This window comes from Streptococcus shenyangsis, from assembly GCF_006385785.1.
Lineage (GTDB): Bacteria > Bacillota > Bacilli > Lactobacillales > Streptococcaceae > Streptococcus > Streptococcus shenyangsis.
In genome coordinates this window covers 57,672-173,014 of the sequence record NZ_VFSH01000003.1, presented here as the reverse complement: position 1 = coordinate 173,014, position 115,343 = coordinate 57,672, and the positions used below count along the sequence as shown (strand labels likewise).

The window sequence follows — 115,343 nt, the reverse complement described above, 5'->3', positions numbered from 1 at the left end:
GCTCAGGAATTGACTAAGAAATTCCAACCTAAATTTGAAAAAGCGAGTCAGAAAACCTTTGTAACACAACATACAGCCTTTTCTTATCTAGCTAAGCGATTTGGACTTAATCAATTGGGTATTGCAGGTATCTCTCCTGAACAAGAACCAAGTCCAAGACAACTAACTGAAATTCAGGAATTTGTTAAAACATATAAGGTTAAAACGATTTTTACAGAAAGTAACGCTTCTTCAAAAGTAGCTGAAACTCTTGTCAAATCAACAGGTGTGGGTCTTAAAACTCTGAATCCTTTAGAGGCTGACCCACAAAATGACAAGACTTATCTAGAAAATCTTGAAGAAAATATGAGTGTTCTAGCAGAAGAATTGAAATGAGGAAAGAATGAAAATCAATAAAAAATATGTAGCAGGTTCAGTGGCAGTTCTTGCCCTAAGTGTTTGTTCCTACGAGCTTGGTCGTTACCAAGCTGGACAAGTTAAGAAAGATTCGAATCGAGTTGCTTATATAGATGGTGATCAGGCTGGTCAAAAGGCAGAAAATTTGACACCAGATGAAGTCAGTAAAAGAGAGGGAATCAACGCCGAACAAATTGTTATCAAGATTACGGATCAAGGCTATGTGACCTCTCATGGAGACCATTATCATTACTATAATGGGAAGGTTCCTTATGATGCCATCATCAGTGAAGAACTCCTCATGAAAGATCCGAATTATCAGTTGAAGGATTCAGACATTGTCAATGAAATCAAGGGTGGCTATGTGATTAAGGTAGACGGGAAATACTATGTTTACCTTAAAGATGCGGCTCATGCGGACAATATTCGTACAAAAGAAGAGATTAAACGTCAGAAGCAGGAACATAGTCATAATCATAATGCAAGCACAGATAATGCTGTTGCTGCAGCCAGAGCTCAAGGACGTTATACAACGGATGATGGGTATATCTTCAATGCATCTGATATCATCGAAGATACGGGTGATGCCTATATCGTACCTCATGGCAATCACTTCCACTATATTCCTAAAAGTGACTTGTCTGCTAGTGAATTAGCCGCTGCCCAAGCCTTCTTATCTGGAAAAGGCGGTCAATTAAGTACGGTTGAATACCGTTCAAGCAGAGCTGAAAGAAGATTTAGTATGAGAACGAGTCCATCTGAGGCTTCTCAAGATTCTGCCAAAGCTCCTGAGAGTCAAAATGAGGATTTAGCTAGTCTCCTTCAAGAATTGTACGCCTTGCCACTTAGCCAACGTCATGTGGAGTCTGATGGATTGGTATTTGACCCGGCACAGATTACAAAACGTACTGCCAATGGTGTGGCAGTTCCTCACGGAGATCATTTCCATTTCATTCCTTATTCACAAATGTCTGCCTTGGAAGAAAAATTGGCTCGAAATCTGCCAATTGGAGGTCAGCCAGTTCAAAGTCATTCTGATAATACGAAGCCAAGTAGCCCTGAGAAAACAAGTTCAACACCAAGTTCAACGATTAAACCAAACTTTAATCTCAATACGCAGGCACCAAATCGAGGAACTGGAGGCGCCTATACAACGGATGATGGGTATGTCTTTAATCCGACAGATGTGATTGAAGATACAGGTGATGCTTTTGTTGTCCCTCACGGCAATCATTTCCACTATATTCCTAAGAGTGATTTGTCAGCAGGAGAATTAGCTGCTGCTCAAGCTTATTGGAATGGTAAACAGGGCTCACATTCTGCTATAAGTTCAAGTAAACCAAGTAGTGATAATGCTAAACCAACTCAACCAAGTTTGCCAGAGACTCCTAATCTGACTGTCACTCCAACTTATCATCAAAATCAAGGGGAAGATATTCCAACACTTTTACGTGAATTGTATGCCAAACCTTTGTCAGAACGACATGTGGAATCGGATGGCTTAGTCTTTGATCCGGCACAAATTATCAAACGTACAGCTAACGGTGTTGCAGTGCCTCATGGAGACCATTATCACTTTATTCCTTATTCACAAATGTCACCGCTGGAAGAAAAATTGGCTCGTATGATAGTTGTTAAGGGACAAAATGGCGGTGTCTTGCCAAGTGTTACTCCTCTGAAACCAGCTCCTACTACCAAACCTCTAGCACCAGTGGAAAATAAACCGACTGAACTTGATGTCAATCAGGTTGTTAGAAAAGTTGGCGACGGTTATATTTTCGAGGATAAGGGAGTCAGTCGTTATGTTCTAGCTAAAGACTTGGCTAAGGATAAGGTTGACGCTATTGAAAATCTCTTGTCTAAGAAAACTCAAGAGACACATGCCCTAGTTGCGAAGAAAGAAAATGTCGCTCCTCGTGACCAAGAATTTTATGATAAAGCATATAATTTATTGGCCGAGGCTCATAAAGCCTTGTATGAAAATAAGGGTCGTACTTCTGATTTCCAAGCCTTAGACAAATTAGCAGAGCGCTTGAATGATGAATCTTCTAATAAAGGAAAATTGGTAGATGATTTATTGGCATTCCTAGCACCAATTACCCATCCAGAACGTCTTGGTAAGCCAAATTCTCAAATTGCTTATACAGACGATGAAATTAAATTAGCGAAATTAGCAGGTAAGTATACAACAGAAGATGGCTATATCTTTGACATTCGTGATATTACCAGTGATGAGGGAGATGCTTATGTAACTCCACATATGAGCCATAGTCACTGGATTAAGAAAGAGAGCTTGTCTGAAGCTGAAAGAGTGGCAGCCCAGGCTTATGCTAAAGAGAAAGGTTTGACACCTCCTTCAACAGAGAATCAGGGTTCAGGAAATACTGAGGTTAAAGGAGTAGAAGCAATCTATAATAAAGTGAAAGCAGCTAAGAAGGTCCCACTTGATCATATTCCTTACAATCTACAACATACTGTTGAAGTTAAAAATGGTAGCTTAATTATACCTCATTACGACCATTACCATAATATTAAATTTGGTTGGTTTGACGAAGGACTCTATGAAGCACCTAAGGGTTATAGCCTTGAGGATCTCTTTGCGACTGTAAAATATTATGTTGAACATCCTGAAGAACGTCCTCACTCAGATAATGGTTGGGGAAATGCCAGCGACCATGTTCGTAAAAATAAGGCAGACCAAGACGGTAAACATAATGAAAATAAGGAACATGATGAAGTAAGTGAGCCAACTCGCCCTGAATCTGATGAAAAAGAGAATCACGCTGCTTTAAATCCTTCAGTAGATAATCTTTATAAACCGAGTACTGATGAAGAAGAGACAGCGGAGGAGTCTAAAGATAAAACAGACGAAGATGAAGTCCCTCAAGTAGAGACTGAAAAAGTAGAAGCCAAGCTTAAAGAAGTAGAAACTTTACTTGATAAAGTAACGGATGCTGGTTTGAAAGCCAATGCGACAGAAACCCTAGCTGGTTTACGAAATAACTTGAGTCTTCAAACCATGGATAATAATGGTATCATGGCAGAAGCAGAAAAATTACTTGCTTTGTTAAAAAGGTAGTGAGTCAGTAACGACGAAACCAGAAGCATAAGTTTATCCTATTAAATCAAAATGATGTAAGAGTCAGTAGCAATACTGGCTTTTATTTTTTAAAATGATATAAAAATCTTGACAGATAAACTTAAAAAAGGTAAACTATTTACTGGTTAATTAATTGGTTAAATAACCAGTTTAGAAAAAACTGTTTAACCGAGAAAAAGAAGTTAAGAAAAAGCTTCATCATTTATTGAAATGAGGAATTTATGAAATTCAGTAAAAAGTATATAGCAGTCGGATCAGCTGTCATCGTGTCCTTGAGTCTGTGTGCTTATGCGCTAAATCAGCATCTCTCGCAGGAAGATAAGGACAATAATCGTGTCTCTTATGTGGATGGCAGTCAGTCAAGTCAGAAAACTGAAAACCTGACACCAGATCAGGTTAGCCAAAAAGAAGGAATTCAGGCCGAGCAAATTGTTATTAAGATTACAGATCAGGGATATGTGACGTCACACGGTGATCACTATCATTACTATAACGGGAAAGTTCCTTATGATGCCCTCTTTAGTGAAGAACTTCTGATGAAGGATCCAAATTACCAACTTAAGGATGGAGATATTGTCAACGAGGTAAAGGGTGGTTATATCATCAAGGTCGATGGAAAATACTATGTCTATTTGAAAGATGTAGCTCATGCTGATAATGTTCGAACCAAAGATGAAATCAACCGTCAAAAACAAGAACATGTCAAAGATAAGGAGAAGGTCAGCTCTGATGTTTCTGTAGCAAGATCTCAAGGACGCTATACGACAGATGATGGTTATGTCTTTAATCCAGCTGATATTATCGAAGATACCGGTGATGCTTATATCGTTCCTCACGGTGGTCACTATCACTACATTCCAAAAAGTGATTTATCTGCTAGTGAATTAGCAGCATCCAAAGCTCATCTAGCGGGCAAAAATACGCAACCGAGTCAGTTAAGCTATTCTTCAGTGGCTAGTGACAATAACACGCAATCTGTAGCACACGGATCAACTAGCAAGCCAGAAAGCAAAGTTGACAATCTCCAAAGTCTATTGAAAGAACTCTATGATTCACCTAGCGACCAACGTTACAGTGAATCAGATGGCTTAGTCTTTGACCCTGCTAAGATTGTCAGTCGTACACCGAATGGAGTTGCGATTCCGCATGGCGACCATTATCACTTTATTCCTTACAGCAAGCTCTCTGCTTTAGAAGAAAAGATTGCTAGAATGGTGCCTATCGGTGGAACTGGTTCTACGGTCTCTACAAATGAAAAACCTCATGAAGTAGCGTCTAGACTAGGAAGTCTTTCAAACAATCCTTCTTCTTCAACGATAAGTAAGGAACTCTCTTCAACTTCTGATGGCTATATCTTTAATCCAAAAGATATCGTTGAAGAAACAGCTACAGCTTATATTGTAAGACATGGCGATCATTTCCATTACATTCTAAAATCGAACCAAATTGGACAACCGACTCATTCAAACAATGGTCTAGCAACACCTTCGCCATCTCTTCCAACCAATCCAGGTGCTTCACATAAGGAACATGAAGAAGATAGTCACGGCTTTGATGCTAATCGAATTATTGCAGAAGATGAATCAGGATTTATCATGAGTCATGGTGACCATAATCATTACTTCTTCAAGAAGGATTTGACAGCAGACCAAATTAAGGCAGCTCAGGATCATTTGAAAACACATCATGATGCAGAACTTGTAAAACCTCTTGCTAAAACGGTAGAGTCTTTCTCAAGAGATGCTAGCGATGAAGAAAAAATTGCTTATATTTCTAAGACCTATGGTGTGCCACTTGAAGCTATTAGAATTTCCAACGGATTCTTTGTCTTTGGAAATCCAGACCAAGCCTACGATCCAACTCATATTCATCCTTACGCTGTTCGTAAGGAACACGTTCGGATTCCTCTTCAAACTGGAAATCCAGAACTTGATTTCTTAAATGAACTCTATACGACTGCCTTACGTGATGGTGTGTCTCCTTATAGTTTGCAGGTAGAAAATGGTAGTTTTGTGATCCCTCATGGTGACCACAATCACTACATCAAGGTTCAAACCAAGGGCTATGAAGTGGCTTTGAAAAATAAAATTCCAGCTCTACAATCCAACTACCAACCTGGAGCTTTTGATGAGAAGGCAGTTTTGGCAAAAGTAGATCAACTTCTAGCTGAAAGCAGAAACATCTATAAAGACAAACCTATCGAACAAAGACAGATCGAGTTAGCTTTAGGTCAGTTTACTGAAAACATGAAGAAACTGGCAACTAACTCTACAGCAGGTTATCTTGCAACACTGGATCTCTTTGATAAGCAATATATCCATATTGATGAAAGTGTCAAGCCTGTTAAAACAAGCGCTCTAGATAAGAAATATCAGGCCTTGATTGATAAAATCAATACACTAGATACAGATTCTTATGGACTTCCTAAGAAAGACCTTCTCGTTCGACTCCAGGAAGCTAAGTTGGCTAAAGATGAGGCTGGTTTAGCAGCGGTTGAATCACAACTTCAAGCTCTTCAAGACTTTAATGATCGAACAGGTGTTACAACTGTAGAATACATCAAGTACTTCTACGAACACGTAAATGACGGTCGTTTGAGTGATGAACTTCGAAACAAAGTAGCTCAGTTGACTTGGACCTTGTATCAATCTCAATCCTTCCTTAAGGCAGCAGAATTGAACAAATTATTCCCAAGCATCTATCAGGCAAAACAAGAAGTGGAAGAAGCTTTGAAAGCTCAGCCAACTACTGCGAAATCAAGTCAGACAGTTCTAGATACTGAAAAAGTTGATAATCAAACTGCCAAGACAGCTATTTATGGCTTTTTGAAAGAATTGTACGGAGACTTTATGCCTGAAGAACATGTCAATCATGTTAGCAAGGAAGAAGTAGAAAGCCTCTTGAGCAAGGCAACTCAACTCTTGGAACAAATCCAAGAAGAAGGTATCAGACAATCCTTGGCAGAAGAAGTAGAAAATCTCAAAGCTGCTACAAATAAGGCAGATGCAGACTTGGATGAAGTAAACAGTCAGGCGAAAGATGTCTTGACTCGTATCGCTAGTGCCCTTCAACAAGAGAAGGAAAATGCTGAGCAAGACCCTCAGACACTTGTACTCTATCAAAAACTCTACGATATTCTCATGTCACTTCACGCTTATTTAGAAAACAATAAGGGTTCTGATGCAGACTTTGATAAAGTGGATGCTCTACTAGATCAACTTTCTGCCAAGAGTAAAGATAAAGCTGCTTTACTTGAATTGACAAAAGCTATTCTGGTCTTGAATCAAGAAATCAAGTCAAAATCAAGTGCGAGTGAAGATGCAACTCCAGCAACAAATGCTGAAGCAAATGGTGATAAGATCAGTGCTGAGAGCCAACCAAACGCAGCTGCAGAATCTAACAGTGAAACTGCAAGGGAGGAAAACAAACCAAGCAACACAGGAGATTCTAAACCAGATGAATCAACTTCAGAAAAGGAAACAACAGAATCTACAACAAGTACTGGAAATCAAGAAAAACCAGTAGAATAAAAAAGTTGGTAGTCGGAGATCTAGTAGATTTTGCCATTCAAGGCTGTTTCCCATTTCTCATTGTAATTATAAACCATGGCAACATAAGAAAACGAGCATTTCCAACTGAGGAGGTGCTCGTTTTTTGATAGTTAGAAGTAGTTTTTTCCCATCCTAATGAAAACTAGTAAGTTGAGGGAATTTATAACAGATTGAAATAAGATGCGAACAAATAGATTGGGAAATTCAAATTAATTTCATGTTTTAGAAGTCATGTTGTACTGTTTTAAATTCAAACTATTATATTAGACCTGACTCTAGTTTGGAAGTCCAGAAATATCCAAGAAGCATGTAGTTAGAAAGAGGGATTAAAAATTCTAACCTAGAAGTAATTAGGGTTGAACGTTCATTTTTGGATTGTACTATGACTATGCTCATTTACTGAAGAACGTAGATTGACATGAGTTTATTTTCCAAATTCTTATTTTACAGATATCTCCCCTATTTTCCTAAAAAAATATACTAAAGATACTTGACAAACTAAAATATTAGTATTAAATTAATGTTGTAAACACTTACAAATAAATGTGTTCGATTTTAGAATAGAGAATTATTACTGAGTTTTTTCAAATATTATAATTCAAGGAGAAGTAAAATACAAAAAATTTACTAAGAAGAAGTTCATTTTGCTTGCTACAAGTTGTTTAAGTTTTAGCTTTGCTATTACAGCTAGTGTTGGTAGTGCAACTACAGCAATCCCAGTTCTATATCTGATTATTGATTTATGGAAGTATGGTGTAAGTGATAGCTATGGTTATTCGAATTACTTTGTTAGTTCTTCAAATAATATTAGTTCAGAGTCTTCAGTAACGAATATTTGGGGAACGTTAAAGTTCGCGATAAAAAAGATTATAGATAGACATTTCAAGAAAAAATCTTGAAACAATTTTCGCTTAAATGCATATTGAGATTATTATAGATTTTAAAAATAATTTATGAAAACAATAGTCCCAATGAAAGGATAGGGGAAGTGCTTATGAAATTAAAATTATGTATCATTGGATTCTTCTTTTGTTTGATTGCTGCAATTGGTCTGATCACTATCAGCGATACCGAAACTCCCATACCTTTACCAATTGATGGTGCTTTTTCTATCCAAGGAAAAAGTAATCTTTCTAATAACGAAATTTACGAAATGATTCGTGACCTATCAAAAACGGAAAATGTTACCATTTACAAGCCGGTGGTTCAGAGTTCTGGTCAGTTGAAGTATGTAAATGTCGATGATGTAAATAATGAACAATTAAAGTCAGCACCAATAATAGGGATGTATTACACCCTTGGAAAAATAAATATAGACAGTTTGAAACCACTTACGATGACTGGACTACAAACAGTCTATATGGCTTATCCTTGGTATATAGGAGGAATCTTACAATTTACTGGAACTTTAAGAATACTGTTAATGGGGTCAATTTACTTAACCTTATTAGTTGTGTTATTTGTTGTTAGAACGAAGCAGATTAAAGAAGGAGTGATACGACGTTCTTTGGGATTGCCTGTATACGATCTAAGAAGAGAGTATGGCATTTCTCTTATTTTTGAACTGATTATGATGGCTTTATTGATGATTTCTTACAGTTCTTTTTTGGGGAATGGTCTCTTCACTTATAGTTCTAAGTTATTTTTCTCTCTGCTTTTAACGAATTTTATATTATTTCAAATCGTTGATCTCATCACCTTTGTTTTATTTTGGTTGACAATTCAGATTGAAAAGCCCATTGAAATTATCAAAAACAAGGCAAAAAACAAGCTTATTTTTGTCGTATGGCTTGCCATTATTTCGATTATTATCGTTGTATCAGGAATTTTTTTACAAGAAACAAAGAGTAGTCAATCCAGTATCAACATCCAGATACAGAATTTAGTACCATGGGACACAGTAAAAGACTGGAGAAGGATTGAATTCCTTGGAATTGAAAGTAACTCTGCTAAAAATGGAGAAGTTAGTGATTCAGATGGTAAGTATCTACAGATAGTTGCTGCCTTAAAAAACTTAGATTTTTTATATATAGAACGATCTTCGGCCTATGTTCCAGATTTCATGAAAACTTCACATGTTATAGAAAATTTTTCTAAACAATTAGAAAATGACGGGATAACGAATCCAGAAATAAATAAAGAGTTGATTTATATTAATCAAACAGGTGCTAACCTACAAAATAAAGTGAATGGAACAAACTATCATCTTTTAGATAATAAGATAGCAACCATCTATATTCCTGAGAAATGGAAAGAAAACCAGAAATCTATTGAGAATACAGTTGTAGCAGAACAATTTATTGGAACAGACTATACAAGAGAACAGCTTGCAGTTCAAATAATTCCTGATGGGGAAAAAATTTTTTATTTTAATGAGGATGCTGATAATAATCTTAAAATGAAAGATATTTTACCGCTGGCAAATGTAGCAGATAGCAAAGATAATATAGTTGTTGTGTTAGATACGGACAAAATGATGGAAAATAATAAGTTTTCTTTGGCTAGTAACATACTATATAAATCTCTTTTTAGTCCTGAAGCGGTAAAAAAAATAAATGAGATGACTGTCCCGTTGAATTTCTCAATGAATCCAGTAGATGTTTACCAAATTGTGAAATTAAAGATTCAATCCTTAGAGCACCAAATTTTACTTTCACAAATCTTACAAAAGATAATTTACAGTATTGTCTTTATACTCATTTATCAATATGTCCAACTTTATATTGCCCTAAAACAAAATGAATATGTGAAAAAAATTATTTTGGGTCTGTCAAAAACATATATAGCAATTTCAAGTCTCAAGTACTTTATGATGATTATTACAATGGTTATCCTATTTACATTTCTTATGACAGGGCAAATAGAGCTGCTATATATTGGTCTTGCTTCTATACTAGTTTTGATGCTGTCAATCATAATGAGTTTTAGGAAATTATCTGAAAGCTACACTAAAATTTTAAAAGGAGATGAATCATGACAATTGACCTTTTGAACGTTTCAAAGAGTTTCGGCTCAAAGAAGATCTTTACAGACTTAAATTTAATATTTGAATCTGGAAAAAGCTATGCATTGATTGGAGGTTCTGGCTCCGGTAAAAGCACCCTTCTTAATATTATAGGAAGATTAGAAAAAATTGACAGTGGGAATGTTTTAGTTGATAAACAAGATATTTGGAAGATAAAAGAAAGAATTTTTTTTAAAAATACTGTTGGATATGTATTTCAGAATTATTCTTTAATAGATAACAAAACAGTATATGATAATCTGAGCCTTATCACTAAAGACAAAAAAACAATAACTGATGTACTTGAAAAAGTAGGGCTGTCGAGCGACTATTTACATCAAAAAATATATGAATTGTCTGGAGGGCAGGCTCAACGTGTAGCTATTGCCAGAATGTTAATGAAACCACGTAAAATTATTTTAGCAGATGAACCCACAGGAGCTTTAGATGGTGAGATTGGAAAAGAAATCATTCGTTTATTATTAAATGAAAGAGATGAAGACAAATATGTTATTATAGCGACTCACGATCCAGCTGTCTATAAAAAAGTTGATGTGATCATTGATATGAAAGATATAGGGGATAATGTATGAAAAAGATAATTTATATCGCTTTGATCTTTGTAGCTGGGCTACTTGCTATTTTCTTCTTTGGAAAACAAATGATCAAAAAAGAAAATACTAATAAACCAACGGTGGAGTTAACCGTTTTTACGGTTTCTTCTAGTGATACAGAAAAATGGAATAAAGTGAAACAAGTAGAAACGGAAGAAGCTACATACTTCATAACTGTGAAAGAAGTAGCGTCTTCAGAAGAAGTATTTTCAAACATTATTGCAAATGGAGCTGCTACGGGGTTCGGAGTTCGTGAAGAAGAAGTGAAGAAATTCAATAATGATTTAGGAGACACTATAGAGGACTCTAAGCATAATAAACTAATTGAAATAGAGTTTTTTACTTTTTCTGATGCTGACGAGGGATTTGTAGTAGCAAATTTTGACTATGGTAAAGAAGAGTTGAATTCTCAGAAAAAAGATATAAAAGACTTATATAAAAAAATATATGAATCTTTTAAAGAAAAAGGTAAGTGATTAGGTTTCTTTTACATATCTTGATATAGTAAAATGAAATAAAAACTGAACAAATTGATTAGGGAATTCAAACCAATTTCTAACAATGTTTTAGATACCTCGGTGGACTAGTTCAAATTCAATCTACTATAAAAAAGAAAATGTCTATTTTAGAATACTAGTATCTAATCTTGATGAAGAGTCTATTTAGTTGATAAAATTTATAAATAGTCCTAAACAAGAACATTATCTTCGATTTATCTATATGCATTAAGTTTTTATAAAAGTAGATCTACAGAACTATCAATTTATTTTTGTCTACAATCTTGAAGTGTAGATTAGAAGAGAGGCTGGGCAAAAAGTCTTTAAAATTACAAAACGCATAATATCAGTACAAAAAAACTTGATATTATGCGTTTTATTATGGGAAGATTTACTCTCTTTTATCCTGAAATTGCGTTTTTGCTCAGCCTATATGCTATGTTGCAAATTTATAAATCTTCTAAATCAACGACTTCCAAACCATTTTCTGTCAAACGATAGATACTCGTACAGACCTCTTTTAAGAAACGACGGTCATGAGAAACAGTGATGATACCGCCTGGATAGGTTGCAAAGAGTTTTCTGATTTGGGGTTGAGAAGTTGGAGAAAAGTTTCGTGTTGGCTCATCCAGAAGGAGAAAGTTTGGTTTGCGCAAGACTAAGTCCAAAAGCAGGAGTTTTCCCTGTTGCCCGCCAGATAAGGAGCGAATTTGATGCTGCATTTCTGGATAACTGAAATTGAGACTGGCTAAGTGAGATTGGATTTTCTGCAGTTCCTCTTTTTCCCCAGTTTTGCTGAGATAGGCTATTGGTGATAAATCTAATTGCAGTTTTTGGTGGTAATCTTGTGGCATATAACCAAGCGAAATCTCTCTTTTATCATTAAGAAGTTGCTGTAATTTGGCTAACAGAGTTGATTTCCCAATACCATTTGGGCCGATGATACCGATTTTTTCTTGCCCACGGACAGTTAGTTGTAGTTCTTGAGCTAAAACTCGGTCGTCAATGGACAAATTTTCTTTTTCCAGTTGGATTAAGACTTTAGATGCCGGTAATGGTTGAATGTCTGAGAAGAAAAGTCTGATTTCTTCCTCTTCAAGTGGTTTTTGGGTCATGGACTGAGCTATATTTTCAAAGCGTTTTTCTTGAGAGAGAACATTTTTCATTTTTTTAGCCAATAGTCGCCCAGCAGTACTGTCTTTGGTAGCTCGAAGAGCAGTTTCTACGTTTTGTTTGACTCGGCGATGCTTTTCCATGGTTTTGTCATAGGCTCTCTGGTCGTTAGCAGCTTGCTGACTTTGTCTGACAAAATTAGCCTGTCTCTGCTCACTATAGTTCTCATAGTCTAAATGCTCTACTAGAGTTTCAGCTTCTTTTCGGTGCTTGACCAGTCGCAAGTGGACAATAGTATCTGCCGTTTCAGAAAGAAAGTCTTCATCATGGGAGATGAAAATAACGGTTTGCCGAATCTTTCGAATCTGACCTTTTAGCCAATCAACTGTTTCAAGGTCCAGGTCATTTGAAGGTTCATCTAAAAAGAGAATCTCAAAGGGTTTGGCTAACTCATGGATGAGCTGAATTTTCAAAGCTTCGCCCCCTGATAGACTGCCAATATTTTGGTCGCTAGCGAAACGATCGCTATCAAAATGCAATTTCTCAGCCAAACGATAGAGGATACTGTAGTCTAAATCAATAGAATCTAAAAAGAAGTAGTCGTGTAGACTTTTCTTTTTCAGCTCCTCGGGAAGTTTTTGAGGAATATAGGCTAGTGACTGATAGTCAGACTGGATGTCTCCCTTGATAGTGAAATCAGACAAATATTCCCCCATTAAAGTTTTAAGCAAGGTTGATTTGCCATTTCCTTCTTCGCCAATAATAGCGACCTTCTCTCCGTCTTGGATGGTCATGCTGAGATCAGAGACAAGGTCTCGTAAATCTTTGTTTTGTGTGATGGTCAGGTGATTGATTTTTATCATATGATTGCCCTTTCTAGAATGTTGATAGTGCATAACAAAAAGCTCTACTTTACCTAGTAGAGCCCAAAGTCTATGTCAAAAAACTCTATTAATACTCTTCGAAAATCTCTTCAAACCACGTCAGCGTCGCCTTACCGTAGATATATGTAACTGACTTCGTCAGTCTTATCTACAACCTCAAAGCAGTGCTTTGAGCAACCTGCGGCTAGCTTCCTAGTTTGATCTTTGATTTTCATTGAGTATAAAATGCCAGAAGAAAGAGCATAAAAGAGCACACAAAAAGAGACAAAAACAAGATCTACTAAATAAAGGTTCTTTATTTGATAGACTTAGTTGTTCATGTCTCACTTACCTCCGAGTATTGGTACCTCTATCCTATACCTTTCAGGATATTTTGTCAACAGAAAACTGGAAATTCAAATCTCTAAAATACCTCTAAAATACGAGTGGTAAGCATTAGTAATGAGTTCTTTATCTTCCATGTGAGCATCCTCCTTGCTCTGATGTATTATTGTCTATAGTATAGCATTGAAAAACAAAAACATAATAGTGAATATGTCAAAAATTTAAATTTTAATTACAAAGTTTGGTGGGCTGATTTGTAGCCTTTTCATGGTATAATCAAGAGAGTAAATCTTTATGGAGGAAGTATGAAATTAAATATTCAAGAAATTCGTAAGCAGTCTGAGGGCTTGCATTTTGAACAAACGTTAGACTTAGCCGCAGATCTGCGTGCACGCAATCAAGAAATTTTAGATGTAAAAGATATCCTTGCAGTTGGGAAAGTACAGTATGAAGACCGTATGTATTTCTTAGATTATCAACTATCTTATACCATTGTTCTTGCTTCAAGTCGCAGTATGGAGCCAGTTGAGTTAGTTGAATCTTATCCAGTCACGGAAGTTTTCATGGAAGGCGCAACTAACCAGCTAGATCAAGAAGTTCTAGATGATGATTTGGTCTTGCCTATCAAAAATGGAGAACTTGACCTTGCTGAGAGCGTGTCAGACAATATCCTGCTTAATATCCCTATCAAGGTCTTGACAGCTGAAGAAGAAGCTGGTCAAGGATTTGTGTCAGGAAATGACTGGCAAATCATGACAGAGGAAGAATACCAAGCTCAACAAGCAGTTAAGAAAGAAGAAAACAGTCCTTTTGCTGGCTTACAAGGACTATTTGATGGGGACGAATAATGGTTTTGTCAAAAAAACGAGCACGAAAAGTGCTAGAAGAAATCATTGCTCTGTTTCCAGATGCTAAGCCTAGTCTTGATTTTACCAATAATTTTGAACTCTTGGTTGCGGTCATGTTGTCAGCTCAGACAACAGACGCAGCAGTAAATAAGGCCACACCAGGTCTCTTTGCTGCCTTTCCAACGCCACAAGCCATGTCTGTAGCGACAGAGAGTGAGATTGCTTCACACATTTCTCGCCTGGGCCTGTATCGGAACAAGGCTAAATTCCTTAAAAAATGTGCCCAGCAGTTACTAGACGATTTTGATGGTCAAGTCCCTCAGACACGTGAGGAATTGGAGAGTTTGGCAGGTGTTGGTCGCAAGACAGCCAATGTTGTTATGAGTGTGGGGTTTGGGATTCCAGCTTTTGCAGTGGATACTCATGTGGAGCGTATTAGCAAACACCACGATATCGTCAAAAAATCAGCGACACCTCTTGAGGTGGAAAAGCGGGTCATGGATATCTTGCCACCGGAGCAGTGGTTAGCTGCCCATCAGGCCATGATTTATTTTGGAAGAGCTATTTGTCATCCTAAAAATCCAGAGTGTGACCAGTACCCACAGTTATATGATTTTAGCAATTTATAAGATGGGGGCTCAAAAGTTTTTGCTTGATTTTAGGTCTACTTTGTGCTATAGTATTTGATAACTAAATATTCCTTTAAACCTGTCCCGTGAGGCAGGCAAGGAGCGCGATAAAGTAGAAGGGTGAAGTCTATACTGTTTGCAGTAGGGCTCGCTTGGCTATACATTTCAAGTCTCCTTGTTTAAGGAGACTTTTCTTTTTGGAGGTTTGTCATGAAGACAAAAGAAGTTGTAGACGAATTGACCGTCAAACGAGCGATTACGCGTATTACCTATGAGATTATCGAACGTAACAAAGATTTGAATAAGATCGTCTTGGCTGGTATTAAAACTCGCGGTGTCTTTATCGCCCACCGAATTCAAGAACGTTTGGAGCAACTAGAAAATCTTTCAGTTCCTGTTGTGGAATTGGATACCAAACCTTTCCGTGATGATATTAAAAGTGGAGAAGATACCTCTTTGGTTTCAGTGGATGTGACAGACCGTGAAGTTATCTTGGTGGATGATGTGCTTTATACAGGTCGTACCATTCGCGCTGCTATTGATAATATTGTCGGTCATGGTCGTCCTGCGCGCGTGAGTTTAGCAGTTCTAGTCGATCGTGGACATAGAGAATTGCCAATCCGTCCAGATTACGTTGGAAAAAATATCCCAACCAGTCGTTCTGAAGAAATCATCGTGGAGATGGCAGAACTTGATGGCCAAGACAGAGTTCTGATTACTGAAGAAGCTTAGAAAGCTAAAGGAGTAGCCATGTCAGAAAATCAACAAGCATTGAACCATGTGGTGTCCATGGAAGACTTCACTGTCGATCAAGTGATGAAATTGATCAAGCGAGGAATTGAGTTTAAAAATGGAGCCCAGCTTCCCTATGAAGACCACCCGATTGTTTCCAATCTTTTCTTTGAGGATTCTACACGGACGCATAAGTCCTTTGAAGTGGCAGAGATTAAACTGGGATTGGAACGACTTGACTTTGATGTGAAGACTAGTTCAGTTAATAAAGGGGAGACACTTTATGATACCATTTTGACTCTGTCTGCTTTAGGAGTGGATGTCTGTGTGATTCGCCACCCAGAGGTTGATTACTACAGAGAGTTAATTGCTAGTCCGACGATTACGACTTCCATCATCAATGGTGGAGATGGTTCGGGACAACACCCTAGCCAAAGCTTGCTGGATTTGATGACTATTTATGAGGAATTTGGCCACTTTGAGGGTCTCAAGGTTGCGATTGCAGGTGACTTGGACCATTCACGCGTTGCCAAATCCAATATGCAGATTTTGAAACGCTTGGGAGCTGAACTTTACTTTGCTGGACCTGAGGAATGGAGAAGTCAAGAGTTTGCAGACTATGGACAGTTTGTAACCATTGATGAAATCATTGATCAGGTGGATGTCATGATGTTTCTCCGTGTGCAACATGAACGCCATGATAGTGGAGCTGTCTTTTCAAAAGAAGACTACCATGCCCAACATGGCTTGACTCAAGAACGTTATGACCGTTTGAAAGAAACAGCAATCCTCATGCACCCAGCTCCAGTCAACCGTGATGTAGAAATCGCAGACCACTTGGTTGAAGCACCAAAATCACGGATTGTCCAACAAATGACCAATGGTGTCTTTGTTAGAATGGCAATCTTAGAATCCGTACTGGCGAGTAGAAACGCCAACTAAAACACAAGACGTTAAAAGACGCCAGTGAGCGTCCACGAGAGGTGAAAATATGACAAAAAGACTTCTAGTATTAGAAGATGGCACAGTTTTTGAAGGCAAGGCCTTCGGAGCAGATATTGATGTAACAGGCGAAATTGTCTTTAATACAGGGATGACCGGCTACCAAGAATCCATTACAGACCAGTCTTATAATGGACAAATCTTGACCTTTACTTATCCTTTGGTAGGAAATTATGGAATTAACCGTGATGATTATGAATCCATCATTCCAACTTGTAAGGGAGTCGTTGTTTTCGAAGAAGCACGTAGAGCAAGCAACTGGCGAAATCAAATGACGCTGGATGAATTTTTGAAAGCCAAGAAAATTCCGGGTATTTCAGGTATTGATACGCGTGCTCTTACCAAGATTATCCGTAAGCATGGCACTATGCGTGCAACCTTGACCCATGTTGGGGACAGCATGGACCATGTAACTGACCAGCTCCAAGCAACAGTCTTGCCTACAGATAATATCAAGCAGGTTTCTACTAAAACTTCATATCCAGCTCCAGGAGTTGGTTTGAGCGTGGTGCTAGTGGACTTTGGTCTCAAGCACTCAATCTTACGTGAGCTTTCTAAGCGTAACTGTAATGTGACGGTTGTTCCTTATTCGACAACGGCTGAAGAAATTCTCCATCTCAATCCTGACGGAGTTATGTTGTCAAACGGTCCAGGTAACCCAGAAGATGTTCCACAAGCACTCGACATGATTCGCGGTGTGCAAGGGAAAATCCCAATCTTTGGTATTTGTATGGGGCATCAACTCTTTGCAATGGCAAATGGTGCTAAGACTTATAAGATGAAATTTGGTCACCGTGGCTTTAACCATGCAGTACGTGAAATTGCAACAGGACGAGTAGACTTTACTAGCCAAAACCATGGTTATGCAGTTAGCCGTGAAGATTTGCCAGAGCACTTGATCATTACCCACGAAGAAATCAATGATAAGTCAGTTGAAGGTGTGCGTCACAGATATCAACCTGCCTTCTCTGTCCAATATCACCCAGACGCAGCCCCTGGTCCACACGACGCAAGCTACCTATTCGACGAGTTTATAGAGATGATGGAAGCTTTTAAACAATCAAACTAAGAACGAGTAAAAGCTCGTCGGAGAATTTATGTAACTAAACTCGGACGGAAAGCTTGGAATTTAGAGAAACCAATTTGGATTGTCAATCCTTCCTTGGTTTCCTAAAATTCAATCGCTTTCTATTCGTCCTTTGTATCTTATTTAATGGCAGCCAGAGAGTTGCCGAATAGAAAGGCAGGTCGTTTCTTTTAGTCGCTATTAGGCGAACTAAAAACTCCCTGCACTAGATTTTTTACCGAAAAGTATCGTTTCGCTAAAAAATCGTCGGAGAATTTATTTAATGTCGCTCAGTGAGGCGACGAATAGAAAGGAGAAGATACATTGTTCGCGGAAGTGAACACGCCCTAAGAACTGTGTGAAAAAGATAAACATCGTCTTGACGCTGAAGGCGTCTGCACCGAGTTTCCTATTTTCACTGTGTTCTTTACGGGCTTTGTATCATAAACTATGCCTAAACGTACTGATATTCAAAAAATTATGGTGATTGGTTCTGGTCCGATTATTATTGGTCAGGCTGCTGAGTTTGACTATGCTGGGACCCAGGCTTGCTTGTCTTTGAAAGAGGAAGGGTATGAGGTTGTTTTGGTTAACTCAAACCCTGCAACCATTATGACGGACAAGGAGATTGCGGACAAGGTCTATATCGAACCGATTACACTTGAGTTTGTAACGCGTATTCTTCGTAAGGAACGTCCAGATGCCTTGCTACCAACCCTTGGTGGTCAAACTGGTCTTAATATGGCCATGGAATTGTCTAAAAATGGTATCCTAGATGAGCTTGGTGTTGAACTTCTGGGTACCAAATTATCTGCCATTGACCAAGCGGAGGACCGTGACCTATTTAAACAGTTGATGGAAGAATTGGAACAACCCATTCCAGAATCAGAAATTGTAAATACAGTTGAGGAAGCAGTTGCCTTTGCAGCAACAATTGACTACCCAGTTATCGTTCGTCCAGCCTTTACCCTTGGTGGTACTGGTGGTGGTATGTGTGCCAATGAGGAAGAATTGCGTGAAATAGCTGAAAATGGGTTGAAATTGTCACCTGTTACCCAATGTTTGATTGAGCGTTCAATCGCAGGTTTCAAGGAAATTGAGTACGAAGTGATGCGTGACTCAGCTGACAATGCTTTGGTTGTTTGTAACATGGAAAACTTTGACCCAGTTGGGATTCACACAGGGGATTCCATTGTATTTGCCCCTGCGCAAACCATGTCAGACTATGAAAACCAAATGCTTCGTGATGCAAGCTTGAGCATTATTCGTGCCCTTAAGATTGAAGGTGGATGTAATGTTCAGCTGGCCCTGGACCCACACAGTTTCAAGTATTATGTCATCGAAGTAAACCCTCGTGTATCACGTTCGTCAGCCCTTGCCTCTAAGGCTACAGGATATCCGATTGCAAAATTGGCTGCTAAGATTGCAGTAGGTTTGACCTTGGATGAGGTTATTAACCCAGTTACAGGTTCAACTTATGCCATGTTTGAGCCTGCCCTTGACTACGTGGTTGCTAAGATTCCTCGTTTCCCATTTGACAAGTTTGAAAAAGGTGAGCGCCGTCTTGGTACCCAGATGAAGGCGACTGGAGAAGTCATGGCAATCGGTCGTAATATCGAGGAATCTCTCCTTAAGGCTTGTCGTTCCCTTGAAATTGGGGTTCATCATAACGAGATTCCAGAACTTGCCAGTGTTTCAGATGATGACTTGATTGAAAAGGTTGTGAAAGCCCAAGACGATCGTCTCTTCTATGTATCAGAAGCTATTCGTCGTGGTTATACACCTGAAGAGATTGCTGAATTGACTAAGATTGATATCTTCTATCTGGATAAACTCTTGCATATCTTTGAAATTGAGCAAGAATTAGGTGCCCATCCACAAAATCTAGAAATTTTGAAAACAGCCAAACTCAATGGTTTCTCAGATCGTAAGATTGCTGAACTCTGGGAAACGACTGCTGAGCACGTTCGTCAACTTCGCTTGGAAAACAAGATTGTTCCAGTTTATAAGATGGTCGATACTTGTGCGGCAGAGTTCGATTCTGAAACGCCATATTTCTATTCAACCTATGGTTGGGAAAATGAATCTATCAAGTCTGATAAAGAATCTGTACTTGTCCTAGGTTCAGGTCCAATCCGTATCGGTCAAGGGGTCGAGTTTGACTACGCAACTGTTCATTCAGTTAAGGCTATTCAGGCGGCTGGCTATGAAGCCATCATCATGAATTCAAACCCAGAGACCGTTTCTACAGACTTCTCTGTATCAGATAAGCTTTACTTTGAGCCGTTGACATTCGAAGATGTTATGAATGTCATTGACTTGGAGCAACCAAAAGGGGTTATCGTTCAGTTTGGTGGTCAAACAGCTATCAACCTTGCGGAGCCATTGGCAAAAGCAGGTGTGACCATTTTGGGGACACAGGTTGCTGACCTAGACCGTGCCGAAGACCGTGACCTCTTCGAGCAAGCTCTAAAAGACCTGGATATTCCACAGCCACCAGGACAAACGGCTACCAATGAAGAAGAAGCAGTCCTTGCAGCTCGCAAGATTGGCTTCCCAGTTCTTGTCCGCCCATCTTATGTACTTGGTGGACGTGCCATGGAAATCGTTGAAAACGAAGAAGACCTTCGTTCTTACATGCGAACTGCTGTTAAGGCTAGTCCAGACCACCCAGTTCTTGTCGACTCTTATATCGTTGGACAAGAGTGTGAAGTTGATGCCATTTCAGACGGTGAAAATGTCCTTATCCCTGGTATCATGGAACATATCGAACGTGCCGGTGTCCACTCAGGTGACTCAATGGCCGTTTACCCACCACAAACCTTGTCGCAAAAGGTTCAGGAAACCATTGCAGACTACACAAAACGCCTAGCAATCGGTCTTAACTGCCTTGGAATGATGAACATCCAGTTTGTTATCAAGGATGAAAAAGTCTACGTTATTGAGGTCAATCCACGTGCCAGTCGTACGGTTCCATTTCTTTCTAAAGTGACCAATATCCCTATGGCTCAAGTAGCGACTAAGCTCATTCTTGGTCAAAAACTTGAAGAACTTGGCTACCAAGATGGACTTTACCCTGAAAGCACTCGCGTTCATATCAAGGCACCTGTCTTCTCCTTTACCAAACTAGCTAAGGTAGACAGCTTACTTGGTCCTGAAATGAAGTCAACAGGGGAAGTTATGGGTTCTGATACGACTTTGGAAAAAGCTCTCTATAAGGCCTTTGAAGCTTCTTACTTACACTTGCCAACTTTTGGTAACGTTGTATTTACCATCGCTGATGATACCAAAGAAGAAGCCTTGGACTTGGCTCGTCGTTTCCAAAATATTGGCTATGGTATCCTCGCGACAGAAGGGACAGCAGCCTTCTTTGCCAGTCATGGATTGCAAGCCCAACCTGTTGGTAAGATTGGTGATGACGATAAGGATATTCCAAGCTTTGTTCGTAAAGGAAGAATTCAAGCTATCATTAATACAGTAGGAACCAAACGAACTGCTGACGAAGATGGTGAGCAGATTCGCCGTTCAGCCATTGAACACGGAGTGCCCCTCTTTACAGCTCTAGATACAGCTAATGCCATGCTTAAGGTACTTGAAAGCCGTAGTTTTGTTACAGAAGCAATCTAGTTTAGAAAGAATTTTCACAGTTAAAAAGTCAGCGTCAGAAAATGCTGGCTTTTTACGATATTAGTGCAGGCTATTCAACTATTATAGTTTTTCACTTAAGAATGATTATGAACTGTGATGCGATAAGAATAAATTAGGAATAGCGTACAATTCAATCATTCATTTTTTATTGTACTATTTTTTGAACAGTACTGCCTTTTGCAAAAATGGCTATTTCAGGTTAAAAAAACGACATTTCAGATTTTCTGTTCCAGAAATAGCTATCGCTATGATATAATTATTTTATGATTATTACTATTCCTATAAAAAACCAAAAAGATATTGGCACACCATCTGATTCAGTCGTTGTTCTCGGCTATTTTGATGGTATACATAAGGGGCATCAAGAATTATTTCGTGTTGCCAATAAGGCTGCGAGAAAGGATTTATTGCCTATCGTCGTTATGACCTTTAATGAATCTCCAAAGATCGCTTTAGAGCCTTATCATCCTGACCTATTTTTACATATTTTGAACCCTGCTGAACGTGAAAGAAAATTAAAACGCGAAGGTGTAGAAGAATTATATCTCCTTGATTTTAGTAGCCAATTTGCTAGTCTCACGGCAGAAGAATTTTTTGCAACTTATATCAAGGCTATGAATGCCAAAATTATTGTTGCAGGTTTTGATTATACATTTGGTTCTGACAAAAAAACAGCAGAAGATTTAAAGGATTACTTTGATGGAGAAGTCATTATTGTCCCACCTGTAGAAGATGAGAAAGGAAAGATTAGTTCAACACGTATCCGTCAAGCTATTTTAGATGGAAATGTGAAAGAAGCAGGAGAACTTTTGGGGGCGCCACTTCCGTCGAGAGGTATGGTGGTTCATGGTAATGCTCGTGGTCGTACGATTGGTTATCCGACAGCTAATTTGGTGCTTTTAGACCGTACTTATATGCCAGCAGATGGCGTTTATGTCGTTGATGTTGAGATTCAACGCCAGAAGTATCGTGCTATGGCTAGTGTCGGGAAAAATGTGACCTTTGATGGAGAAGAAGCACGTTTTGAAGTCAATATTTTTGATTTTAATCAAGATATTTATGGGGAAACCGTCATGGTTTATTGGCTCGATCGCATTCGAGATATGACCAAATTTGACTCAGTTGATCAATTAGTGGATCAGTTAAAGGCAGATGAAGAAGTAGCTCGCAATTGGTCTTAAGAGTTTGAGTAATTAAAAAAGAGGTTGTCTGTAACCCAAAAGATAGATGATTTAGTCTAACTTTTGAGGTCACTACACTACCTCTTTTTATTCTTTTTCAAAGGTGAAGCCTTCTCCAAGGATTTCATGGGCTTCTGTGATCGTGATAAAGGCTTGAGGGTCAATTCGATGAATCATTTCCTTCATTTTCACAATCTCATTTCTACCGACAATACAGTAGATAATCTTCAAATCTTTTTGACTATAGTAGCCTTGACCGGAAATAAAAGTAACACCTCTTCCTAGGTCATCATTAATCGCCTTAGCAAGTTGATCAGGACGTTTTGTGATAATCATAAAGCCTTTACCAGCATAGCCACCTTCGCCAATCAAATCAATAACACGAGAAACGATAAAATCAAATAATAGCGTGTAAGAAACCAATCTCAAATCCTTGAAGATGAGGAGGATAAGCATAAGAATACAAAAATCTAAGATAAAGAGTAGTTTCCCCATGGATATATGAGTGTATTTGTTGAGAATACGAGCTACAATATCAGTTCCGCCAGTTGTCCCACCAGCATTAAAGATAATTCCGAGCCCAATTCCTAATAGAATTCCAGCTATAAGGGCTGTAATCAGTAAATCACCTTGCAGATCAATATGAAGGGGAATACGCTCAAAAAAAGCCAACCAGGCAGACAAGGCTAAGGTTCCGAGCAAACTAGAATAGAGGGATTTTGCTCCAAATATTTTCCAAGCTAGGATAAAAAGGGGAATGTTAATCAGCAGGTTCATGAGGGAAACAGGGATTTTAAAAAGATAAAAGGTGATGAGGGTAATACCTGTCGCTCCTCCTTCAAAGAGGTGATGAGGAACTACAAAATAAGTTAGCCCAAAAGCATAAATGGCAGCACCTAGTAAAATGGTTAAAACGGGATAAATTTTTTTAATCATAGGAACCTCTTTTCTTATAAGTAGATTATATCAAATTTTTAAGGAAAATTTGAATGACTCCATTAGGATTTTTAATCTTTTTTTGATATAATTAGAAGTAAGAAAGCCAATCTGAATCCTAAAATAGAAAGATTGATACTATGACAAAAATTAAGATTGTAACCGATTCATCTGTTACTATTGAACCAGAACTAGTAAAACAATTAGATATAACAATTGTTCCATTATCTGTAATGATTGATAATGTTGTTTATTCTGATGCGGATTTGAAAGAAGAAGGTAAATTTCTTCAGTTGATGCAAGAAGCTAAGAATCTTCCGAAAACAAGTCAGCCACCTGTAGGTGTCTTTGCTGAAGTATTTGAAGACCTATGCAAGGATGGTAGTCAGATTATCGCTATTCATATGTCCCATGCTCTTTCGGGGACTGTAGAAGCAGCGCGTCAAGGTGCTAGCCTATCTACTGCAGATGTGACTGTTCTTGATAGCTCTTTTACAGATCAAGCCTTGAAATTCCAAGTTGTTGAGGCTGCGAGATTAGCTCAAGAAGGCAAAGACATGGAGACCATTTTATCTCATGTAGAAGAGGTTAAAAACCACACAGAACTTTATATTGGCGTTTCAACTTTGGAAAATCTTGTCAAAGGTGGACGAATTGGCCGTGTAACCGGATTGTTGAGTTCACTTCTCAATATCCGTGTTGTCATGCAGATGAAGGACCATGAATTGCAGCCAATTGTTAAAGGTCGTGGAGCTAAAACTTTTAAAAAATGGTTGGATGAGTTGACAGCATCTCTCTCTGAACGTTCTGTAGCAGAGATTGGAATTTCATATTCTGGTAGTGCTGATTGGGCAAAAGAGATGAAAGAAAACTTACAAGCCTACGTTGAAAAGCCAATTTCAGTTTTGGAAACAGGATCTATTATTCAAACTCACACGGGTGAAAACGCTTGGGCTATTTTGGTACGTTACCACTCCTAAAAAAATAAATAAAATGGGAAGAAATAGCGTTTTTAACTTGACCTAAAAGAGATTTTAGGATATGATTATACTTGTTAATTAGAAAATAAATTGGAGGAATCGTTAACATGGCAAACAAACAAGATTTGATCGCTAAAGTAGCAGAAGCTACAGAATTGACTAAGAAAGACTCAGCAGCAGCAGTTGAAGCTGTATTTGCAGCAGTAGCTGACTACCTTGCAGCTGGTGAAAAAGTTCAATTGATCGGTTTTGGTAACTTTGAAGTTCGTGAGCGTGCTGCACGTAAAGGTCGCAACCCACAAACTGGTAAAGAAATCACAATTGCAGCTTCTAAAGTTCCAGCATTCAAAGCTGGTAAAGCTCTTAAAGACGCTGTTAAATAATCAGCCTTTAAAAAGCCTATTGTATCAAGCTTTCTAGCTTGGTCAATAGGCTTTTATTTTTCATTTTTTCACTTGTTTTAGGATGATATCAACCTGCATTTTCATTGTTTTATAAGAGAGATGAGTCTTTATGGTTTATTTGTCTCAAAATCAAACCCTGAAGGTGGATAATCGCATTCTATGATATTTTATTGATTTTCAGTTGTAATCATATCAAATATTTAAGTAGAAAGAAAAATCATATACTATCTATTGAAAATATTATAAATCAGATAAAAAGACAGGTGAAATCTTCTGTGTTATACTAGAGATATGTTAGATTTGAAAGAATACGGTATCGTCATGTGGTCGGAGGAAAAGATCATTTCTTTCCGTGAGAAACTTCTTAGTTGGTATGATGAAAACAAAAGAGATTTACCGTGGCGCAGAAGTAAAAATCCTTATCATATCTGGGTGTCTGAAATCATGCTCCAGCAGACCAGGGTGGATACGGTTATTCCCTATTATAAACGATTCTTGGAATGGTTTCCGACCGTGGAAAGTTTGGCAACTGCACCTGAAGAAGGTTTGTTGAAGGCTTGGGAAGGTTTGGGCTATTATTCTCGAGTTCGTAATATGCAGGCTGCTGCTCAACAGATTATGGCTGATTTTGGTGGTCAATTTCCAAACACCTATGAAGGAATTTCCAGCCTGAAAGGAATTGGACCTTACACAGCAGGAGCCATTTCCAGTATTGCTTTTAACTTGCCTGAGCCAGCTGTAGATGGTAATGTCATGCGGGTCTTGGCGCGTCTATTTGAAGTTAATCACGATATTGGGATTCCAAGTAATCGCAAAATTTTTCAGGCAATGATGGAAATTCTGATTGACCCAGAACGGCCAGGTGACTTTAATCAAGCCTTGATGGACTTAGGATCTGATATTGAGGCTCCTGTAAATCCTAGGCCAGAAGAGAGTCCAGTGAAGGATTTTAGTGCGGCATATCAGAATGGAAGCATGGACCGTTATCCAATTAAGGCTCCAAAGAAAAAGCCTGTTCCTATTTATCTTAAAGCCTTGGTGGTCAAAAATACTCAGGGGCAATTTTTACTTGAAAAAAATGAAAGTGAAAAGCTATTGGCAGGTTTTTGGCATTTCCCCTTGATAGAAGTTGATAACTTTTCGCAAGAAGAACAGTTTGACCTCTTTCATCAGGTTGCGGAAGAAAACGTGAACTTTGGTCCAAGTCCAGAAGAGAGTTTCCAGCAGGACTATGACTTAGAAGTTGATTGGCTTGATGTTTATTTTGAGACTGTCAAGCATGTCTTTAGTCATCGCAAGTGGCATGTTCAAATTGTAGCAGGTCAGGTAAGTGACTTCCATGACTTTTCAGATAGGGAAGTTCGCTGGCTTTCACCAGAAGAGTTTAAGAATTATCCACTTGCCAAACCCCAACAAAAAATCTGGCAGGCTTATGCAAAAGCCAATATAGACAGTAGCAAAGACTAGCTATTGTGTCTTCTTGTTATTTTTTTGGTATAATAGTAGAGAAAAAGGTGAACATATGAAAAAAATATTAATTGTAGATGATGAAAAACCAATCTCGGATATTATCAAGTTTAATATGACCAAGGAAGGTTACGAAGTTGTAACTGCTTTTAACGGTCGTGAAGCGCTAGAGCAATTTGAAGCATCAAATCCAGATATTATTATTCTGGATTTGATGCTTCCAGAAATTGATGGCTTAGAAGTTGCGAAGACTATTCGCAAGACCAGTAGTGTGCCTATTATCATGCTTTCAGCTAAGGATAGCGAATTTGACAAGGTTATCGGTTTAGAGCTTGGGGCGGATGACTATGTGACAAAACCCTTCTCGAATCGTGAGTTGCAGGCGCGTGTTAAAGCACTTCTGCGTCGTTCTCAGCCTATGCCAGTAGATGAGCAGGAAGGAGACAGCAAACCTCAGCCTATCCAAATTGGAGATTTAGAAATTGTTCCAGATGCCTATGTTGCTAAGAAATACGGTGAAGAACTAGACTTAACCCACCGTGAATTTGAACTCTTGTACCACTTGGCTTCTCATATCGGTCAAGTGATTACACGTGAACACTTGCTTGAAACGGTCTGGGGTTACGATTATTTCGGAGATGTTCGAACAGTCGACGTAACTATTAGACGTTTGCGTGAGAAGATTGAAGACACACCAAGCCGTCCTGAGTATATTCTAACACGTCGTGGTGTTGGTTATTATATGAGAAATAATGATTAAACTAATTAAAGACACAGTTTTAACTAGTGATTTTATCTTTGTCCTCATTCTACTTGGCTTTATTTTAGTCGTGACCTTGCTTTTACTAGAAAATCGTCGGGATAATATTCGGTTGAAGAAAATCAATCAAAAGGTAAAGGATTTAATTGCAGGAGATTATTCTCGAGTATTGGATTTACAGGGAAGTTCTGAAATTACAAATATTACTAATAATCTCAATGATATGTCAGAAGTGATTCGACTGACTCAAGAAAATCTTGAACAAGAAACTAAGAGACTAAATAGTATTCTGTCTTACATGACTGACGGAGTCCTTGCAACCAATCGTCGTGGCAAGATTACCATGATTAATGACATGGCTAAGAAACAGCTAGGTGTTCAGAAAGAAGATGTTCTTAATAAAAGCATTTTAGAATTGCTTAAGATTGCAGATGAGTATGAACTTCGCGATTTGATCACCCAGATTCCTGAGCTTATGATTGATTCTCAGGATGGTAATGGTGAATATCTGAGTCTTCGTGTACGTTTTGCTTTAATCCGTCGTGAGTCCGGCTTTATCTCTGGTCTGGTTGCTGTTTTACACGATACGACGGAGCAGGAGAAGGAAGAGCGCGAACGGAGGCTCTTTGTTTCCAACGTTAGTCATGAGCTACGTACTCCTCTAACTAGTGTGAAATCTTATCTTGAAGCCTTGGATGAAGGAGCATTATCAGAACCTGTTGCACCAGACTTTATCAAGGTCTCTCTAGACGAAACTAACCGTATGATGCGGATGGTGACAGACCTTCTCCATCTTTCACGTATTGATAATGCAACCAGTCATTTGGATGTAGAGCTGATTAATTTCACTGCTTTTATTACCTTTATTCTTAACCGTTTTGATAAGATGAGGGGACCAGATGAAGAGAAGAAATATGATTTGGTAAGGGATTATCCGATTACTTCAGTCTGGATAGAGATTGATACAGATAAAATGACACAGGTGATTGACAACATTCTTAACAATGCTATTAAGTATTCTCCAGATGGTGGGAAAATTACAGTGACCATGAAGACAACCGATGATCAGATGATTTTATCCATCTCAGACCAAGGATTGGGTATTCCTAAGCAGGATTTACCACGTATCTTTGACCGTTTTTATCGTGTGGATCGCGCTAGAAGTCGTGCCCAAGGTGGTACGGGTCTAGGACTAGCAATTGCTAAAGAAATTGTCAAACAACATGAGGGCTTTATTTGGGCTAAGAGTGAATACGGTAAGGGATCAACCTTCACCATTGTGCTCCCTTATGATAAGGATGCAGTGAAAGAAGAAGTATGGGAGGATGAAGTAGAAGACTAGAATGAGTGAAACAGGCTTTAAATACAGTATTTTAGCGTCGGGTTCCAGTGGCAATTCCTTTTATCTGGAAACTCCAAAAAAGAAACTTTTAGTGGATGCCGGCTTGTCTGGGAAAAAAATTACCAGCCTACTTGCTGAAATTAATCGCAAGCCAGAAGATTTGGATGCCATCCTGATTACGCATGAGCATTCTGACCATATTCATGGAGTAGGTGTTTTGGCTCGTAAGTATGGTATGGATTTGTATGCCAATGAAAAGACCTGGCAGGCTATGGAAAACAGCAAGTATCTTGGCAAGGTGGATTCTTCGCAAAAGCATATCTTTGAAATGGGCAAAACCAAAACCTTTGGAGATATCGACATCGAGAGTTTTGGTGTTAGCCATGACGCAGTCGCACCGCAGTTCTATCGCTTTATGAAGGATGACAAGAGTTTTGTCATGCTGACTGATACAGGTTATGTTAGTGATCGTATGGCTGGCATTGTTGAAAATGCGGATGGCTATCTCATAGAATCTAATCATGATGTGGAGATTTTGCGAGCAGGTTCTTACGCTTGGCGACTCAAACAACGAATCCTATCGGATCTTGGTCACCTTTCTAATGAGGATGGTGCTGAAGCTATGATTCGGACCTTAGGAAACCGCACTAAGAAGATCTACCTTGGGCATTTATCTAAGGAGAACAATATCAAGGAACTGGCTCATATGACCATGGTCAATCAGCTGGCGCAAGCTGATCTAGGTGTAGGAGTAGACTTTAAGGTTTACGATACCTCACCAGATACCGCAACACCATTGACTGAGATATAAAAAGAAGGCTCTTTGTCAACTGTAGAGGTGCAGATAAGCTAAACTCAAGAAAGGACAAATTTCGTCCTTTCTTTTTTATTATGTGACTTTCAGTCCGTCTCGCTCCGTTAGGTGCGAGACAAAAAAACCACCCGCTATGCGGGTGCGCGTCGAAGGTTATACCCAAAAAACTCCAAACGCGATACAATAAAGGTGTTCAAGGCAATTGTAAAGCGAAAGAGTCAAAAATATGGCACAAAAGGCTCATAGTTTATCACACACAAAGTGGCACTGTTCTATCACATTATGCTCAACCCTAAGTATAGACGAAAAGTCATCTATAATCAATATAGAAGTAGTTTAGGCGAAATATTTCATCGCTTGTGTAGTTATAAAGGAGTTGAAATTATCGAGGGTCACTTAATGCCAGACCATGTGCATATGTTAGTAAGTATTCCACCAAGGATAAGTGTTTCGAGTTTCATGGGTTATTTAAAAGGAAAAAGTGCGCTCATGATGTTTGATAAACACGCCAATCTCAAGTACAAGTTTGTGAATCGGCATTTCTGGGCGGAAGGTTATTATATGAGTACGGTGGGACTCAATGAAGCTACAATTAAGAAAAATATCCAAGATTAAAGAAATGGTCCAGTGGATGATTTCTTCACGAGTATGAAAATTTGAGAACGAGTAAAGCATGATATAGCACTAGATAAATTAAGTGTAAAAGAGTATGAGGATCCCTTTAGGGATAGTGGTAAGTGATACTAAAGCCTCTTTAAGAGGCAAGTGACGAGTCAAGAGCAATAAGGCTTGAACAAAGTGAAAGCCAGCGTCTTTAGGCGCTGGCTGGTAATTTGGGCTTATAGCCCTGGAACAAATCACCCGTTTGACGGGTGGTCATGATTTGAAAAAAAACATGTGTGACATGTTTTTCTACCACCCAATCTAAGGTATTGTGAAGAGCTACAGTATAGTAGATTGAAATAGAATCTAAACAAATTGATTAAGAAATTTAAAGTAATTTCTAAAAATATTTTAGAAGCGATATTGTGCAATTCTAGATTCAATCTACTATAAAGACCACGGATTTGTATTGTTCATCTTTATTATAAGGTAAACTTCAAGGTGAACTTCTTTTTCTATCATGAGTTAGCAGGCTCTACCTGCTTGAAGTTTTTTATAGACTTTTCTTTTTGAAAACTGTCAGTCCACTTATATTAAAAATTACAATAACAGCTAAAGTAACTATAAGTGTATAGAAAATGGATTCACTATTAGCAGTCATTGCATAGAAAAACTGCAATGATAAATATGGCAAAATTTTGATATTTGGGAAGATGAGCATTGGCATAGAAAGTAAGATAGAGCTGACCAAATAACCAATAAATACCGCAAGATAAGAATGACTAACATAGAGAATGAAGGAAACAATGGAAAGCCAAGCAAGGAGGCAAAGGAATTGAAGGAAAATGGTTACCAGTAGATTGCCAATAAAGCCATCAGGCATAGTTCCAAATCCATTTAAGATAGTTGCTGGAATAAATGCAATCACAAGACAGATGATGACTTGCAAAAGTGCAATACAAGTCAATACAAAGGCTTTGGCAAGGAAAAACTCGGTACGAGAAACACCCACTGTTAAATTATTTTTATAGAGTTTACCGATTAAATCAACTCCAAGAACGAGGCAGGCTAGGATGATACAGAGAAAAACGAGGTTTGAACCTTGACTAGAAGCGTTAATAAGTGCTTGTACACCGTCCCAACCATGGGTTGGAATTTCTGGTTCTTCTGTCTGGATTGCCATCAGATGACCAGTAGCTCCTATACTTGCACCCATTAGCATGAGAGCAAAGAGAATGAATTCTGTAATCCAAAAACCTTTGGAACGGAAAAGACGGTAAAAGTCTGCTTGAATGGTATGTATCATGATTTTCCTCCTATTGGACCAATTGAGTGAAGTATTCTTCTAGGTTTTGACGGGCATAGTAAATCTCGTCAATGGCGACATCTGCCAAGGTTAATTCCTTAAGAATCTGTTTGACATCTTGTTCCTGACCAAAGATATGGATTTCATTTTCTGGATTCACAACCTTGAACTGGAGCTGGATTTGTTCTTTCAATACTTGACAAGCTTTCTCTTGGTCAGCTGTCTTAAGAACAATGTAATCCTCGCTTAGTGTTTCAAATTCAGCTTTGCTGATTTCACGGATAATCTTGCCTTGATCTAATATTCCAAAGCGATTAGCTACGAGGTAGAGTTCTGACAAGATATGACTAGAGATGAGAATGGTTATCCCTTTTTCTTGATTGAGCCGTTGAATCATCAGACGAAATTCTTTGATACCGATTGGGTCGAGACCATTGATAGGTTCATCTAAGATCAGGAAGTCTGGTTTAGATAGGAGGGCAATGGCGATACCAAGTCTTTGTTTCATTCCTAGCGAGAAATCACGAAAGACTTTTTTACCTGTATCTGACAAGCCTACATAGTCCAGCGTTTCTCGAATGACTTGATCAGCATTTGGAACATGACGAATCATACAGTAATATTTCAGGTTTTGATAGGCTGTTAAGTGATTATGAGCTACAGGTGATTCGATAACTGAACCTACTCGAGATAGAGACTTGCTCCATTCATTTTCCGAATGGCTAGAGAAGAGGGAAACTGTTCCTTTATCCGCAAAGAGTAGTTGCGTAATGATTTTTATCAAAGTGGTCTTCCCAGCTCCGTTCTTCCCGATAAGTCCATAAATATCTCCCTCTCTTATCGTTAGATGAAGATCCTGAAGGATAGCTTGTTTGTCGAAGTTTTTGGACAATCCATGAATGTCAAGTACTGTTTTCATGATTCTCTCCTTTTGATTTATTTTGATAACTTTAGTATAAAGCATAGAAATCAAAGAAAGCTCAAGGATTTCTAAAGAGTTTCTAAAGTTTTAGGAATTCTTAAATATCAAAACCCAGTTGATATGAACTGGGCTTTTTTACTATAAAATATATTTCTCAATGGCACGCGCAACGCCGTCTTCTTCGTTGCTTGCTGTAACGACATCCGCAAGAGATTTGACATAATCGCTGGCATTTCCCATTGCAATTCCAAGCCCTGCAAACTGGAGCATTTCAATATCGTTATTGGCATCGCCCATAGCCATGGTTTCTGATGGATCAATTTTCAAAATATCTGCTAGTCGAGAAAGAGCGGTAGCCTTTGTCGTACCAAGTGGCATGGCTTCATAAATGACAGGCTGCGAACGAACGCCACTAAATCGTTGGCAGAGTTCCCCAGCAAAACGCTGCTCAAAATCATCTGTTTGCTCTTTTGTCCCCAAAAACATCCCTTGGAACATACGGTACTTGCCACTAGTCGCTTCCTCAAGAGAAATTTCAGTCAGGTCTGAGAAGACTAGGTCGGCATCATTTTGGATGACTTGATTGGGTTTGCCACCGAGGACAAAATAATGTTCCTCATCAAAAAGAGTCAACTGAACATCACTTTTTTCAGCTAGATCATAGAGGTATTCGATGTCTGCTGAACTGAGTTCTTGCCAATCAACCAAACTCCAATCGCTAGTCTGGTGGGTTGAGCAACCGTTGTTAACAATCACATACTCATTCTGGAGATCAAGCCCCAATTTTTTATAGTAGGGGAGGACACCGAAAAGCGGGCGACCCGTACAAAGAACCAGTTTGACACCTTTTTCAATGGCTTGGTGAATAGCAGTAATGTGAGCTTGTGGGATTTCCTTGGCTTCATTGAGGAGGGTTCCGTCCATATCCAAGGCTAGTAGTTTAATCATAAGACTTCCTTTTCTAGGTGTTTTGCTTTTATTATAGCATATAGAACATAAAATGTCTGACAGAATTGTAACATTCAAGCTCCCTTTTCTTGAAAAATAAAATAAGTTATCTTATAATATGTATACTTAATATTTAAGGAAAAATAATGTCAAAGTATCACTTTAATTCAATTTACAAGAATGATGAAACAGAGTCCACAGGTCTTCTTTTCATCAAAGTCTACAACAAGTGGGAAAGTAATTTAAAAAGAGTTTTAAAATCAGTTGGTCTTACTTTGCCCCAATTTATCGTTTTGACTTCGCTCTTATTTCTGACGAATAGAGAGGAATATGTAACACAAGTTGATATTGCTCGTTTCACAGGTATGGATGTCATGACGGTTTCTCAGATTGTCCGGTTACTAGAGAAGAAAGACTACATTAGACGCGATCAACATCCAAAGGATAGTCGAGCCAAACTGGTTTTAGTGACGAAGTCTGGTGTGGAGAAGGTCAATCAAGCTTTACCCTTAGTAGAAGGGGTTGATGAAGAATTTTTTGAAAAACTTTCTAACGATAGAGAAAGTTTTAATCGCATGTTAGTAGAGTTGGAGGATAAAAATGCCTAGATATTGGGTCGGAATTGTTTCAAAGAATCATGTTTTAAGAGGAGTTGAGGGGAATTTTTGCCAGGTCTGTCATGGAAAGGGCGGCCCCTTAAACCGTATGAAAAAAGGCGATTATCTTTTATACTATAGCCCCAAATACGATATGAATGGTCAAGATAAGTTACAGGCTTTTGTGGCCGTAGGTAAAATTATAGATGACAAAGCCTATCAAGTAGAGCAGTTTGAAGGATTCTTTCCCTTTAGACGAAATGTCGAGTATTATCTACCAGTCAAAGATTGCTCCATAGAAATAGCCAGACAACATCCTGAATGGAAAAACTATACTTCTAGGCTTCGTTATGGGCATTTTGAAGTTTCCAAAGACTTTTTCCTATATATATTTCATCATATGAAAGTGGATGACGAAGCTTGATTGATTTGCTAGTTAAATGATTGTCAACAAGAATTTTGGATTTGGACAGTGAAGCGAACTTTGCTATAATAGAGTAAGAAACTTTGAGAAACCAAACGAGGCTGAGATGAAATTACTGTATACTGATATTCGGACTTCTTTGACAGAAATCTTGACCAGAGAGGCGGAAGAGCTGGTTGCTGCTGGCAAGCGGGTTTTCTACATCGCTCCTAACTCTCTTTCATTTGAAAAGGAATGTGCCGTGCTGGAATGCTTGTCCCAGCAGGCTTCTTTTGCTATTACCGTTACGCGCTTTGCTCAAATGGCTCGTTACCTGGTTTTAAATGACTTGCCTACAAAGACCAGTCTTGATGATATTGGCCTTGGGATGGTCTTTTACAGATGTCTTGCCGAACTTGATCCTAAGGATTTACGTGTTTATGGAGCTATCAAGCAGGATCCTCAATTTATCCAGCAGTTGATTGATCTTTACCACGAGATGACCAAAGCTCAGATGAGTTTTTTGGACTTGGAGAGTTTGACGGATGAGGACAAGAGAGCCGATTTACTCTTGATTTTTGAGAAAGTAACTGCTTATCTCAATCAAGGCCAGTTGGCTCAGGGAAGTCAGTTGTCCCATTTGATTGAGGTTATTGAGAATGACAAAGTTAGTAGTGATTTCACTCAAATCGCCTTGGTTATTGATGGATTTACCCGTTTTTCTGCTGAGGAAGAGCGGATTGTGGACTTACTTCATGGCAAGGGTGTTGAGATTGTTATCGGGGTTTATGCTAGTAAGAAAGCCTATACCAGTCCTTTTAGCGAGGGTAATCTCTACCAAGCCAGTGTGGACTTTCTCCATCATCTATTCTCTAAATACCAAACTCCTGCCCAGGATTATTCTCAAACTCAGGAGCAGATGGATAGTTTTGACAAGGCCTCTCGTTTATTGGAATCGTCCTATGACTTCTCAGAACTTTCCTTAGAAATCGATGATAAGGACCGTGAAAACTTACAAATCTGGTCTTGTTTGACTCAAAAGGAAGAGTTGGAGTTGGTAGCCCGTAGCATCCGTCAGAAATTACATGCCAATCCAGATCTGAGTTACAAGCATTTTCGTATTCTCTTGGGCGATGTAACTTCTTACCAGTTATCGCTGAAAACCATTTTTGACCAGTATCAGATTCCTTTCTATCTTGGTAGAAGCGAATCCATGGCGCATCATCCCTTGACACAGTTTGTCGAGTCTATCTTGGCTTTAAAACGCTACCGTTTTCGTCAGGAGGATTTGATTAACCTTCTCAGAACAGGTTTGTATACGGACCTTAGTCAAGCTGAAATTGATGCTTTTGAGCAATATATCCGCTATCTTGGTATCAATGGCTTGACAGCCTTTCAGCAAACCTTTACCAAATCCCACCATGGAAAATTTAATTTAGAGCAATTAAATGCTCTTCGTCTGCGTATTTTAACACCTCTTGAGACTCTTTTTGCTAGCCGAAAACAAAAGGCTGAAAATCTCTTGCAAAAGTGGAAGGTCTTTCTAAAAGAAGGAGCGGTGCCCAAGCAGTTGCAAGATTTGACAGCTACCATGGAAGTCCTAGAACAAGAAAGACAAGCAGAAGTTTGGAAGACATTCTGTCATGTTTTAGAACAATTTGCGACTGTTTTTGCTGGATCACAGGTTAATCTTGAGGATTTCCTAGCCTTGCTCCATTCTGGAATGAGCCTATCTCAGTATCGCACCATTCCAGCAACAGTGGACACCGTTTTGGTGCAGAGTTATGATTTGATTGCTCCTCTGACAGCTGACTTTGTCTACGCCATTGGGCTGACGCAGGATCATTTACCAAAAATAGCGCAAAACACCAGTCTTTTGACTGATGAAGAAAGACAAAACCTAAACCAAGCGACCGAAGAAGGCGTTCAATTGCTGATTGCCAGCAGTGAAAATCTCAAAAAAAATCGCTATACTATGCTTTCCTTGGTCAATTCTGCTCGTAAAGAGTTGGTCTTGTCGGCTCCAAGCCTTTTTAATGAAAGTGAAAGTAAGGAATCTGCCTATCTTCAAGAGCTGGTCCATTTTGGATTTAGTCGGAAAGAGAAGAGGATGAATCATAAAGGGCTGTCTAAGGAAGATATGGGCTCATATCACAGTCTTTTGTCTAGTCTGGTTGCCTATCACCAGCAGGGCGAGACAAGTGATAGTGAGCAAGATTTGACCTTTGTCAAGGTTCTGGCGCGTGTAATGGGTAAAAAACTAGACCAGCAAGGTTTGGAAAATCCAGCCCTCCTAACCAGTCCAAGTAGCAAGCAGTTGGCTAAGGACACCTTACAAGCTCTCTATCCTGCTGATCAAGAGTTTTACCTATCTACCTCTGGTTTGACAGAGTTTTACCGTAACCAATACAGTTATTTCCTCCGTTATGTTCTAGGCTTGCAGGAGGAATTACGCCTACGTCCTGATGCCCGTAGTCACGGGAATTTCTTGCACCGCATTTTTGAACGTGCCTTGCAGTTGCCTGACGAAGATTCCTTTGACCAACGTTTGGAACAAGCTATCCAAGAAACCAGTCAGGAACGGGAATTTGAAGCTATTTATCAGGAAAGTTTGGAAGCCCAGTTTACCAAGGAAGTTTTGCTTGATGTTGCACGGACGACTGGACATATTCTCCGACACAATCCAGCCATCGAAACCATCAAAGAAGAGGCGAACTTCGGGGGTAAAGAGCAGGCCTTTATTCAATTGGATAATGGGCGCAGTGTCTTTGTACGAGGTAAGGTTGACCGCATTGACCGATTGAAAGCTGATGGGGCGATAGGAGTAGTAGACTACAAATCCAGTCTGACTCAGTTCCAGTTTCCTCATTTCTTTAATGGTCTTAATTCCCAGTTGCCAACTTATCTAGCTGCCTTAAAAAGAGAAGGGGAGCAGAACTTTTTCGGTGCCATGTACTTAGAAATGGCTGAGCCTGTCCAATCTCTGATGGCCGTTAAAAGTCTGGCAGGTGCAGTAGTAGAAGCCAGCAAGTCTATGAAATACCAAGGACTCTTTTTAGAAAAAGAAAGCAGTCATTTGGGCGAATTTTACAACAAAAACAAAGCTAACCAGCTAACAGATGAGGAATTCCAGCTCCTACTGGACTACAATGCCCATCTGTACAAGAAGGCAGCTGAGAAGATTTTAGAAGGTCAGTTCGCCATTAACCCTTATACTGAAAATGGCAGAAGTATTGCACCGTATGTTCAGCAACACCAAGCCATCACAGGCTTTGAAGCCAATTATCACTTGGGTCAAGCTCGTTTCCTAGAAAAGTTGGACTTGGCTGACGGCAAGCGTCTGGTCGGAGAAAAACTCAAGCAAGCTTGGTTTGAAAAAATAAGAGAGGAGTTGAATCGATGAAGCGTATTCCCTTTTTAACTGAGGAGGAGATTCAAAAACTGCAAGAAGTAGAAGCAAATTCGAGCAAGGAACAAAAGAAAACTGCCGAGCAAATCGAAGCTATCTACACTTCTGGTCAGAATATCCTGGTTTCAGCATCGGCTGGTTCTGGTAAAACCTTTGTCATGGCCGAGCGTATTCTGGATCAGTTAGCGCGTGGTGTCGAAATTTCTCAACTCTTTATCTCAACCTTTACCGTCAAGGCTGCGACTGAACTTAAAGAACGTTTGGAGAAAAAAATCAGCCAACAAATCCAAGAAAGCGATGACGTTGACCTCAAACAACACTTGGGTCGTCAGTTGGCAGACATACCCAACGCTGCCATCGGTACCATGGACTCATTTACACAAAAGTTCCTTAGCAAACACGGTTATCTAATTAATATTGCGCCTAATTTCCGTATTTTACAAAACCAAAGCGAGCAACTCCTTCTAAAAAATGAAGTCTTCCATGAGGTCTTTGAAGCCCATTACCAAGGTAAACAAAAAGAGACCTTTAGTCATTTGCTGAAAAATTTTGCTGGGCGTGGCAAGGACGAACGGGGTCTGCGCCAACAGGTCTATAAAATCTATGACTTCCTCCAATCCACCAGCAATCCTCAGAAATGGCTGAGTGAGTCTTTCCTCAAAGGCTTTGAGAAAGCTGATTTTAGCAGTGAAAAAGAAAAACTGACCACACAAATCCAGCAAGCTCTTTGGGACTTGGAAAGTTTCTTCCGTTATCATCTGGATAATGATGCCAAGGAGTTTCCAAAGGCTGCTTATCTAGAAAATGTCCAGTTTATTCTGGATGAAATTGGCTCCTTAAATCAAGAGTCGGATAGTCAGGATTATCAAGCGGTGCTTTCGCGTGTTGTCGCAATTTCGAAAGAGAAAAACGGCCGAGCTCTGACCAATGCGAGTCGTAAGGCTGATCTGAAGCCACTGGCCGATGCCTACAACGAAGAGAGAAAGACCCAGTTTGCTAAACTAGGACAACTGTCAGACCAGATAACCATTCTCGACTATCAAGAACGTTATCATGGAGAGACCTGGGAACTAGCTAAGACTTTCCAAACCTTCATGAGTGATTTTGTGGAAGCTTATCGTCAGCGTAAACGCCAGGAAAATGCCTTTGAATTCGCTGATATCAGCCATTACACCATTGAGATTTTAGAAAATTTCCCGCAAGTTCGTGAAGCTTATCAGGAACGTTTCCACGAAGTCATGGTCGATGAGTATCAAGATACCAATCACATTCAAGAACGGATGTTGGAATTGCTATCTAATGGCAACAATCGCTTTATGGTGGGAGATATCAAGCAATCTATCTATCGTTTTCGTCAGGCAGATCCGCAGATTTTCAATGAGAAATTTCAACGCTATGCGCAAAATCCAAAAGAGGGCAAGCTGATTCTCCTCAAGGAAAATTTCCGTAGTAGTTCAGAAGTGCTGTCAGCAACCAACCATGTCTTTGAACGTCTCATGGACCAAGAGGTCGGCGAAATCAACTATGATAACATGCACCAGCTTGTTTTTGCCAATACTAAACTGACCCCCAATCCAGACAACAAGGCAGAATTTCTCCTCTATGATAAGGACGATACAAGTGAGGAAGAAGATAGTCAAACAGAAACGAAACTAACAGGCGAAATGCGCTTAGTCATCAAGGAGATTCTGAAACTCCACAAGGAACAAGGTGTTGCCTTTAAGGAAATTGCCCTTCTGACCTCTAGTCGCAGTCGTAATGACCAGATTCTCCTCGCCCTGTCTGAGTATGGGATTCCTGTCAAAACTGACGGAGAGCAAAACAATTATCTCCAATCCCTAGAAGTGCAAGTCATGCTAGACACCCTTCGTATCATTCACAATCCTCTTCAAGACTATGCCTTGGTTGCCCTTATGAAGTCTCCAATGTTTGGCTTTGATGAGGACGAGTTAGCACGTTTGTCCCTTCAGAAAGCAGAGGATAAAGTCCAAGAAAATCTCTATGAAAAACTGATCAATGCACAAAAACTGGCAAGTAGTCAAAAAGGCTTGATTCACACGGCTCTAGCTGAGAAACTAAAGCAATTCATGGATATCTTGGCTTCTTGGCGCCTGTATGCCAAAACACACTCCCTCTATGACTTGATTTGGAAGATTTATAACGACCGTTTTTATTATGACTATGTTGGAGCCTTGCCAAATGGTCCTGCTAGACAGGCCAATCTCTATGCCCTAGCACTGCGAGCTGACCAGTTTGAAAAGAGTAATTTCAAGGGCTTGTCACGTTTTATTAGCATGATTGACAAGGTCCTAGAAGCCCAACACGATCTTGCAAGCGTGGCCGTCGCACCGCCAAAAGATGCAGTAGAGCTCATGACCATCCACAAGAGTAAAGGGCTGGAGTTTCCTTACGTCTTTATCCTCAATATGGATCAAGATTTCAACAAGCAAGACTCTATGTCAGAGGTCATTCTCAGCCGTCAGAATGGTCTTGGTGTCAAATACATTGCCAAAATGGAGACAGGAGCAGTGGAAGATCACTATCCTAAAACCATCAAACTCTCCATTCCTAGTCTGACCTATAGACAGAACGAAGAAGAATTACAGCTGGCAAGCTATTCTGAGCAAATGCGTCTACTGTATGTTGCTATGACACGGGCTGAGAAAAAGCTCTATCTTGTCGGTAAAGGTTCTCGTGAAAAGCTGGAAGCCAAAGAATACCCAGCAGCTAAAAATGGAAAACTAAATAGCAACACTAGACTTCAAGCCAAGAATTTCCAAGATTGGATTTGGGCTATCAGTAAAATGTTTGCAAAGGATAATCTCAACTTTAGTTATCGTTTTGTTGGTGAAGATCAGCTGACTAGAGAAGCTATCGGAGAATTGAAAAACAAGAACCCTCTCCAAGATAGCTCCCAAGCAGACAATCGCCAGTCAGAAACCATCAAAGAAGCTCTTGAAATGCTGAAAGAGGTGGAAGTTTATAATACTCTTCACCGCGCAGCCATTGAACTTCCTAGTGTTCAAACCCCAAGTCAAATCAAGAAATTCTACGAACCAGTTATGGGTATGGAAGGTGTCGAGATTGCTGGTCAAGGCCAGTCAGTAGACAAGAAAATTAGCTTTGATCTACCAGATTTTTCAACTAAAGAAAAGGTAACTGGAGCTGAGATTGGTAGTGTTACCCACGAACTCATGCAGAGAATTGACCTCAGTCAGCGACCAACACTTGCTAGCCTGACAGAAACTCTCAAACAAGTTCAAACCAGCACAGCTGTCAGAGACAAGATCGATCTTGCTAAAATTCTTGCATTCTTTGACACAGCACTTGGTCAGGAAATTCTTGCTAATACCAACCATCTCTACCGCGAGCAACCCTTCTCCATGCTCAAACGAGACCAAAAGAGTCAGGAAGACTTCGTTGTCCGTGGTATTCTTGATGGCTATCTACTTTACGAGGATAAAATCGTTCTGTTCGACTATAAGACAGACCGCTATGATGATCCAAGTCAACTCATAGACCGTTATCATGGTCAGTTAGCCCTATACGGAGAGGCTTTGTCTCGAGCCTATTCGATTGAATATATTGAAAAATACTTGATTTTACTTGGTAAAGACGAAGTTCAAGTTGTAAAAGTATAATCTAGAAAGGAGACATCATGACACTTCCAGTTAGAAAATCCCTACACGATGCGGTTTTACAGGCTTCAAAAGCTGATACTTGGGAACAAGCTACCAAGGAATGGAATGAAGTTTCCTTGATTTTTAACGGTATCGGCCGTAGCAATTGTGTCTGTGGGAATGCCATCAAGTACGCCTACGAACTCTTTAATGGTGTCACAGGCCAACGCCTCTTTCCGATTGGTAGCGACTGTGTTCGTCATTTTCATCGATTGACCCTTGACCAGCAACTGGAAGAGGAAGAAAAACTGCTCAGAAAGGTTGAAAATCTGACCAGAAAAGCCCAGAAAAAGGAGAAAATCAAGGTCAATAAAAGTGACTTTGACGAGCGTCTTCTAAAGTGGCTCTGGGAAAAAGGTGTTTTTAAACCCAATCGTGGCAATCAGTTCTCACCTGAGAAAGACTACCAGCTCTTCCTAGAAGTCTTTCAAGGAGGAAGTTGGACCAAGGCGGAGCCAAAGAAAAAGGCTCGGATGGAAGAAGTCCTTGAAAAGTGTATCAAACCCTTTTTACTTGGGAAATCGGATGACCAACTCTACCTTGTCAAACTAGGCAAGGAGAAAATTGACTACGAACAAGAACTCCGTATCCAAGCAGAGAAAGAGCGCAAGAAGAGGGATAAAATCGCCAAGCAGTATGCAGACAATCTGGTTCTAGCAATGGGACCAGCAGAGCGTGCCTATCAAGATTACTTTGGCTTTACAGAAACCCTAACCCAAGAAGAACGCAAGTGGGAGAAAATTCTTTTTGGTAAAAATAGAACAGAAAGGGCTATCAAGGCCAAACAATACCAAAAAGAGCTGGAAAAAGACCAACGAATTGCTGCTCAGGATCCAAGTGAAAGAAAGCAGAAGCAGACCTGGCTCCTCAATTCCTATTTTCGTGAGCTTCCTGAAGAAAAATCCCGATTTGCTCGACTCTTATTAGAATATCGAAAAAGTGGAGAAGTCCCCTTTTCAACTGAATACCTATCCGACCATCTGCTCGACTTTTTCTATAAAATGAAAGCCTTTGAGTTTGAAATCGCACCAGAACAAGTCCGAGATTTTCTAAAAGAAAGTCTCCAGACAGATCATCTCTCCTCAGCACAAGAAAGCTGGATAGAAGGAATTCTCCTCAACTGCCTCAAACCATTTTTAGAACGATTAGTGATATAAGTAGCACCTACCGTGGAAATTTCATGGTAGGTTACATTTTATCCAAAAAGAGAAAATAGGAAATTGCAAACATTATTGCTTGGTATTTTATATATAAAACAAAGTATGAAAACGTAACGCAATTTTAAGACTTTTTGGTAAATTAAGAGTATAATTAAAGTATGTTACCTTTTTATAAGATAACAAGCTAATATAATAAAGTTTGCCTTACATATTTTTAAATTTTATTTCAAGGAGGAATAATGGAAAAGTATTTTGGTGAAAAACAGCAGCGTTTTTCATTTAGAAAATTATCAGTAGGACTTGTATCTGCAACGATTTCAAGTTTATTTTTTGTGTCTGTATTAGCTAGTTCAGCTGTAGAAGCTCAAGAGACTAAAGGTGTTCACTATAAATATGTGACAGAGTCAGAACTATCATCAGAAGAAAAGAAGCAGCTTGTCTATGATATTCCGACATACGTGGAGAATGATGATGAGACTTATTATCTTGTTTATAAATTAAATTCCCAGAATCAATTGGGGGAATTGCCAAATACTGGAAGCAAGAATGAGATGCAAGCCTTAGTTGCTGGTGCTAGCTTAGCAGCTCTGGGAATTTTAATTTTTGCCGTTTCTAAGAAAAAAGTTAAGAATAAAACAGTATTACATTTAGTATTGGTTGCAGGAATAGGAAATGGTGTCTTAGTTTCAGCTCATGCTTTAGAAAATAATCTCTTACTGAATTACAATACTGACTATGAATTAATCTCAGGAGAAAAATTACCTCTTCCTAAAGATATTTCAGGTTACAGATATGTTGGATATATCAAAGAGGGAAACATAACTTCTGAATCTAAAGTAAGTAATCAAGAGAAATCAGTAGCTACTCCTAAAAATCAACAAAAGGTGGATTATAGTGTTACACCGAATTTTGTCGAGAATCCATCAACAGTACAAGCTATGCAGGAACAAACATCTGTTTCTTCAACTAAGCCGACAGAAGTTCAAGTAGTTGAAAAAACTCTCTCTGCAGAATTAACCAATCCAAGAAAAGAAGAGAAACAATCTTCAAATTCTGCCGTTGTAAGCGCAAAAGGCGAACCTGCAACCCAATCTGCCTTACCAGAAGCAGTTGTAACCGACAAAGGGGAGCCTGCAGTTCAACCAGAGTTTCCCGAAGCTGTAGTAACTGACAAAGGTGAACCTGCAGTCCAACCCGTCTTACCAGAGGCTGTAGTAAGTGACAAAGGTGAACCTGCAGTTCAGCCAAAGTTACCAGAAGCAGTTGTAACCGACAAAGGGGAGCCTGCAGTTCAAGCAGAGTTGCCAGAAGCTGTTATAACCGATAAAGGGGAACCTGCAACCCAATCTGCCTTACCAGAAGCTGTAGTAAGTGACAAAGGCGAGCCTGCAGTCCAACCTGCGTTACCAGAAGCAGTTGTAACCGACAAAGGGGAGCCTGCAGTTCAACCAGAGTTGCCAGAAGCTGTTGTAACTGACAAAGGTGAACCTGCAGTCCAACCCGTCTTACCAGAGGCTGTAGTAAGTGACAAAGGTGAACCTGCAGTTCAGCCAAAGTTACCAGAAGCAGTTGTAACCGACAAAGGGGAGCCTGCAGTTCAAGCAGAGTTGCCAGAAGCTGTTATAACCGATAAAGGGGAACCTGCAACCCAATCTGCCTTACCAGAAGCTGTAGTAAGTGACAAAGGCGAGCCTGCAGTCCAACCTGCGTTACCAGAAGCAGTTGTAAGCGCCAAAGGTGAGTCGGAAGTTCAACCTGAATTACCAGAAGCAGTTGTAACCGACAAAGGGGAGCCTGCAGTTCAACCAGAGTTGCCAGAAGCTGTTGTAACCGATAAAGGTGAACCTGCAGTTCAGCCAGAGTTACCAGAAGCAGTTGTAACCGACAAAGGGGAGCCTGCAGTTCAACCAGAGTTTCCCGAAGCTGTAGTAACTGACAAAGGTGAACCTGCAGTCCAACCCGTCTTACCAGAGGCTGTAGTAACCGACAAAGGCGAACCAGAGATTCACCCAGCGTTACCAGAAGCGGTTGTAACTGACAAAGGTGAGCCGGAACAGGTAGATCCACTTCCTGAATATAAGGGGAATATTGAGCAATTAAAACCTGAAACTCCGATTGAGAAGCCGAAAGAAACAGATCCAGAAAAAACACTCGAATTAAGAAATGTTTCGGATATTGAGTTGTACAGCCAGACGAATGGGAATTATAAACAACATATCTCATTGGATGGAATTCCAAAGAATACGGATAATTACTTTGTCAAGGTAAAATCTTCGGCATTTAAAGATGTCTATCTACCAGTCGCTTCAATTACTGAAGAGGAAAGAAATGGTCAGCCAGTTTATAAAATTACAGCTAAGGCTGAGAAACTCCAGCAAGAGCAGAACAATAAATATGTCGACCATTTCACCTTCTACCTCGATAAGAAGTCTAAAGAGGAAAATACAAACTTTACTTCCTTTAGTAATCTGGTCAAAGCTATAAACCAAAATCTCTCTGGAACCTATCATTTAGCAGCTAGCCTGAATGCTAACGAAGTGGAGCTTGGTCCTGATGATAAATCCTATATCAAGGGAACCTTTACTGGTCATTTGATTGGAGAAAAAGATGGTAAGAAGTATGCTATCTATAATTTGAAAAAACCTCTGTTTGAAAACTTGAGTGGTGCTACAGTAGAAAAACTAAGTCTAAAAAATGTTGCTATTTCAGGGAAAAATGATATTGGTTCACTGGCAAATGAAGCTCAGAATAACACAAAGATTAAACAAGTTCATGTCGATGGTGTTCTGGCTGGAGAACGTGGTATCGGTGGATTGCTTGCTAAGGCAGACCAATCAAGCATCGCAGAGAGCAGTTTCAAGGGAAGAATTGTCAATACCTATGAAACAACTGCTGCCTATAATATCGGTGGTCTGATCGGTCATTTGACAGGAAGCAAATCTTCACTGACTAAGTCAAAAGCGACAGTAGCCATTTCATCCAACACCAATAGTTCAGATCAGACTGTTGGTGGGCTAGCAGGTCTAGTAGACCAAGATGCGCATATACAGGATAGCTATGCTGAAGGTGATATCAACAATGTCAAGCACTTTGGTAGAGTTGCGGGTGTGGCTGGATATTTGTGGGATCGAAAGACGAATGAGGAACAGCATGCAGGAAGATTGACCAATGTACTAAGTGATGTCAATGTAACCAACGGGAATGCCATTACCGGTTACCACTACAATGGAATGAAGGTGAAGGACACATTCAGCAGCAAGGCGAACAGAGTATACAATGTCACCTTGGTTAGGGATGAAGTCGTCAGCAAAGAATCCTTTGAAGAAAGAGGAACAATGCTAGATGCTTCTGAAGTGACGAATAAAAAAGCAGAAATCAATCCTCTCACTCCTCCAACAGTGGAGCCCCTTTCAACAAGTGGTAGTAAAGAAAGTGATTTTTCTAAGGTGAAGCATTATCAAGCTAAGCGTGCTTTGGTTTATAAGAACATTGAAAAATTGTTACCTTTCTATAACAAGTCGACCATCGTGAAATACGGAAATCTGGTCAAGGAGAACAGTCTCTTATATCAAAAAGAACTCTTGTCCGCAGTTATGATGAAGGATGACCAAGTAATCACAGATATTGTTTCCAACAAACAGACTGCAAATAAGCTCTTGCTTCACTATCAGGACCATTCATCTGAGAAGCTCGATCTCAAGTACCAGACTGATTTTGCCAAGCTAGCAGAATATAGCTTAGGGGATACAGGACTCCTCTACACTCCAAATCAATTCTTGTATGACCAAGACTCTATCATTAAGCAAGTCTTACCTGACTTACAAAAGGTTGACTATAAGTCGGATGCCATCAGAAAGACACTCGGAATTTCTCCAGATGTCAAGCAAACTGAGCTCTATCTGGAAGACCAGTTCGTCAAAACAAAACAAGATTTGGCAAACAGTTTGAAAAAACTTTTATCAGCAGATGCTGGACTTGCTGGTGACACCCCAGTTACCAGAGGCTATCTTGTAGATAAAATCAAGAACAATAAGGAAGCCTTGCTACTCGGTTTAACTTATTTAGAACGTTGGTATAACTTTAGCTATGGTCAAGTGAATGTCAAAGACCTGGTGATGTATCGTCCAGACTTCTTTGGTAAAGGAAATACTTCACCATTAGATACTCTGATTGAGTTAGGTAAATCTGGCTTTAACAATCTTCTTGCTAAAAACAATGTCGATACTTATGCTATCAGTCTTTCCAGCCATCATGGAACGACAGATTTGTTTAGCACGCTAGAAAATTACCGAAAAGTCTTTTTACCAAACACTAGCAATAATGACTGGTTTAAAAAACAGACCAAAGCTTTCATTGTCGAAGAAAAATCCACTATTGCAGAGGTCAAAGCCAAGCAAGAGCAAGCAGGGACTAAGTATTCTATCGGTGTTTATGACAGAATTACTAGTAGTACTTGGAAATACCGCAATATGGTCTTGCCTCTCCTCACCTTGCCAGAAAGATCTGTATTTGTCATCTCAACCTTGTCTAGCCTAGGATTTGGCGCTTACGATCGCTACCGCAACAGCGATTATAAGGCTGGAGATGAACTCAATAAGTTTGTTGAAGATAATGCACGTGAAACAGCCAAACGTCAGCGAGATCACTATGATTATTGGTATCGTATTTTAGATAAAGAAGGACGTGAAAAGCTCTATCGTACAATTTTACTTTATGATGCCTATAAGTTTGGAGATGATACAACATCTGGAAAAGCTACAGTTGAGGCTCAGTTTGATAGTACTAATCCGGCGATGAAGAATTTCTTTGGTCCAGTGGGGAATAAAGTAGTTCACAATCACCATGGTGCTTATGCAACTGGAGATGGCGTTTACTATATGTCCTATCGTATGTTAGATAAGGATGGAGCTATCACCTATACCCATGAGATGACACATGATTCAGATCAGGATATTTACCTTGGTGGCTATGGTCGAAGAAGTGGCTTAGGACCGGAGTTCTTCGCAAAAGGCTTATTGCAAGCTCCTGATCAACCAAGTGATGCAACCATTACCATCAACTCTATCTTGAAACATAAAACATCAGATAGTACAGAAGGCCAGCGATTGCAAGTACTTGATCCAACTACAAGATTTAATGACGCAGCAGATCTTCAGAACTACGTCCACAATATGTTTGATGTCGTTTACATGTTGGAATATCTCGAAGGGCAATCTATTGTGAAACAGTTAGATGCTTATCAGAAAATGACGGCTCTGAGAAAAATCGAGAATAAATACGTGAAAGATCCTGCAGATGGAAATGAGATTTACGCTACTAACGTTGTACAAAATCTGACAGAAGAAGATGCCAAAAAATTGACTACCTTTGATAGTTTAATTAAAAATAATATCTTGTCAGCTCGTGAATATAAGTCTGGGGAATATGAAAGAAATGGTTACTATACGATTAAACTCTTTGCCCCAATCTATTCGGCTCTGAGCAGTAAGGGAACTCCGGGTGATTTGATGGGACGTAGGATAGCTTATGAACTTTTGGCTGCCAAAGGTTTTAAGGATGGAATGGTACCTTATATCTCAAACCAATACGAGGAAATTGCTAAACAACAAGGGAAAACTATCAATCTTTATGGTAAAGAACGAGGATTGGTGACAGATGATCTTGTTTTGGAAAAGGTATTTGAAGGTAAGTATAAAACTTGGGCAGAATTTAAGACAGCTATGTACCAAGAACGGGTGGGTCAGTTTGGAAACTTGAAAAAGGTGACCTTCAACGATCCAACCAAATCTTGGGCAAGTTTTGCAAGAAAGACGATTCATAGTGTAGAAGAACTGCAACGATTAATGGACGAAGCTGTCCGTAAGGATGCAGATGAGAATCGTTATTCTTGGGACAACTATAATCCAGAATATGATAGTGCAGTTCATAAGTTAAAGAGAGCAGTGTTTAAGGCCTATCTAAATCAAACTGATGATTTTAGAAGTTCAATTTTTGAAAATAAAAAATAGTGTTTACTATTAGGAAATAAAATTAAAGAAGGTGATTACGCTTGTCATTATTTAAAAAAGAACGGTTTTCAATCCGAAAAATCTGTGGGATTGTTGGTTCAGTTTTACTCGGAAGTATCTTGGTCGCACCGTCAGTCATTCATGCTTCTACCTATCATTACATTGAAAAAAGCGCTCTTACAAAGGAAGAACAAAGCAAGATTCAAGCAGGAATTCCTACTGATAATGAGGTAACTTATGCTCTTATTTATCAGCAGGAAACTCTTCCTGCGACAGGTTCATCGACTTCTGTGCTTACAGCTTTAGGTCTATTAGCTGTTGGTAGTTTAGTCCTTTTGGTTCATAAAAAGAAAAAAGTTAGTAGTTTGTTCTTAGTTACTACTATCGGACTGATTAGTCTTTCTAGTATGCAAGCTCTCGATATAAGCAATCCTTTGAAAGCTCCAAGTCATGAAGGAGTAGTTCAAATTGCTGGATATCGTTATATTGGATACTTACCGCTTGATGATGATGCAATTTCAGAAATTCAACATAAGAATGAGGGGACAAAAAATGTTCCAGTATCTGAAATTCAAAGTATCCCTAATGAAGCGCCTAAAGCAGAAAAACCAGAACATACAGCACCAGTTGGTGGTAATCTGGTTGAGCCCGAAGTTCATGAAAAACCAGAGTACACTGCTCCAGTAGGTACAGTTCCAGATGAGGCTCCTAAGGTAGAGAAACCAGAACATACAGCACTAGTTGGTGGTAATCTGGTTGAGCCTGAAGTTCATGAAAAACCAGAATATACTGAACCGATAGGCACAGTGCCTGACGAAGCGCCTAAAGCTGAGAAACCAGAGTACACTCAACCAGTGGGTACAGTGCCTGACGAAGCGCCTAAGGCTGAGAAACCAGAATACACTCAACCTGTGGGTACAGTGCCTGACGAAGCGCCTAAAGCAGAGAAACCAGAATACACTAAACCAGTGGGCACAGTACCTGATGAAGCACCTAAAGCAGAGAAACCAGAATATACAGCACCAGTTGGTGGTAATCTGGTAGAACCTGAGGTTCAACCAGCCTTACCCGAAGCTGTTGTGACTGAAAAAGGAGAACCTGAAGTTCAACCGACATTACCCGAAGCTGTTGTGACTGAAAAAGGAGAACCTGAAGTTCAACCGACATTACCCGAAGCAGTTGTGACTGAAAAAGGAGAACCTGAAGTTCAACCGACCTTACCCGAAGCAGTTGTGACTGAAAAAGGAGAACCTGAAGTTCAACCGACATTACCCGAAGCAGTTGTGACTGAAAAAGGAGAACCTGAAGTTCAACCGACCTTACCCGAAGCTGTTGTGACTGACAAAGGGGAACCTGAGGTTCAACCAGCCTTACCAGAAGCAGTTGTGACTGACAAAGGGGAACCAGAAGTTCAACCGACCTTACCCGAAGCAGTTGTGACTGAAAAAGGAGAACCTGAAGTTCAACCGACATTACCCGAAGCTGTTGTGACTGAAAAAGGAGAACCTGAAGTTCAACCGACCTTACCCGAAGCAGTTGTGACTGACAAAGGGGAACCTGAGGTTCAACCAGCCTTACCAGAAGCAGTTGTGACTGACAAAGGGGAACCAGAAGTTCAGCCAGCCTTACCCGAAGCAGTTGTGACTGACAAAGGGGAACCAGAAGTTCATGAAAAACCAGCATACACTGAACCGGTAGGCACAGTTCCAGAAGAAGCACCCAAGTCCGAGAAGTCAGAATACACGGAATCTGTAGGTACAACAGGAGTAGATGAAACAGGAAACTTAATTGATCCGCCGGTTATTGAAATCTCAGAGTATACCGATCCACTAGCTACAGTTCCTGACGTTGCTCCAGAGAGAGAAGAGCTTCCTGCTTTACATACTGATATTCGTACAGAGACTATTCCTAAAACTATCACAGAAGAATCTGATTCTAGCAAATTTATAGGTGATGATTCTATTAAACAAGTTGGTGAGGATGGCGAACGTCAAATTGTTACTAGCTATGAAGAGTTACATGGCAAAAAAATCAGTGACCCAGTTGAAACAGTAACTATTTTGAAAGAAATGAAGCCTGAAATTCTTGTAAAAGGTACCAAAGAAAAGCCCAAAGAAAAAACGGCTCCTGTTTTGACTCTGACCACTGTATCTAAGGATGTTTTAGCTAAGTCTGCTACAATTAACTACAATCTAGAAAATCAAGACAATGCTACAATTACACGCATTGTAGCGACTATCAAAGAAGGTGGAAAAATTGTAAAAACGCTTGATTTAAAAACCGATAACTTATCTCAAGTATTAGAGAACTTAGACTATTACAAAGATTATACGATTTCAACCACTATGACTTATGATGTAGGTAAGGGTGCAGAAGTATCGACTTTGGAAGATAAACCTTTACGCTTAGATTTAAAGAAAGTTGAGTTGAAAGATATTGCAAATACCAGTCTCGTACAAGTAAACGAAAGCGGTGTCGAAAGCGATAGTAATCATTTAACCTCTCTTCCAAGTAATGTTAACAACTATTACTTAAAAGTAACCTCCAGAGAAAACAAAGTGACTCGTTTAGCAATTGATAAGATTGAAGAGGTCATTGAGGAAGGTAAGCAGCTTTACAAGATAACGGCAAAAGCACCTGACTTAGTTCAACGTGATAAAGACGGTAAGTTAAGAGACACTTACACTTATTATCTTGAAAAACCGAGGGCTACCGAGGATAAGGTTTATTACAACTTCCATGATTTAGCAAAAGACATGCAAGCAAATCCTACTGGTGAGTTTAAACTTGGTGCAGATTTGAATGCAGTTAACGTTAAGCCAGCAGGTAAAGCTTATGTTATGGCTAAGTTTAGAGGTACTTTATCAAGTGTAGAGAATCATCAGTACACGATTCATAACTTAGAAAGACCTTTGTTTAATGAGGCTGAAGGTGCTACACTCAAAAACTTTAACTTAGGTAATGTAAATATAAACATGCCTTGGGCTGATAAAGTTGCACCTATTGGTAATATGTTTAAGAAGTCTACACTTGAGAATATCAAAGTAGTAGGTTCAGTAACAGGAAATAACGATGTAACCGGTGCTGTCAATAAGTTAGACGAAGCTAATATGCGCAATGTAGCTTTTATTGGCAAGATTAACAGTCTTGGAGATAAAGGCTGGTGGTCTGGTGGACTTGTCAGCGAAAGTTGGATAAGTAACGTTGATAAAGCTTACGTTGATGCTAAGATTAGTGCCAATAAATCTAAATATGGTGGTTTAATTGGTAAACTAGATCATGGTATTGACTCGATGACAGTAGGTAAAAAAGGATTTCTCCGAAATGCTGTAATAAAAGGTACTATGAATTTGATTCAGCATGGCGAAAGTGGAGGTGTAATTCATAACAACTTTAACTGGGGTGTCATTGAAGATGTCGTAACAATGCTTAAAGTAAATAATGGTGAAATTGTCTATGGTTCACCAGCCTTGAATGATAATGACCAATATTTTGGATTAGATAATATCAAACGTGTAAATTATGTAAATGGTGTTGCAAGTGGTTTATCTTCCTACAAACATTCAAATCGTATTACTGGTATCTCTCAAGAAGAAGCAGATGCTAAAATCGCTAAGATGAATATCACAGCCAACACCTTTACTATTCAAGATCCTGTCGTAAACAAGTTAAATCGTATCATCGATAGAGATTCTGATTATAAAGCTATTCAGGACTATAAAGAGACAAGAGAAGTAGCTTATCGAAACTTGGAAAAATTGCAACCATTTTATAACAAAGAGTGGATTGTAAACCAAGGGAATAAGCTAACAGATGAGTCCAATCTTGTTAAGAAAACCGTTCTGTCTGTAACGGGTATGAAATCAGGGCAGTTTGTAACTGATTTATCGGATATTGATAAGATTATGGTTCACTATGCTGATGGTACAAAAGAAGAGTTAGCTGTAACTGCTAAAACGGACTCTAAAGTAGCTCAAGTAAAAGAGTATGATGTGGCAGGTCAAAACATTGTCTATACTCCAAATATGGTTATGAAGAATCGTAACCAGTTAGCAAGCGGTATTAAAGAGAAGTTAGCTAGTGTTACCTTACTTTCAGATGAAGTTCGTAGCTTGATGGATCAGCGTGATAAACCTTGGAAGAACACACCAGATAAGAAAACTGAGTATATTAAAGGCTTGTATTTCGAAGAAAGCTTTGAAGAAGTAAAAGGAAACTTAGAAAAACTTGTTAGTCAGATTTTAGAAAATGAAGATCATCAGTTAAACGGTGGGGAAGTAGTTGAGCGTGCTTTACTTAAGAAAGTTGAAGATAACAAAGCTAAAATTATGATGGGACTGACTTATCTTAATCGTTACTATGATATCAAATATGGTGATTTGAGTATCAAAGATATTATGATGTTTAAACCTGACTTTTATGGTAAGACACCAAGTGTATTAGATCGTTTGATTCAAATTGGGTCAAGAGAGCATTTCTTAAAAGGTGACCGTACACAAGATGCTTACAAAGAAGTGATTGCTGGTGCAACTGGTAAAGGTGATTTACGTAGCTTCTTAGACTATAACATGCGTTTATTTACAGAAGATAAAGATTTGAATGACTGGTTTATTCATTCTGCGAAAAACGTTTATGTAGTAGAACCTGAAACAAGCACAGAAGTCTTTAAAGATAAGCGTCACCGTGTATTTGATGGTTTAAATAATGATATTCACGGTCGTATGATTTTACCATTGCTCAATTTGAAGAAAGCTCATATATTTATGATTTCTACCTATAACACTTTAGCTTATAGTTCATTTGAGAGATATGGTAAAAATACAGAGGAAGCGAGAGAGTCTTTAAAACCTAAGATTAATTTAGTAGCAAAAGCACAACAAAGATACCTAGACTTTTGGTCTCGTTTAGCTCTTCCGAGTGTACGTGATAAACTCCTTAAGAGTCAAAATATGGTACCGACTCCTGTGTGGGACAGTCAGTGGTATGACGGCATTCCCGATGCAAATCGTCAAGGTTATGGACGAGGTGGTGCAGTGGTATCTCCTATTCGTGAGCTATTCGGCCCGACTGATCGTTGGCATCAAGTAAATGGCGCTATGGGGGCGATGGCTAAGATTTATGGCGACCCGTATAAAGACGATCAAGTATATTTCATGGTTACGAAAATGTTAGACGACTTTGGTATTTCAGCCTTTACCCATGAAACGACTCACGTTAACGATAGAATGGTTTACTACGGAGGTCATAGACACCGTGAAGGTACTGATTTAGAAGCCTTCGCTCAAGGTATGTTACAAACTCCTGATAAGTCTACTCCAAATAGTGAATATGGTGCGCTCGGTATCAATATGGCTTATGAGCGTAAAAATGATGGAGAGCAACTTTATAACTATGACCCAGCTAAGTTAGACAGTCGAGACAAGATTGATAGTTATATGAAAAACTACAATGAGTCTATGATGATGTTGGATTACTTAGAAGCTACTGCTGTTATTAATCAAAAGTTATCTGATAACTCTAAGTGGTTCAAGAAGATGGATAAAGAGTGGCGCACCAATGCGGATAGAAATCGTTTAATTGGAGAACCACACCAGTGGGACAAATTGCGTGACTTGACGGAAGAAGAGAAGAAATTACCAATTGATAGCATTGACAAGTTGGTAGATAATAACTTTGTAACTCTTCATGGTATGCCAAATAACGGTCGCTTCCGTACGGAAGGTTTTGATAGTGCTTATCAAACTGTCAATATGATGGCAGGTATCTTTGGCGGGAATACGAGTCGAAGCACCGTAGGTTCTATTTCCTTTAAACACAATACTTTCCGTATGTGGGGTTACTATGGTTATGAAAATGGCTTTATCCCTTATGTTTCTAACAAGTTAAAAGGTGATGCCAACAGAGAAAATAAAGGGCTTTTAGGTGATGATTTCATTATCAAGAAAGTTTCTAATAATCAATTCCAAAACCTCGAAGAGTGGAAGAAACATTGGTATCATGAAGTGTATGCGAAAGCACAGAAAGGCTTTGTTGAGATTGAAGTAGACGGTTCTAAAATTTCAACTTATGCTCAACTCCAAGACTTATTTAACACTGCTGTTGAGAAAGACTTGAAAGAAGGTGGTTTCAAGCATACCGAAGGTCTCAAGTGGAAAGTTTACAAGAAGTTGTTACAAAACACAGACGGTTTCTTAAATCCGTTGTTTAAAATATAAAGGGGACAAGTTTTTTGATCCCTATGAAAAGTCATCATTTGATGGCTTTTTTCTATTCAGGGAGGTTGAAGGGCTATAGAAGTCATGATATAATATAAAGTAGATTTCTGTATTATAAAACAAAAATTGTTTGAACATCATTCATTTTATGTTCAAGCGATAGTAAAATAAAATAGGGGCTCTAAACCCTTGATACGAAAGGAAAAAAACTCAATGGCTACTATTCAATGGTTTCCTGGTCACATGTCTAAAGCGCGTCGACAGGTGCAGGAAAATTTAAAATTTGTTGATTTTGTGACGATTTTGGTGGATGCACGCTTACCTCTATCTAGTCAAAATCCTATGTTGACCAAGATTGTTGGTGATAAACCAAAACTCTTGATTTTAAACAAGGCAGACTTGGCCGATCCAGCAATAACCAAGGAATGGCGTCAGTATTTTGAATCACAAGGAATTCAGACTCTGGCTATCAACTCTAAAGAACAAGTGACTGTAAAAGTCGTAACAGACGCAGCTAAAAAGCTCATGGTTGATAAGATTGCTCGCCAGAAAGAACGTGGGATTAAGATTGAAACCTTGCGTACCATGATTATCGGTATTCCAAACGCTGGTAAATCAACTCTCATGAACCGCTTAGCTGGTAAGAAGATTGCCGTTGTCGGTAACAAACCAGGTGTGACCAAGGGGCAACAATGGCTCAAAACCAATAAAGACCTGGAAATCTTGGATACACCAGGGATTCTCTGGCCTAAGTTCGAAGACGAAACTGTCGCTCTTAAACTAGCCTTGACTGGAGCTATCAAAGACCAGTTGCTTCCTATGGATGAGGTGACCATTTTTGGTATCAATTATTTCAAAGAACATTATCCAGAAAAGCTGGCTGAACGCTTCAAACAAATGAAAATTGAAGAAGAAGCTCCTGTTATTATTATGGACATGACCCGCGCCCTCGGTTTCAGAGACGACTATGACCGTTTCTACAGTCTCTTCGTGAAGGAAGTCCGTGATGGTAAACTCGGTAACTATACCTTAGATACATTGGAAGACCTCGATGGCGACGATTAAAGAAATAAAAGAACTCCTTGCAACAGTCAAGGATTTAGAAAGCCCTATTTTTTTAGAACTTGAAAAGGATGGTCGCTCTGGAGTTCAAAAGGAAATCAGCAAGCGTAAAAAAGCCATTCAAGCTAAATTAGATGAAAATTTGCGTTTGGAATCCATGCTTTCTTATGAAAAAGAACTTTATAAGCAAGGATTGACCTTAATTGCTGGTGTTGATGAGGTCGGCCGTGGTCCTCTTGCTGGCCCTGTAGTCGCGGCAGCCGTTATTTTACCTCAAAATTGTAAGATTAAAGGTCTCAACGATAGCAAGAAAATTCCTAAAAAGAAGCATCTGGAGATTTTCAAAGCAGTTCAAGACCAAGCCTTGTCAATCGGGATTGGTATCATGGATAATCAGGTCATCGACCAAGTCAATATCTATGAAGCGACCAAACTGGCTATGAAGGAAGCAATCTCCCAACTCAGTCCTCAACCTGAGCACCTTTTGATAGATGCCATGAAGTTGGAATTACCAATTTCACAAACCTCCATCATCAAGGGCGATGCTAATTCTCTCTCGATCGCAGCAGCTTCCATAGTAGCCAAGGTGACACGTGATGAATTGATGAAGGACTACGATCAGCAGTTCCCTGGCTATGATTTTGCTGCTAATGCAGGATATGGAACAGCTAAACATCTGGTAGGACTTGAAAAACTAGGAGTTACCACAATTCATCGAACCAGCTTTGAACCAGTAAAATCACTGGTTTCAAGAGAAAAAGAAAGTTAAGTTAGAAGGAATGATTATGGAGGAACAGTCAGAAACACTCAGTTCCAAGAAAGAATTTGCCTTTGCCTCAAGTACTATATTATCCCAAGTTGGACGAGGAATCCTTGTTGGTCTCGTTGTTGGAATTATCGTTGGATCCTTTCGTTTCTTAATTGAAAAAGGATTCCACCTGATACAAGGATTTTATCAAGATCAAGCGCACCTAGTGCGCAATCTTTTTGTACTGGTTTTATTTTACATACTCATCTGCTGGCTCAGTGCGAAATTAACTCGGTCAGAAAAAGATATCAAAGGCTCAGGAATTCCTCAAGTCGAAGCAGAATTAAAGGGATTGATGAATATCAACTGGTGGAGCGTTCTCTGGAAAAAATATGTGCTAGGTATTCTTGCTATTGCCAGTGGACTCATGCTGGGGCGTGAGGGACCCAGTATTCAACTTGGAGCAGTTGGTGGAAAAGGTATTGCCAAGTGGCTAAAATCTAGTCCGGTAGAGGAACGCTCCCTGATTGCTAGTGGTGCAGCCGCAGGATTAGCCGCAGCATTTAACGCTCCAATAGCAGGTCTCCTCTTTGTTGTAGAAGAAGTCTATCATCATTTTTCGCGCTTTTTCTGGGTTTCCACTCTAGCAGCTAGTCTCGTAGCAAACTTTGTTTCTTTACTCATATTTGGCCTAACGCCCGTACTGGATATGCCAGATAATATCCCTCTCATGACCTTAGATCAGTATTGGATTTACTTGGTTATGGGAATTTTTCTAGGACTTTCTGGATTTCTCTATGAGAAAGCTGTATTAAACGTCGGCAGAGTTTATGATTGGCTTGGTCAAAAAATGCGTTTGGATAGAGCTTATTATCCAATTCTAGCCTTCATTTTCATCATACCAGTCGGAATTTTCTTACCACAAATCCTTGGTGGTGGAAATCAGGTTGTCCTTTCCCTAACTGAGCAAAATTTTAGTTTCCAAGTTCTATTAGCTTACTTTTTGATCCGCTTTGTTTGGAGCATGATTAGTTATGGAAGTGGCCTTCCAGGAGGAATTTTCCTACCAATTTTAGCGCTTGGTTCCTTACTCGGTGCCCTAGTTGGTCTTATTTGCGTCAATCTTGGACTTGTCAGTCAAGAGCAGTTTCCTATATTTGTCATTCTAGGAATGAGTGGCTATTTTGGAGCAATATCTAAGGCCCCCTTAACCGCTATGATACTCGTAACTGAGATGGTAGGAGATATTCGCAATCTCATGCCACTTGGATTAGTCACCTTAGTTGCTTACATCATCATGGATCTGCTCAAGGGGACGCCAGTCTATGAGGCCATGCTTGAAAAAATGCTGCCTGAAGAAGCAACAGATGAAGGAGAAGTCACCCTCATTGAAATTCCTGTATCAGACAAAATCGCTGGAAAACAGGTTCATGAACTCAACCTACCACACAATATTCTTATTACAACCCAAGTCCATAACGGCAAGAGACAAACAGTTAACGGCTCAACCAGAATGTATCTGGGTGATATGATTCACCTAGTGATTCCAAAAAGTGAAATTGGGAAAGTAAAAGATTTGCTGTTATAAACTGTATTTACATAATTTTTATTATGTAATAAATGTATCAAGAATATTTTGTTGATTTTGATAAGGGAGGACATACATCATAATGAAAATACTAGATGTTCTATATGAGTTTTATGGTGAGTTTGAATTCATTAAAGAAAAGTGGAATGAAAAATACGAAGGTATTCTTATCAAAATAAAGGATGAGCAAGGATATAAAAGATGCCGCTTAGCAAAAAGAACACCGAAAAAAGAAGGATATTTTACAGTTTTTTGGAAAAAAGACAAAAATAACATGAATATTCCTTATACCAATGAAGATTTGGGAACTGAACTTGTTATCGTTGTCATCGATAATGATAAAAAGGGGCTATTTATTATTCCAAACGAAGTTGCTATTCGTAAGAAAATTCTCTCGACAAAAAACAGCAAAGGAAAAATGTCCATGCGATTTTATCCGCCTTGGTGCGCAAATTTAAATACAACGGCTCAATCAACACAAAAATGGCAATTGAAATTTTTTAGAGAAATTGAATTATAAGAATGACTTTGAAAAATTTCTAGTAGATTCATATCAAACACAAAGACTTGGTTCTTTTTTCATAAGAACCAAGTCTTTGTGTTAGTTTCTCAGGAATAAAGTACATTATAGACAATTTTTGTCGAAAAAATTTTTTAGTTATTTCAAATTCTTTTTATCACTTTAAAAAAACTTCTATAACATCTTTCCGAAAAACTATAATTTTCTTGAAAAATCTATTAGTCTATGCTATACTACTAGTAGACTTATTTATGGAGAAAATACATGAAACGTGAGATTTTACTGGAACGAATCGACAAACTAAAACAAATCATGCCCTGGTATGTTTTAGAATATTATCAATCTAAGCTTGCCGTTCCCTACAGTTTTACAACCTTGTACGAATACCTCAAGGAATACGATCGATTTTTTAGCTGGGTTTTGGAGTCTGGTATATCAAATGCTGATAAAATGTCTGATATCCCTTTATCTGTCTTGGAAAATATGTCTAAGAAAGACATGGAATCCTTTATCCTTTACCTACGTGAACGTCCTTTGCTGAATGCTAATACAACCAAGCAAGGAGTTTCTCAGACAACCATCAATCGGACTTTGTCAGCACTTTCTAGTCTTTATAAGTATCTAACCGAGGAAGTCGAAAACGACCAGGGGGAACCTTATTTCTATCGCAATGTAATGAAGAAAGTTTCAACAAAAAAAAAGAAAGAAACGCTTGCTGCCAGAGCTGAAAACATCAAGCAAAAACTCTTTCTGGGTGATGAAACAGAAGGCTTTCTGACTTATATTGACCAAGAGTACCCACAACAGCTCTCAAATCGCGCTCTTTCATCATTTAATAAAAATAAAGAACGTGATTTGGCCATTATTGCCCTTCTCTTGGCATCAGGTGTCCGCTTATCTGAAGCTGTTAATCTAGATCTAAGGGATCTCAACCTAAAAATGATGATTATCGATGTCACTCGAAAAGGTGGCAAACGTGACTCTGTCAATGTCGCTGCCTTTGCAAAACCTTATTTAGAAAATTATCTGGCCATTCGGAATCAACGCTATAAGACGGAGAAAACAGATACAGCCCTTTTTTTGACTCTCTACAGAGGTGTTCCTAATCGTATCGATGCTTCCAGCGTTGAGAAAATGGTTGCTAAGTACTCTGAGGACTTCAAAGTCCGTGTAACACCTCATAAACTACGACATACCCTAGCAACTAGGCTCTATGATGCCACTAAATCGCAAGTTTTGGTCAGTCACCAGCTAGGACATGCCAGTACACAAGTCACTGACCTCTATACCCATATCGTCAATGATGAACAAAAGAATGCTCTAGATAGTTTATAAAATACATAAAATAAATTATGTAATAAATTAGAGATGGAGTAAATAAACTATCAGTATTATTTGATCAAATCACATGCAATATCTGACCTAGTAAATAGCTTTAAAGAATTTGAATTAAAATTTATGTGACTACTAGCTTATCTTCCTTTGTAATATACCGGATAAGCAAATCATTTGTCATTGGTATTTATCTTAAAATAAGAGGATTACACAAAAAATAAATCAAATTGAACACCTATAAAAACATTCTGTCTGCGATCTCCAATATTTTATCAGAAAATAAAATTCCTTTAAAAACAATCACGGACAAGGTTGGTCATTCCGACTCTGAAGTCACTACTTCCATCTACACCCACGTCACAAAGAACATGAAAGATGAAGCAATCCAATGTACTGGATAAAGTTATGAAAAAGATTTTTTAAAAGTTTTGCCCCCTGAACAGAAAATAGCCCTTCGGATAAATTCCGAGGGGCTAGAAACGTTGTTAAATCAACGATTATTTCTTAAGGTTGTAGAATGATTTCAATCCACGGTATTCTGCTACTTCACCAAGTTGGTCTTCGATGCGAAGCAATTGGTTGTATTTAGCGATACGGTCTGTACGTGAAAGTGAACCAGTCTTGATTTGGCCTGCGTTAGTTGCAACTGCGATGTCAGCGATTGTTGAATCTTCAGTTTCACCTGAACGGTGTGATACAACGGCAGTGTAACCAGCTTCTTTAGCCATTTCGATAGCATCAAATGTTTCAGTAAGAGTACCGATTTGGTTAACTTTAATAAGGATTGAGTTAGCAGCGCCTTCAGCAATACCTTTTTCAAGGTAAGCAGTGTTTGTTACGAAGAAGTCGTCACCAACCAATTGAACTTTACCACCAAGACGTTCAGTAAGAGCTTTCCATCCATCCCAGTCGTTTTCGTCCATACCATCTTCGATAGTGATGATTGGATATTTGTTTACCAACTCTTCAAGGTAGTCGATTTGTTCTGCAGAAGTACGAACAGCAGCTCCTTCACCTTCGAATTTAGTGTAGTCGTAAACTTTACGTTCTTTATCGTAGAATTCTGATGATGCACAGTCAAATCCGATAAATACGTCTTTACCTGGAACATAACCAGCAGCTTCGATAGCAGCAAGGATAGTTTCTACTCCATCTTCAGTTCCTTCGAAACGAGGAGCGAATCCACCTTCGTCACCTACAGCTGTTTCAAGACCACGACCTTTAAGGATTTTCTTAAGTGCGTGGAAGATTTCAGCACCCCAACGAAGAGCTTCTTTGAATGTTGGTGCACCAGCAGGTACGATCATGAATTCTTGGAAAGCGATTGGAGCATCTGAGTGAGAACCACCGTTGATGATGTTCATCATTGGAGTTGGAAGAACTTTAGTGTTGAATCCACCAAGGTAGCTGTAAAGTGGGATTTCAAGATAGTCAGCAGCAGCGCGAGCTACAGCGATAGACACACCAAGAATTGCGTTAGCACCCAATTTACCTTTGTTAGGAGTACCGTCAAGTGCAATCATAGCACGGTCGATAGCTTGTTGATCACGTACATCGTAGCCGATGATTGCTTCAGCAATGATATTGTTTACGTTGTCAACAGCTTTTGTTGTACCAAGACCAAGGTAACGAGATTTGTCACCGTCGCGAAGTTCAACTGCTTCGTGTTCACCAGTAGAAGCTCCTGATGGAACCATACCACGTCCGAAAGCACCTGATTCAGTGTAAACTTCTACTTCAAGTGTTGGGTTACCGCGTGAGTCTAGGACTTCGCGAGCGTAAACATCAGTAATAATTGACATTTTTTACTCTCCTTATGAGTTAAATTTTTTACACCTCTATAATACCTTAAAAACCCTCCTTTTTCAAGAAAAAACGTTATCTTTGTGTAAATTTTCCTTAACTTTATTAAGCAACCGCTTTCTTTTATATGTTTTCTTTTTATTTTTATGATATACTATTTTTATGACAGATTTATCAAAACAATTACTTGAAAAAGCTCATGGTGGAACAAAATTAAATCCAGATGAGCAAAGACGCTATCTTGGTACTTTTGAGGAAAGAGTTCTTGGATATGCAGATATTGACACAGCAAATAGCCCTCAGCTAGAAAAAGGCTTTTTATCTATTTTAGAAAACTTTCAGGAAAAGGCTGAGCCACTATTTGTGAAGATTTCACCAACTATCGAATTTGACAAGCAAGTTTTCTACTTAAAAGAAGCTAAAGAAACTAATAGTCAAGCCACCATAGTATCTGAAGAGCATACTTCTTCTCCTTTCGGACTGATTATCCATAGCAATGCACCAGTACAAGTAGAAGAAAAGGACCTTCGACTTGCTTTTGCAAAACTTTGGGAAGTTAAAAAGGAAGAATCAGACAAAACATCTATCTGGAAGAAATGGTTTGGCTAAATCTTACGCATATTTAATAAGTGTCCAATATTAACAGCCGTATGCTCTAGATAAAGACTAGCATTTTTCAAACTATCTTCTAGAGGTTCACTTTTCTCCAAAATTGAAAAGGCGGCTTGGATATTTTCAAATGGTAGGGAAGGTAAATCTTCTGCAAGACTACCACAAATAGCAATAACAGGAACTCCGACAGGGGTTCTTTTTGCAACACCTATTGGCGCTTTACCTGCTAAACTTTGACGATCTAGCCTTCCTTCTCCAACAATAACCAAGTCAGCATCTAAAACTTTCTTATCAAAATTGATTAGGTCCAAGCAGGTATCTATTCCAGACACGATATTTGCCTGAGCAAAGGCACACAAACCGCCAGCAATGCCTCCACCAGCTCCTGCTCCTTTAATTTCCAATGTTGCAGGTGAGACTTTTTCATAAAAATCTTGTATCGCCTGATCTACGACTGCAAACATAGTAGGATCTAGGCCTTTTTGTTTGCCAAAAATGTAGGTCGCACCTTGAGGACCACATAAGGGATTCACGACATCTGCTAAAATACGAATGTGAACATCTTCAGGAATTTCATAGCGATTTTTTGTTGAAACAGAAGCTAAGTTCAATAAGGATTGACCAAAAGCAGGCAAGACATTTCCATCCCTATCATAAAATTGATAACCTAAACCAGCAGCGATCCCAATTCCTCCGTCATTACTGGCCGTGCCACCAACGCCAATATAGATTTCTTTAATCCCTTGATCGATGAGGTGGCGAATCAACTCTCCAATACCACAAGTTTGGATTTGCAGTGGATTTCGTTTCTCTAGAGTAATCTTTCCAAGGCCAACCAAGTCGGCAACTTCAAAGAGTGCTAGCTCTCCTTTTTGAAAATAGCGCATGGCTTCTTTTTGACCAAAAGGTCCTGTCACTTGGAACCATTGTTCTTCAAGGTCGAGAGAATGTCGAATGGCATCTACTGTCCCTTCTCCCCCATCACCAAGAGGGCAGAGGAGACATTCTACATCTGCTATCGATTGTTGGAAGCCTCTTTTTATTGCTTCAGCTACCTGTTGAGCTGTCAAGCTTTCCTTAAACGAATCCGGTGCAATTATAATCTTCATATTTTCCCTCATTCTAAAAAGTTAATCAAAGGAAGAACTTCTAAAAAATCCCTCTTGTCAACATGATGTGGTATTTCTTTTTTGAGTACCTCTTTGGCACAAAAAGCAATTCCCAGTCCTGCTGACTTCAACATTAATAAGTCATTAGCCCCATCACCGATTGCAATCGTTCTATCTTTAGAAAGTTTTAGTTCCTCTCTCCATTGTTCTAGAGTCTCTTTTTTGACCTGGGGACTGATAATTTGTCCAACTAATTTTCCTGTTAGAAGACCATCTTTGACTTCAAGTTGATTAGCAGAGAAATAGGCAATACCTAGGGATTTTGCTAATCTCTCAACTATTTGCGTAAAACCACCTGACACCAGACCAACTAAAATGCCTTTCTTTTGGAGAATTGAGATGAATTCTTGGGCATTTGGAGATAGATGAATAGAGTTGAAGACTTTATCAAAGACCGAAATAGAAAGGCCTTCCAACAAGGACACTCTTTTTCTTAAACTGCTTTCAAAGTCTATCTCTCCTCGCATTGCCTGACTTGTAATCTGCGAAATTTCCTCCTCACAACCTGCCTCTCTACCCAACAAATCAATCACTTCTTCTAGGATTAAGGTTCCATCAACATCCATGACACACAAGCCTTTTACTTGAGACATCAGTTCTCCTCTCTAAACAGCCCAAAAATCGTATGAAGTCATCATACGATTTTATCTATTAGTTAACTAAACTTTGGTACAAGTCTAGATATGACTTGCAGGCTGTATCCCATGAGAAATCACACTCCATAGCTTGTTTTTGTAAGTTTCTCCAAACGTCAGGATGGTTTCTATACAAGTCCAATGCTGTTTGGAAAGTCCAATTTAACCAATAAGGAGATAGATTGTCAAAGCTAAAACCAGTACCGCTTCCTTCGATTGGATTGAAAGAGAGAACGGTATCTCGCAAGCCACCAACTTCATGAACCAATGGCAAGGTTCCATAACGCATAGCCATCATTTGAGACAAGCCACACGGTTCAAAACGACTCGGCATGAGGAAGAGGTCACAAGCAGCGTAGATTTCTTGAGCTAGTTTGACATCAAAAGTGATATTTGCTGATAGCTTGTCTGGGTAAATCTGAGCAAACCACGAGAAAGCCCCTTCAAAGGCTGAATCTCCAGTTCCCAAAAGAACAATCTGAACATCTTCTTGCAAAATATGGTGCAGACTTTCGACCACCACATCAAAACCTTTTTGACGTGTCAAACGAGAAACAATTCCCACCAGAGGAACGTCAGCTCTAACTGGCAAGCCAACTCTTTCTTGCAATTTTGCCTTGTTTTGGGCTTTTCCAGACAAATCTTCCTGATTAAAATGATAGTCTAAAAGGGCATCCGTCTGAGGATTATACAGGTCAGCATCAATCCCATTCACGATACCAGAAACTTTACCAGACTCCATTCGAAGAATCTGATCCAAATTACAACCAAACTGACTGGTCATAATTTCATGAGCATAACTAGGTGAAACGGTTGAAACACGGTCTGCGTAAAGAATTCCAGCCTTCATCCAGTTCAGACAGTTGTTCCAGCGAAGGGTACCATCAGCATAACGTTCAAAGCCAACTCCAAACAAATCCCATAACATCCCTTCTGAGAATTGTCCTTGGAATTCCAAATTATGAATGGTTAAAACAGTTTTAATGCCCTCATAGGCTTGAATCCAACGATATTTTTCCTTTAACAAGAAAGGAATCATAGCTGTATGATAGTCATGAACATGGAGAAAATCAGGGATAAAGTCAATCCTTTCCATTGCCTCAATGGCAGCAAGTTGGAAGAAAGCAAAGCGTTCTCCGTCATCAAAATCACCGTAAACATGACCACGGAAGAAATAATATTGGTTGTCAATAAAATAGAAGGTTACACCGTTTAAGACTGTTTTCTTAATTCCACAATACTGTCTGCGCCAACCAACACTCACCTCAAAATGAAGAACATCTTCAATCTGATTTCCAAATTTAGCCTCTACCATGTCATAGTAGGGTAAAATTACTGCAACTTCATGCCCTACTTTTGTCAGTGATTTTGGAAGAGCGCCAATAACGTCTCCCAAACCACCTGTTTTTGAAAAGGGTGCCCCCTCAGCTGCTACAAATAAAATTTTCATGAATGAATATCCTCTGTTACTTTAGCACCTTTCTTAACGACGACTGGATGTTCTGCAGTTCCACGGATCACAACTCCATCCGCAACTTCAACACCCTTGTCCAAGATAGCATATTCTACCTGAGCACCTTCTCCAATAACAACACGAGGGAATAAGATACTATCTTTAATCAAGCTATCCTTATAAACATGAATATTACGTGATAGAACAGAATTAGCCACTTGACCTTCAATGATACTACCAGAAGCAAACTGAGATGTACTTACCTTAGATGTGTTAGCGTAGTAAGTTGGTTCTTCGTTTTTGACCTTTGTATAAATCTTTTGATTTGGTGAGAAGAGAGAGTAGAATTTTTGTGATTCAAGCATATCTTTATTAGCTTGGTAATAAGACTCTACAGAATGAATATTTGCAAGGTAGCCTGTGTACTCGTAGGCAAAAGCCCCTTCTTTTGCAGCCAAATCCCGTAAAACATAACGCAATTTCTCTGGATGTTCTTTCTTAGCTTCTTCTTCTAAGCGTTCAATCAACCAAGGTGTATCAATAACAAAAATATCTGTAGACATATTGAACATTTCTTCTGTTGATTTTCTATCAAATAGCGTGTGAGAACGAACATGGTCTGTTTCATCCACTTCCAAGATCGCGTTCACTTCTGAAATATCTTTCTTAGGAAGTTTCTTATAAACAACTGTAATAGGTCCCTTCGTTGTGTTATGAAGGTGGAACACTTGGTTTAAATCAATATTAATCAAAACATCACAGTTGAGTGATACTGTTTGGTTTGACCCAGAGCGTTTTAAATAGGTGAGTAGCTGTTGATAATATTCTTTTCCTACCGTGCTACTCTCAACGCGTGTATTATAAATTCCTAGATAATAGTGACTAAGAAGAGTTGACAAGCCCCACTCACGCCCTGAACGGATATGGTCAAAAACAGAACTAATATTATCCTGCTGAAAAATACCAAAAACACTACGAACACCAGCATTGGCAAGACTTGAGAGCGGGAAGTCAATCAAACGATATTTACCGCCAAATGGCAAACTAGCTACTGGACGGTGGTCTGTCAATGTTGACATATCATGAAAACCAACTGTGTTTCCTAAAATGGCAGAATATTTATCAATCTTCATCTGTTGCTACCCCCACTACTTCATTATATCCTACAACTTGTACTTCTTCTGTTCCATCAATTTCGACACCATCAGAAATAACTGCACCTTCACCAATAATGGCACGTTTGATTTTAGCTCCGTGTCCAATAATGGCTCCACTCATGATAACTGAATCTACTACTTCTGCTCCTTCGCGAACTTGCGCCCCTGTTGAAAGAATAGAGTGTTTAACCGTTCCATCAACGAAACATCCGTCTACAACCAAGGAATCTTCCACATGAGCATTTGTCCCAAGGAAGTTTGGTGGTGAAATTAAGTTTCTTGAGTAAATCTTCCATTGACGGTTACGGCTATCCAAGGCATTCTCTGGAGAAATGTACTCCATGTTCGCTTCCCAAAGCGACTCAATAGTACCAACGTCTTTCCAGTAACCATTAAATTCGTAGGCATAAACACTTTCACCCGACTCAAGGTAATTTGGAATGACATTTTTACCAAAGTCTGACATATCGACATTGCTCTTTTCAGCAGCGACTAACATATTGCGGAGACGTTGCCAATCAAAGATGTAAATCCCCATAGAGGCTTTGGTAGATTTAGGTTGGGCTGGTTTCTCTTCAAATTCAACAATGCGGTTATTTGCATCTGTATTCATGATACCAAAACGGCTAGCTTCTTTAAGAGGTACATCTAGAACAGCTACTGTCAAACTAGCATTATTATCCTTGTGAGATTGGAGCATAGCATCGTAGTCCATCTTATAGATATGGTCACCCGAAAGAATCAAAACATACTCAGGATTGACACTATCGATATAGTCGATATTTTGATAAATAGCGTGACTAGTCCCTTCGAACCAACGATTTCCTTCACTTGCAGAATAAGGTTGAAGGATAGAGACACCAGAATTAATCCCATCTAGACCCCAACTTGAACCATTTCCAATATGATTGTTGAGAGCAAGTGGTTGATACTGTGTAATAACTCCAACATTGTTGATGCCTGAGTTGGCACAGTTTGAGAGAGCAAAGTCAATGATACGGTAGCGCCCACCAAATTGCACAGCTGGTTTTGCGATGCTTTGAGTAAGTTTACCGAGACGAGTTCCTTGCCCACCAGCAAGAATCAAAGCTAACATTTCATTCTTCATTTTCTACTCCTTTTTGGTTTTTACTTGTGACAGTTTTATCAGATTTCAAGCGACGCTTGATTTTCCATACACTAGCTCCCATAGCAGGTAAGGTAAAAGTCAAGGTCTGCTCATAATCCTTCCATAGTCCTTCTTGCGTTTGAACAGTTTGATTGTGTTCTTTCCAGACACCTCCCCACTCTTCTAACTCAGTATTCCATACTTCCTGATAAATACCTGCAACAGGAAGGCCGATTGTAAAATCTTTTCGTTCAACAGGTGCCATATTAAAGACACAGACTAACATGTCGCCCTTTTTACCCTTACGGATGAAGGACAGAACACTCTGGTCTAGATTATCCGCATCAATGATTTCAATACCATCATAGCTAGTATCAATTTCCCACAAACAGCGGTGGTCTTTGTAAAACTGGTTTAGCTGAGAAGTGAAATACTTCATCTTAGCATTCATTGGATCTTCTAGATTAGACCATTCCAACTGTTCTTCAGATTTCCATTCTAGGAATTGCCCATATTCACTACCCATGAAGAGCAATTTTTTACCTGGGTGACAAATTTGGTAGGTGTAAAGATTACGCAAGCCTGCGAATTGATTGTAGCGATCTCCCCACATCTTGTGCATCATACTCTTCTTTCCATGAACCACTTCGTCATGTGAGAATGGTAGGAGATAATTCTCCTTGAAGACATACATAAAGCTAAAAGTCACCAGGTTAAAGTCGTATTTACGATAAATCGGATCTTCTTCGTAGAATCGGAGGATATCATTCATCCAACCCATATTCCATTTATAATCAAAGCCAAGACCATCTGAATCCTTGGTGTCAGTAATCTGTGTTGCAGATGAGCTTTCTTCTGCAATCATCATCACATCTGGATGAGCTTGTTTAATGACATCATTCAAACGCTTTAAGAAATAATATCCCTCGTAGTTGAGATTGCCCCCATCTTTATTAGGTGTCCATGGAGCGTCATCGTAGTCAAGATAGAGCATGTTGCTAACCGCATCCACTCGAATACCGTCCAAATGGTAAAAGTCAATCCAAAACTTAATACTAGAAATCAAGAAAGACTGGACTTCATTCTTTCCAAGGTCAAAATTGAGTGCTCCCCAACCGTAGTTATGAGCCTTATTATGGTCTTGGTATTCAAAAGTAGGCGTCCCATCATAATAGGCCAAGGCATCATCATTGATAGTAAAGTGACCAGGTACCCAGTCTACAATAACGCCTATATTGTTTAAGTGACATTCCTCAACAAAATCTTGAAGCTCTTCAGGGCGACCATAGGCATGCTCTAGAGCAAAGTAACCCATAAGCTGATAGCCCCAACTCAAACCTAGTGGGTGAGACATCAAAGGCATAAACTCAATGTGAGTATAGTTCATCTCAACCAAGTAAGGAATGAGTTCATCTTTCAATTGAGCAAAAGTATAGGGGTTGCCATCAGGATTTCTCTTCCAAGAACCAGCATGGACCTCATAAATATTGACAGGACGCTCTTCAAAGCTCCAGCGTTTTCTACGGGCTAGCCAGAGCCCATCCTTCCATTTTTTCTCTGGAATATCTGTTAAAATCGCTCCAGTACCAGGGCGAGCCTCATATCGAACGGCCATGGGATCAATCTTCATAAGCTGATGACCAGTTGCACGTGTAATATTGTACTTATAAATTTGGCCTTCTTGAGCAAGACTGGTGAAGACTTCCCAGACTCCAAATTCATTCCGTTCCATCGGAATTTGATTTTCAAGCCAATTGGTGAAATCCCCTACCAAGTGAACTGCCTGAGCATTGGGTGCCCAAACTCGGAAAGTATAGCCAGACTCACCAGCTTTTTCTTCCCTATGCGCTCCCAGATAATGCTGGAGGTGAAAATTCTCACCTGTCATAAAAGTTTCTAAAGCTTTTTTCTTATCCATACACCCTCCTATCCTTTGTAAGCGTTTTCTATAGTTTTATTATACTATCTTTTTAGATAAGATTCAAGTAAATTACGATATTTGCTAAAAATTCTTTTGAAAGTCTTCAATAAATTCACTGATGTGTTCACTTGTAAATCAAGAAAATTTTCAGAAATGCTTTGAAAACGAATTGTTTTTTAACAATATTATCATAAAGTTCGCTATTTTACTAATAAAAGTAGTGTTTTCAGCTAAAAAAACAAATCAGAAAACGAATTTCCTGATTTGTTTTTTCAAATATTTATAAAAGAGATACCAAAAGACGAACTAACATCTATAGTACTTTAAAAATGCTAACACTGACACCACCAACTTTGTTTTCCTCATCAGAAGGACTATTGGTCACCAAGAGTTCTAGATTTCCTGCATTTTCAAACTGGAACGCATCTCCTTTTGCATTAAAGACAATCAATAGGTGTTCTTCTCCATGAATCTCATAGACAATCCAACCACTATGTTCATTTGCTGAATGAACAAAAACATGATGGTAAATTTCTTCATAAGTAGGGTAAGAAAAGGCACTGGTTTCTGTCTTCAATCGAATCATCTGACGGATAAAGTCAATACTGTCTTGACGCTCATTAATCAAATCCCAGTTGACTTGATTCACACTGTCAGGAGCGTTATAGCTATTCATAGCACGCTCTCTATCATCATGTGTCAACTCACCATTCTCACCAGTCGCAACTAGTTTGGTACGACCAAATTCTTGACCGATTTCCATAAAGGCCATCCCTTGCATGAGCAGATTCATGGCTGTGGCTGTCTCAACCTTGCGCATGATTTGCTCTGAACTTTGGTCTGGATGTAGGGTTGCCAACAAATCGTGAAGATTGTAATTGTCATGGGCTTCCACATAGTTAAGTACTTGATTTGGATGTGTATAGGTTCCTAATTCACGACTGCCTAGGATTGCTTTGGCTAGAATTGGCTCTGTCGCAGCACCGCTGACAAAACCTGACTTGATTGCACCGTAAACTTCTCCACCTTTGACAGCATCACGCTGATTGTCATTAAAGAAACCAATATTTGGCATCTGGTAGGCATTGTCTTTCTTGGCCTTATCATAAGGCGCAAGACCTGTTCCCATATCCCATCCTTCTCCATAAAGGATAATGTTAGGGTCAATTTCATCCAAACTCTGACGAATCATCTGCATGGTCTTGACATCATGAATCCCCATCAAATCAAAACGGAAGCCGTCAATATTGTATTCCTGCACCCAGTATAGGAGAGAATCAATCATGTACTTGCGGAACATTTCATGTTCGCTGGCTGTTTCATTTCCAACACCCGTTCCATTCTGGAAGGTACCGTCTGGATTCATACGATAATAATAATCAGGGACAGTTGTTTGGAAAGGTGCATCAACTACTGAGAAGGTATGATTATAGACCACATCCATAATGACACCAATACCCGCATCATGATAAGCTTGAACCATGGTCTTCAAATCACGAATGACCTGAGCTGGATCCTCTGGATTAGTTGAAAGGCTGGTTTCTGGTGCGTTATAGTTTTGTGGATCATAACCCCAGTTGTAGGTCACATTCCCATCCGCATCATATTCTTTGTGACGGTCTGCAATTGGTTGCAACTGAACATAATTATAGCCCAGCTTCTTGATGTAATCAAAAGCAGTTGACTGACCGTACTGGTTAACCGTTCCAGTCTGGGCAGCACCCAAGAAAGTTCCTCGAAGATATTCATCCACACCTGAGGTCGGTGATTTGGTCAAATCACGAATATGCATTTCACAAATAACTGCCTTACATGGATTTGCCAAGCGCCAAGTAGCCTCTGAACCGTGCTTGACCTCGAAGTTTGCAACTTGCTTTTCTTCATGACTCAGAATAGCTGAACGTTTGCCATCAGGACTGGTTGCGATAGTGTATGGGTCGCGTGTCAAGGTTTGGTGATGAGGGAATTGAACTTGATACTGATAAGCCTTACCAGTCAAATCTTCCTCAACATCCAAACTCCAGACACCGATTGTATTGTCCTTATGATTATAGGAGTAGCTATTGCCTCTCTCCATCTCAAAGGTCTTCCAAACAGGAGCATCATTTGATGTAGATTCATACACCACCACTTGTACTTCTGTCGCTGTTGGAGCCCAAAGGGCAAAACGAGCCTGATTGTCCTCTACACGGCAACCCAATTCACCTTGGTAGCCCCAATGGTGATCAAAACTAGCACTGTTAATAGCCTTGTCAAAGGCAAAAGGATTTTGATTCTTATAGAAAGGACTGGCAATAGCAGGATTTTCAGAATAATAAATTCTATCATCCCCTTCCAAAATCCAGACCTCTGTTAAGAGGGGATAGTGATTAAAACGGATGGCATATTCTTTACTGGTTTGACCTGTGTGAACCACAAAATTCAAGCTTTCTAAGGCATGAGAACTTGGGTGTTCAAAACTAAATAAAGCGCCAAAATAATCTTCTTTGTAGGTTAGCAAATCAATTCGCTGGTCCTGGCTTTTTACAAAAGAGCAAGTGTCGTATTCTCCATTCTTGCGATGGTAATGAATGCGAATAGGGTAATTAAACATTTTTTATTTTTCCTTTTTTGATTTGTTTCTATTTCACTAATAAATTTTTGACCGATTTTGTCCTGATTAACAAACTAGTTATACTGTCTAAACTCTGATTTTAAACGATTATTACAAGCTTTCTAGCCAAGCTTCATCTCGAACTTCGATACCAAGTTCTTGTGCTTTTTGCAGTTTACTTCCAGCATCTGCTCCTGCCACAACAAGGTCTGTCTTTTTAGAAACACTGCCTGTTACTTTTGCACCCAGACTTTCGAGTTTGCTTTTAGCTTCTGAGCGCTTGAGCCGTTCCAATTTTCCTGTCAATACAACGGTCAAACCTGACAAGGCCGCATCTGCTACAACAGTCTGTCCTTTATAGTCCAGATTGACCCCAGCTTCTTTCAATTCTCTGAGGAGAATTTCAGAGCCTTCTGTCGCAAAATAAGTCTGGAGACTCTTGGCAATCACACAACCCAGACTCTCAATACTAGCCACTTCCTCTGGAGCTGCCTGAGCTAGATTTTCGATTGAATGAAAATGTTGGAGTAAGAGCTGACTAGCCTTGCTTCCGACATGGCGAATTCCCAAACCAAACAATAGTTTCTCAGCTGAATTTTCCTTAGATGCTTGAATGGCTTGATACAGTTTAGCAGCAGACTTTTCCTTAACACCCTCTAAAAGGAGGAAATCGTCTTCTTTCAAGCGGTAAATATCCGCCACATCCTTAACTAAATTGGCAGCAAAGAGTTTCTCAACTACTGATGGACCAAGGCCTGTAATATTCATGGCATCTCGAGAGGCAAAGTGGATCAAACCTTCCATGATTTGAGCAGGGCAACGCGGATTGATACAACGAAGGGCCACTTCATATTCAAAGTGCAACAAGTCAGAGTCACAACTTGGGCAGTTTGTAGGGATATCTAGTTTTTCTTCAGAAACCCGTTTGGACTCTACGACACGTAAAACGGCAGGGATGATGTCCCCAGCCTTATAGACGATAACCGTGTCGTCTTTGCGGATATCTTTTTCAGCAATATAATCCACATTATGCAGGGTCGCACGACTAACAGTTGTTCCAGCAAGCTGAACAGGGGTCAGATTAGCAGTTGGAGTCACAACACCGGTACGGCCAACTGTCCAATCAACTGATAAGAGTTGAGCTTCTTTTTCCTCAGCAGGAAACTTGTAGGCTACTGCCCACTTTGGTGCCTTAACGGTAAAGCCAAGTTCTTCTTGACCTGCTAGGTCATTGATCTTGATCACCACCCCATCGATATCATAAGACAGATTCTCCCGTTCCTCTCCTACTTCTTGGATAAAATGCCAGATTTCATCTATGTTTTCAGCCAAAATCCGCTTAGGATTGACTACAAAACCGAGCTGTTCTAGGTGCTTCAAAACCTTTTCTTGGCTGTCACGAGTTGAAGGACTGGCTTCTTGATAGAGGAACGTTGCAAGATTGCGCTTGGCAACTACTGCTGTATCCAACTGACGCAAGGTTCCTGCCGCCGCATTACGAGGATTGGCAAATTCAGACTCTCCATTTTCTTGGCGAGCTTGGTTGACCTGGTCAAAAGAAGCGCGTGGCATGTAACATTCCCCACGAACTGTGATATCTAGCTCTTCTGACAAGGTCAAAGGAATGTCCTTAACACGCTTAAGATTTTCTGTGATATTTTCACCAATAGAACCATCTCCACGTGTTGCACCTGCAACTAGAATCCCCTTTTCATAAGTAAGCGAGATAGATAAGCCATCGATTTTCAGTTCACAAATATAGGTCGGATGAGCCACTTCCTTACGAACACGCGCATCAAAAGCATCAAGTTCCTCACGTGAAAAAGCATCCTGCAAACTATAAAGAGGATACTGATGACTGTATTTTTCAAAACCATCTAAAACCTTGCCACCAACACGATGGGTCGGACTATCTGCTAATACTTGATCTGGATAGGCAGTTTCTAACTCAACCAACTCACGGTAAAGGCGATCATACTCACTGTCTGAAACCGAGGGATTATCGCTGGTATAGTACTCAGCCGCATAGCGGTTGAGCAAGGCGACTAACTCATTCATTCTTTTATTCATAAAACCATTTTACCATAAACTAAGCCCTCCTCACAAACGAGAAGGGCGGAAAAAACACTCAGATTAGAATTATTTTTAAAACTCAAACAGACTTATGTCTCTTTTTCAAAACGAGTTCGAACATAAATAAACGATATACAAGACAAGATGATAACACCACTTCCAATTATCAGGAAAGAAGAGATATGTACACTTGGCAAGACTGTCATAAATCCTTTCGCAATAGGCATAAATAGAATAGCTAAGGTAAAAATTGTACTCAGTACTCTCCCAAGAAATTCGCTCTCAACCTTGGTTTGTACTTGAGTAAAAAAGTGAATATTAAAAATCGTCATAAACAATTCACAAACTAAATTTCCAGAAAAGGAAAGCAAATTTGGAAGTGGTAATCCCATCATAAAAACTCCGACACCTGTCAAAGCCAGTAAAATCAAAAGATTATAAACATTAGCTTTAATTTTACTAGCTAGAAGAGCCCCAATGATGGAACCAATAGCCCCCATAGTTAAAATACTTGCATAGGCTCCTTCTGACCCATAAAGCTGATTCGAAAAGGGGAGGAGAAATTCAAAAGCGGCAAAAAAGAAATTAACGCTGGAAGCTACTAGCAAAAGGAAGAAAATTTCTTGCTGATGCCAGATATAGTGTAACCCATCCTTGATATCTACAAAAATATCTCTCCCAGTAAAAGCTTTTTTCTCTTGAACTTTTGCTTCCTCTTTTGGAAGGAAAGCCACTAGAACAAAAGCAATGAAAAAAGTCAGCGAGTCTAGTAATAGCGTCATATGGAGACTTGCAAATTGTAAAACAAGGAAGGAAAGAACAGGAGAACTAACACCTACAACCTGCAAAACTAGTTCTAAGCGAGAGTTATAGATCACAATCTCATCTTTCTCCACCACTTCAGTTATAATAGCTTTATTGGCTGTACGAGAAAATGCAAAGGCAACCGCCTGAACAATATTGGCAACAATCAAAGCCCCAATCATCCAGCTGTCATTTCTTATAAAAGAAATAGCCAGACAAAGAATCCCACAAACAAGGTCTGTCGTCATTAAAATCCTACGACGAGAAAAACGGTCTGAAACGACTCCGCCAAAGGGGTTGATGAGAATAGATGTGACGAGTTCAGAAATCTGATACATTCCTAAAACTGTCTGTCCGATAGTTCCCATGGAAGCCAACCAGACACTATTTCCATAATCATAGAGCATATTCCCTATTTTGTTAACAGCTCCACGGCTAATCAACTGTACTGCATAGCGATTCATATAAAAACTCCTCTCAAATTTTGAAACTATTGTATCAAAACCGAAAGGAGCTTTTTCATTTTTCCCTTATTTGGGAAAATTAATCTTTGACAAATTTTTCGTAGTGTTCCTGATAGTAGGCTACTTGCTCTGGAAGACCTAGTAGGTCAAAAATACGCATGGCCTCTTTCATCTGCTTACAGCCTTCTTTACACTTTCCTTTTTGGTACAAGGAAAAGCCTTTTAGATAATGGAAAATATTACGCTCATACAGCTTGATCCCTTTACCAATAATCTTCTCTGTATAAGTCTCAAAATAGCTTGCATTTTCGAAAGAAAGGTGCTCTAAACAATGCTGGTAACAATTGAGGGCCAAAATCAACACCAATCTCTTATGGCGACCAATCTCTTGGTAAAATTCTTCCCTCTCCATAACTTCTCTACCAATCCGAGTGACATAGTCTACATCGTAGAAACTATAGAGATTCCCGAAAAGAATCAATTCATACATGGTCCATTCTTCTGTTTTGAAGAGATAATCTGCTACCTTATCCAAATCATCCTGCTTCATATCATAAGTCGCATCTCTTTGACAAATCAGACCTTGCATCAAAATCCAGTTCAGCTCAAAATAAAGGGGATTCGTCGAACTCTTAGCCTTTTCAAGTTGTTCTCTTTGAAGCTTTTGAAAACCTGCAATATCATTTGAATAGTAAAGGGGTACAATTTGTCCCATCATGGCAACATGTTCATGATTATGAAAATTCCTTGCCTTATCCATGAAATTTTCGATTGTTACATGAATGTTATCCAAAAGCTCAAAGAAACGTGAGACTGCTAGGTCAGACTCCCCAAGCTCAAAGCGAGATAACTGAGATGTTGAACAGGATTCCCCTGCCGCCTCCTTTAAAGAATAATTTCCACTTGTTCGAAATTCACGAAATACTTTTCCAAGATGTTCCATCTTTACACCTGCTCTGATAATTCTTCCCATTCAAGCATAGCTTCTTCCTGACGATGGCTGATTTTATCCAGTTCAGCCTGCAATTCCATGAGTTTACCTGCATCGTTGGTTTCCAACATTTGTTCAGAAATGGCTTGGCTTTGACTTTCTAACTCTTCAATTTCAGCTTCTAGACTTTCGATTTGTCGCATGAGCTTGCGGACTTCTTTTTGACTTTCTTTCTGAGCTTGATAGTCATTAATTGGACTTGCTTCTTTTGCTTGATTGTTAGTTGAAGCTTCTTCAGCCTGAGTCATTTCTACTTCTGCTTTCTTCTCAACATAGTAGTCGTAATCTCCCAGATAAAGAGTCGAACCATTCTCAGACAATTCCAGTACATGAGTTGCCACACGATTGATAAAGTAACGGTCGTGGCTGACAAAAAGCAAGGTTCCATCAAAGTCAATCAAGGCATTTTCCAACACTTCCTTGCTATCAATATCCAAGTGGTTGGTTGGCTCGTCCAGAATCAAGAAGTTGTTGTTTTCCATAGACAATTTAGCCAAAAGCAGACGAGCTTTCTCGCCACCTGACAGCATGCCCACTGATTTTTTAACATCATCTCCTGAGAAAAGGAAGGCACCAAGACGGTTGCGAATTTCAACTTCTGGTGTCAGTTTGAAATCATTCCAAAGTTCATCAAGTACCGTATTACTTGGTGTCAGCTTGCTTTGCGTCTGGTCATAGTAACCAACCTCAACATTAGCGCCAAAGCGCTTCTCTCCCTTGATAAAAGGAATCTGGTCCACGATAGATTTGATAAAGGTTGATTTCCCAATACCATTTGGACCAACAATAGCGACAGCATTCATCTTACGAAGGTCTAAATTAATCGGTTGTGACAGTACTTCCCCATCATAGCCAATAGCCGCATTTTCAACAGTCAAGACAACATTACCTGACGTTTTTTCCGACTGGAAAGTCATATTGGCTGATTTCTTGCCAGCTTCAGGTTTGTCCAAACGCTCCATTTTTTCCAGTTGTTTACGTCGAGATTGGGCACGTTTGGTCGTTGAAGCACGGACTAGATTACGATTGACAAAGTCTTCCAGAGCAGCGATTTCCTTCTGTTGCTTTTCATAATTTTTTGCCTCAGTAGCTAGCTTCTGCTCCTTCAGCTCGACAAAGCGAGAGTAATTGCCCACATAGCGATCCAAGGAATGCTTGGTCAAATCCAGCGTAATTGTCGCAACCTTGTCCAAGAAATAACGGTCGTGGCTGACGATAATGAGGGCACCGCTATAATTTACCAAGTAATTCTCTAGCCAGGCAATGGTTTCGATATCCAAGTGGTTGGTTGGCTCGTCCAAGACCAAGAGATTTGGCTTTTCAAGAAGCATTTTTGCAAGTGCCAGACGAGTATTTTGCCCACCAGAAAGCTCAGCAATTTTCATCTGCCACATAGATTCATCAAACTTAAATCCATTCAAAATCGCTCGTATATCAGCTTCATAGGTAAAGCCACCTGCTTGGCGAAAATTTTCAGATAAACGGTCGTAATCTGACATCAGTTTATCCAAATCTTCACCAGATTTTTCACCCATCTCCAATTCCATCTGACGAAGTTGTTTCTCCGTCCGACGTAAGTCATCAAAAACATGAAGCATCTCATCGTAGATGGTATTTTCAGACTCAAAACGGCTATCTTGGGCTAGATAAGACAGAGAAATATCTTTTTTCTTATTGATTTCTCCACTAGTTGGCTCCTCTTCTCCAACCAAAATCTTCAAAAGAGTAGACTTACCTGCACCATTTTTTCCAACAAGGGCAATTCGATCTCGTTCATCAACTTGCAGGTTGATATTATCAAAAAGAACCTCTCCTGCAAAAGAACGTTCAATTTTATTAGCTTGTAAAATAATCATACAAGTAGTATAGCATGTTTCCCTAAGGCATTCAAGACTTGATAAACCGGCATATGACACCACTTTTCTGAAAATTATGCTACCGTTTTACTAAAACGCTAAAAAGTGCTATAATGTGAACGGTTAAAACAATTTACAAAAAGGAGAATTTCAATGTCTTACCAAGAAAATTACCAGAAATGGGTTGATTTTGCGGAGCTTCCTGACTACCTTCGTCAAGATTTGGAAAATATGGACGAAAAAACAAAGGAAGATGCCTTCTATACAAATCTTGAATTTGGTACTGCAGGTATGCGTGGTTTGATTGGTGCTGGTACAAACCGCATCAACATCTACGTTGTTCGTCAAGCTACTGAAGGATTGGCTCGTTTGATTGAGTCAAAAGGCGGAAACGAAAAAGAACGTGGTGTCGCAATCGCCTACGATAGCCGTCACTTCTCACCAGAGTTTGCCTTTGAATCTGCGGCAGTTCTTGCTAAACATGGCATCAAATCTTATGTATTTGAAAGCCTTCGTCCAACTCCAGAACTATCATTTGCAGTTCGTCACCTCAACTGTTTCGCAGGTATCATGGTCACAGCCAGCCACAACCCTGCACCATTTAACGGATACAAGGTTTACGGTGAAGATGGTGGACAAATGCCTCCACACGACGCGGACGCTTTGACTACTTATATCCGTGCAATCGAAAATCCATTTGCGGTAGAAGTTGCTGATGTGGAAGCTGAAAAAGCTTCTGGCTTGATTGAAGTTATCGGCGAAGCTGTCGATGTAGAATACCTCAAAGAAGTCAAAGATGTAAACATCAACCCAGCCTTGATTGAAGAATTCGGTAAAGACATGAAAATTGTCTACACACCACTTCATGGTACTGGTGAAATGTTGGCTCGTCGTGCTCTTGCCCAAGCAGGATTTGACTCTGTTCAAGTCGTTGAAGCGCAAGCAACTGCTGACCCAGACTTCTCAACTGTAAAATCTCCAAACCCAGAAAGCCAAGCAGCCTTTGCACTTGCTGAAGAACTTGGTCGTCAAGTTGGTGCAGATGTTCTTGTCGCAACTGACCCTGATGCTGACCGTGTTGGTGTGGAAGTTCTTCAAAAAGATGGTAGCTACCTCAACCTTTCAGGTAACCAAATCGGTGCTATCATGGCTAAATACATCTTGGAAGCCCACAAAAATGCTGGAACTCTTCCTGAAAATGCAGCCCTATGTAAATCTATCGTATCAACTGACTTGGTAACGAAGATTGCTGAAAGCTACGGCGCAACTATGTTCAACGTCTTGACTGGTTTCAAATTCATCGCTGAAAAAATTCAAGAATTCGAAGAAAAACACAACCACACTTACATGATGGGATTTGAAGAAAGCTTCGGTTACTTGATTAAACCATTCGTACGTGATAAAGATGCTATCCAAGCTGTTCTTGTCGTTGCTGAACTTGCTGCCTACTACCGTTCACGTGGTTTGACCCTTGCTGACGGTATCGAAGAAATCTACAAAGAGTACGGCTACTACGCAGAAAAGACTATCTCTGTTACCCTTTCTGGTGTCGATGGTGCTGAACAAATCAAAGCGATTATGGCTAAATTCCGTAACAATGCTCCAAAAGAATGGAACGCAACAGCTATTACGGTCGTAGAAGACTTCAAGGCTCAAACTGCCACTGCTGCTGACGGAACTGTTACAAACTTAACAACTCCTCCAAGTGATGTGTTGAAATACACACTTGCTGACGGTTCATGGATTGCCGTTCGCCCTTCAGGTACAGAACCAAAAATCAAGTTCTACATTGCAGTTGTAGGTGAAACAAACGAAGAATCACAAGCTAAGATTGCTAACATCGAAGCAGAAATCAATGCTTTTATAAAATAAAGCCCTATAAAAGATGAGACCAACCAATCTCATCTTTTTTTCGTATCAAATCTAAGCAATTTTAGAAACTTTATGGCATACTAGACTTATCAATGAAAGCGAGGTAATCTCATGGAACAATTTTTAGATAATATCAAAGACCTTGAAGTCACTACAGTTGCGCGTGCGCAAGAAGCTCTTGATAAGAAAGAAACTGCAACCTTCTTCATCGGTCGTAAAACTTGCCCTTACTGCCGTAAATTTGCAGGTACATTGTCAGGTGTCGTAGCTGAAACCAAAGCTCACATTTACTTCATCAACAGTGAAGAACCAAGCCAACTCAATGAGTTGCAAGAATTCCGCTCACGCTATGGAATTCCAACTGTACCAGGTTTTGTTCATGTTGCAGATGGACAAATCAATGTCCGTTGCGACTCTTCAATGTCAGCACAAGAAATCAAAGATTTCGCAGGATTGTAAAAGATATAAAAAAGAAGGTTGAGCAAAACCCCACTTCTAACTATCAAAAACGAGCATTTCCGTAGTTGGAGATACTCGTTTTCTTATGTGACTTTCAGTCCGTCTCGCTCTGTTAGGTGCGAGACAAAAAAACCGCCCGCTATGCAGGTACGCGTCGAAGGTTGTACCAAAAAAACTCCAAACACGATACAATAAAGCTCTTCAAGGCAATTGTAAAGCGAAAGAGTCAAAAATATGGCACAAAAGGCTCATAGTTTATCACACACAAAGTGGCACTGTTCTATCACATTATGCTCAACCCTAAGTATAGACGAAAAGTCATCTATAATCAATATAGAAGTAGTTTAGGCGAAATATTTCATCGCTTGTGTAGTTATAAAGGAGTTGAAATTATCGAGGGTCACTTAATGCCAGACCATGTGCATATGTTAGTCAGTATTTCACCAAGGATAAGCGCTTCAAGTTTCATGGAGGATTTAAAAGATTAAAGTGCACTCATGATGTTCGATAAACACGCCAATCTCAAGTACAAGTTTGGGAATCGGCATTTCTGGGCGGAAGGTTATTATATGAGTACGGTGGGACTCAATGAAGCTACAATTAAGAAATATATTCAAGAGTAAAGAAATGATCCAGTGAATGATTTCTTCACGAGTATGACAATTTGAGAACGAGTAAAGCATGATATAGCACTAGATAAATTAACTGTAAAAGAATATGAGGATCCCTTTAGGGATAGTGGTAAGTGACGAGTCAAGAGCAATAAGGTTTGAACAAAGTGAAAGCCAGCGTCTTTAGGCGCTGGCCGGTAATTTGGGCTTATAGCCCTGGGACAAACCATCCGTTAGACGGGTGGTTATGATTTAGAAGCTAGTTTTTGCCGAGCCTCTTTTCGTTAAAAGTAAATGAAAACCGACAACCATTGCCCATCTGTGCTTAGTTTCATCTCTGCACCGAGAAGATGACATAATTCCTCAGTGATATAAAGGCCTAAACCAGAGGATTCTTCCGTATCAGATAGATTTTCAGAATAAAAACGGTTGCTGAGATTTTCTATTCTTTTGATGGGCTGTTTGACAAGGTTTGCAATCTCTAAGACAAGCTGTTCCTTTTCCTTTCTCAAAGATAGGCGTGCTTCTTCCTTGCCATGTTTGAGGACATTTCCAAGCAAATTTTGTAAAATTCGATCCAGCAAGTCTTCATCAGTCCTCATTTTCAAACCAGCTTCAACCTTAAAATCAAGAGTGATATTTGCCGCCTGAAAAACATCATAATAAGCCAGAGTCTTCTTGGTAATAAAAGTTGAAAAATCCACTTCTTCCAGTTTCGGTTTGACAGCTCCTTCCATCAAACGACGATATTCTAGGAGAGCCTCCAAACGTTTGGAAACTAAATCAAGATGCTGGGCTATTTTTTGTAGGGTTTCTGCTTTGTTTTCAGGAGTTTTTATCAATTGTTGGGTGTAGCCTGAAGCGATAGTCAGAGGTGTCCGAATATCATGAGCGATATTGCTGATGGCCATATCCAGAGTCTGCTTTTCCCTTTTCATAACCAATCGAGACTGCTCTACTTCCTGAAATAGATTCTCAATCTGCTGGTAGAGATGTAAAAAATGTTTGGAAAAAATACTGATTCCGACTCTTTTCATACTACCCGTGAGAATCTTGTCTTCAATCTGTTGACTCAAGTTTTTAAGTGCTAGATGGTAGCGAATCAATGCAATCGATAAAATAATTAAGAGTACCAGTAGGATAAAGATTATCATGTAGGTCATTGCTTGTCTCCTTTTAATCTTACCCCAACTCCCCAGATGGTTTCAATATATTCTTGATTTGGGTCAAGCTGGTTTAATTTTTTACGAAGATTACTCAAATGCGTATTGAGGGTATTATCTCCGGGTAGATAGCTATCCTCCCAGACCAATTCATAAAGTTCTTCCTTGGTGAAAATTTTCTTAGGGTATTTAAGGAGAGTTTGGAGAATTAAGCATTCTTTCTTGGCAAGGCGAATCATTTCCTGACTATTTTTGATTTCAAAACTTTCTGAATCAAACTGGATATTTTTCAAGTTTTGTGACAAATTTTCAGTTTTTCCTATTTCCATAGGCTGTTTTTCTGCACTTTGGCGTAATTGAACAGTAACTCTAGCAAAGACTTCATCCAAATCAAAAGGTTTGACTATGTAATCATTGGCACCGTCTAAGAGATATTGACTGATTAACTTTTTATCACTCAGAGCCGTTAGCATAATGACTGGAATTTGACTTTGTTCCCTGATGGCTTTTAAAACCTGATCCCCATTTTTCCCAGGAAGCATGATATCTAGCAAAACAAGATCAATCCCACCTTGGTCAAAACGCATGATTCCTTCTGTACCAGAAAAGGCTTGAATTACCTCATGCTCCTCAGTAAGAAGTGTTCGCAAAATCTCTTGAATGTCACTATTGTCTTCAATAACCAATATCCTAGCCATAAATACCAACCTTTCTGCAACTATTATAGCATGTTTTATTGATAAAACTTAAACAGAAAAGCTCCTCGCATAAAAGCGCGAGAGAGCCTTAGAGGGTTAAAATATAAAATACATTTACTAGATAACATTGTATCCTTATAGTTGCTAGTGAAAACGAGTCTAGCAGAATGAATCTCTCATTTCTCTCCTACTAGTCCGTAATGCGTTGATACATTTCGGGTCTTCTATCTCGAAACAAGCCCCAGTTTAGGCGTTCGCTTGCTCCCTTATCAAGGTCATAAGTAGCTAACAGAACAGCTTCAGCTTGTCTTTCAGCTCGTTCTAGAATAGCTCCTGTTTCATCCGTCATAAAGGAGGAACCGTAGAAGTCAAGATTGGAACTCTGTCCGCCATTTTCCTCACTTGGAGTGACTTCTTCCAAGCCATAGCGATTGGCTGCAATAACTGGGACAATATTTGCTGCTGCGTGCCCTTGCATGGTACGTTGCCAATGATCACAACTATCTGTATCCAAAATTGGCTCTGAACCGATAGCTGTAGGATAAAAGAGCAATTCAGCACCATTTAACGCAAGACAGCGCGCTGTTTCAGGGAACCATTGATCCCAACAGATACCAATACCAATCTTGGCATAGCGAGTATCCCAGACCTTGAAGCCTGTGTTGCCAGGTGTGAAATAGAATTTCTCTTGATAGTAATGGTCGTCTGGTATGTGAGTCTTCCGATAAACACCTAGCACCTCACCATCTGCATCAATGACAGCAATAGAGTTATACAAGACATTGCCATCTTTTTCATAGAAACTGATTGGTAAAACGACCTTTAACTCCTTGGCAATGGTTTTAAAATGCTGAATGGCAGTATTGTCTGTCACCGACTGGGCATGCTGGTAGTAGTCATACTGACGTTCCTGACAAAAGTATGGACGTTCAAACAACTCGGGTAAGAGAATAATTTGTGCACCTTGTTCTGCAGCCTGACGTACTAAACGCTCTGCGGTTTGGATATTTGTTGCCACATCCTTAGCGCATTGCATCTGAATAGCTGAAACTTTTACATTTCTCATCTTTTTCTCCTATTCTGGGATTTGTTGGGTGATACAGTGGATATTGCCACCACCTAAAAGAATATCTCTGGCTGGAATTCCGACAACTTTACGGTCTGGGAAACACTTACTGAGGATATCTAAGGCTACTTGGTCGTTTACATCATCAAACTGTGGAACCAAGACAGCCTTGTTAGCGATATAGAAATTGACATAGGAAGCAGCAAGCCTTTCACCTGCGTATCGCTCTTCTTCTCCTTCTTCATAGATGTAGCCTGGCAAATCCTCTTCTGTCACAACTTGTCGAACTGCAGGAATAGGCAATTTATGAATGGTGAAGGGACGACCTTTTGCATCTGTCTCTTGCTCTAAGAGTTCGAGATCTGCTTTTGACATGGCGTATTGGGGATCACTTTCGTCGTCCGTCCAAGCCAAAACAAGTTCTGCAGGACCAACAAAGGCAGCAACATTATCAACGTGTTCATTGGTTTCGTCCTGATAAATACCATAAGGAAGCCAAATAACTTTTTCAGCGCCAAGGCACTCTAATAAGGTATTCTCAATTTCCTCTTTAGTCAGGTGAGGATTGCGACCAGGACTAAGCAAGCAACTTTCAGTTACGAGAATGGTTCCTTGTCCATCGCTGTGTATCGCTCCGCCTTCTAGCACAAAAGGTTTGGCATCGTAAACAGGCATTTCCAAGGCCTCAGCAAAACGACTGGCTACTTGGTCATCATCTTCATAGTCTTGATAAAGACCGTCATAGGTGCCACCCCAGGCATTAAAAGCCCAATCTACTGCCAACTTTTCCCTTTTATCATTGAGGAGAATGGTCGGTCCTGTATCTCTAGCCCAGGCATCATTTGTCTGAATATCTAGATAAACGACCTTGTCTCCAAGATAGGATTGGGCTTCAGATAGATAATCTTGCTCCACCAAAAGATAGACTCTTTCCCCTTCTGCTATGGTTTTTATAATCTGGCTAAAAGCTTTTTTAGCTGCCTTACCTTGAAAGGGCCATGAACCTGGTCGAGTCGGCCATATCATGAGGGTACCATGATGGGGTTCGTACTCTGCTGGCATACGATAGCCTAATTTTTTTGGACTGTCCATCATGATAATCTCCCTTTAAAATCTTGATAGCCAAAGGCTTTGACTAAGCTGCAGTCTCCCTGTTCGTCCATGAGATAGAGACTTGGCAATCCAATACCATTAAAAGTATTATTTTTGACAAAAGAATAAATGGCCATGTCTTCGAAATAAAGTCTATCACCGATTTGGACTGGATTTTCAAAACTATAATCACCAATTACATCGCCCGTCAGACAGGTATTAGAAGAAAGTCTGTAGGTATGAGCTTTTTCCTGTGCCTCAAAGCCATTTCTCAAAGGTGGACGATAGGGCATCTCAAGTACATCAGGCATATGGCAAGTCGCAGAGGCATCTAAAACCAAGATTTCCATATCGTTTTCTACAATATCTAATACCTCGGTTGCTAGATAACCTGCATTGAGCGCAATGGCTTCACCCGGCTCGATATAGACTTCAAGATTGTAAGTTTCTCGGATACGCTTTAGTTCTGAAATCAGCAAATCCACATCATAATCTTCTCTTGTGATGTGATGACCACCACCCATGTTGAGCCATTTTACTTCATGTAAATAAGAACCAAACTGCGCTTCTACTGCTTTCAAAGTTGTCTCTAAATCATCTGCTCCCTGCTCACAAAGGGTGTGAAAATGAAGACCATCCACCAAATCTAGTAAATCACTAGGAATCTTGTCTAGAGTGACTCCAAAACGAGAGCCTGGTGCACAAGGGTCATAGAGCGCGTGGTCACCCTGCGTTGAACATTTAGGATTGAGGCGTAGACCGACACTGATACCAGCTTCACGACAACGGGCCCCATGTTTACGCAACTGTCTCTCTGAGTTAAAGACGATATGGTCCGTTATCTCCAGCAATTCCTCCAAGTCTGCATCCTTGAAAGCTGGCGCAAAAACATGGACTTCACCAGGAAATTCTTCCCTTGCCAATTTGGCCTCATAGAGTCCACTGGCTGTCGTACCTGATAGATACTGGCTAATCAAGGGATAGGTTTTGTAGAGGGAATAAGCCTTCTGGGCAAGCAAAACCTTGCAGCCAGCTTCTTCTTGAACATAATTTAGGATACGGCAATTGGCTTCTAACTTGGCCAAGTCAATAACATATGCTGGTGTTGGTACTTGTTCTAACTTCATCAGTCCACCATTTGTGGATTTTCAACCACAACCCAAGGTAAACCATACTCATTTAAAGCTTCCATGAATGGATCTGGATCCAATTCTTCAAGGTTATACACTCCAGCTTGTTTCCAATTACCGTTCATAACCAATTTTGTCCCAATCATGGCTGGAACGCCAGTCGTGTAAGAAATGGCTTGTGAACCAACTTCTGCGTAACATTCTTGATGGTCGCAGACATTGTAGATGTAGATGGTCTTTTCAACGCCATCTTTGACACCTGTAAAGATACAGCCGATATTGGTTTTACCAACGGTGCGTGGGCCAAGGCTGGCAGGATCTGGAAGCAAGGCTTTTAAGAATTGGATTGGAACGATGTCTTGACCATTGAAATTAATAGTATCCGTACGAAGGAGACCAACGTTTTCCAAGCATTTCATGTGGGTTAGATAAGATTGGCCAAAAGTCATAAAGAAACGAATTCGTTTGACTCCAGGAATATTTTTAGCCAGTGATTCAATTTCTTCATGGTGAAGGAGATACATGTCTTTTTGTCCGACCTGAGGGAAATCGTACTCACGCTTGATTGACATAGCTTCCACTTCAACCCACTTACCATCTTCCCAGTAAGAACCTGGCGCAGAAACCTCGCGTAGATTGATTTCTGGGTTAAAGTTTGTTGCAAATGGATAACCGTGGTCACCACCATTACAGTCTAAAATGTCGATATAGTGGATTTCATCAAAATAGTGTTTGAGGGCATAAGCTGAAAAGACACTGGTCACACCTGGGTCGAAACCAGAACCAAGAAGAGCAGTCAAGCCTGCTTCTTTGAATTTCTCTTGATAAGCCCACTGCCATGAGTAGTCAAAGTAAGCTGTAAAACCAAGATCCTTACAACGTTTCTCATAAATAGCACGCCATTCAGGGTCTTCTGTATCCTCGGCTTCGTAGTTAGCTGTATCGATATAGTGAACACCTGTTGCCAAACAAGCATCCATAATTGTTAAATCTTGATATGGTAAAGCTACGTTCAAAACAGCTTCTGGTTTGTAGCTTTCAATCAGGGCAATCACTTCTTCTACCTTGTCAGCGTCAAGGGCAGCTGTCTCAATATTAGTATTTGTTTTGCCTTCTAATTTAGCCTTCAAGTCATCACATTTTGACTTAGTACGGCTAGCAATCATAATTTCTTTAAAAGTTTCGCTATCTTGGCAAATCTTTGAAATAGCAACTTGGGCAACTCCCCCACATCCAATAACTAGTAAACGACTCATTTTTTTCCTTCCTCTTCTTCTAAAATGTCCTCAACATACTTGGGCAACATAAAGGCTCCCACATGTAAGTTTGCAGTGTAGTATTCTGTGAAAAGCTGGCGTTTTTTCCAGCCTTCCTTGTCAAAATCTTTGACAGGGTGGTATTTTTTCGAAGCAAATCCAAACAACCAATAACCAGCAGGGCTAGTTGGGATGTGGGCTTGGTAGACCCGACTGATTGGAAAGGCTTGATTAACCTTACGGTGCATACTTCGGCAAGCCGACTCATCTTCGTCAAAGAAGGGACTCCCATGCTGGTAAATCATGATGCCGTCTTCTTTCAAGGCTCTGTAACTGTTTCCGTAAAATTCCTTGGTAAAGAGCCCTTCCGTATGTCCAAAGGGATCTGTCGCATCGTTGATGATAATATCGTAATCATCTTCGCAGTTTCGCAAAAAGCGTAGCCCATTTTGGTAGTAAATGGTAACACGAGGATCATCTAGCCCTGCGGCAAAATCTGGGAAATACTCACGACAAACCTCAACCAACATCTCATCAGGTTCTACAATATCGATTTGTTCCAGCTCAGGATAGAGTGTTAATACTTGGGCAACACCACCGTCACCACCCCCTATTACCAAGACTTTCTTGGGATTTGGGTGGACAGCCATGGGAACATGAACGGTCATTTCATTGTAGACAAAATCATCAGCATCTGAGAACAAGACGTGCCCATTTAAAATCAAGATCTTTCCAAAAGCTGGCGTATCTAGAACTTCAATATCCTGCCATTCACTTTTACCAGCGTAGAGTTGCTTGGCTGTTCTCAGGGACAATTTGACATCTGGAGTATGAACTTCAGAAAACCATAAATCCATCTAGTTCTCCTTTCTCTTAATGACGTTGATGTGATTGACCTCTGGATCTTCCGTCCCTTGGAGGGAGCAACCACGTTCCTTGGCAAATTGGATATAATCTACAATTTCTCGTGTAATGCGTTCACCAGGAGCCAAGATAGGAATTCCTGGAGGATAGCACATGACAAATTCCCCACAGACATGTCCAACAGATTCGTCTAAAGACAAACTTCTTCTCTCTGAATAGAAGGCTTCCTGAGGAGATAACACCAACTCGGGCTGAATATATTCTCCAGCTATCAAGTCCTTCCCGTCTCGTGAATAGAGTCTCTTGATATCAGCAAGAGCACCAACCAAGCGCTCGATGTCTTGGATACGGTCACCAATCGAAATATAGGCCAAGATATTGCCAATATCACCAAACTCAATCTGAATGTCGTATTCGTCTCGTAGGAGGTCATAAACCTCGATACCTGTTAAGCCAATACCCTGAGTGTAAACTGACAGCTTGGTTACATCAAAATCACATACCGACACACCATCTATTAACTCTTTTGAGTAAGCATAGTAGCCACCGATAGCATTGATTTCACGGCGAGCATACTCTGATAACTCAATGACCTTCTCAAAAGACTCTTTACCTCGAAGAGCCAAGTTGCGACGCGAAATATCCAGACTAGCCATCAACAGGTAAGAAGCAGATGTTGACTGGGTAAGATTGATAATCTGACGTACGTATTCAGGATTCATCTGCTCCCCGATTAAAAGAATCGAACTTTGTGTCAAACTCCCACCAGACTTATGCATGGAGACTGCTGCCATATCAGCACCTGCATCCATAGCAGAAATTGGAAGTTTATCAGTGAAATGCAAATGCGCTCCGTGGGCTTCATCTACTAAAACCAGCATGCCAGCTTTATGAGCCATTTCTGTCAACCCCTTTAGGTCTGAACAGATTCCGTAGTAAGTAGGATTGTTAATCAAAATGGCCTTAGCATCTGGATGGTCCTTTATGGCCTGTGCTACTCGGTCATTTTCAAGACCTAAAGCGATACCAATCTTAGGATCTACACTCATCTCGATATAGATGGGAATGGCACCACATAGAACAAGTGCATTAATAGCAGATTTATGGACATTTCGTGGCAAAATAATCTTATCTCCTGCCTTGCAGGTTGACAAAATCATAGTCTGCACCGATGAAGTTGTTCCACCAATCATGAGAAAAGCATGGCTAGCTCCAAAAGCATCAGCTGCCAGCTCCTCTGCATCTCGAATAATCGAAATAGGATGCCCTAAATTATCCAAAGGTTTCATCGAATTGACATCAATGCCTACACATTTTTCTCCTAACAGTTCGACAAGTTCTGGATTTCCCCGTCCACGCTTGTGACCTGGAACATCAAAGGGAACAATCCTTTTCTTGCGTAACTTCACCAAGGCCTCATAAATAGGGGCTTGGTTTTGATCTAACTCTTTCAAGACATACTCCTTTCAATATTTTTAGGACCTTATGAAAACTAAGGAACTAAAGGTTGACTCATGAAAAAAGAGCAGGTTTTCACCTGCTCTGCAATCTTCTGACGTTTTTATGTTTGTTTCTTTTGAGTATGTCTGTTCCTGATGTTTCCTAACTCTCTAGTAGCAAATATTACGTACTTTATTGATCGTTTCACAAGATGACGTGTGCTTTCACCACACTAAAAATTTATGAATTAGGACAAGTATCCTAACATCAACTTATAAAAGTAGGCTTTTAACCCTATCAATAATGTGGTTTTTCAACCACGCTTCGGCATTCAACCCTGCCTGTCCGTAGGCATTTTTTACTCGGGTTTATATTTGCTAGAAAACATCATCTCATTTTCTAAGCTTTATTACTATAACATGTTTTTAAGAACTTGTAAAGCATTTTTTGATAAAAAATAAAAATATGTTCGTAAACTCTTTGGTTTATGTAAAAAATATCAATAAATCTTTTCTTGTAAACGATTATAAAGTGAACAAAATGTTTATCGTATTTAATTTAAAATTTTTTATGCTATTCTATACTCCTTCCCTTCGGTATTTGATCTATCAGAGAAGATGTCGACATTTTTATATCATTAAAATCGTGCAACTTTTTTCAGATACTTTTAAAAGATTGATTTCATTACCTGTTTCCTTTATACTGGATAAAAAGGAGTATAGTATGTCAGAAACAAATCACGAAATCGATTCAAATTTTGCAGGTCGTTTAAATGTCCTGCGTGCAGGTGTTCTTGGTGCTAATGATGGGATTATTTCCATCGCTGGTGTGGTTATCGGGGTTGCTAGTGCTACGAGCAATATCTGGATTATCTTTTTATCAGGATTTGCAGCTATTTTGGCAGGTGCCTTTTCAATGGCAGGCGGAGAATATGTGTCCGTTTCAACTCAAAAAGATACCGAGGAAGCAGCCGTTGCGCGTGAGCAAGTCTTGCTAGACCAAGATATGGAACTAGCCAAAAAGTCTCTCTATGCTGCCTATATTCAAAATGGCGAGTGTGAAACATCAGCCCAACTTCTCACCAACAAAGCCTTTTTAAATAATCCGCTCAAGGCTTTGGTAGAGGAAAAATATGGGATTGAGTATGAAGAGTTTACAAATCCTTGGCATGCTGCCATTTCTAGTTTTGTTGCCTTTTTCCTTGGTAGCTTACCACCAATGCTTTCAATTACCATTTTCCCAAGTGAATACCGCATCCCTGCTACTGTCCTTATCGTCGGTGTCGCCCTTCTTCTCACTGGTTACACTAGTGCCAAACTTGGAAAAGCTCCAACCAAAACAGCTATGATTCGGAACCTAGCTATTGGCCTCTTGACCATGGGAGTTACCTTCCTGCTCGGACAACTTTTCAGCATTTAAAACACAAGAAATACCTCGATTTTGAAGTCGAGGTATCTTTTTTTACATTTGGACAATCTTGCGATAACTTCTTGAAGTAATCATGAAAATCAGCACATAGGCGATGAGGAAGATAGCGCAGATAGACAAGGTCACAATCAACATCATATTCGTATCTATTACACCAATCACTTTTAAAATCAGACTAAGCATATGGTAGGCAAAGGCTAGATGTATGAAGGCAAAAAGCAAAGGAAGGAAGAAAACAGTTAAAACCTGTTTGTTGATGGTTTGCTTGATTTGCTTTTGATCTAAACCGACTTTCTGCAAGATAATAAAGCGCTCACGGTCTTCATATCCTTCAGAAATTTGTTTGTAGTAGATGACCAGAACGGTTCCGACCATAAAGATAATGGATAGGAAAATACCGATAAAGAAGACACCGCCAAAGAGGGCACTCATTTGAGCACTAGCATCTGCTAGATTGCTACCATACACATAGCTACCTTCCGTGTTTAATTGAGCATTAAACTGATTGAGGTATTTATCATATTCTTCAGCGACCTTGAGTTGTTCTTCTTCGTTGGCATTTACATTCATACCACCGTAAAGCTGATTATAGATAGCCGAATCTGGAAATTGGTCTAAAAATGCTTGTAAATCAGGTACAACAAGGTAATTGTAATCAGTAGTAAAAATATTAAACTGATTTGGTACATGGTTCACAATAAAATCTGTATTAAATTCTTCTTTTACAGAAAATTGATGATCATTTAGAGTTAGAGCTTTCTGTTCTTTAACTCCCTCATTCTTTGCAAAGAGTCCGACCTCATTTCCTGATAGAGACAGTTTTTGGCCAGTCATATTTTCATAATCTTTTTGGTCAAATACCATGAAAACTGTTGTGGGTTGGACACGATTTTGTCCTTTTTCAAAAAGGGTTAACTTGCTACCTTCTTGGTTTGCAACACCAAAGTAAGCGTAACGAAGAACTTCTTTCTCTTTAATCTTATAACCTTTGTCACTTGCAAACTGGCTCAAGAGTTTGTCCAAATCTTCTTTTTCAACATTTTGCCCTGAAACCCCAAAATCATGAGGATTCAGAACTTTTTTAAAGGATTCTGAGGCATTGAAAATACTTGTCGCTGCAGACATGGTTACCAAAACCATTGTTGACAAGATAGCGATAGTTGCTAGCCCAACCGCATTTTTCTTCATACGGAAAATCAAGTTGGACACTGAGATGAGGTTATTAGGTTGGTAATAGTATTTTTTGTTTTTCTTTAAGATTTGGAGGAAAACGGTAATTCCTGCATTAAACAAGAGATAGGTACCAAAGATAACCAGCAAAACAGCTAGGAAGAAAGTTGTTAGGGCTGTGAGAGGATCTTTTACCGTAAGGGCAAGATAATAGCCAATCCCTAAACTAATCGAACCAAGAATCGTTTGGAGAGGAAGGAAGCGACCTTTTTTCTCTCCGCTTGCTTTCTCACGCGAGAGCTGGAGGGCATTCATACGGGCAATTCGAAGGGCATTCAGGAACATGAGGCCTAGGAAAATCAAACCGAAAACAACAAGTACTGCAATGACAACATTCATTTGGAAGGTAGCGACCAGCTCAACCTTCAATTTCATCAGTTTGAGCAAGAAAGCGAAAATTAACTTGTCAAACAAGGCTCCAATACCGATACCCGCTCCAACAGTTAGAATCCCAAATACCACTAACTCCTTAAAGGTCATACTGATTAAATGGCGCTTTTCCAATCCCAACATGCCATAAATTCCCAGTTCCTTGGAACGATTTTTCATGACAAAACTATTGGCATAGAGGACGATAATGGCTGACGCAAGGGTGACGACAACCATACCAAATCCAAGTGTAGCCTGAATGGTTGTTCCTCCACGGATTTCAGCAATCTTGGGATTGAAGGTTAGAGAGTAAAAGAGATAGGTGACGGTGACTGCCAAGAGAACAGCCAGAGCAAAAGGATAGTAGAGTTTGCGGTTTTTAATCAAGTTCGATACCGCTAACTTATTGGTTAATCGAAACATACTAATTCACCTCGCTTGCCATGACAGTCAAGGTATCAGAGATCTCTTGGAACATCTGACGTTCTGTCTTCTCTCCACGGTAGATTTGGTTGTAAAGAATGCCGTCTTTGATAAAGAGCACACGTTTTGCCCTGCTAGCTGCCGCTGTTGAGTGGGTTACCATGAGAATGGTTTGGCCACGCTCATTGATTTCATCAAAGACATCAAGTAAGGCTGCAGATGATTTGGAGTCAAGTGCCCCTGTAGGCTCGTCCGCAAGGAGAATTTCAGGTTCTGTGATGATGGCGCGGGCTACTGCTACACGCTGTTTCTGCCCACCTGAAATCTCGTAAGGATACTTCTCTTGCAATTGGTTGATCCCCAGATTCTCAGCTGTCACCACCAATTTCTTCATCATTTCCGTAATGGGTCTTCTTGACAAGACAAGCGGAAGCAAGATATTGTCCTTAACAGACAGAGTATCTAGCAAGTTAAAGTCTTGGAAGACGAAACCCAACTTTTCACGCCGGAAACTCGAAGCCTGTGAATTTTTGATGGTTGCGGTATCTGTTCCGTTCAGGTAAACCTGACCACGACTTGGTTTGTCCAGCATAGCTAGGATATTTAGAAGAGTGGATTTACCAGAACCAGACTCACCCATGATAGCAACGTAGTCGCCCTTTTCTACGGTAAAGTGAATATCCTTGAGGGCCTCTACTTGGTTGCCCTGAAAACGAGTTTTATAAATTTTTTGAACGTGTTTTACATCTAAAAGTGTCATGAGAATCTCCTTTCTTAATATCCCATCAAATGAAATGTCTCTTGCATCATAGCGCATCCCAGTTGAACACGCTCGATATCTTTATGGCTTGGTTTTCTTGTTTTCTTCTGTAAGATTTGTTTCATGATGTTACTCCTTTGTTCTTTATGAGTCTAGTTTACATCAAAAAAAGACCGCTTGCCATAACCTAACCTTACAAAAGAGACTTTAATCTTACATTTTTGTAAGATTGGGGGAAATGTAAGCAAAATTACTTAGAAAATAATTTGATTTCCTATTTTTAAAATTGTAAAATATAAGTGTGAAAAGGCTTACTTTGAAAAGGAGGGAATCGAAAATTATTACTCTAGTAAGCTTACTTCGATGAAACACCATTCAATTTAACACTTGTAAGTCGTTCTAAGCATCAGGAAAGAAGGTGCGCTTTAATGAAACATAAAGAACATATACTCATCGGAATTCTCTATCTCCTCTCCCCATTCATCGGTCAGCTCTTAGTTGAAAAAACATACTTTATCGGTACAGAATTTACAGGTACTGCTTATGTTGTTTGCTGGTTATCAGTTGTTATCAGCATCCACCATTTTTCAAAAACTGTTTTCTCTCAGCAACAAAAAGTAGATTAGAAACATGAGTTCAAAAACATGATTTTATACTCTTCTAAAATCTCTTCAAACCACGTCAACGTCGCCTTGCCGTAGGTATACGATACTGACTCTGTCAGTTCTATCCACAACCTCAAAACAGTTTTTTGAGCAGCCTGTGACTAGTTTCCTAGTTTGCTCTTTGATTTTCATTGAGTATTAGTTTGTATATGAAGCTGGGAAAATCTTATTAAAAGTAAAAAAAGCTTTAAATCAAACAGTTTAGACTATTGATTTAAAGCTTTTTGCTTATTCCAAATCTTCTGTAGAACCTCACAAAAACGGCTCTATGACTTTTGAGGTATAGTTCAACTATAAGAGATAATAGTCTTTTGGTGGTATTTACACTATATAGAAATCAAAAAGCAACTCGCGCCTATGTCACCTTACATTCAATCTATTACTAACTTTCTTATCTCTATATTCAACCCTACCTAGTTTTTTATTAAGGATTGGAAGCGAGTTCTTTTTGATTTTCTTTCAGCAGACTTCAAGATTTGTCCTATCCAGAGGATATCTTTTCTTCACCCCCACAATGACTAACAAATGGCTTTTCTTTACTCTACAACTGCTTCAGCGATTTCTTCACGACTAATACCAGCGAAGTAGCGTGTAATATCAATTGTTTCTAGTGCTTTAAGGACATCTTCGCGTTCGTATTTCACTCCACGAAGGACATCTTCTACTGCAGCAACGTCTTCGATACCAAAGAAGTCACCATAAATCTTGATGTCTTGGATTTTTGATTCGAGAACATTAGCAAATACTTCCACCTTACCACTAGTGAATTTGGTTCCACGACGGACGTTAAATTCAGGTGATTTACCGTAGTTCCAGTCCCAAGTTCCAAACTTGGTGTCCTTGATACGATTGATTTCAGCCAATTCTTCCTCAGAAAAAACGTATTCTGTCATTTCAGGGTACTCTTTTTTCATGTATTCCAATAGTAAATCACGGAATTCTTCGACAGTGATTTTTTCTGGTAATTCATTGATAATATTGGTTACGCGAGCACGGACGGATTTCACACCTTTTGATTCAAATTTATCCTTTGAAACCTTGAGGGCGTTAGCAAGGACTGACAAATCAACGTCAAAGAGCAAGCAACCATGATGCATGATACGACCATTGATATAGGCTTGGGCATTACCACAGAATTTCTTACCGTCGATTTCTAAGTCATTACGGCCTGTGAACTCAGCTTTAACCCCAAGTTGAGCTAGTGTATTGATAACTGGCGTTGAGAAGCTCTTAAAGTCAAAAGCCTTGTTTTCATCTTCTTTTGAGATGATCGTGTAGTTTAGGTTATTTAAATCGTGGTAAACAGCTCCACCACCGCTGATACGGCGGACCACCTCAATGCCATTTTCGCGAACATAATCCCGGTTGATTTCTTCGATAGTGTTCTGGTGACGACCAACAATGATAGATGGTTTGTTAATCCAAAGCAGGAAGATTTGATCCTCATCCAAAAGGTGTTTAAAGGCATATTCTTCCAAGGCGATATTAAAGGCAGTGTCGTTTGAATGATTGATAATATATTTCATGATATCCCTTTATACGATAGAGACTGGAAAACATCTTTCCAGTCTAATCTATCTTTCTTTTATTTTTTCTTAGGTGAGTGGATGGCCATTCCTAGAACATCCGCAAATGCTTCATACATCACTTCAGAATAGGTTGGGTGTCCGTGGATAGTCTTCAACATTTCTTCTACAGTGATTTCCATTTCGATGATGCTTGACGCTTCATTGATCAACTCTGCAGCTGCAGGGCCAATGATGTGAACACCAAGGATTTCCCCGTATTTCTTGTCTGCAATGACTTTAACAAATCCTTGAGCAGCATCTGATGCAATGGCACGACCATTAGCAGCAAAGTTGAATTTACCAATTTGGACATCATATTTCTCACGAGCTTGTTCTTCTGTTAAACCAACTGCTGCTACTTCAGGAAGTGTGTAAATAGCTGCAGGAGTCAAGTTCAATTTAGCAACATGGTGATTTCCTTTAAGGGCATTTTCAGCGGCTACTTCACCCATACGGAAGGCTGCGTGAGCCAACATCTTGGTACCATTGATGTCACCTGGTGCATAAATACCAGGAACAGAAGTTTCCATGTACTCGTTAACCTTGATACGACCACGGTCTAACTCGAACTCTACTTCACCAATTCCTTCGAGGTCTGGTACACGACCGATTGAAAGAAGAGCTTTGCTTGCGATAATATCGTCTTTTCCTTCAATCTTGATACGAAGTTTACCATCTTCTTCGATGATTTCTTGCAGTTTAGTACCAGTCAAGATAGTCATACCTTTTCGTTCAAGAATCAAGCGAAGATTCTTAGAAACTTCAGCATCCATAGCTGGCACGATACGGTCCATCATTTCAATAACAGTTACCTTAGAACCAAATGTCATGAAGGCTTGACCGAGTTCAATACCGACAACTCCACCACCGATGATAACAAGGCTTTCTGGAACTTCGTTAATTTCAAGAATGTCATCACTTGTCATGACAAGTGATGATTCCATACCAGGAACGTTAATCTTGCTGACTTTTGAACCACCAGCAAGGATAATCTTCTTAGTTTCAAGCAATTCTGAACCATTTACCAAGACATTCTTGTCTTTAGTGATGGTTCCAATTCCTTTATGAACAGTAACTCCATAGCTACGAAGAAGTCCTGCAACACCACCAACAAGAGTATTTACAACTTTAGACTTAGTTTCTAAAAGTTTTTCCATATCAACAGTGAAGTTAGGATTTTCAATCACGATACCACGATTTGCAGCATGACCGATGTTTTCGATAATTTCAGCGTTGTGAAGATAGGTCTTAGTTGGGATACAGCCACGGTTCAAGCAGGTTCCACCAAGTTCAGATTTCTCAACAAGGGCAACCTTACCGCCGAGTTGGGCGGCTTTAATGGCTGCAACATAACCAGCAGGACCTCCACCAATCACAACAATATCAAAGGCATCATCGCTCTTACCATCATCATTTGAAGCACTTGCTGCAGGTACTGGGCTAGCTTCTGGCACTGCTGATCCAGCTGTTGGGATGTTTTCCCCTTCTTCTCCAAGGTAACCGATAACTTCCGTTACTGGAACAGTTTCACCATCTCCTTTAAGGATAGCAATCAAGTAACCATCTTCTTCGGCTTCCAATTCCATGCTGACTTTGTCAGTCATGATTTCCAAAAGGATTTCTCCTTCTTTTACAAATTCTCCGACTTTTTTATTCCATTGGACGATTTGTCCTTCTGTCATATCCACGCCGGCTTTTGGCATAATTACTTCTAAGGCCATGTCTTCCTTCCTTTATCTATATCTTAAAAATGAATACTCTTGCTCTTAAATCAACATTGAGATTGGATTTTCAATCAAGGCTTTCAAGTCTTTCATAAACTTAGCACCAGCCATACCATCCACAACACGGTGGTCAATGGTTAATCCTAGACTCATGATTGGGCGAATCACAATCTCACCATTGACGACAACTGGCTTCTCAATTGTCGAACTCACACCAAGGATAGCTGAGTTTGGTTGGTTAATGATAGGACCAAAGGACTGAACGCCAAACATTCCCAAATTACTGATAGTAAATGTTGAATTTTGCAGTTCGCTTGGAGCTAATTTACCATCCAAGGTACGGCCAATGACGTCTTTGAAGGCTACAACCAAATCTGAAAGGCTCATCTTCTCCGCATTGTAAACAACAGGTGTCATCAATCCATTATCCATACCAACTGCCATGGCAAGGTTGACGTAATTATGAGTAATAATTGTCTTGCCATCTTCTGTCAATGAAGCGTTGATGTAAGGGTGTTTCATAAGAGTTTTAACAACTGCAAGTGAAAGAAGGTCTGTTACAGTAGTCTTCTTCCCAGTTGCTTCCATGATTGGCTCCAGAACCTTCTTACGAAGTGCCAACATTTCAGTCATATCAACTTCATAGTTGAGCGTGAAGGTTGGTGCAGTTAGGTAAGATTCAACCATACGTTGGGCAATAACCTTACGCATTGGTGTCATTGGAATACGCTCAATTTCACCGTATGGTGTTACATTATCAGGAACTTCTTCCATTTTTTCGATCTGAGCAGGAGACTTGATGGTATCGTTTTCGATATTTTCAGGAAGCAAGGCCAAAACGTCCTTCTTCATAATCTTACCACGATGACCCGTTCCTTGGATTTCCTGCCAAGCAATATTATGTTCGAGGGCAATTCGTTTTGCAAGTGGCGAAATGCGAACCACGTTTGTGTCTTTATAAGTTTCCACGTCTTCTTTGTGGACACGACCGTTTGCACCTGAGCCAGAAACGTCGTAGAGGTTGATCCCTAGATCATCCGCTAACTTTCTAGCTGCAGGAGTCGCTCTTAGCTTGTCATCAGCCATGACCTCTCCAATTCTATTTATGATACTAAGGGCGTAAAAAATCAAAGTGAAAATAGGAAACTTGACAAAGAAACTTTAGTTTCTAGGAAAGTTTATCTTTTTCACACAGACTCTAGCCCGAGTTCAACTCTACAAGCAACTTGGATACAACACGTATCTCAAGTTGCTACGGTTGCCGCTATTAGGCGGTCAACCTAGTAGACTGACTAATTCATTCGTCGAATATTATCGATTCGACTCTCTCATGTCGCAACTCTTTAAATCACTTGGATACAACACGTATCTCAAATTACTACGGTTGCCGCTATCAAGCGGTCAACCTAGTAGACTGACTAAATCTTTCATCGGTTATTATCGAACCAACTCTTCTTGTGATAGGATGCGATGTTTACATAATTTATCTTATGCAATACTATTCTTTGTTATAAGTTTTTCGGATGGCATCTTTGATGCTTTCAACTGTTGGAATCATTGCATTTTCTAGGTTTTGCGCATAAGGCATTGGCACATCTTCTCCTGCGCAACGACGGATTGGTGCATCTAGGTAGTCAAATGCTTCTGACTCTGAAATAATTGCTGAAATCTCTCCGATATAGCCACTTGTTTTATGGGCGTCGTTAACCAGAACAACCTTACCAGTCTTCTTAACTGAGTTTATGATGATATCCTTATCAAGCGGAACAAGGGTACGTGGGTCAACAATCTCAACAGAAATTCCTTCTTCTGCTAATTCTTCAGCAGCTTGAACCACACGACGGAGCATTTTTCCATAAGTAACAACTGTTACATCTGTACCTTCACGTTTGATTTCCCCAACTCCAAGTGGAATCGTGTAGTCTGGATCAACTGGCACTTCCCCTTTTTGGTTAAATTCTGACTTGTACTCAAGAATGATAACAGGGTTGTTATCACGGATAGAAGACTTGAGCAGTCCTTTCATGTCCGCAGGCGTACCTGGTGCCACAACCTTAAGACCAGGAATATGAGTGAACCAAGACTCTAGAGATTGTGAGTGCTGAGCGGCAGAACCTACCCCATTACCAGCTGCGCATCGAACAGTCATTGGAACCTGACCTTTACCACCAAACATGTAACGAGTTTTAGCAGCTTGGTTGACGATATTGTCCATGGCAATAACCGAGAAGTCCATGAAGGTCATATCAACGATTGGACGAAGTCCTGTCATGGCTGCTCCTGCTGCTGCTCCAGAGATGGCAGCTTCAGAAATCGGACAGTCACGAACACGTTCTGGGCCAAATTCTTCAAGCATTCCGACAGAAGTACCGAAGTCTCCTCCAAAGACACCGACATCTTCTCCCATCAAGAACACATTTTCATCGCGACGCATTTCCTCAGACATAGCAAGGATAATGGTGTCACGGAAGGACATTGTTTTTGTTTCCATTTTATCTCTTTCTCCTTAGTCTGCGTAAATATCTTCAAATGCTGATTCAAGCGGTGGGAATGGACTTTCTTCCGCAAATTTAACAGAAGCTTCTACTGCTTCCTTGACTTGCGCTTGAATTTCTTCCAATTCTGTAGCACTTGCAATGTTATTTTCAATAAGATGCTTGCGAAGGTTTTCGATTGGATCTTTTTGTTTCCACAATTCCACTTCTTCACGCGTACGATATTTACCAGGGTCAGATGATGAGTGACCAAGCCAGCGATAAGTTATACTCTCAATCAAGACTGGTCCATTGCCACCACGAACATGGTCTACAGCTTTCTTAAATCCTTCATAGACATCGATGACGTTGTTTCCATCTTCGATGAACATTCCAGGAATTCCGTAAGCGGCGCTACGTTGATGGATATGTTCTACATTGGTCATTTTCTTGATATCCGCAGAGATACCGTAACCGTTGTTAATGCAGTAGAAAATGACTGGCAGCTTCCAAATAGAAGCCATATTTACTGCTTCGTGGAAAACACCTTCGTTGGTCGCACCATCTCCAAAGAAGCAGACAACGATTTTTCCGGTATTTTGCATTTGCTGACTGAGGGCTGCACCAACAGCGATTCCCATACCACCACCTACGATACCATTGGCACCAAGGTTACCAGCATCAAGGTCGGCGATATGCATAGAACCACCTTTACCTTTACAGGTTCCAGTGTATTTACCAAGGATTTCAGCCATCATTCCGTTTAGGTCAATTCCTTTGGCAATAGCTTGTCCATGACCACGGTGGTTTGATGTGATCAAATCGTCTGGGTTGAGAGCTAACATAGCACCCACGTTAGCTGCCTCTTCTCCAACAGAAAAGTGCGTCATTCCTGGCACTTTCCCTTTCTTTACTAATTGTGCAATTTTTAAGTCCATACGACGGATTTCTTCCATCTTACGGAACATTTCTAGCAAAAGATTTTTATCTAAAGTTGACATCTTCTTGCCTTTCTAACTTTCTTCTTACCTTACTATTTTACCGTTTTTGGAAAATACTGTCAAAGTTTTTCTAAAAGAAATTTCACAAAATAAAAAAGAAAACCCCATGAAAACAAGAGATTTTCTCATTAAGAATATTTTTTCACAAACTTTTTATCGTTTAGATTTTGCTACGGATTCAAATCTCTTCATAATCACAGTTAAACGCCAACGATAGAGAGCCCCGCTCACGATTAGACTAATAATCAAACCAATCCAGTAAGAGTACGCTCCAAAATCTGTTAGGGAATCAAATACCATAGCTACTGGGAGTGTCACCCCCCAGTAACCAACCAAACCAAGGTAAAAAGGAATAACTGTATCCTTATAACCCCGCAAAATTCCCTGAAGCGGTGCTGCAAAGGTATCTGCTAACTGGAAGAAAAGGCTGTAAGTTAAAAAACGCGCTGTCAAATTAATGAATTCTGGGTCGTTACCATAAAGACTAGCCACATTTCCTCGAAAAATGTAAAGGAATGTTAAGGTGAAACCTGCAAAAATAAGGGCTGTCCATCTTCCTAGACCAATATAGGTTTTTGCATCATCAAATCGCTTGGCTCCCACTTCATAGGAAACGACAATAGCCATAGCCGATGAGATACTCATAGGAAAGGCGTACATGAGAGTTGAAAAGTTCATAGCTGACTGGTGACTAGCGATAATCAAGGATGAGAACTTAGCCATAATCAAGCCAACCACTGAAAAGATAGCAACTTCCGCAAAGACAGTTCCCCCAATAGGCAAACCTAAGCGAACTCCTTCCTTGATTTTATCCATATTAAGCGGAATGCGTTTCTCAAGATGTAGGGCTTTGAGCTTCTCCTGTTTAAATAAAACTAGAACAGAAATTCCCAGCAAGACCCAATAAGCCAAGGAAGTACCTAAACCAGCACCAGCACCTCCCAGTTCTGGAACACCAAAGGCTCCGAAAATCAAGAGATAGTTAAATCCACTATTGAGAGGAAGTAACAAAAGCATGAGATACATGGAAAGTTTGGTCAAGCCCAGCGAATCCAGCAAGGAACGAATGACACTAAAGAGCAACAAGGGGATAATCCCGATAGATAAAAACCAGAGATAACGAACAGCTACTGCCGCCACCGGTGCTTCTAGTCCAATATGATTCAAGATTGGTGGTGCCAGGAAAAGTACCATTCCCAGCAAGAGTACAGATAGACCCAAGGCCAGATAGATGAACTGGTAAAAATCAGACGCAACTTCTTCCTTTTTACCTCGACCAAGATGGTGACCAATGATGGGCACCAGGGCTGATACAATCCCTGTCAGGAATGTAAAGAAAGGATTCCAGATACTGGTTGCCATAGACACACCAGCCAAGTCCATGGTATTGTATTGACCAGTCATAGTGGTATCTACAAAGGATGCAGAATAATTGGCAAATTGATAAATCAGGATAGGGAAAAATATCTTTAAAAATAATATAAACTTGTCTTTAAAATGATGGGTTTGGTACATATAGGCTCTCTATTCTTTTTGTTTACAGAGCAGACTCCCACCTAGTTTTGATAGACAATTTGTCCCTTACAGATGGTATATTTAATCTGCCCTTTTAAGCTTTCACCAATGAATGGTGAATTAGCTGCTTTCGAAGCAAAATGGGAGTCCACAAGACGGTCAGCCTTGGCATCAAAAATAGTAATATCTGCTGGACCATTCTCAGCCAAGTAACCTGCTTCAAAGTTATAAAGCTTGGCTGGGTTATAGGTCATCTTTTCGAGTAATTCCATCAAGCTCAACTCCCCAGCTTCCACCAAATAAGTTAAACCGAGAGAAAGAGATGTTTCCAAACCAGTCATACCAGATGGCGCTTTGGTAATATCCTCAACATTTTTCTCATCTGCATGGTGAGGCGCGTGGTCAGTTGCGATAACTGTGATGATGCCTGATTTGAGACCTTCGATAACAGCACGACGGTCTGATTCCAAACGAAGTGGCGGATTCATCTTAGCATTGCTTCCTTGTGTCAAAAGAAGTGCTTCTGTCTTAGAGAAATGCTGTGGCGCTACTTCTGCTGTGACTTGCGCACCTAGCCCCTGAGCAAACTCCACCACTTTAACACTTTCTTCCTTAGACAAATGCTGGATGTGAACATGAGCCTTAGTTGCATAGGCAATCATGACATCACGCGCCATCATAGCATACTCAGCCACTCCAGTCGCACCACAGATATGGAAATGTTCTTTAGCGATATTTTCATTAAAGCCAAGAACACCGTTCAAACCTGGATCTTCCTCATGAAGACTAATAAAGGTATTAAGCTTTTTAGCTTCTTCCATGGCTTCCTTTACAACTTTACTGCTTTCAAGCGGAATACCGTCATCAGAAAAACCAACTGCTCCAGCTTCTAAGAGTGCTTTAAAGTCAGTCAAATCTTGGCCATTAAAGTTCTTAGTAATGGTCGCAACCGTCTTAACATTGATTTTTTCCTTGGCAGCTGACTGGAGAACTTCTTGCAAAGTCTCTACGTCTGAAATAGTTGGACTAGTATTAGCCATCATGACAACCGTTGTAAAGCCACCTGCAGCGGCTGCTAGGGCACCCGTATGGATATCTTCCTTGTGGGTCTGACCAGGTTCACGGAAATGAACATGAATATCGACCAAGCCAGGAGCAACTACTAGACCAGTAGCATCAATTATCTCTGCTCCTTCTTCTTTAATCTCAGGTGCAATTTCGACAATTTTACCTTCTTGGACTAAAACATCACACACTTGATCCAAACCAGACTTGGGATCCATTACACGACCATTTTTGATTAGTAGCATCTGTTTTCTCCTTTATTCATAGAAATCAACTTGGGTATCCAACAATTTATCCCCATCATAAACAAACTTGGCTGAAAAGAAGGGTTTATCTTCTAAAAGCCACCCAACAAAGGTATGGTCACCTTCCCAAGTCGGCTTACTCAAAACCTCATCATAGGGAACCCATTCTAGCGTTCCCTCATTGCAGTCAACCAAGTCACCCTCGAACTCCGTCACCTTAAAAACATAGGTGTACCAGTCTAAATCTGGCGTAAATTCAGGAAAAGTGATAACACCTTTTAGAACTGGCTGGGCTTTAAGCCCTGTTTCTTCAAGGATTTCACGCACCGCGCACTCCTGAGGTGTCTCTCCTCTCTCTAGCTTACCCCCCACACCAATCCATTTACCCGCATGGACGTCATTTGGCTTTTTATTGCGATGAAGCATGAGTAGTTCTTTCCCGTTATCAATGTAGCAAATCGTCGCTAACTGAGGCATATTTTCTCCTTATCTAAGCCAATCAATTGGCTCTTGTCCTGTCTCTTTTAAGAATGTATTTACCTTGGAAAAAGGCTTGGAACCCCAAAATCCTCTATAAACTGACAAAGGACTGGGATGGGCTGATTCGATAATCAAGTGATGAGGATTGGTAACCAAGGCCTTCTTCTTGCGTGCATAGGCTCCCCAGAGTACAAAAACGACTGGTCTATCTAGATGATTGACCACCTGAATCACAGCATCTGTAAAAGGCTCCCATACCTGCCCAGCATGACCATTGGCCCGTCCAGCAGGAACCGTCAAACAAGCATTAAGAAGCAAAACTCCTTGTTCAGCCCAAGCTGTCAAATCATGGGACTTCTTGACCCCGATATCATCTGACAATTCTTTCAAGATATTTTGTAAGGATGGCGGAGCTGGGATAGAGTCAGGTACAGAAAAACTCAAGCCCTGCGCTTGACCTGGCCCATGATAGGGATCTTGTCCTAGAATCACCACTTTAACCTCTTCAAGCGGTGTTGTCAAGAGAGCCTGAAAAACCTTTTCCTTGGGCGGATAAACAGCCCCCTGAGCATAGACCTGCTCCATAAACTGATTGATTTTCCCGAAATAACCTTCAGGTAATTGCTCCTTAATCAAAGCATGCCAAGACGAGTGTTCCATAGCCGACTCCTTCGTTTTTACTGCCTCTATTATAGCAAAAAGTGGCTATGGAAACCACTTTTTACAGTTTATCTAAATAATCCAGCAAGTCTTGGTAAGAATGGACTTCGTAATTCGGCTGGGCTTGTGTGTGATTTTCGAGGTGATGAGGGTTGTACCAGATAGTGGCAATCCCAGCATTATTACCACCTTGAATGTCGGCGGTTAGGGAATCTCCAATCATCAGCGTCTTTTCTTTGCTAAAACCTGCAATCTGTTGGCCAATCTTTTCATAAAAGAGAGCATCAGGCTTTTGTGTTTGCAACTGTTCTGAGATAAAGGCTTGATTGAAATAAGGCGCTAGACCAGATTGAACCAAGCGCCCTGTCTGAATGGCAGTAATGCCATTTGTCGCAGCATATAGCTCATAATCTCGCTCGATGAGACTGTCCAAAAGTTCATGTGCTCCTGAAATCGTTTGTCCCTGTTTTGCGAGGTAAAATTGGTAACGTTGGGCTAGAAAACTACCATCTTTTTCCTGTCCAAAATGAGAAAATAAACGAGAAAAACGCGTGTTAACTAGCTCTTGTTTACTGATTTTCTTTTGTTCCAAGTCCTTCCAGAGAGCCTTGTTCATAGGAACGTAATAGTCTTTATAAGCCTGAATATCTGCAATCCCTTCTTCTTTTAGAAGTTGCGTCAAAGCCACATCCTCAGCAGCATCAAAATCAAGAAGAGTGTGGTCAAGGTCGAAAAGTAGAAATTTGTATGGCATTGAGTTTCCTTCCTAAGATAAATAACTTTCACTTCAGCCAGCTGTTCAATGTTAAAACTTAAAAGTAGTATAGTACCACAAAGAATAATAGTTCTAATTGATTAACTAACCCATACTATTCTAATCAAGTTTATTTTTATTATAGAAAAATCTTCTATAAATTCGAACAATAGTTAAAATACATACAAATATAATTCCCAAACATACAAATATAATTCCCAAAATAGATAACACTATTTTCACAAAACTCATTTCCGAATCTATGACATACATATGAAAAAGAGGGGCTAGTCCTACACATATATACAAAAGATAATTTATAAAGTTTATTTCACCAAATCCTGCAAAAAAATGTTTCATTTTAAATATCCCAATTTTACTTTTCGTCTTAATAATTCATTAGTAAATCTATTGGCTTCTCTTTTTTTTGAAAAATCTTGACAACAAATTTACTCCACTTAATGCTACTAAGACTTCAATGGGTAAAAAATAGTAATCCCATATCAAATGAGAAATCAGCAATGTTAAAAATAGTATACAGTCAATATAACTATTCTGAAAATACTCTGTAATTTTATAATACAGAAATACCACAACCATCAAAATGAAAACAACCATCATAATGCTATCATCCTGTCCTTAATTTATTGTCACTTTTCCATCACATTCATCAATAGCATTAAAAAATCCAATCAATAAATGTTTACCTACTCACTAATACTATTCCAAAATTTATTTTTTTGGAATAAGTAATGAAATTCCAATTAGCAATACACCTAATATAAATAAAAGTATTTCCCAAAATTTATTCTCAGTTTTAATAAGAGGAATAAGATACATGTTGACTAATATGGAACTCGCTCCTATAATAGCAAATATTATTCTGGCTTTATCACTTAGTTTAAACATATTCGATCTCCCATAAAATAAGCAATTGCTATGTTTACTGTAACATCGATTCGAAAAAAGAACTTCGTTATGGAGAGATAATTCTCCATTAATGTGGCTAACGATAGACAACTTCGTTTTTTTCTCTTCGTCAGCTAGATAAGATATCCTTTCACTATTTGATTTTAAAGAGAAGGAAGATGTAACCCTATTTGTCTCACTTCTTATTTTTAAATAATTCATACTCTTTTTCTCTGATAAAGGGAAGTGAAAAATTAGAAAAAATTAGTAGAATTGAAAACAGATATCCGTCTTTTTGTATCACTAAAACATAACTTAAAAATATATAGACCATCAAATCTAGTACAAAAAGAGAAAATATCCTCCTTTTCATTACCTTACTTGTCTTAAAAATTCTGTTTAATAGAACCTTTATCGTAGTATCTACACAAATTTTTATCAAAAAGATAAGAGTCAATACACGATTATCAACTGTACCATGAAGAATAAATGGAAATATAGTTAATATAAAACTAGAAATCTCTAAATATTTTATCCAAAGAGATTGAGACATCTTACTTTTAAACTGACTAATTTTCCTATACTCGCTAGCTAGTCTAGTATCAAAATCTTTACCAAGTTTATTAAAGATTAAGAACTCCAGGATAAAAATACTAATTAATACGATATAAGTAGAAACGTTTCCTGGGAAATATTTATTGATCAAAATCGGGAAACTCATTAACAGAATCGAGTTTATCGCCAAACAAATGGACACTATTTTATTCTTCACAGAGTATATAGGTAACGATACTATTGAATAGAGAAATGCTAAAAAAATAAGCAAGAAATACTCTGTGCTACTAATTAGCGGCGCCCTTAATGATAAAAATAGATAGGCACCCCACACGATGATATGCGCTTTACGAATTGACTCTAGATTACTCATCTACCTACTCCTAAATCTATTTTTAGTTCACATTCTCTTTCCAACAAGTCATAAACGTTTCATGATCTTTTCTTCTTTTACATTAGTTAAAGTTGAAGTACATTTTTTGCAAGTGAAAATATAATTATTATTTGGAGATCCAAAATATCTATCCCTCTTCTAGACCTAAACCAAGTCAGATTAAAGATACAAATATAATGGTAGGGCTTTCTTTTACTTTAGACTATCATAAAACAAGGAATCTTTCAACAAAATTCATTGGCAAACTACTATTCTAGAAGATTGACAGCTCAAATCTTTCAGAATAGAACAATTCTATCTATCGAACACCCTAACTTCATAAATATCCATGTAATCCTAGACCTAGAATTCCTATAAACTAAATGTTTTTGTACTATTCTAAGCCATTGATTGCCTTAAATTTTAATTTTTGAAGAATTCTAAAGCTAGAATAGTCCCATCACAATCAGTTTTGAGTGATTCACAATTTAGAAACACTATAACTTTACTTCTGTTAAATTAAAAAGGAACTGCCCAAGCAATCCCTTTCTGATTTTGAAATTATTTACTTAAACTTTGATAGTAGAGATGAGTAATAGCCCACCTAAAAAAGGAGTAATAGTAAATTCCTTATTTATTAATTTCAAGCTCCGACAACTGTGTTTGAATAACTGACAGTTCTGCACCAGCCTGAAGAAGAGCTGCTGCAGTATAGGCACCTTCTACAATTGGAACCCTATTGATCATGATACTTTTATCACTGAAATCAGCCACCATTTCTAAGTTCATTTTAGCAGAGCCTAGGTCAAAAAAGGCTAATAAAGTATCTGCTGGATTTTCGGAAACAACCCTATCTACTTGATCAAAACTTGTTCCAATTCCTCCATCTTCGGTTCCTCCTACATAAGTAATCGGAACATCTTTAGCTACTTCACTAATCAGTTCAACAACACCTTGTGCAATGTGTTTGGAATGTGAAACGATAACAAGACCAATACTTCCCATTAAACCACCCCAGTTTCTAAAAGAGCAGTAAAGAGTAATCCTGATGAAAATGATCCAGGATCGATATGTCCAAGAGAACGTTCTCCTACATAAGATGCTCTTCCTTTAGTTGCAAGTAAATCTTTGGTAGCATTCACTACCTTATCAATAACCTCTTGAGTCAATTGACCAGCAGACAAAGCAGCAATAACAGGAGTCCAAACATCAACCATTGTCTTTTCTCCAACTTCTGCTTTCCCACGTTTGACAATCATATCCAAACCACTTTGTAAGATTTCTTCTAATTTAGAATGAGAATCAGCCTTGGCCATGCCCATAAAAGCAGAGCCATACAAGGGACCAGAAGCACCACCTACCTTACTCAGTAGTTGCATTGAGACAAGTTTAAAAACATCACTGCTGGTCTCAAATTGCTTTCCTTCTAAGTTTTCCATAACTGCAGCCATGCCACGCGCCATATTTCCACCGTGGTCTCCATCTCCTATAGGAGTGTCTAACTCACTAAGGTAATCTTTCTTTTCTTGAATCTTTTCATTAAAAAGCTTCATCCATTCAAGAGCTTGTTCAGCATTCATTTGACATTTCCTCCTTGAGTTTTACCAAGCTGGTGTTGTAACAGGTGCATTTAAAGCATCTAACCATTCATCATCTGCCAATCGAATCAATGTTAATGATAATCCAGCCATATCAATTGATGTCATATAGTTTCCAATTTTCTTAAATGCCAACTCAACACCTTTTTCATGGAGTAATTTAGCCACATCATTCGCAAATACGTATTGTTCCATAAGAGGAGTGCTTCCTAAACCATTAATGAGAAGGCCATAGCGTTCATCAGCCTTAAGTTGGAAACCTTCAGATAGTTTTTCAACCAATTCTGAAGCCAATTGTGCGGAAGGTTGCATTTTCTCTTTTTTATATCCTGGCTCACCATGAATACCAACTCCATATTCAAATTCATCATCTTCTAGAATAAATCCTGGTTTCCCAACCTCAGGAACGGTTGCTCCAGACAAGGCCAGCCCAATTGTTTTAATTTCTAACACAAGTTTATCGGCCAAGTCCTTCATTTCAGATAATGATTTACCAGAACGAGCTGCATCACCCAAAATTTTATGGACCAAAATAGTACCTGCAACACCTCGACGACCTTGGGTATAGAGACTATTTTCAACAGCGATATCATCATCAACCACAACACTTGCTACATCAATACCTTCCATTTCAGCAAGTTCTTGTGCAATTTCAAAGTTCATAATGTCACCAGAATAGTTCTTGATGACCATGAAAACTCCAGCTCCTTCATCAGCCGCCTTAATGGCTTCTAAAATTTGGTCCGGAGTAGGTGAAGTGAAGACTGCTCCACAAATGGCAGCAGACAACATTCCATCTCCTACAAAACCAGCATGACTTGGTTCATGTCCTGAGCCTCCACCTGAAATGAGACCAACTTTTCCTGTCTTTTCTGCCTTTCTGACGATGACATCAAAACCATCTAAGCGTTCTACCAAGTCATCATGCATGAATGACAATCCCTGCAACATTTCATCAACAACTTGTGTCGGTTCATTTATAATTTTTTTCATGAGAAACTCCTTTCGGCATCTACCTGTGTTTTCGTTTTCATTATATATTTTTTATCGCTGGCTGATAAGGGACAGATTCTATTATTTGTCCCCTTTTAAACCAGTTTAAAAAAATTTTTTGGTAAAATGAAGTAAGTAAAAGAAAGGTTTCCTATGGCATCATCACTCATTACAAAAAAACGAATTGCCAAGGCATTTAGAGACCTATTAGCTACTAGAGAATTTGACAAAATCTCTATTGTAGATATCATGGAATCAGCTGGCATTCGTAGACAGACCTTTTATAATCACTTTCTTGACAAATATGAACTGCTAGACTGGATATTTGAAACTGACTTAACCGAGTATATTACCAATAACTTGGACTTCATTTCAGGTCAAAAACTATTACAAGAATTATTTCTTTATTTCGAACAGGAGCGTGACTTTTATATTCAACTTTTTGATATTCAAGGGCAAAATAACTTCTATGACCACTTTATCAGCTACTGTCGCTTGCTTGTATCAAAAATTTTAAGAGAATACGGTCAGATTGATATCGATTCATCTGCTTATACTTGTTTTTTGCTAGACTATCATTCACATGCTCTAGCAGAAATCGTGAAGGCTTACGTCAATAAAAAAAGTCCAGTTCCACAACCAGACTTTCTCATCATGACAATTATTGGAAAGAGACCACAATGACATTTATTTCAAATCATAAACAGAAAATTATTTCAAGTTACATTTCAGCTACTGTTAACAGTCATCCTGAATTAGAAAAACACCCTACCTTACCATTAGTCTATCAAAAAAATCGCAATCCTCATCAGGTTCCAATATTGTCGGGTGGAGGTTCAGGACACGAACCTGCTCATATCGGATATGTTGGAGAAGGCATGCTTACTGCTGCCATCTATGGCCAATTATTTACTCCTCCTACAAGAGCTGAAATCTTAGAGTCCATTCGTTTTTTAAACAATGGTCACGGTGTCTTCATCATTGTAAAAAATTTCGAAGCAGACATCAAAGAGTTTAGCTCGGCCATTAACACTGCTAGACAAGAAGGAATTAAAGTCGGCTATAGTTTATCACACGATGATATTTCAATCGAACCCCACAATAAATTTCAAATTAGAGGGAGAGGGCTTGCAGGGACAATCTTACTTCATAAAGTTCTAGGATATGCAGCTCAAAATGGTGCCGACATCGAGCAACTAACTGATTTAGGTCATGATCTTGCTCCCGAAATCGCAACGATTGGCTTTGCAACGAAATCTGCTAGTCTCCCTCAAGCCACCCTTCCACTATTTACCTTAGAAGAAGGAAAAATTTCTTATGGTATTGGGATACATGGCGAAGAAGGCTATCGTATCGTCCCATTCCAATCGTCAGAAATCCTTGCAAATGAAATTATAAGTAAATTAAGATTGCACTATCATTGGAAAAAGGGTGATCAATTTATATTGCTTGTAAATAATCTAGGCACTACTAGCAACCTAGAAATGGGCATACTTATCAATGATCTCCTTCAACTCTTAGAAATTGAAGGAGTCACTATTACATTTATAAAATCAGGAACATTTATGACCAGTCTGGATATGGCAGGTATATCCGTAACTCTTTGCCCTGCGAAAAATAAACAATGGTTAGAAGCGCTCAATGCTCCAACGACAGCTTTTGCATGGTAATTCTCTTGTATAACTCAAAAGGGCTACATCACTTGACAGCCCTTTTAATCTTATCTCATATTTAAAAGAAATCATTCTTTTTCAAAGAGTCCATCTATACCTTACAATTCTTCTGATGAGCTTTGAGTTTTTTCAGAGCCCAATCATAGTGACTGAAAGTGCTACTGATAAAGTAGGAACCTAGACTTGTCCCTCCCGTCCACTTATAGACACCTTTGGTAAAGAGTTCGTCATCGCTAAGAACTTCTATCAACTCTAAAACCTCTCTATATGATTGTTCAAGGTGTCTAGTAGCTTCTTCTAAGGACGTTTTCTGGTGCCTCTTCCAAATAGCGACATTCATTTCTCCATGGGTTTTCCAAGTATAATGTTCAGGGAGAAAAGGTATATCATGACCTTTTTGATTAGAATGTACCCAAGTTAAAAGTAATTGTTGCCATTCATAAAGATGGATCAGAACATCCCGTAGATTCTTATCTCTTTTCCAGTGAGCTTCCTTTTTCTTTTGGTCTCTTGAAAAATCAAATGGAGTCTGTAGCTCATCTTCACTTAGTTTAGAGATAAAGAGCTTGAGATTTTCATAATTTTCCTTAGAGACTAATACTAGTCCCTCTTTTGTTTTCGGTCTAGGCACAGAGTTCTCCCTTCATTTTTTAGTTGGATATGCTATTTCCTCACTTCATTATGCCATAATCAAAAAGCAGTTCTTTACGAAAAACTGCTTTTACTGACTAGTTATTTTATGCTTATAGTCACTACTTTACATATAAACCTCTAAAGCAACGGTCCGCTTCAGCTATCTGATAGAGCAAGTGGGCTAGTTCTTGGTAATCTTCTTTTAAACACGAAAGGTGGGCTTGGCCAAATAAAGAAGCCAATTCCTCTTTTAATCTTGCCCCTTCGGGATCATGGTCTTTTAAGAATCGACTGAGATAGAGATTTCGAACAGCAGCAAGTTTAAAGCTAAAATACTGATGCAATTGTTTTTGCTCCGTATTTAAGCCGTTTTCAGCAACTGCTTTTGCATAACATTCCAAGACATTATTTTGTCCATCCAGATATCTGTCCCTTATAATTCTTGCCGTTTCTTGATAGATTTGAGTTTGACTAGGACACTTTACCTTCTTAAAATTTCCCCACATGGAGTAAGCTCCACGCTTATAGTCAATAGCCTCCGCCTTCCAAGCTTCTAAAATGTCATTAAAAGCAACCTTCATACAGGCAAAACCAGCTGGATCATGCAAATAGAGATACTGACCATCAAGAGCATACACAGATACAAAGTGATCTACACCATGAAGGATTGTGTGATTGGGATTGTAAGTCAAGTGGCCCATATCAAGAGGACCCAGTACGACAGGTCCATTAGACAGAAACGATTCCAACTTTGCTTTAATCTCTTCCAAATCTACTTCTGCTCCATCTTTTACATAGAAATCCTCATAGTCAAATCCAAGTATTTTTAAGGAATGGGAGATGGAAAGATCTGGCATTCCATTATCAAAGAATACTAGAGGGTGTTGCTCATCTTCCTTTACGATACTAGCGCCATTACCCATCACCATAATTGCCTCTAAAAACTCTGCTTTAAAGTCATAACCATAGGCGTCAAGTGCCATTGCCAATGAATAGCTATAGCAAAGTGACACATCTCCAAAATACATCTGCATATTCATGCCTCCTTATCTTCTATAAGACTATTATACCGAGATAACTTTACTCATACCCCATAAAATCCAAACAAAAAATAGGGTATGTCTGCTTTTCGGAAATGAATGTCCACAAGAAAAGACTCTGTAGAGGTTCTTTCTACAGAGTCGGATTTGCATCTTTATAAAAAATCAGAAAATGATCTAGTCCCTGATGACTGGTATCCAGAGTTCCATTTGGTAGTATGGGGACGACATATCTCCTTTGAAATAAACTTCAAAGTCTGGGGCTCCTGAGTGGCGATAGCCAGTTTCTGGGAAAAAGACCTCCAAGACATATTTCCAAGCATGGTGGATGCTGGCTGGTATAGCCCCTTTGACTGGTACGATAGCATACTCAGCTACTGGGATGTCTTTGATTGATAGTCCCAGTTCTTCTGCTTTTACTTTATCCGTCACATCATAGCCAGCCATATAGTTGATAATCTCACCTTCCTTGACATCCGAGCAGACACCAAAGGATTGGCCATTACCCAGACTTTCTAGGCTTTCAAATCTATGATTTGCATAGAGCTGCTCCCAAGCAGACGGGCACTGGCTATTGTCTATAGCTTCCAATAGGACGCCTGCCACGGTAAAAGCAGGTTTCTTTTGAATCTTGATATCCATGTTCTTTCCTCCTGTAATCTTTAAGGATAATTGAAGTCTAGGAAAGACCCGATAAGATTTTCCATTTCGAACTTCTGAGGGAGTTGCCCCATGGAATTTCTTGAAGGCTGCGCTGAAAGCATCCGCAGATTCATAGCCATATTTTAGAGCTATGTCAATGACTTTCTCAGAGCTTTCCCGCAAGTCTGTCACTGCTTCTGACAGCCGGCGATTGCGCAAGTATTCTGCTAAGGTCATATCTGCTAGGATGGAAAAGAGTCTGCTAAAGAGAGGATAAGAATAGCCCGATAGCTGCTTAAATCTTTTCATATCCACTTCTCCAGTCAGCTGCTGCTCCAAATAATGCATGGTTTGATTGAATTGATGCATCATTTTTTCTTCTTACCTCCACAAGATACAAAGGTCGTTAAAAGCAAAGTGAAAAATTGTCTTTTTCGCACAGCTTTTAGGCCGTGCTCAATTCTATCTATAGTCTAACAGA

General features: G+C 39.5%; 85 protein-coding genes and 3 pseudogenes (1 of these 88 only partly in view). 41 read left to right on the top strand and 47 right to left on the bottom strand.

The window, feature by feature from the left end:
- From adcAII to FJR77_RS03520, 6 genes are all read left to right on the top strand, one after another.
- Positions 1-375: the 3' end of a zinc-binding lipoprotein AdcAII gene (gene adcAII, locus FJR77_RS03550; RefSeq protein ID WP_125450960.1), read on the top strand. It extends 543 nt beyond the left edge of the window; the window shows 375 of its 918 coding nt (coding positions 544-918); its start codon lies beyond the left edge, outside the window; it ends in the stop codon at positions 373-375.
- Positions 376-382: 7 nt separating this feature from the next.
- The gene (locus FJR77_RS03545) at positions 383-3,475 is read left to right on the top strand and encodes a pneumococcal-type histidine triad protein (RefSeq protein ID WP_140832724.1); all 3,093 of its coding nucleotides are present in this window, start codon (positions 383-385) and stop codon (positions 3,473-3,475) included.
- 242 nt (positions 3,476-3,717) lie between these two features.
- Positions 3,718-7,026 (top strand): pneumococcal-type histidine triad protein, encoded by a 3,309-nt coding sequence (locus FJR77_RS10405; RefSeq protein WP_140832722.1) that lies wholly within the window; start codon positions 3,718-3,720, stop codon positions 7,024-7,026.
- A 1,015-nt stretch (positions 7,027-8,041) separates the two neighbouring features.
- On the top strand, positions 8,042-10,024 hold the full coding sequence (locus FJR77_RS03530; RefSeq protein ID WP_140832718.1) for an ABC transporter permease: 1,983 nt from the start codon (positions 8,042-8,044) through the stop codon (positions 10,022-10,024).
- Entirely contained in the window at positions 10,021-10,644 is a 624-nt protein-coding gene (locus FJR77_RS03525; RefSeq protein WP_140832716.1) for an ATP-binding cassette domain-containing protein, read from the top strand. Before FJR77_RS03530 ends, FJR77_RS03525 begins: the two co-directional genes overlap by 4 nt.
- The gene (locus tag FJR77_RS03520) at positions 10,641-11,141 is read left to right on the top strand and encodes a hypothetical protein (RefSeq protein WP_140832714.1); all 501 of its coding nucleotides are present in this window, start codon (positions 10,641-10,643) and stop codon (positions 11,139-11,141) included. The genes FJR77_RS03525 and FJR77_RS03520 overlap by 4 nt, the downstream gene beginning before the upstream one ends.
- Before the next feature lie 470 nt (positions 11,142-11,611).
- On the opposite strand, the gene FJR77_RS03515 is transcribed toward FJR77_RS03520, so the two are convergent.
- On the bottom strand, positions 11,612-13,171 hold the full coding sequence (locus FJR77_RS03515) for an ATP-binding cassette domain-containing protein (RefSeq protein WP_140832712.1): 1,560 nt from the start codon (positions 13,169-13,171) through the stop codon (positions 11,612-11,614).
- Between the two features lie 617 nt (positions 13,172-13,788).
- On the opposite strand from FJR77_RS03515, the gene FJR77_RS03510 reads away from it, so the two are divergent.
- The 7 genes from FJR77_RS03510 to FJR77_RS03480 all read left to right on the top strand — a co-directional run bounded on the left by FJR77_RS03510 (position 13,789) and on the right by FJR77_RS03480 (position 22,589).
- The gene (locus tag FJR77_RS03510; RefSeq protein ID WP_140832710.1) at positions 13,789-14,331 is read left to right on the top strand and encodes a YceD family protein; all 543 of its coding nucleotides are present in this window, start codon (positions 13,789-13,791) and stop codon (positions 14,329-14,331) included.
- Positions 14,331-14,960 carry an endonuclease III gene (nth, locus tag FJR77_RS03505; protein WP_140832707.1) on the top strand — a complete coding sequence of 210 codons (630 nt, stop codon included), beginning with the start codon at positions 14,331-14,333 and terminating at the stop codon, positions 14,958-14,960. Before FJR77_RS03510 ends, nth begins: the two co-directional genes overlap by 1 nt.
- 210 nt (positions 14,961-15,170) lie before the next feature.
- Positions 15,171-15,692, top strand: a complete 522-nt coding sequence (gene pyrR / locus FJR77_RS03500) for a bifunctional pyr operon transcriptional regulator/uracil phosphoribosyltransferase PyrR (protein ID WP_061759127.1) — start codon at positions 15,171-15,173, stop codon at positions 15,690-15,692.
- An 18-nt stretch (positions 15,693-15,710) separates the two neighbouring features.
- Positions 15,711-16,634, top strand: coding sequence for an aspartate carbamoyltransferase catalytic subunit (locus tag FJR77_RS03495; protein WP_140832705.1), 924 nt, complete (start codon positions 15,711-15,713; stop codon positions 16,632-16,634).
- 49 nt (positions 16,635-16,683) lie between these two features.
- Positions 16,684-17,763, top strand: coding sequence for a carbamoyl phosphate synthase small subunit (locus tag FJR77_RS03490; RefSeq protein WP_000166853.1), 1,080 nt, complete (start codon positions 16,684-16,686; stop codon positions 17,761-17,763).
- A gap of 447 nt (positions 17,764-18,210) precedes the next feature.
- On the top strand, positions 18,211-21,387 hold the full coding sequence (gene carB, locus FJR77_RS03485; RefSeq protein ID WP_140832703.1) for a carbamoyl-phosphate synthase large subunit: 3,177 nt from the start codon (positions 18,211-18,213) through the stop codon (positions 21,385-21,387).
- Between the two features lie 284 nt (positions 21,388-21,671).
- Positions 21,672-22,589, top strand: a complete 918-nt coding sequence (locus FJR77_RS03480) for a bifunctional riboflavin kinase/FAD synthetase (protein WP_000587437.1) — start codon at positions 21,672-21,674, stop codon at positions 22,587-22,589.
- 87 nt (positions 22,590-22,676) lie between these two features.
- Here FJR77_RS03480 and FJR77_RS03475 read toward each other — a convergent pair whose 3' ends face one another.
- Positions 22,677-23,525: a YitT family protein gene (locus tag FJR77_RS03475; protein WP_000592070.1), complete on the bottom strand. Its 849-nt coding sequence runs from the start codon at positions 23,523-23,525 to the stop codon at positions 22,677-22,679.
- A 140-nt stretch (positions 23,526-23,665) separates the two neighbouring features.
- Between FJR77_RS03475 and FJR77_RS03470 the strand changes: the two genes are divergently transcribed.
- The 7 genes and pseudogenes from FJR77_RS03470 (at position 23,666) to tnpA (FJR77_RS03440) (ending at position 30,033) form a co-directional block, all read left to right on the top strand.
- Positions 23,666-24,505: a DegV family protein gene (locus tag FJR77_RS03470; RefSeq protein WP_140832701.1), complete on the top strand. Its 840-nt coding sequence runs from the start codon at positions 23,666-23,668 to the stop codon at positions 24,503-24,505.
- Between the two features lie 107 nt (positions 24,506-24,612).
- On the top strand, positions 24,613-24,888 hold the full coding sequence (locus FJR77_RS03465) for an HU family DNA-binding protein (protein WP_001284637.1): 276 nt from the start codon (positions 24,613-24,615) through the stop codon (positions 24,886-24,888).
- A gap of 312 nt (positions 24,889-25,200) precedes the next feature.
- The gene (gene mutY, locus FJR77_RS03460; RefSeq protein ID WP_140832699.1) at positions 25,201-26,376 is read left to right on the top strand and encodes an A/G-specific adenine glycosylase; all 1,176 of its coding nucleotides are present in this window, start codon (positions 25,201-25,203) and stop codon (positions 26,374-26,376) included.
- Between the two features lie 55 nt (positions 26,377-26,431).
- Entirely contained in the window at positions 26,432-27,136 is a 705-nt protein-coding gene (gene yycF, locus FJR77_RS03455; RefSeq protein WP_140832696.1) for a response regulator YycF, read from the top strand.
- A complete protein-coding gene (gene vicK / locus FJR77_RS03450) occupies positions 27,129-28,478 on the top strand; it encodes a cell wall metabolism sensor histidine kinase VicK (protein ID WP_140832694.1) in 1,350 nt (449 codons plus the stop codon). Before yycF ends, vicK begins: the two co-directional genes overlap by 8 nt.
- Before the next feature lies 1 nt (position 28,479).
- Positions 28,480-29,289, top strand: coding sequence for an MBL fold metallo-hydrolase (locus FJR77_RS03445; protein ID WP_000004965.1), 810 nt, complete (start codon positions 28,480-28,482; stop codon positions 29,287-29,289).
- A 229-nt stretch (positions 29,290-29,518) separates the two neighbouring features.
- Positions 29,519-30,033, top strand: a pseudogene (gene tnpA, locus FJR77_RS03440) (IS200/IS605 family transposase).
- Positions 30,034-30,448: 415 nt separating this feature from the next.
- Here the strand turns inward: tnpA (FJR77_RS03440) and FJR77_RS03435 are convergent.
- The 3 genes from FJR77_RS03435 to FJR77_RS03425 form a co-directional block, all read right to left on the bottom strand.
- Positions 30,449-31,201 carry an ABC transporter permease gene (locus FJR77_RS03435; protein WP_140832692.1) on the bottom strand — a complete coding sequence of 251 codons (753 nt, stop codon included), beginning with the start codon at positions 31,199-31,201 and terminating at the stop codon, positions 30,449-30,451.
- 10 nt (positions 31,202-31,211) lie between these two features.
- Positions 31,212-32,120, bottom strand: coding sequence for an ATP-binding cassette domain-containing protein (locus tag FJR77_RS03430; RefSeq protein WP_140832690.1), 909 nt, complete (start codon positions 32,118-32,120; stop codon positions 31,212-31,214).
- Between the two features lie 141 nt (positions 32,121-32,261).
- Positions 32,262-33,071 carry a Cof-type HAD-IIB family hydrolase gene (locus FJR77_RS03425; RefSeq protein ID WP_140832687.1) on the bottom strand — a complete coding sequence of 270 codons (810 nt, stop codon included), beginning with the start codon at positions 33,069-33,071 and terminating at the stop codon, positions 32,262-32,264.
- A gap of 146 nt (positions 33,072-33,217) precedes the next feature.
- Here FJR77_RS03425 and FJR77_RS03420 point away from each other — a divergent pair, with 146 nt between their 5' ends.
- The 13 genes and pseudogenes from FJR77_RS03420 to FJR77_RS03355 all read left to right on the top strand — a co-directional run.
- Entirely contained in the window at positions 33,218-33,679 is a 462-nt protein-coding gene (locus FJR77_RS03420) for a MarR family winged helix-turn-helix transcriptional regulator (protein ID WP_140832685.1), read from the top strand.
- The gene (locus FJR77_RS03415; RefSeq protein WP_140832683.1) at positions 33,672-34,091 is read left to right on the top strand and encodes an EVE domain-containing protein; all 420 of its coding nucleotides are present in this window, start codon (positions 33,672-33,674) and stop codon (positions 34,089-34,091) included. Before FJR77_RS03420 ends, FJR77_RS03415 begins: the two co-directional genes overlap by 8 nt.
- Before the next feature lie 106 nt (positions 34,092-34,197).
- The gene (gene rexB, locus FJR77_RS03410) at positions 34,198-37,473 is read left to right on the top strand and encodes an ATP-dependent nuclease subunit B (RefSeq protein ID WP_140832681.1); all 3,276 of its coding nucleotides are present in this window, start codon (positions 34,198-34,200) and stop codon (positions 37,471-37,473) included.
- Positions 37,470-41,120: a helicase-exonuclease AddAB subunit AddA gene (gene addA / locus FJR77_RS03405; protein ID WP_140832679.1), complete on the top strand. Its 3,651-nt coding sequence runs from the start codon at positions 37,470-37,472 to the stop codon at positions 41,118-41,120. The genes rexB and addA overlap by 4 nt, the downstream gene beginning before the upstream one ends.
- 17 nt (positions 41,121-41,137) lie before the next feature.
- Positions 41,138-42,316, top strand: a complete 1,179-nt coding sequence (locus FJR77_RS03400) for a hypothetical protein (protein ID WP_140832677.1) — start codon at positions 41,138-41,140, stop codon at positions 42,314-42,316.
- A 242-nt stretch (positions 42,317-42,558) separates the two neighbouring features.
- Positions 42,559-48,327 carry a ZmpA/ZmpB/ZmpC family metallo-endopeptidase gene (locus FJR77_RS03395; RefSeq protein ID WP_140860051.1) on the top strand — a complete coding sequence of 1,923 codons (5,769 nt, stop codon included), beginning with the start codon at positions 42,559-42,561 and terminating at the stop codon, positions 48,325-48,327.
- 41 nt (positions 48,328-48,368) lie between these two features.
- Complete coding sequence (locus FJR77_RS03390) at positions 48,369-54,542, top strand: SIALI-17 repeat-containing surface protein (protein WP_140860048.1); 6,174 nt, start codon at positions 48,369-48,371, stop codon at positions 54,540-54,542.
- 213 nt (positions 54,543-54,755) lie between these two features.
- Positions 54,756-55,607: a ribosome biogenesis GTPase YlqF gene (gene ylqF, locus FJR77_RS03380; RefSeq protein ID WP_049540156.1), complete on the top strand. Its 852-nt coding sequence runs from the start codon at positions 54,756-54,758 to the stop codon at positions 55,605-55,607.
- Positions 55,594-56,373: a ribonuclease HII gene (locus FJR77_RS03375; protein ID WP_140832671.1), complete on the top strand. Its 780-nt coding sequence runs from the start codon at positions 55,594-55,596 to the stop codon at positions 56,371-56,373. Before ylqF ends, FJR77_RS03375 begins: the two co-directional genes overlap by 14 nt.
- 16 nt (positions 56,374-56,389) lie before the next feature.
- Complete coding sequence (locus FJR77_RS03370) at positions 56,390-57,940, top strand: ClC family H(+)/Cl(-) exchange transporter (protein WP_140832669.1); 1,551 nt, start codon at positions 56,390-56,392, stop codon at positions 57,938-57,940.
- 82 nt (positions 57,941-58,022) lie between these two features.
- The gene (locus tag FJR77_RS03365) at positions 58,023-58,460 is read left to right on the top strand and encodes a MepB family protein (protein WP_140832667.1); all 438 of its coding nucleotides are present in this window, start codon (positions 58,023-58,025) and stop codon (positions 58,458-58,460) included.
- A gap of 264 nt (positions 58,461-58,724) precedes the next feature.
- Entirely contained in the window at positions 58,725-59,795 is a 1,071-nt protein-coding gene (gene xerS / locus FJR77_RS03360; protein ID WP_140832665.1) for a tyrosine recombinase XerS, read from the top strand.
- A 263-nt stretch (positions 59,796-60,058) separates the two neighbouring features.
- Positions 60,059-60,218 (top strand): annotated as a pseudogene (locus FJR77_RS03355) (integrase); the annotation flags it as partial.
- A gap of 74 nt (positions 60,219-60,292) precedes the next feature.
- Here FJR77_RS03355 and eno read toward each other — a convergent pair.
- Positions 60,293-61,597 carry a surface-displayed alpha-enolase gene (eno, locus tag FJR77_RS03350; protein WP_000022834.1) on the bottom strand — a complete coding sequence of 435 codons (1,305 nt, stop codon included), beginning with the start codon at positions 61,595-61,597 and terminating at the stop codon, positions 60,293-60,295.
- A gap of 163 nt (positions 61,598-61,760) precedes the next feature.
- Here eno and FJR77_RS03345 point away from each other — a divergent pair, with 163 nt between their 5' ends.
- On the top strand, positions 61,761-62,207 hold the full coding sequence (locus FJR77_RS03345) for a DUF1694 domain-containing protein (protein ID WP_140832663.1): 447 nt from the start codon (positions 61,761-61,763) through the stop codon (positions 62,205-62,207).
- Here FJR77_RS03345 and FJR77_RS03340 read toward each other — a convergent pair.
- The 11 genes from FJR77_RS03340 to FJR77_RS03290 form a co-directional block, all read right to left on the bottom strand.
- Positions 62,204-63,319 carry a glycerate kinase gene (locus tag FJR77_RS03340; RefSeq protein WP_140860046.1) on the bottom strand — a complete coding sequence of 372 codons (1,116 nt, stop codon included), beginning with the start codon at positions 63,317-63,319 and terminating at the stop codon, positions 62,204-62,206. The two genes, FJR77_RS03345 and FJR77_RS03340, sit on opposite strands and share 4 nt — an antisense overlap.
- 8 nt (positions 63,320-63,327) lie before the next feature.
- Positions 63,328-63,972 (bottom strand): phosphoserine phosphatase SerB, encoded by a 645-nt coding sequence (gene serB, locus FJR77_RS03335; RefSeq protein ID WP_140832659.1) that lies wholly within the window; start codon positions 63,970-63,972, stop codon positions 63,328-63,330.
- A 58-nt stretch (positions 63,973-64,030) separates the two neighbouring features.
- The gene (gene glgA, locus FJR77_RS03330) at positions 64,031-65,464 is read right to left on the bottom strand and encodes a glycogen synthase GlgA (RefSeq protein ID WP_140832657.1); all 1,434 of its coding nucleotides are present in this window, start codon (positions 65,462-65,464) and stop codon (positions 64,031-64,033) included.
- Complete coding sequence (glgD, locus tag FJR77_RS03325) at positions 65,461-66,600, bottom strand: glucose-1-phosphate adenylyltransferase subunit GlgD (protein ID WP_140832655.1); 1,140 nt, start codon at positions 66,598-66,600, stop codon at positions 65,461-65,463. The genes glgA and glgD overlap by 4 nt, the downstream gene beginning before the upstream one ends.
- Entirely contained in the window at positions 66,590-67,732 is a 1,143-nt protein-coding gene (locus FJR77_RS03320; protein ID WP_140832652.1) for a glucose-1-phosphate adenylyltransferase, read from the bottom strand. The genes glgD and FJR77_RS03320 overlap by 11 nt, the downstream gene beginning before the upstream one ends.
- Positions 67,722-69,650, bottom strand: a complete 1,929-nt coding sequence (gene glgB / locus FJR77_RS03315) for a 1,4-alpha-glucan branching protein GlgB (RefSeq protein ID WP_140832650.1) — start codon at positions 69,648-69,650, stop codon at positions 67,722-67,724. The genes FJR77_RS03320 and glgB overlap by 11 nt, the downstream gene beginning before the upstream one ends.
- 316 nt (positions 69,651-69,966) lie before the next feature.
- On the bottom strand, positions 69,967-72,246 hold the full coding sequence (gene pulA, locus FJR77_RS03310) for a type I pullulanase (protein WP_140832648.1): 2,280 nt from the start codon (positions 72,244-72,246) through the stop codon (positions 69,967-69,969).
- 111 nt (positions 72,247-72,357) lie between these two features.
- A complete protein-coding gene (gene ligA / locus FJR77_RS03305) occupies positions 72,358-74,316 on the bottom strand; it encodes an NAD-dependent DNA ligase LigA (RefSeq protein ID WP_140832645.1) in 1,959 nt (652 codons plus the stop codon).
- Positions 74,317-74,408: 92 nt separating this feature from the next.
- A complete protein-coding gene (locus tag FJR77_RS03300; RefSeq protein WP_140832643.1) occupies positions 74,409-75,587 on the bottom strand; it encodes an MFS transporter in 1,179 nt (392 codons plus the stop codon).
- A 79-nt stretch (positions 75,588-75,666) separates the two neighbouring features.
- A complete protein-coding gene (locus FJR77_RS03295) occupies positions 75,667-76,530 on the bottom strand; it encodes an Rgg family transcriptional regulator (protein ID WP_140832807.1) in 864 nt (287 codons plus the stop codon).
- Positions 76,531-76,532: 2 nt separating this feature from the next.
- Entirely contained in the window at positions 76,533-78,434 is a 1,902-nt protein-coding gene (locus FJR77_RS03290) for an ABC transporter ATP-binding protein (RefSeq protein ID WP_140860044.1), read from the bottom strand.
- Between the two features lie 153 nt (positions 78,435-78,587).
- Between FJR77_RS03290 and FJR77_RS03285 the strand changes: the two genes are divergently transcribed.
- The 3 genes and pseudogenes from FJR77_RS03285 (at position 78,588) to tnpA (FJR77_RS03275) (ending at position 81,514) form a co-directional block, all read left to right on the top strand.
- Entirely contained in the window at positions 78,588-80,306 is a 1,719-nt protein-coding gene (locus FJR77_RS03285) for a phospho-sugar mutase (RefSeq protein WP_140832639.1), read from the top strand.
- Between the two features lie 111 nt (positions 80,307-80,417).
- Positions 80,418-80,765, top strand: coding sequence for a thioredoxin (locus FJR77_RS03280; RefSeq protein WP_050220770.1), 348 nt, complete (start codon positions 80,418-80,420; stop codon positions 80,763-80,765).
- A gap of 234 nt (positions 80,766-80,999) precedes the next feature.
- A pseudogene (gene tnpA / locus FJR77_RS03275) lies at positions 81,000-81,514 on the top strand (IS200/IS605 family transposase).
- A gap of 146 nt (positions 81,515-81,660) precedes the next feature.
- On the opposite strand, the gene FJR77_RS03265 reads toward tnpA (FJR77_RS03275), so the two are convergent.
- The 8 genes from FJR77_RS03265 to FJR77_RS03230 form a co-directional block, all read right to left on the bottom strand.
- Entirely contained in the window at positions 81,661-82,539 is an 879-nt protein-coding gene (locus FJR77_RS03265; RefSeq protein WP_140832637.1) for a sensor histidine kinase, read from the bottom strand.
- Positions 82,536-83,237 (bottom strand): response regulator transcription factor, encoded by a 702-nt coding sequence (locus tag FJR77_RS03260; RefSeq protein WP_140832635.1) that lies wholly within the window; start codon positions 83,235-83,237, stop codon positions 82,536-82,538. Before FJR77_RS03260 ends, FJR77_RS03265 begins: the two co-directional genes overlap by 4 nt.
- 190 nt (positions 83,238-83,427) lie before the next feature.
- Positions 83,428-84,303, bottom strand: coding sequence for an N-carbamoylputrescine amidase (aguB, locus tag FJR77_RS03255; RefSeq protein WP_140832633.1), 876 nt, complete (start codon positions 84,301-84,303; stop codon positions 83,428-83,430).
- Positions 84,304-84,312: 9 nt separating this feature from the next.
- Positions 84,313-85,398 (bottom strand): agmatine deiminase, encoded by a 1,086-nt coding sequence (aguA, locus tag FJR77_RS03250; protein ID WP_140832631.1) that lies wholly within the window; start codon positions 85,396-85,398, stop codon positions 84,313-84,315.
- Positions 85,395-86,522 carry a carboxynorspermidine decarboxylase gene (gene nspC / locus FJR77_RS03245; protein WP_140832629.1) on the bottom strand — a complete coding sequence of 376 codons (1,128 nt, stop codon included), beginning with the start codon at positions 86,520-86,522 and terminating at the stop codon, positions 85,395-85,397. Before nspC ends, aguA begins: the two co-directional genes overlap by 4 nt.
- Positions 86,522-87,781, bottom strand: coding sequence for a saccharopine dehydrogenase family protein (locus tag FJR77_RS03240; RefSeq protein WP_140832627.1), 1,260 nt, complete (start codon positions 87,779-87,781; stop codon positions 86,522-86,524). The genes nspC and FJR77_RS03240 overlap by 1 nt, the downstream gene beginning before the upstream one ends.
- On the bottom strand, positions 87,778-88,638 hold the full coding sequence (speE, locus tag FJR77_RS03235) for a polyamine aminopropyltransferase (RefSeq protein ID WP_000366713.1): 861 nt from the start codon (positions 88,636-88,638) through the stop codon (positions 87,778-87,780). Before speE ends, FJR77_RS03240 begins: the two co-directional genes overlap by 4 nt.
- Entirely contained in the window at positions 88,639-90,099 is a 1,461-nt protein-coding gene (locus FJR77_RS03230; protein ID WP_140832625.1) for an aminotransferase class I/II-fold pyridoxal phosphate-dependent enzyme, read from the bottom strand.
- Positions 90,100-90,808: 709 nt separating this feature from the next.
- Between FJR77_RS03230 and FJR77_RS03225 the strand changes: the two genes are divergently transcribed.
- A complete protein-coding gene (locus tag FJR77_RS03225; protein ID WP_140832623.1) occupies positions 90,809-91,504 on the top strand; it encodes a VIT1/CCC1 transporter family protein in 696 nt (231 codons plus the stop codon).
- Positions 91,505-91,546: 42 nt separating this feature from the next.
- Here the strand turns inward: FJR77_RS03225 and FJR77_RS03220 are convergent, their stop codons facing one another.
- The gene (locus FJR77_RS03220) at positions 91,547-93,535 is read right to left on the bottom strand and encodes an ABC transporter permease (protein ID WP_140832621.1); all 1,989 of its coding nucleotides are present in this window, start codon (positions 93,533-93,535) and stop codon (positions 91,547-91,549) included.
- 1 nt (position 93,536) lies between these two features.
- Positions 93,537-94,295 carry an ABC transporter ATP-binding protein gene (locus FJR77_RS03215; protein WP_000173358.1) on the bottom strand — a complete coding sequence of 253 codons (759 nt, stop codon included), beginning with the start codon at positions 94,293-94,295 and terminating at the stop codon, positions 93,537-93,539.
- Positions 94,296-94,723: 428 nt separating this feature from the next.
- On the opposite strand from FJR77_RS03215, the gene FJR77_RS03210 reads away from it, so the two are divergent.
- Positions 94,724-94,921, top strand: a complete 198-nt coding sequence (locus FJR77_RS03210) for a hypothetical protein (protein WP_140832619.1) — start codon at positions 94,724-94,726, stop codon at positions 94,919-94,921.
- 575 nt (positions 94,922-95,496) lie between these two features.
- Here the strand turns inward: FJR77_RS03210 and FJR77_RS03205 are convergent.
- The 17 genes from FJR77_RS03205 to dhaK form a co-directional block, all read right to left on the bottom strand.
- Positions 95,497-96,486 (bottom strand): lipoate--protein ligase, encoded by a 990-nt coding sequence (locus FJR77_RS03205; protein WP_061759091.1) that lies wholly within the window; start codon positions 96,484-96,486, stop codon positions 95,497-95,499.
- Positions 96,487-96,545: 59 nt separating this feature from the next.
- The gene (gene lpdA, locus FJR77_RS03200) at positions 96,546-98,249 is read right to left on the bottom strand and encodes a dihydrolipoyl dehydrogenase (protein WP_140832617.1); all 1,704 of its coding nucleotides are present in this window, start codon (positions 98,247-98,249) and stop codon (positions 96,546-96,548) included.
- A 45-nt stretch (positions 98,250-98,294) separates the two neighbouring features.
- Positions 98,295-99,338, bottom strand: coding sequence for a dihydrolipoamide acetyltransferase (locus FJR77_RS03195; protein WP_140832615.1), 1,044 nt, complete (start codon positions 99,336-99,338; stop codon positions 98,295-98,297).
- 412 nt (positions 99,339-99,750) lie between these two features.
- The gene (locus FJR77_RS03190; protein ID WP_000448714.1) at positions 99,751-100,743 is read right to left on the bottom strand and encodes an alpha-ketoacid dehydrogenase subunit beta; all 993 of its coding nucleotides are present in this window, start codon (positions 100,741-100,743) and stop codon (positions 99,751-99,753) included.
- Between the two features lie 15 nt (positions 100,744-100,758).
- Complete coding sequence (locus FJR77_RS03185) at positions 100,759-101,727, bottom strand: thiamine pyrophosphate-dependent dehydrogenase E1 component subunit alpha (protein WP_140832613.1); 969 nt, start codon at positions 101,725-101,727, stop codon at positions 100,759-100,761.
- A gap of 153 nt (positions 101,728-101,880) precedes the next feature.
- Positions 101,881-103,242 carry a sodium-coupled multidrug efflux MATE transporter PdrM gene (gene pdrM, locus FJR77_RS03180; protein WP_140832611.1) on the bottom strand — a complete coding sequence of 454 codons (1,362 nt, stop codon included), beginning with the start codon at positions 103,240-103,242 and terminating at the stop codon, positions 101,881-101,883.
- Positions 103,243-103,283: 41 nt separating this feature from the next.
- Positions 103,284-104,552: a dihydroorotase gene (locus FJR77_RS03175; protein WP_140832608.1), complete on the bottom strand. Its 1,269-nt coding sequence runs from the start codon at positions 104,550-104,552 to the stop codon at positions 103,284-103,286.
- 12 nt (positions 104,553-104,564) lie between these two features.
- Positions 104,565-105,029: an NUDIX hydrolase gene (locus FJR77_RS03170; protein WP_140832605.1), complete on the bottom strand. Its 465-nt coding sequence runs from the start codon at positions 105,027-105,029 to the stop codon at positions 104,565-104,567.
- A 9-nt stretch (positions 105,030-105,038) separates the two neighbouring features.
- The gene (locus tag FJR77_RS03165; protein WP_140832602.1) at positions 105,039-105,692 is read right to left on the bottom strand and encodes a uracil-DNA glycosylase; all 654 of its coding nucleotides are present in this window, start codon (positions 105,690-105,692) and stop codon (positions 105,039-105,041) included.
- 61 nt (positions 105,693-105,753) lie between these two features.
- Positions 105,754-106,446, bottom strand: a complete 693-nt coding sequence (locus tag FJR77_RS03160) for a YjjG family noncanonical pyrimidine nucleotidase (protein WP_140832600.1) — start codon at positions 106,444-106,446, stop codon at positions 105,754-105,756.
- Positions 106,447-106,566: 120 nt separating this feature from the next.
- Positions 106,567-106,806, bottom strand: a complete 240-nt coding sequence (locus FJR77_RS10265; protein WP_079114825.1) for a hypothetical protein — start codon at positions 106,804-106,806, stop codon at positions 106,567-106,569.
- Between the two features lie 48 nt (positions 106,807-106,854).
- A complete protein-coding gene (locus FJR77_RS10260; RefSeq protein ID WP_061759081.1) occupies positions 106,855-107,067 on the bottom strand; it encodes a hypothetical protein in 213 nt (70 codons plus the stop codon).
- A 111-nt stretch (positions 107,068-107,178) separates the two neighbouring features.
- Positions 107,179-107,355 (bottom strand): hypothetical protein, encoded by a 177-nt coding sequence (locus FJR77_RS10135; protein ID WP_181146564.1) that lies wholly within the window; start codon positions 107,353-107,355, stop codon positions 107,179-107,181.
- 196 nt (positions 107,356-107,551) lie between these two features.
- Positions 107,552-108,283, bottom strand: a complete 732-nt coding sequence (locus tag FJR77_RS03145) for a hypothetical protein (RefSeq protein ID WP_061759079.1) — start codon at positions 108,281-108,283, stop codon at positions 107,552-107,554.
- Between the two features lie 630 nt (positions 108,284-108,913).
- The gene (gene dhaM, locus FJR77_RS03140) at positions 108,914-109,288 is read right to left on the bottom strand and encodes a dihydroxyacetone kinase phosphoryl donor subunit DhaM (RefSeq protein ID WP_023942554.1); all 375 of its coding nucleotides are present in this window, start codon (positions 109,286-109,288) and stop codon (positions 108,914-108,916) included.
- Positions 109,288-109,863, bottom strand: a complete 576-nt coding sequence (dhaL, locus tag FJR77_RS03135) for a dihydroxyacetone kinase subunit DhaL (RefSeq protein WP_023942556.1) — start codon at positions 109,861-109,863, stop codon at positions 109,288-109,290. Before dhaL ends, dhaM begins: the two co-directional genes overlap by 1 nt.
- A 21-nt stretch (positions 109,864-109,884) precedes the next feature.
- Positions 109,885-110,874 (bottom strand): dihydroxyacetone kinase subunit DhaK, encoded by a 990-nt coding sequence (gene dhaK, locus FJR77_RS03130; RefSeq protein ID WP_023942558.1) that lies wholly within the window; start codon positions 110,872-110,874, stop codon positions 109,885-109,887.
- Positions 110,875-111,027: 153 nt separating this feature from the next.
- Between dhaK and dhaS the strand changes: the two genes are divergently transcribed.
- Positions 111,028-111,558 (top strand): dihydroxyacetone kinase transcriptional activator DhaS, encoded by a 531-nt coding sequence (gene dhaS, locus FJR77_RS03125; RefSeq protein ID WP_031227648.1) that lies wholly within the window; start codon positions 111,028-111,030, stop codon positions 111,556-111,558.
- Positions 111,555-112,544: a DhaKLM operon coactivator DhaQ gene (gene dhaQ / locus FJR77_RS03120; protein ID WP_023942560.1), complete on the top strand. Its 990-nt coding sequence runs from the start codon at positions 111,555-111,557 to the stop codon at positions 112,542-112,544. Before dhaS ends, dhaQ begins: the two co-directional genes overlap by 4 nt.
- Positions 112,545-112,638: 94 nt before the next feature.
- On the opposite strand, the gene FJR77_RS03115 is transcribed toward dhaQ, so the two are convergent.
- The 3 genes from FJR77_RS03115 to FJR77_RS03105 all read right to left on the bottom strand — a co-directional run bounded on the left by FJR77_RS03115 (position 112,639) and on the right by FJR77_RS03105 (position 115,234).
- Positions 112,639-113,178 (bottom strand): ClbS/DfsB family four-helix bundle protein, encoded by a 540-nt coding sequence (locus tag FJR77_RS03115; protein WP_140832597.1) that lies wholly within the window; start codon positions 113,176-113,178, stop codon positions 112,639-112,641.
- Between the two features lie 121 nt (positions 113,179-113,299).
- Complete coding sequence (locus FJR77_RS03110; RefSeq protein ID WP_140832595.1) at positions 113,300-114,214, bottom strand: peptidase; 915 nt, start codon at positions 114,212-114,214, stop codon at positions 113,300-113,302.
- 183 nt (positions 114,215-114,397) lie between these two features.
- Positions 114,398-115,234: an AraC family transcriptional regulator gene (locus tag FJR77_RS03105; protein WP_140832592.1), complete on the bottom strand. Its 837-nt coding sequence runs from the start codon at positions 115,232-115,234 to the stop codon at positions 114,398-114,400.
- Positions 115,235-115,343 lie beyond the last annotated feature (109 nt).

Excerpts from the sequence above, each read along its gene's own strand:
- ylqF (WP_049540156.1), top strand. The coding sequence starts at position 54,756 with ATGGCTACTATTCAATGGTTTCCTGGTCACATGTCTAAAGCGCGTCGA.
- FJR77_RS03265 (WP_140832637.1), bottom strand. The coding sequence starts at position 82,539 with ATGACCTACATGATAATCTTTATCCTACTGGTACTCTTAATTATTTTA.
- aguA (WP_140832631.1), bottom strand. The coding sequence starts at position 85,398 with ATGATGGACAGTCCAAAAAAATTAGGCTATCGTATGCCAGCAGAGTAC.
- FJR77_RS03480 (WP_000587437.1), top strand. The coding sequence starts at position 21,672 with ATGATTATTACTATTCCTATAAAAAACCAAAAAGATATTGGCACACCA.
- FJR77_RS03285 (WP_140832639.1), top strand. The coding sequence starts at position 78,588 with ATGTCTTACCAAGAAAATTACCAGAAATGGGTTGATTTTGCGGAGCTT.
- aguB (WP_140832633.1), bottom strand. The coding sequence starts at position 84,303 with ATGAGAAATGTAAAAGTTTCAGCTATTCAGATGCAATGCGCTAAGGAT.
- FJR77_RS03470 (WP_140832701.1), top strand. The coding sequence starts at position 23,666 with ATGACAAAAATTAAGATTGTAACCGATTCATCTGTTACTATTGAACCA.
- FJR77_RS03425 (WP_140832687.1), bottom strand. The coding sequence starts at position 33,071 with ATGATTAAACTACTAGCCTTGGATATGGACGGAACCCTCCTCAATGAA.
- pulA (WP_140832648.1), bottom strand. The coding sequence starts at position 72,246 with ATGTTTAATTACCCTATTCGCATTCATTACCATCGCAAGAATGGAGAA.
- FJR77_RS03395 (WP_140860051.1), top strand. The coding sequence starts at position 42,559 with ATGGAAAAGTATTTTGGTGAAAAACAGCAGCGTTTTTCATTTAGAAAA.
- FJR77_RS03220 (WP_140832621.1), bottom strand. The coding sequence starts at position 93,535 with ATGTTTCGATTAACCAATAAGTTAGCGGTATCGAACTTGATTAAAAAC.
- glgA (WP_140832657.1), bottom strand. The coding sequence starts at position 65,464 with ATGAAAATTTTATTTGTAGCAGCTGAGGGGGCACCCTTTTCAAAAACA.
- FJR77_RS03160 (WP_140832600.1), bottom strand. The coding sequence starts at position 106,446 with ATGCCATACAAATTTCTACTTTTCGACCTTGACCACACTCTTCTTGAT.
- FJR77_RS03530 (WP_140832718.1), top strand. The coding sequence starts at position 8,042 with ATGAAATTAAAATTATGTATCATTGGATTCTTCTTTTGTTTGATTGCT.
- addA (WP_140832679.1), top strand. The coding sequence starts at position 37,470 with ATGAAGCGTATTCCCTTTTTAACTGAGGAGGAGATTCAAAAACTGCAA.
- vicK (WP_140832694.1), top strand. The coding sequence starts at position 27,129 with ATGATTAAACTAATTAAAGACACAGTTTTAACTAGTGATTTTATCTTT.
- FJR77_RS03215 (WP_000173358.1), bottom strand. The coding sequence starts at position 94,295 with ATGACACTTTTAGATGTAAAACACGTTCAAAAAATTTATAAAACTCGT.
- nspC (WP_140832629.1), bottom strand. The coding sequence starts at position 86,522 with ATGAAGTTAGAACAAGTACCAACACCAGCATATGTTATTGACTTGGCC.
- FJR77_RS03400 (WP_140832677.1), top strand. The coding sequence starts at position 41,138 with ATGACACTTCCAGTTAGAAAATCCCTACACGATGCGGTTTTACAGGCT.
- FJR77_RS03105 (WP_140832592.1), bottom strand. The coding sequence starts at position 115,234 with ATGATGCATCAATTCAATCAAACCATGCATTATTTGGAGCAGCAGCTG.
- FJR77_RS03495 (WP_140832705.1), top strand. The coding sequence starts at position 15,711 with ATGTCAGAAAATCAACAAGCATTGAACCATGTGGTGTCCATGGAAGAC.
- mutY (WP_140832699.1), top strand. The coding sequence starts at position 25,201 with ATGTTAGATTTGAAAGAATACGGTATCGTCATGTGGTCGGAGGAAAAG.
- FJR77_RS03295 (WP_140832807.1), bottom strand. The coding sequence starts at position 76,530 with ATGGAACATCTTGGAAAAGTATTTCGTGAATTTCGAACAAGTGGAAAT.
- pdrM (WP_140832611.1), bottom strand. The coding sequence starts at position 103,242 with ATGTACCAAACCCATCATTTTAAAGACAAGTTTATATTATTTTTAAAG.
- FJR77_RS03340 (WP_140860046.1), bottom strand. The coding sequence starts at position 63,319 with ATGAAGATTATAATTGCACCGGATTCGTTTAAGGAAAGCTTGACAGCT.
- FJR77_RS03445 (WP_000004965.1), top strand. The coding sequence starts at position 28,480 with ATGAGTGAAACAGGCTTTAAATACAGTATTTTAGCGTCGGGTTCCAGT.
- FJR77_RS03170 (WP_140832605.1), bottom strand. The coding sequence starts at position 105,029 with ATGCCTCAGTTAGCGACGATTTGCTACATTGATAACGGGAAAGAACTA.
- glgB (WP_140832650.1), bottom strand. The coding sequence starts at position 69,650 with ATGGATAAGAAAAAAGCTTTAGAAACTTTTATGACAGGTGAGAATTTT.
- FJR77_RS03515 (WP_140832712.1), bottom strand. The coding sequence starts at position 13,171 with ATGCACTATCAACATTCTAGAAAGGGCAATCATATGATAAAAATCAAT.
- FJR77_RS03375 (WP_140832671.1), top strand. The coding sequence starts at position 55,594 with ATGGCGACGATTAAAGAAATAAAAGAACTCCTTGCAACAGTCAAGGAT.
- FJR77_RS03175 (WP_140832608.1), bottom strand. The coding sequence starts at position 104,552 with ATGCTACTAATCAAAAATGGTCGTGTAATGGATCCCAAGTCTGGTTTG.
- dhaK (WP_023942558.1), bottom strand. The coding sequence starts at position 110,874 with ATGAAAAAAATTATAAATGAACCGACACAAGTTGTTGATGAAATGTTG.
- carB (WP_140832703.1), top strand. The coding sequence starts at position 18,211 with ATGCCTAAACGTACTGATATTCAAAAAATTATGGTGATTGGTTCTGGT.
- dhaM (WP_023942554.1), bottom strand. The coding sequence starts at position 109,288 with ATGGGAAGTATTGGTCTTGTTATCGTTTCACATTCCAAACACATTGCA.
- FJR77_RS03465 (WP_001284637.1), top strand. The coding sequence starts at position 24,613 with ATGGCAAACAAACAAGATTTGATCGCTAAAGTAGCAGAAGCTACAGAA.
- FJR77_RS10405 (WP_140832722.1), top strand. The coding sequence starts at position 3,718 with ATGAAATTCAGTAAAAAGTATATAGCAGTCGGATCAGCTGTCATCGTG.
- FJR77_RS03145 (WP_061759079.1), bottom strand. The coding sequence starts at position 108,283 with ATGAGTAATCTAGAGTCAATTCGTAAAGCGCATATCATCGTGTGGGGT.
- FJR77_RS03110 (WP_140832595.1), bottom strand. The coding sequence starts at position 114,214 with ATGCAGATGTATTTTGGAGATGTGTCACTTTGCTATAGCTATTCATTG.
- FJR77_RS03225 (WP_140832623.1), top strand. The coding sequence starts at position 90,809 with ATGTCAGAAACAAATCACGAAATCGATTCAAATTTTGCAGGTCGTTTA.
- FJR77_RS03205 (WP_061759091.1), bottom strand. The coding sequence starts at position 96,486 with ATGAAATATATTATCAATCATTCAAACGACACTGCCTTTAATATCGCC.
- glgD (WP_140832655.1), bottom strand. The coding sequence starts at position 66,600 with ATGAAGATTGATAAATATTCTGCCATTTTAGGAAACACAGTTGGTTTT.
- FJR77_RS03520 (WP_140832714.1), top strand. The coding sequence starts at position 10,641 with ATGAAAAAGATAATTTATATCGCTTTGATCTTTGTAGCTGGGCTACTT.
- FJR77_RS03475 (WP_000592070.1), bottom strand. The coding sequence starts at position 23,525 with ATGATTAAAAAAATTTATCCCGTTTTAACCATTTTACTAGGTGCTGCC.
- FJR77_RS10265 (WP_079114825.1), bottom strand. The coding sequence starts at position 106,806 with ATGAAACATTTTTTTGCAGGATTTGGTGAAATAAACTTTATAAATTAT.
- FJR77_RS03165 (WP_140832602.1), bottom strand. The coding sequence starts at position 105,692 with ATGGAACACTCGTCTTGGCATGCTTTGATTAAGGAGCAATTACCTGAA.
- FJR77_RS03300 (WP_140832643.1), bottom strand. The coding sequence starts at position 75,587 with ATGAATCGCTATGCAGTACAGTTGATTAGCCGTGGAGCTGTTAACAAA.
- dhaS (WP_031227648.1), top strand. The coding sequence starts at position 111,028 with ATGGCATCATCACTCATTACAAAAAAACGAATTGCCAAGGCATTTAGA.
- lpdA (WP_140832617.1), bottom strand. The coding sequence starts at position 98,249 with ATGGCCTTAGAAGTAATTATGCCAAAAGCCGGCGTGGATATGACAGAA.
- FJR77_RS03525 (WP_140832716.1), top strand. The coding sequence starts at position 10,021 with ATGACAATTGACCTTTTGAACGTTTCAAAGAGTTTCGGCTCAAAGAAG.
- ligA (WP_140832645.1), bottom strand. The coding sequence starts at position 74,316 with ATGAATAAAAGAATGAATGAGTTAGTCGCCTTGCTCAACCGCTATGCG.
- eno (WP_000022834.1), bottom strand. The coding sequence starts at position 61,597 with ATGTCAATTATTACTGATGTTTACGCTCGCGAAGTCCTAGACTCACGC.
- FJR77_RS03415 (WP_140832683.1), top strand. The coding sequence starts at position 33,672 with ATGCCTAGATATTGGGTCGGAATTGTTTCAAAGAATCATGTTTTAAGA.
- FJR77_RS03420 (WP_140832685.1), top strand. The coding sequence starts at position 33,218 with ATGTCAAAGTATCACTTTAATTCAATTTACAAGAATGATGAAACAGAG.
- FJR77_RS03430 (WP_140832690.1), bottom strand. The coding sequence starts at position 32,120 with ATGAAAACAGTACTTGACATTCATGGATTGTCCAAAAACTTCGACAAA.
- yycF (WP_140832696.1), top strand. The coding sequence starts at position 26,432 with ATGAAAAAAATATTAATTGTAGATGATGAAAAACCAATCTCGGATATT.
- FJR77_RS03545 (WP_140832724.1), top strand. The coding sequence starts at position 383 with ATGAAAATCAATAAAAAATATGTAGCAGGTTCAGTGGCAGTTCTTGCC.
- FJR77_RS03290 (WP_140860044.1), bottom strand. The coding sequence starts at position 78,434 with ATGATTATTTTACAAGCTAATAAAATTGAACGTTCTTTTGCAGGAGAG.
- FJR77_RS03210 (WP_140832619.1), top strand. The coding sequence starts at position 94,724 with ATGAAACATAAAGAACATATACTCATCGGAATTCTCTATCTCCTCTCC.
- pyrR (WP_061759127.1), top strand. The coding sequence starts at position 15,171 with ATGAAGACAAAAGAAGTTGTAGACGAATTGACCGTCAAACGAGCGATT.
- FJR77_RS03185 (WP_140832613.1), bottom strand. The coding sequence starts at position 101,727 with ATGTCAACTTTAGATAAAAATCTTTTGCTAGAAATGTTCCGTAAGATG.
- FJR77_RS03490 (WP_000166853.1), top strand. The coding sequence starts at position 16,684 with ATGACAAAAAGACTTCTAGTATTAGAAGATGGCACAGTTTTTGAAGGC.
- FJR77_RS03195 (WP_140832615.1), bottom strand. The coding sequence starts at position 99,338 with ATGGCTGATGACAAGCTAAGAGCGACTCCTGCAGCTAGAAAGTTAGCG.
- FJR77_RS03320 (WP_140832652.1), bottom strand. The coding sequence starts at position 67,732 with ATGAAGAATGAAATGTTAGCTTTGATTCTTGCTGGTGGGCAAGGAACT.
- FJR77_RS03510 (WP_140832710.1), top strand. The coding sequence starts at position 13,789 with ATGAAATTAAATATTCAAGAAATTCGTAAGCAGTCTGAGGGCTTGCAT.
- dhaL (WP_023942556.1), bottom strand. The coding sequence starts at position 109,863 with ATGAATGCTGAACAAGCTCTTGAATGGATGAAGCTTTTTAATGAAAAG.
- FJR77_RS03190 (WP_000448714.1), bottom strand. The coding sequence starts at position 100,743 with ATGGAAACAAAAACAATGTCCTTCCGTGACACCATTATCCTTGCTATG.
- speE (WP_000366713.1), bottom strand. The coding sequence starts at position 88,638 with ATGGATTTATGGTTTTCTGAAGTTCATACTCCAGATGTCAAATTGTCC.
- nth (WP_140832707.1), top strand. The coding sequence starts at position 14,331 with ATGGTTTTGTCAAAAAAACGAGCACGAAAAGTGCTAGAAGAAATCATT.
- FJR77_RS03260 (WP_140832635.1), bottom strand. The coding sequence starts at position 83,237 with ATGGCTAGGATATTGGTTATTGAAGACAATAGTGACATTCAAGAGATT.
- FJR77_RS10260 (WP_061759081.1), bottom strand. The coding sequence starts at position 107,067 with ATGATGGTTGTTTTCATTTTGATGGTTGTGGTATTTCTGTATTATAAA.
- xerS (WP_140832665.1), top strand. The coding sequence starts at position 58,725 with ATGAAACGTGAGATTTTACTGGAACGAATCGACAAACTAAAACAAATC.
- dhaQ (WP_023942560.1), top strand. The coding sequence starts at position 111,555 with ATGACATTTATTTCAAATCATAAACAGAAAATTATTTCAAGTTACATT.
- serB (WP_140832659.1), bottom strand. The coding sequence starts at position 63,972 with ATGTCTCAAGTAAAAGGCTTGTGTGTCATGGATGTTGATGGAACCTTA.
- FJR77_RS03365 (WP_140832667.1), top strand. The coding sequence starts at position 58,023 with ATGAAAATACTAGATGTTCTATATGAGTTTTATGGTGAGTTTGAATTC.
- FJR77_RS03280 (WP_050220770.1), top strand. The coding sequence starts at position 80,418 with ATGGAACAATTTTTAGATAATATCAAAGACCTTGAAGTCACTACAGTT.
- FJR77_RS03345 (WP_140832663.1), top strand. The coding sequence starts at position 61,761 with ATGACAGATTTATCAAAACAATTACTTGAAAAAGCTCATGGTGGAACA.
- FJR77_RS03435 (WP_140832692.1), bottom strand. The coding sequence starts at position 31,201 with ATGATACATACCATTCAAGCAGACTTTTACCGTCTTTTCCGTTCCAAA.
- FJR77_RS03240 (WP_140832627.1), bottom strand. The coding sequence starts at position 87,781 with ATGAGTCGTTTACTAGTTATTGGATGTGGGGGAGTTGCCCAAGTTGCT.
- FJR77_RS10135 (WP_181146564.1), bottom strand. The coding sequence starts at position 107,355 with ATGTTTAAACTAAGTGATAAAGCCAGAATAATATTTGCTATTATAGGA.
- rexB (WP_140832681.1), top strand. The coding sequence starts at position 34,198 with ATGAAATTACTGTATACTGATATTCGGACTTCTTTGACAGAAATCTTG.
- FJR77_RS03370 (WP_140832669.1), top strand. The coding sequence starts at position 56,390 with ATGGAGGAACAGTCAGAAACACTCAGTTCCAAGAAAGAATTTGCCTTT.